General features: G+C 63.7%; 97 protein-coding genes, 1 pseudogene and 2 riboswitches (2 of these 100 running past the window's edge). Of the genes and pseudogenes, 48 read left to right on the plus strand and 50 right to left on the minus strand.

Features of this window, described 5'->3' with window-relative positions:
- Both APH25_RS03040 and APH25_RS03045 read left to right on the plus strand, forming a co-directional pair.
- Positions 1-521, plus strand: partial view of an aldo/keto reductase gene (locus APH25_RS03040; protein ID WP_060481022.1) — the 3' portion only. It extends 475 nt beyond the left edge of the window; the window shows 521 of its 996 coding nt (coding positions 476-996); its start codon lies beyond the left edge, outside the window; its stop codon occupies positions 519-521.
- A gap of 104 nt (positions 522-625) precedes the next feature.
- Positions 626-1,579 (plus strand): endonuclease, encoded by a 954-nt coding sequence (locus APH25_RS03045; RefSeq protein ID WP_060481023.1) that lies wholly within the window; start codon positions 626-628, stop codon positions 1,577-1,579.
- Positions 1,580-1,612: 33 nt separating this feature from the next.
- Here APH25_RS03045 and APH25_RS03050 read toward each other — a convergent pair whose 3' ends face one another.
- From APH25_RS03050 to APH25_RS03085, 8 genes are all read right to left on the minus strand, one after another.
- Positions 1,613-2,575 (minus strand): D-glycerate dehydrogenase, encoded by a 963-nt coding sequence (locus tag APH25_RS03050; protein ID WP_060481024.1) that lies wholly within the window; start codon positions 2,573-2,575, stop codon positions 1,613-1,615.
- A 9-nt stretch (positions 2,576-2,584) separates the two neighbouring features.
- Positions 2,585-3,877: an MFS transporter gene (locus APH25_RS03055; RefSeq protein WP_060481025.1), complete on the minus strand. Its 1,293-nt coding sequence runs from the start codon at positions 3,875-3,877 to the stop codon at positions 2,585-2,587.
- A 58-nt stretch (positions 3,878-3,935) separates the two neighbouring features.
- Positions 3,936-4,886 (minus strand): sugar kinase, encoded by a 951-nt coding sequence (locus APH25_RS03060; protein ID WP_060481026.1) that lies wholly within the window; start codon positions 4,884-4,886, stop codon positions 3,936-3,938.
- Positions 4,879-5,667 (minus strand): sugar phosphate isomerase/epimerase, encoded by a 789-nt coding sequence (locus tag APH25_RS03065; protein WP_060481027.1) that lies wholly within the window; start codon positions 5,665-5,667, stop codon positions 4,879-4,881. Before APH25_RS03065 ends, APH25_RS03060 begins: the two co-directional genes overlap by 8 nt.
- A gap of 70 nt (positions 5,668-5,737) precedes the next feature.
- Positions 5,738-6,757: a LacI family DNA-binding transcriptional regulator gene (locus APH25_RS03070; RefSeq protein WP_060481028.1), complete on the minus strand. Its 1,020-nt coding sequence runs from the start codon at positions 6,755-6,757 to the stop codon at positions 5,738-5,740.
- 105 nt (positions 6,758-6,862) lie between these two features.
- Positions 6,863-8,164, minus strand: a complete 1,302-nt coding sequence (locus APH25_RS03075) for a cytochrome c (protein ID WP_060481029.1) — start codon at positions 8,162-8,164, stop codon at positions 6,863-6,865.
- Positions 8,165-8,176: 12 nt separating this feature from the next.
- Positions 8,177-9,961 (minus strand): GMC family oxidoreductase, encoded by a 1,785-nt coding sequence (locus APH25_RS03080; RefSeq protein ID WP_060481030.1) that lies wholly within the window; start codon positions 9,959-9,961, stop codon positions 8,177-8,179.
- 3 nt (positions 9,962-9,964) lie between these two features.
- Positions 9,965-10,705 (minus strand): gluconate 2-dehydrogenase subunit 3 family protein, encoded by a 741-nt coding sequence (locus APH25_RS03085; protein WP_060481031.1) that lies wholly within the window; start codon positions 10,703-10,705, stop codon positions 9,965-9,967.
- A 160-nt stretch (positions 10,706-10,865) separates the two neighbouring features.
- Between APH25_RS03085 and alkB the strand changes: the two genes are divergently transcribed.
- Together alkB and APH25_RS03095 are read left to right on the plus strand one after the other, a co-directional pair.
- Positions 10,866-11,516, plus strand: a complete 651-nt coding sequence (alkB, locus tag APH25_RS03090; RefSeq protein WP_060481032.1) for a DNA oxidative demethylase AlkB — start codon at positions 10,866-10,868, stop codon at positions 11,514-11,516.
- Positions 11,517-11,621: 105 nt separating this feature from the next.
- Complete coding sequence (locus tag APH25_RS03095) at positions 11,622-11,909, plus strand: hypothetical protein (protein ID WP_028633936.1); 288 nt, start codon at positions 11,622-11,624, stop codon at positions 11,907-11,909.
- A gap of 32 nt (positions 11,910-11,941) precedes the next feature.
- Here APH25_RS03095 and APH25_RS03100 read toward each other — a convergent pair whose 3' ends face one another.
- The 4 genes from APH25_RS03100 to APH25_RS03115 form a co-directional block, all read right to left on the minus strand.
- Positions 11,942-12,202: a DUF1652 domain-containing protein gene (locus APH25_RS03100; protein ID WP_060481033.1), complete on the minus strand. Its 261-nt coding sequence runs from the start codon at positions 12,200-12,202 to the stop codon at positions 11,942-11,944.
- A 202-nt stretch (positions 12,203-12,404) separates the two neighbouring features.
- Positions 12,405-13,292 carry a pirin family protein gene (locus tag APH25_RS03105; RefSeq protein ID WP_060481146.1) on the minus strand — a complete coding sequence of 296 codons (888 nt, stop codon included), beginning with the start codon at positions 13,290-13,292 and terminating at the stop codon, positions 12,405-12,407.
- Positions 13,293-13,375: 83 nt separating this feature from the next.
- The gene (locus APH25_RS03110) at positions 13,376-14,257 is read right to left on the minus strand and encodes an alpha/beta fold hydrolase (RefSeq protein WP_060481034.1); all 882 of its coding nucleotides are present in this window, start codon (positions 14,255-14,257) and stop codon (positions 13,376-13,378) included.
- Between the two features lie 21 nt (positions 14,258-14,278).
- Positions 14,279-14,899: a LysE family translocator gene (locus APH25_RS03115; RefSeq protein ID WP_028633932.1), complete on the minus strand. Its 621-nt coding sequence runs from the start codon at positions 14,897-14,899 to the stop codon at positions 14,279-14,281.
- A gap of 132 nt (positions 14,900-15,031) precedes the next feature.
- On the opposite strand from APH25_RS03115, the gene APH25_RS03120 reads away from it, so the two are divergent.
- From APH25_RS03120 to APH25_RS03155, 8 genes are all read left to right on the plus strand, one after another.
- Positions 15,032-15,523: a GNAT family N-acetyltransferase gene (locus APH25_RS03120; RefSeq protein ID WP_028633931.1), complete on the plus strand. Its 492-nt coding sequence runs from the start codon at positions 15,032-15,034 to the stop codon at positions 15,521-15,523.
- 33 nt (positions 15,524-15,556) lie between these two features.
- A riboswitch (cobalamin riboswitch) is annotated at positions 15,557-15,780 on the plus strand.
- An 89-nt stretch (positions 15,781-15,869) separates the two neighbouring features.
- Positions 15,870-16,058: a CbtB-domain containing protein gene (locus APH25_RS03125; protein WP_028633930.1), complete on the plus strand. Its 189-nt coding sequence runs from the start codon at positions 15,870-15,872 to the stop codon at positions 16,056-16,058.
- 10 nt (positions 16,059-16,068) lie between these two features.
- Positions 16,069-16,755, plus strand: coding sequence for a CbtA family protein (locus APH25_RS03130; RefSeq protein WP_028633929.1), 687 nt, complete (start codon positions 16,069-16,071; stop codon positions 16,753-16,755).
- The gene (locus APH25_RS03135; RefSeq protein ID WP_060481035.1) at positions 16,755-17,141 is read left to right on the plus strand and encodes a cobalamin biosynthesis protein; all 387 of its coding nucleotides are present in this window, start codon (positions 16,755-16,757) and stop codon (positions 17,139-17,141) included. Before APH25_RS03130 ends, APH25_RS03135 begins: the two co-directional genes overlap by 1 nt.
- 31 nt (positions 17,142-17,172) lie before the next feature.
- Positions 17,173-17,925 carry a precorrin-4 C(11)-methyltransferase gene (cobM, locus tag APH25_RS03140; RefSeq protein ID WP_060481036.1) on the plus strand — a complete coding sequence of 251 codons (753 nt, stop codon included), beginning with the start codon at positions 17,173-17,175 and terminating at the stop codon, positions 17,923-17,925.
- Between the two features lie 66 nt (positions 17,926-17,991).
- Positions 17,992-18,234, plus strand: coding sequence for a DUF1272 domain-containing protein (locus tag APH25_RS03145; protein ID WP_060481037.1), 243 nt, complete (start codon positions 17,992-17,994; stop codon positions 18,232-18,234).
- Between the two features lie 217 nt (positions 18,235-18,451).
- A complete protein-coding gene (locus APH25_RS03150) occupies positions 18,452-19,066 on the plus strand; it encodes a response regulator transcription factor (RefSeq protein ID WP_028633925.1) in 615 nt (204 codons plus the stop codon).
- Between the two features lie 13 nt (positions 19,067-19,079).
- Entirely contained in the window at positions 19,080-22,358 is a 3,279-nt protein-coding gene (locus tag APH25_RS03155; RefSeq protein WP_060481038.1) for a transporter substrate-binding domain-containing protein, read from the plus strand.
- Here the strand turns inward: APH25_RS03155 and APH25_RS03160 are convergent.
- Positions 22,333-22,653, minus strand: a pseudogene (locus APH25_RS03160) (methyl-accepting chemotaxis protein); the annotation flags it as partial. The gene APH25_RS03155 and the pseudogene APH25_RS03160 sit on opposite strands and share 26 nt — an antisense overlap.
- Positions 22,653-23,672 carry a LacI family DNA-binding transcriptional regulator gene (locus APH25_RS03165; protein ID WP_060481040.1) on the minus strand — a complete coding sequence of 340 codons (1,020 nt, stop codon included), beginning with the start codon at positions 23,670-23,672 and terminating at the stop codon, positions 22,653-22,655. The pseudogene APH25_RS03160 and the gene APH25_RS03165, both read right to left, overlap by 1 nt.
- A 206-nt stretch (positions 23,673-23,878) precedes the next feature.
- Here APH25_RS03165 and APH25_RS03170 point away from each other — a divergent pair, with 206 nt between their 5' ends.
- The 8 genes from APH25_RS03170 to APH25_RS03205 all read left to right on the plus strand — a co-directional run bounded on the left by APH25_RS03170 (position 23,879) and on the right by APH25_RS03205 (position 35,265).
- Positions 23,879-24,418 (plus strand): gluconokinase, encoded by a 540-nt coding sequence (locus APH25_RS03170; RefSeq protein WP_060481041.1) that lies wholly within the window; start codon positions 23,879-23,881, stop codon positions 24,416-24,418.
- 106 nt (positions 24,419-24,524) lie between these two features.
- Positions 24,525-25,877, plus strand: a complete 1,353-nt coding sequence (locus APH25_RS03175) for a GntP family permease (RefSeq protein ID WP_060481042.1) — start codon at positions 24,525-24,527, stop codon at positions 25,875-25,877.
- Between the two features lie 85 nt (positions 25,878-25,962).
- On the plus strand, positions 25,963-26,256 hold the full coding sequence (locus tag APH25_RS03180; RefSeq protein ID WP_060481043.1) for a hypothetical protein: 294 nt from the start codon (positions 25,963-25,965) through the stop codon (positions 26,254-26,256).
- Between the two features lie 133 nt (positions 26,257-26,389).
- Positions 26,390-27,631 (plus strand): multidrug efflux RND transporter periplasmic adaptor subunit MexE, encoded by a 1,242-nt coding sequence (gene mexE / locus APH25_RS03185; RefSeq protein ID WP_060481044.1) that lies wholly within the window; start codon positions 26,390-26,392, stop codon positions 27,629-27,631.
- Between the two features lie 12 nt (positions 27,632-27,643).
- Complete coding sequence (locus APH25_RS03190) at positions 27,644-30,823, plus strand: efflux RND transporter permease subunit (protein WP_060481045.1); 3,180 nt, start codon at positions 27,644-27,646, stop codon at positions 30,821-30,823.
- Complete coding sequence (locus tag APH25_RS03195) at positions 30,820-32,235, plus strand: efflux transporter outer membrane subunit (RefSeq protein WP_060481046.1); 1,416 nt, start codon at positions 30,820-30,822, stop codon at positions 32,233-32,235. The genes APH25_RS03190 and APH25_RS03195 overlap by 4 nt, the downstream gene beginning before the upstream one ends.
- A 279-nt stretch (positions 32,236-32,514) precedes the next feature.
- Positions 32,515-33,570, plus strand: coding sequence for a HEAT repeat domain-containing protein (locus APH25_RS03200; RefSeq protein WP_060481047.1), 1,056 nt, complete (start codon positions 32,515-32,517; stop codon positions 33,568-33,570).
- A gap of 78 nt (positions 33,571-33,648) precedes the next feature.
- Positions 33,649-35,265, plus strand: a complete 1,617-nt coding sequence (locus APH25_RS03205) for a response regulator (RefSeq protein ID WP_060481048.1) — start codon at positions 33,649-33,651, stop codon at positions 35,263-35,265.
- A 6-nt stretch (positions 35,266-35,271) separates the two neighbouring features.
- On the opposite strand, the gene APH25_RS03210 is transcribed toward APH25_RS03205, so the two are convergent.
- Positions 35,272-37,341 (minus strand): PAS domain-containing sensor histidine kinase, encoded by a 2,070-nt coding sequence (locus APH25_RS03210; protein ID WP_060481049.1) that lies wholly within the window; start codon positions 37,339-37,341, stop codon positions 35,272-35,274.
- A 302-nt stretch (positions 37,342-37,643) separates the two neighbouring features.
- Here APH25_RS03210 and APH25_RS03215 point away from each other — a divergent pair, with 302 nt between their 5' ends.
- Positions 37,644-38,450, plus strand: a complete 807-nt coding sequence (locus tag APH25_RS03215; RefSeq protein ID WP_060481147.1) for a CSS-motif domain-containing protein — start codon at positions 37,644-37,646, stop codon at positions 38,448-38,450.
- A 20-nt stretch (positions 38,451-38,470) separates the two neighbouring features.
- Here APH25_RS03215 and hppD read toward each other — a convergent pair whose 3' ends face one another.
- Positions 38,471-39,547 (minus strand): 4-hydroxyphenylpyruvate dioxygenase, encoded by a 1,077-nt coding sequence (gene hppD, locus APH25_RS03220; RefSeq protein ID WP_060481050.1) that lies wholly within the window; start codon positions 39,545-39,547, stop codon positions 38,471-38,473.
- A 296-nt stretch (positions 39,548-39,843) separates the two neighbouring features.
- Here hppD and APH25_RS03225 point away from each other — a divergent pair, with 296 nt between their 5' ends.
- The gene (locus APH25_RS03225; RefSeq protein ID WP_060481051.1) at positions 39,844-41,430 is read left to right on the plus strand and encodes a cyclic diguanylate phosphodiesterase; all 1,587 of its coding nucleotides are present in this window, start codon (positions 39,844-39,846) and stop codon (positions 41,428-41,430) included.
- Between the two features lie 33 nt (positions 41,431-41,463).
- The gene (gene rarD, locus APH25_RS03230; protein ID WP_028633909.1) at positions 41,464-42,351 is read left to right on the plus strand and encodes an EamA family transporter RarD; all 888 of its coding nucleotides are present in this window, start codon (positions 41,464-41,466) and stop codon (positions 42,349-42,351) included.
- Here the strand turns inward: rarD and APH25_RS03235 are convergent.
- Positions 42,314-43,885 (minus strand): TerC family protein, encoded by a 1,572-nt coding sequence (locus APH25_RS03235; RefSeq protein WP_060481052.1) that lies wholly within the window; start codon positions 43,883-43,885, stop codon positions 42,314-42,316. The genes rarD and APH25_RS03235 overlap by 38 nt on opposite strands.
- Before the next feature lie 291 nt (positions 43,886-44,176).
- Here APH25_RS03235 and APH25_RS03240 point away from each other — a divergent pair, with 291 nt between their 5' ends.
- The gene (locus tag APH25_RS03240; RefSeq protein WP_060481053.1) at positions 44,177-44,758 is read left to right on the plus strand and encodes a LysE family translocator; all 582 of its coding nucleotides are present in this window, start codon (positions 44,177-44,179) and stop codon (positions 44,756-44,758) included.
- On the opposite strand, the gene APH25_RS03245 is transcribed toward APH25_RS03240, so the two are convergent.
- From APH25_RS03245 to APH25_RS03255, 3 genes are all read right to left on the minus strand, one after another.
- Positions 44,751-45,539, minus strand: coding sequence for an AraC family transcriptional regulator (locus APH25_RS03245; RefSeq protein ID WP_060481148.1), 789 nt, complete (start codon positions 45,537-45,539; stop codon positions 44,751-44,753). The genes APH25_RS03240 and APH25_RS03245 overlap by 8 nt on opposite strands.
- Positions 45,540-45,574: 35 nt before the next feature.
- On the minus strand, positions 45,575-46,702 hold the full coding sequence (locus APH25_RS03250; RefSeq protein WP_060481054.1) for a glycosyltransferase family 61 protein: 1,128 nt from the start codon (positions 46,700-46,702) through the stop codon (positions 45,575-45,577).
- Positions 46,703-46,777: 75 nt separating this feature from the next.
- Positions 46,778-47,926, minus strand: a complete 1,149-nt coding sequence (locus APH25_RS03255; protein WP_060481055.1) for a hypothetical protein — start codon at positions 47,924-47,926, stop codon at positions 46,778-46,780.
- A gap of 312 nt (positions 47,927-48,238) precedes the next feature.
- Between APH25_RS03255 and APH25_RS03260 the strand changes: the two genes are divergently transcribed.
- The 3 genes from APH25_RS03260 to APH25_RS03270 all read left to right on the plus strand — a co-directional run bounded on the left by APH25_RS03260 (position 48,239) and on the right by APH25_RS03270 (position 55,064).
- Positions 48,239-52,057, plus strand: a complete 3,819-nt coding sequence (locus tag APH25_RS03260) for a dermonecrotic toxin domain-containing protein (RefSeq protein ID WP_060481056.1) — start codon at positions 48,239-48,241, stop codon at positions 52,055-52,057.
- Positions 52,058-52,204: 147 nt separating this feature from the next.
- Positions 52,205-53,824, plus strand: coding sequence for an NADP-dependent glyceraldehyde-3-phosphate dehydrogenase (locus APH25_RS03265; protein WP_060481057.1), 1,620 nt, complete (start codon positions 52,205-52,207; stop codon positions 53,822-53,824).
- 58 nt (positions 53,825-53,882) lie between these two features.
- Positions 53,883-55,064 (plus strand): hypothetical protein, encoded by a 1,182-nt coding sequence (locus APH25_RS03270; RefSeq protein WP_060481058.1) that lies wholly within the window; start codon positions 53,883-53,885, stop codon positions 55,062-55,064.
- Positions 55,065-55,097: 33 nt separating this feature from the next.
- Here the strand turns inward: APH25_RS03270 and ilvA are convergent, their stop codons facing one another.
- The 4 genes from ilvA to APH25_RS03290 form a co-directional block, all read right to left on the minus strand.
- Complete coding sequence (ilvA, locus tag APH25_RS03275) at positions 55,098-56,660, minus strand: threonine ammonia-lyase, biosynthetic (protein ID WP_060481059.1); 1,563 nt, start codon at positions 56,658-56,660, stop codon at positions 55,098-55,100.
- Between the two features lie 181 nt (positions 56,661-56,841).
- Positions 56,842-57,273: a PACE efflux transporter gene (locus APH25_RS03280; protein WP_060481060.1), complete on the minus strand. Its 432-nt coding sequence runs from the start codon at positions 57,271-57,273 to the stop codon at positions 56,842-56,844.
- Positions 57,274-57,347: 74 nt separating this feature from the next.
- Positions 57,348-58,643, minus strand: coding sequence for an ATP-binding protein (locus tag APH25_RS03285; RefSeq protein ID WP_060481061.1), 1,296 nt, complete (start codon positions 58,641-58,643; stop codon positions 57,348-57,350).
- Positions 58,644-58,649: 6 nt separating this feature from the next.
- Positions 58,650-59,351 carry a response regulator transcription factor gene (locus tag APH25_RS03290; protein WP_060481062.1) on the minus strand — a complete coding sequence of 234 codons (702 nt, stop codon included), beginning with the start codon at positions 59,349-59,351 and terminating at the stop codon, positions 58,650-58,652.
- 260 nt (positions 59,352-59,611) lie between these two features.
- Here APH25_RS03290 and APH25_RS03295 point away from each other — a divergent pair, with 260 nt between their 5' ends.
- The 3 genes from APH25_RS03295 to mobA all read left to right on the plus strand — a co-directional run bounded on the left by APH25_RS03295 (position 59,612) and on the right by mobA (position 64,552).
- On the plus strand, positions 59,612-60,787 hold the full coding sequence (locus APH25_RS03295; protein WP_060481063.1) for an efflux RND transporter periplasmic adaptor subunit: 1,176 nt from the start codon (positions 59,612-59,614) through the stop codon (positions 60,785-60,787).
- A gap of 11 nt (positions 60,788-60,798) precedes the next feature.
- Positions 60,799-63,918, plus strand: coding sequence for an efflux RND transporter permease subunit (locus APH25_RS03300; protein WP_060481064.1), 3,120 nt, complete (start codon positions 60,799-60,801; stop codon positions 63,916-63,918).
- Positions 63,919-63,979: 61 nt separating this feature from the next.
- Positions 63,980-64,552, plus strand: coding sequence for a molybdenum cofactor guanylyltransferase MobA (gene mobA / locus APH25_RS03305; RefSeq protein ID WP_060481065.1), 573 nt, complete (start codon positions 63,980-63,982; stop codon positions 64,550-64,552).
- A 70-nt stretch (positions 64,553-64,622) separates the two neighbouring features.
- On the opposite strand, the gene peaD is transcribed toward mobA, so the two are convergent.
- The 4 genes from peaD to peaA are packed head-to-tail and all read right to left on the minus strand — an operon-like array spanning position 64,623 to position 69,146.
- Positions 64,623-65,744, minus strand: coding sequence for a quinohemoprotein amine dehydrogenase subunit beta (peaD, locus tag APH25_RS03310; protein ID WP_028633893.1), 1,122 nt, complete (start codon positions 65,742-65,744; stop codon positions 64,623-64,625).
- A 32-nt stretch (positions 65,745-65,776) separates the two neighbouring features.
- The gene (gene qhpC, locus APH25_RS03315) at positions 65,777-66,100 is read right to left on the minus strand and encodes a quinohemoprotein amine dehydrogenase subunit gamma (RefSeq protein WP_014590799.1); all 324 of its coding nucleotides are present in this window, start codon (positions 66,098-66,100) and stop codon (positions 65,777-65,779) included.
- A 1-nt stretch (position 66,101) separates the two neighbouring features.
- Positions 66,102-67,532 (minus strand): quinohemoprotein amine dehydrogenase maturation protein, encoded by a 1,431-nt coding sequence (gene peaB / locus APH25_RS03320; protein ID WP_060481066.1) that lies wholly within the window; start codon positions 67,530-67,532, stop codon positions 66,102-66,104.
- Between the two features lie 48 nt (positions 67,533-67,580).
- Complete coding sequence (peaA, locus tag APH25_RS03325) at positions 67,581-69,146, minus strand: quinohemoprotein amine dehydrogenase subunit alpha (protein ID WP_060481067.1); 1,566 nt, start codon at positions 69,144-69,146, stop codon at positions 67,581-67,583.
- A 409-nt stretch (positions 69,147-69,555) separates the two neighbouring features.
- Between peaA and APH25_RS03330 the strand changes: the two genes are divergently transcribed.
- A complete protein-coding gene (locus APH25_RS03330; protein ID WP_060481068.1) occupies positions 69,556-71,049 on the plus strand; it encodes an aldehyde dehydrogenase in 1,494 nt (497 codons plus the stop codon).
- Between the two features lie 81 nt (positions 71,050-71,130).
- The gene (locus APH25_RS03335) at positions 71,131-72,444 is read left to right on the plus strand and encodes a hypothetical protein (RefSeq protein WP_060481069.1); all 1,314 of its coding nucleotides are present in this window, start codon (positions 71,131-71,133) and stop codon (positions 72,442-72,444) included.
- A gap of 43 nt (positions 72,445-72,487) precedes the next feature.
- Here APH25_RS03335 and APH25_RS03340 read toward each other — a convergent pair whose 3' ends face one another.
- The 5 genes from APH25_RS03340 to APH25_RS03360 form a co-directional block, all read right to left on the minus strand.
- Positions 72,488-73,780 (minus strand): NAD(P)/FAD-dependent oxidoreductase, encoded by a 1,293-nt coding sequence (locus APH25_RS03340; RefSeq protein WP_060481070.1) that lies wholly within the window; start codon positions 73,778-73,780, stop codon positions 72,488-72,490.
- Positions 73,773-74,450 (minus strand): S8 family serine peptidase, encoded by a 678-nt coding sequence (locus APH25_RS03345; protein WP_028633887.1) that lies wholly within the window; start codon positions 74,448-74,450, stop codon positions 73,773-73,775. Before APH25_RS03345 ends, APH25_RS03340 begins: the two co-directional genes overlap by 8 nt.
- Positions 74,440-76,173 (minus strand): ABC transporter ATP-binding protein, encoded by a 1,734-nt coding sequence (locus tag APH25_RS03350; RefSeq protein WP_060481071.1) that lies wholly within the window; start codon positions 76,171-76,173, stop codon positions 74,440-74,442. The genes APH25_RS03345 and APH25_RS03350 overlap by 11 nt, the downstream gene beginning before the upstream one ends.
- A gap of 3 nt (positions 76,174-76,176) precedes the next feature.
- Positions 76,177-78,087 carry a sigma-54-dependent Fis family transcriptional regulator gene (locus APH25_RS03355; protein WP_060481072.1) on the minus strand — a complete coding sequence of 637 codons (1,911 nt, stop codon included), beginning with the start codon at positions 78,085-78,087 and terminating at the stop codon, positions 76,177-76,179.
- Between the two features lie 87 nt (positions 78,088-78,174).
- A complete protein-coding gene (locus APH25_RS03360) occupies positions 78,175-79,566 on the minus strand; it encodes a hypothetical protein (protein ID WP_156333135.1) in 1,392 nt (463 codons plus the stop codon).
- Positions 79,567-79,793: 227 nt separating this feature from the next.
- Here APH25_RS03360 and APH25_RS03365 point away from each other — a divergent pair, with 227 nt between their 5' ends.
- Both APH25_RS03365 and APH25_RS03370 read left to right on the plus strand, forming a co-directional pair.
- Positions 79,794-80,864 carry an enoyl-CoA hydratase/isomerase family protein gene (locus tag APH25_RS03365; protein ID WP_060481074.1) on the plus strand — a complete coding sequence of 357 codons (1,071 nt, stop codon included), beginning with the start codon at positions 79,794-79,796 and terminating at the stop codon, positions 80,862-80,864.
- 16 nt (positions 80,865-80,880) lie between these two features.
- Positions 80,881-82,032 carry an acyl-CoA dehydrogenase family protein gene (locus APH25_RS03370; RefSeq protein ID WP_060481075.1) on the plus strand — a complete coding sequence of 384 codons (1,152 nt, stop codon included), beginning with the start codon at positions 80,881-80,883 and terminating at the stop codon, positions 82,030-82,032.
- An 18-nt stretch (positions 82,033-82,050) separates the two neighbouring features.
- Here the strand turns inward: APH25_RS03370 and APH25_RS03375 are convergent, their stop codons facing one another.
- Both APH25_RS03375 and APH25_RS03380 read right to left on the minus strand, forming a co-directional pair.
- Complete coding sequence (locus tag APH25_RS03375) at positions 82,051-82,983, minus strand: LysR family transcriptional regulator (protein ID WP_028633882.1); 933 nt, start codon at positions 82,981-82,983, stop codon at positions 82,051-82,053.
- A 25-nt stretch (positions 82,984-83,008) separates the two neighbouring features.
- Positions 83,009-83,701: a tRNA (adenine(22)-N(1))-methyltransferase TrmK gene (locus APH25_RS03380; protein WP_028633881.1), complete on the minus strand. Its 693-nt coding sequence runs from the start codon at positions 83,699-83,701 to the stop codon at positions 83,009-83,011.
- Between the two features lie 132 nt (positions 83,702-83,833).
- On the opposite strand from APH25_RS03380, the gene APH25_RS03385 reads away from it, so the two are divergent.
- Positions 83,834-84,214 carry a RidA family protein gene (locus APH25_RS03385; protein ID WP_028633880.1) on the plus strand — a complete coding sequence of 127 codons (381 nt, stop codon included), beginning with the start codon at positions 83,834-83,836 and terminating at the stop codon, positions 84,212-84,214.
- Positions 84,215-84,316: 102 nt separating this feature from the next.
- Positions 84,317-86,317 carry a U32 family peptidase gene (locus APH25_RS03390; RefSeq protein ID WP_060481076.1) on the plus strand — a complete coding sequence of 667 codons (2,001 nt, stop codon included), beginning with the start codon at positions 84,317-84,319 and terminating at the stop codon, positions 86,315-86,317.
- A gap of 16 nt (positions 86,318-86,333) precedes the next feature.
- Here APH25_RS03390 and APH25_RS03395 read toward each other — a convergent pair whose 3' ends face one another.
- The gene (locus APH25_RS03395; RefSeq protein WP_060481077.1) at positions 86,334-87,656 is read right to left on the minus strand and encodes a sigma-54 dependent transcriptional regulator; all 1,323 of its coding nucleotides are present in this window, start codon (positions 87,654-87,656) and stop codon (positions 86,334-86,336) included.
- A 341-nt stretch (positions 87,657-87,997) separates the two neighbouring features.
- Between APH25_RS03395 and APH25_RS03400 the strand changes: the two genes are divergently transcribed.
- Entirely contained in the window at positions 87,998-88,264 is a 267-nt protein-coding gene (locus APH25_RS03400) for a hypothetical protein (protein ID WP_060481078.1), read from the plus strand.
- A gap of 95 nt (positions 88,265-88,359) precedes the next feature.
- Here APH25_RS03400 and APH25_RS03405 read toward each other — a convergent pair whose 3' ends face one another.
- From APH25_RS03405 to cobW, 4 genes are all read right to left on the minus strand, one after another.
- The gene (locus APH25_RS03405; protein ID WP_060481149.1) at positions 88,360-88,917 is read right to left on the minus strand and encodes a VWA domain-containing protein; all 558 of its coding nucleotides are present in this window, start codon (positions 88,915-88,917) and stop codon (positions 88,360-88,362) included.
- A 110-nt stretch (positions 88,918-89,027) separates the two neighbouring features.
- A complete protein-coding gene (locus APH25_RS03410; RefSeq protein WP_060481079.1) occupies positions 89,028-90,038 on the minus strand; it encodes an ATP-binding protein in 1,011 nt (336 codons plus the stop codon).
- Position 90,039: 1 nt separating this feature from the next.
- Positions 90,040-93,801 (minus strand): cobaltochelatase subunit CobN, encoded by a 3,762-nt coding sequence (cobN, locus tag APH25_RS03415; protein ID WP_060481080.1) that lies wholly within the window; start codon positions 93,799-93,801, stop codon positions 90,040-90,042.
- A 3-nt stretch (positions 93,802-93,804) separates the two neighbouring features.
- On the minus strand, positions 93,805-94,872 hold the full coding sequence (gene cobW, locus APH25_RS03420; protein ID WP_060481081.1) for a cobalamin biosynthesis protein CobW: 1,068 nt from the start codon (positions 94,870-94,872) through the stop codon (positions 93,805-93,807).
- Between the two features lie 99 nt (positions 94,873-94,971).
- Positions 94,972-95,183: riboswitch (cobalamin riboswitch) on the minus strand.
- 203 nt (positions 95,184-95,386) lie between these two features.
- On the opposite strand from cobW, the gene APH25_RS03425 reads away from it, so the two are divergent.
- The 3 genes from APH25_RS03425 (at position 95,387) to APH25_RS03435 (ending at position 98,947) form a co-directional block, all read left to right on the plus strand.
- A complete protein-coding gene (locus tag APH25_RS03425; RefSeq protein ID WP_060481082.1) occupies positions 95,387-96,964 on the plus strand; it encodes an ATP-binding cassette domain-containing protein in 1,578 nt (525 codons plus the stop codon).
- Between the two features lie 126 nt (positions 96,965-97,090).
- Complete coding sequence (locus tag APH25_RS03430) at positions 97,091-98,110, plus strand: branched-chain amino acid aminotransferase (protein WP_028633871.1); 1,020 nt, start codon at positions 97,091-97,093, stop codon at positions 98,108-98,110.
- 117 nt (positions 98,111-98,227) lie between these two features.
- Positions 98,228-98,947 (plus strand): TorF family putative porin, encoded by a 720-nt coding sequence (locus tag APH25_RS03435; RefSeq protein WP_028633870.1) that lies wholly within the window; start codon positions 98,228-98,230, stop codon positions 98,945-98,947.
- Here the strand turns inward: APH25_RS03435 and APH25_RS03440 are convergent.
- The 4 genes from APH25_RS03440 to APH25_RS03455 form a co-directional block, all read right to left on the minus strand.
- Positions 98,944-99,816, minus strand: coding sequence for a DMT family transporter (locus APH25_RS03440; RefSeq protein WP_060481083.1), 873 nt, complete (start codon positions 99,814-99,816; stop codon positions 98,944-98,946). The two genes, APH25_RS03435 and APH25_RS03440, sit on opposite strands and share 4 nt — an antisense overlap.
- An 88-nt stretch (positions 99,817-99,904) precedes the next feature.
- Positions 99,905-100,336: a RidA family protein gene (locus APH25_RS03445; RefSeq protein ID WP_060481084.1), complete on the minus strand. Its 432-nt coding sequence runs from the start codon at positions 100,334-100,336 to the stop codon at positions 99,905-99,907.
- Between the two features lie 170 nt (positions 100,337-100,506).
- Positions 100,507-100,719 (minus strand): PLD nuclease N-terminal domain-containing protein, encoded by a 213-nt coding sequence (locus APH25_RS03450; protein ID WP_028633867.1) that lies wholly within the window; start codon positions 100,717-100,719, stop codon positions 100,507-100,509.
- Positions 100,720-100,777: 58 nt separating this feature from the next.
- Positions 100,778-101,251: a hypothetical protein gene (locus tag APH25_RS03455; protein WP_028633866.1), complete on the minus strand. Its 474-nt coding sequence runs from the start codon at positions 101,249-101,251 to the stop codon at positions 100,778-100,780.
- A gap of 160 nt (positions 101,252-101,411) precedes the next feature.
- Here APH25_RS03455 and APH25_RS03460 point away from each other — a divergent pair, with 160 nt between their 5' ends.
- Positions 101,412-102,419, plus strand: coding sequence for a GlxA family transcriptional regulator (locus APH25_RS03460; RefSeq protein ID WP_028633865.1), 1,008 nt, complete (start codon positions 101,412-101,414; stop codon positions 102,417-102,419).
- 26 nt (positions 102,420-102,445) lie between these two features.
- Here the strand turns inward: APH25_RS03460 and APH25_RS03465 are convergent, their stop codons facing one another.
- A complete protein-coding gene (locus APH25_RS03465; RefSeq protein WP_060481085.1) occupies positions 102,446-103,117 on the minus strand; it encodes a TetR/AcrR family transcriptional regulator in 672 nt (223 codons plus the stop codon).
- Positions 103,118-103,213: 96 nt separating this feature from the next.
- Positions 103,214-104,095, minus strand: coding sequence for a hypothetical protein (locus APH25_RS03470; RefSeq protein ID WP_060481086.1), 882 nt, complete (start codon positions 104,093-104,095; stop codon positions 103,214-103,216).
- Positions 104,096-104,292: 197 nt separating this feature from the next.
- On the opposite strand from APH25_RS03470, the gene APH25_RS03475 reads away from it, so the two are divergent.
- From APH25_RS03475 to APH25_RS03485, 3 genes are all read left to right on the plus strand, one after another.
- On the plus strand, positions 104,293-105,273 hold the full coding sequence (locus tag APH25_RS03475; RefSeq protein WP_060481087.1) for an aliphatic sulfonate ABC transporter substrate-binding protein: 981 nt from the start codon (positions 104,293-104,295) through the stop codon (positions 105,271-105,273).
- 17 nt (positions 105,274-105,290) lie between these two features.
- A complete protein-coding gene (locus tag APH25_RS03480; protein WP_060481088.1) occupies positions 105,291-106,682 on the plus strand; it encodes an LLM class flavin-dependent oxidoreductase in 1,392 nt (463 codons plus the stop codon).
- A 106-nt stretch (positions 106,683-106,788) separates the two neighbouring features.
- Positions 106,789-107,625: a bifunctional allantoicase/(S)-ureidoglycine aminohydrolase gene (locus tag APH25_RS03485; protein WP_060481089.1), complete on the plus strand. Its 837-nt coding sequence runs from the start codon at positions 106,789-106,791 to the stop codon at positions 107,623-107,625.
- A 57-nt stretch (positions 107,626-107,682) separates the two neighbouring features.
- Here APH25_RS03485 and sodC read toward each other — a convergent pair whose 3' ends face one another.
- From sodC to ggt, 3 genes are all read right to left on the minus strand, one after another.
- On the minus strand, positions 107,683-108,198 hold the full coding sequence (gene sodC, locus APH25_RS03490; RefSeq protein ID WP_060481090.1) for a superoxide dismutase family protein: 516 nt from the start codon (positions 108,196-108,198) through the stop codon (positions 107,683-107,685).
- Between the two features lie 102 nt (positions 108,199-108,300).
- Positions 108,301-109,182: a LysR substrate-binding domain-containing protein gene (locus APH25_RS03495; protein WP_060481091.1), complete on the minus strand. Its 882-nt coding sequence runs from the start codon at positions 109,180-109,182 to the stop codon at positions 108,301-108,303.
- Positions 109,183-109,248: 66 nt separating this feature from the next.
- A complete protein-coding gene (gene ggt / locus APH25_RS03500; protein WP_060481092.1) occupies positions 109,249-111,039 on the minus strand; it encodes a gamma-glutamyltransferase in 1,791 nt (596 codons plus the stop codon).
- 192 nt (positions 111,040-111,231) lie between these two features.
- Between ggt and APH25_RS03505 the strand changes: the two genes are divergently transcribed.
- Positions 111,232-111,630 (plus strand): MerR family DNA-binding transcriptional regulator, encoded by a 399-nt coding sequence (locus APH25_RS03505; RefSeq protein WP_060481093.1) that lies wholly within the window; start codon positions 111,232-111,234, stop codon positions 111,628-111,630.
- Positions 111,631-111,647: 17 nt separating this feature from the next.
- Positions 111,648-112,547: a hydroxymethylglutaryl-CoA lyase gene (locus tag APH25_RS03510; RefSeq protein WP_060481094.1), complete on the plus strand. Its 900-nt coding sequence runs from the start codon at positions 111,648-111,650 to the stop codon at positions 112,545-112,547.
- Positions 112,548-113,081: 534 nt separating this feature from the next.
- On the opposite strand, the gene APH25_RS03515 is transcribed toward APH25_RS03510, so the two are convergent.
- A complete protein-coding gene (locus APH25_RS03515) occupies positions 113,082-113,600 on the minus strand; it encodes an MgtC/SapB family protein (protein ID WP_028633854.1) in 519 nt (172 codons plus the stop codon).
- Positions 113,601-113,769: 169 nt separating this feature from the next.
- Between APH25_RS03515 and APH25_RS03520 the strand changes: the two genes are divergently transcribed.
- Together APH25_RS03520 and ccoG are read left to right on the plus strand one after the other, a co-directional pair.
- On the plus strand, positions 113,770-114,009 hold the full coding sequence (locus APH25_RS03520; protein WP_060481095.1) for a DUF3203 family protein: 240 nt from the start codon (positions 113,770-113,772) through the stop codon (positions 114,007-114,009).
- Positions 114,010-114,129: 120 nt separating this feature from the next.
- Positions 114,130-114,314, plus strand: the 5' portion of a protein-coding gene (gene ccoG / locus APH25_RS03525) for a cytochrome c oxidase accessory protein CcoG (protein ID WP_060481096.1). The gene runs 1,219 nt beyond the window's last position; only the first 185 of its 1,404 coding nucleotides appear in the window; the start codon lies at positions 114,130-114,132; its stop codon lies beyond the right edge, outside the window.

Genomic DNA, 114,314 nt, shown 5'->3' on the forward strand with positions numbered 1-114,314 from the left:
GCTACATCGGCGCCTCATCGATGTATGCCTGGCAGTTCGCCAAGGCGCAACAGGTGGCGGCCAGCCACGGCTGGAGCCGGTTCGTGTCGATACAGAACTACCTCAACCTGCTGTACCGCGAAGAAGAGCGCGAGATGATCCCCCTGTGCCTCGACCAAGGTGTTGGCCTGATGCCCTGGAGCCCCATGGCGCGCGGCCGCCTGACCCGGCCCAACGGCCAGCAGACCGAACGCACGCGCACTGATATTTCCGGCCAGTCGTTCTATGAAAAAACCGAGCTGGAGGACGGCCGGGTCATCGACGTGGTCGAGCAGATAGCCGGGGAACGCGGAGTGCCCATGGCACAGGTGGCGTTGGCTTGGGTGCTCGGCAAGGCCGGTGTGTCGGCGCCGATCGTCGGCGCCTCCAAGCCCGCGCACCTGGACGACGCCCTGGCCGCGCTGGCGCTGCACCTTGGCGAGGATGAAATCGCGCGTCTGCAGGCCCCTTACGTGCCCCACGGGGTAACCGGGTTCAAATAAGCCTGGTGCACAGGGCCCGCTGGCGCCTCGCGGCCAGCGGGCTGTTCAGCCAGACATAAAGCATTACAATGCGCGCCCCTGTTAGAGCCGCGTGTTGTTTAGCCATGAAATCATTGCGTTACGCCCTGAACCTCCTGCTGCTTCTAAGCTTCGCAGCTTGGGCAAACCCGCCCTCCACCTTCACCGAAGCCAAGGTTGTAGCCAAGCAGCGGGTCTATATGGACCAGGCCAGCAGCCCCATGGGCGAGTTGTATTGTGGCTGCCAGTGGACCTGGGTGGGCAAGTCTGGCGGGCGCATCGACGCAGCCTCCTGCGGCTATCAGACACGCAAGCAGCAGAACCGCGCCGAGCGTACGGAGTGGGAGCACATCGTGCCTGCCCATACGTTCGGCAACCAGCGCCAGTGCTGGAGAAACGGCGGCCGTGAGCATTGCGTAGACACCGACCCGGTATTCCGCGCCATGGAAGCAGACCTGTTCAACCTGTACCCGGCCGTGGGTGAAGTGAACGGCGACCGCAGCAATTTCAACTATGGCATGGTCGCCGGTAACGCCGGCGAGTACGGGCGGTGCACCACCAAGGTCGACTTCGTGCAGCGCGCCGCCGAGCCCCGTGATGAAGTGAAAGGCCTGGTAGCACGCACCACGTTCTACATGTTCGACCGCTACCGGCTGAACATGTCGCGCCAGCAACAGCAACTGCTGATGGCCTGGGACAAGCAACACCCGGTTTCGGCCTGGGAAAAGGAACGTGACCGGCGCATTGCCGCAATCATGGGGCACGCGAACCCGTTCGTGACCGGCGAACGCCAGTGGACCGCCAATTACCAGCCCGTGGGCGATGGCGTGGTACAGGCTGTGCCAGCAGCGCGCCAGCCAGCAGGCCAGGCCCGTGCCGGCGCAGTCGGCGCGGTGCTCGGCAACCGCAACAGCCATGTGTATCACCTGGCCTCTGGCTGCCCGGGCTATCACCAGGTCGCGTCGAAGAACCAGGTGAACTTCGCCAGCGAAGGCGAGGCGCAGGCCGCCGGTTATCGCAAGGCCGGCAACTGCCGCTGATCCGCCAAGCCCGTCACAGCCAGGGCCCGGGGCTCAGCCATTCACCAGGTTGGCTGGCCGTTCCCCCCGCAGCGCGCTGAGCAGGTTGTCTACCGCGCAGCGGGCCATGGCCTGGCGGGTTTCTTCGGTGGCCGAACCGATATGCGGTGTGGCCACGACCTTGTCCAGTTTCAGCAACGGCGAGTCGGCCGCCAATGGCTCGTGCACGAACACATCCAGGCCGGCGCCGCGCAAACGTCCGGCCTGCAACGCCTCGGCCAATGCTGCTTCGTCCACCACGCGCCCCCGGGAGATGTTCACCAGAATGGCCTCAGGCTTCATCAGGGCCAGCTCCCGCGCACCGATCAGCCCTTCGGTACTGGCACTCAGCGGCACGGTGAGGCACACGAAGTCGGCCTCGGCCAGCAGCGCGTCCAGGTCGCGCCGGTGGGCGTTGTATCGCGCCTGTACCTCAGGCTTGGGCCGCTGGCTGTGATACACCACCCGCATACCGAAACCCGCCGCTGCGCGCCGGGCCAGGGCCTCGCCAATACGCCCCATGCCCACGATACCCAGCGTCTTGCCGTGCACGTCGCAGCCGAAATGCGCGGGCCCCAGGCTGGCCTGCCAGTGGCCCTCGCGCACCCAGTTGGCCAGCTCCACCACGCGCCTGGCTGTCGCCAGGATCAGCGCAAAGCCCGTGTCTGCGGTGGTTTCGGTGAGTACGTCCGGGGTGTTGGTGAGCATTACCCCACGCCGGTCGAGGTCGGCGATATCGTAGTTGTCCACCCCTACCGACACGCTGGCAATCACCTCAAGGTCGGGCGCGAGGTCCAGCAGGCTGGCATCCAGGCGCAGGCTTGCGCCCAGCAGCCCATGCGCGCCCGGCAATGCCTCGCGCAGCCTGGCCAGCCCATCGGGCTGGGCCAAGTCTACGAAGGTCACCTCCACGTGCTGCTCAAGGCGCGCGAGCAAGTCTGGTGAAAGGCGTTTGTACAGCACGATGCGCTTGTTCATGATCGCTTCCTAATGGTTCATCGCCAGCCGCGGGCGCTGACGCTTGGCCCGGCCGGAGGTGGTTGAATTGTTGAGGGCCGCGGTGAGTGCCACGGCGCACAGCAGTGCACCGCACATGAACAGGTACGAAGCGCCCGGGCTGCCTGTGGCGCCGTTCAGGTAACCCACCAGCCAGGAGCCGCCGAACGACCCCAGCGCCCCCATGCTGTTGATCAGGGCCATGGCGCCCCCGGCCACGTTGGCCGGCAGGATTTCCGGCACAATGGCGAAGAACGGGCCGTAAGGTGCGTACATGCAGGCACCCGCCACCACCAGCAACCCATACGACAACCAGAAGTGCTCGCTGCCCAGGGCATACGAGCCATAGAAGGCAATGGCGGCGATCAGCAGCGGTGGCCACACAAAGCACTTGCGTTTCTGCAGGCGGTCCGATGCCCACGACACACCCACCATGGCCACTACTGCTGCCAGGTAAGGCACCGAGGCCAGCCAGCCGGCTTCGACGATATCCACGTTGGCAGCCTGCTTTAGGATGGAGGGCAGCCACAGCACGAAGCCGTACACGCCAATGCTCCAGCAGAAGTACTGCAGCGACAGGATGATCACTTGCCGCGACCGGAACGCCTCACGGTAGTTCTTCACCGGCGGTATGCCCTGCTGCTCGGCAGCCAGTGCGTGCTGCAGGTCGCGCTTCTCGGTATCGCTCAGCCAGGTGACCTGGGCCGGCCGATCGTCCACCAGGTGCCACCAGCAGAACGCCCAGATCACCGCCGGCAGCCCTTCGATGATGAACATCCAGCGCCAGTCGAAATGCTTGATGAGGTACCCCGAAACCACCGACATCCACAGGATGGTCACCGGGTTGCCCAGCATCAGGAACGTGTTGGCCCGTGAGCGCTCGGCACGGGTGAACCAGTGGCACAGGTACACCAGCATCGCCGGCATCACGGCCGCCTCGACCACGCCCAGCAGAAAACGGATGCCGATCAGCATGTAGACGTTGCTGACCATGCCCGTGAGCGTGGCGAGCCCGCCCCAGAGAATCAGGCAGACAAAGATCAGCTTCTTGACGCTACGCTTCTCGGCGTAGATGGCCCCAGGCACCTGGAAAAAGAAGTACCCGAGAAAGAACAGTGCCCCCAGCAGCGACGACAGCACGGGGGTGATGCGCAGGTCTTCGGCCATACCGGAGGCCGCTGCGAAGCCGTAGTTGGCGCGGTCCAGATAGGCAAGGCTATAGGTGAAGAACACGATGGGGATGATGTACCACCAACGGCGTGGGGCCAGGCTTTTGCTGTTCATGGGGTGGTTCTCCTGAGCTTGTTGTTTTTGTCGCGACAGGTGATTGGTTGGAGCAACTTCAGGGCTGGGGCAGCCGTTCGTAGGCCTCCAGTTCGTGGCGTCGGGGCAGGCCCTCCATATCGCCCCGCGACTGCACGGCGCGGCTGCCGCACCAGTTGCCACGGGCAACCGCCTGGCCGATGTCACGCCCTTCGAGCAGCGCGCTGAGCACGCCAACGGCAAATGCATCACCCGCACCCACGGTGTCCACAACCTGGGGCGCGCGCACGGCGGCGACCTGGCCTTCGCTGTTGGCACTGCGGAAATAGGCGCCCGCGTCCCCCAGCTTGATCACCACCAGCTCGACGCCAAGGTCCAGGTAGAAGCCGGCGATGTCGGCCGGGGTCTGCTGGCCGGTGAGCAAGCGGCCCTCCTCAAGGCCCGGCAGCACCCAGTCGGCCTTTTCTGCCAGTGCATTGGTCTGCTGCACCATAGTGCGCAGGTCCGGCCACAGCGAAGGGCGCAGGTTAGGGTCGAAGGAGACGCTGCGCCCGGCACTGCGCATGGCATCCACCAAGGTGTGCGACAGGCTGCGGCAGCCTTCGGACAGGGCCAGCGGAATACCGGTAGCGTGCAGATGCCGGGCCTGCAGCCAGCCCGGCTGCAGCAGGCCCGGGGTCATGTGACTGGCCGCCGAGCCCCGGCGGAAGTACTCCACCGCGGGGTCACTTCCATCGTCGCAGCGGCCCTTGAGCTGAAAGCCGGTGGGGTGAGCCGGGTCTATCTGTACGTCCGAGCAGTCCAGGCCTTCGCCGCGCAGGTTGTCCAGCACAAAACGGCCCAACGAGTCGTCCCCTACCCGGCTCACCCATCGTACGCTGAAGCCCAGGCGTGCCAAGCCAATGGCCACGTTGCTGTCGGCCCCGGCAATACGCTTGTTGAACAGGCTGACACTGGCGAGGTTGCCTAGTTGCTCGGCCACGAACATGGCCATGGTTTCACCAAAGCACAGCACATCGTGTTTAAGCATGGCTCACCTCCTCGGCCGGTGCGCCCAGCCCCAGTACGGCCAGGTGGCGCACCTGATCGCGGGTCACCTGCAGCAGGTCATCGCCCACCAGTGGGTACTCCACGGCACGCACCACACCGGGGCTGAACTGCGCCAGCAGCCGGTCCCAGGCCTGCAGGTCGGCCACTTGCGGTGGTGCCGCTGCCAAACGGCCGTCGGCAAGCTGCCGAACAGCTTTGCAGTGCACGTACTGCACCCAGCGGCCCAGCTGGCTGGCAGCCTGTTCCACGGCTTCGCCCTGCCACTGCCAGTTACCGATGTCGAAGGTCATGCCCACCCCGAGCCCCGCTTCATCCGCCCGTTGGAAGAACGCCAGCAGCGCTGCGATGCGGCCACCTTGAGACGTCTGGTCGTTTTCTACCAGCAACCTTGGCCCCTGGGCTGGCACCAGCTCACGCAAGGCCGTCAGGTCGCAGCCCGTGTGGTAGTGCCCCAGGGAGACCTTGACCGCTGCTGCACCCAGTTCGTGCGCAATGTGCAGTTTCTGGGTCACCCGTATATCGGGCTGGCCGTCTGGCGCCCACAGCTCCAGCGGCGTGGAATACACACAGTCCAGGCCGGCCCCGGCGATGACGGCGCCCAGGGCAAGTGGGTCTGGCACGCAGGAGAACAGCTCCTCGCGCAACTCCACCCGTCGGGCGCCGGCCCGTGCCAGCAGGTCGATGAATTGCTCCTGGCCACGCTGGCGAACATAGTCCGCGCCGTAGCTGGAGAGGCTGATTGAAACGGGGATCGGGTGCATTGTTATTGTCCTTGTGAAACCGGTTTCATTTTTTGCCAGCAGCATTCGCCGAAGTGGCGGCTGCCGGTGGTTAGCGTGGGGAGGTCGAGCCTCGTATCAGCAAAGAGGCTTTGAAGTCGATGCGCCTGGCCCTGCCGCTGTCGCCCCGCAGCCGGCCCAGCAGGCTGTCGAAAGCCGCCATGCCGATGCGTTCGGTGGGCTGGGCCAAGGCTGTGATGCCGCTGCCGACCAGGGGGTACCAGTCGAGGTCGTCCAGAGCGATAAGGCCAACGTCTGCAAACAGGTCACGGCCTGCTGCACGCAAGCTGCGAGTAACCTCCAGGGTGGCGACGCCGTTGCAGGTGAAGATGGCCTGCGGGCCATGGCCGCTCTGCGCAAGGAATGCTGCGAGGCCCGCATCGAGGCCAGGGCCTGTGTGCAGGACCTGCTGGCGCATGCCTGGACGTTGACCGACACAGGTGCCGACGGCCCGAACCCGCTCCGCCCGCGAACTGGTGCCGTCCAGCGGCTCGGTGACGGCCAGGATGTCCCGGTAGCCGCGGGCATGCAGGTGCTCGATGGCCTGCTCCACGGCGTCGAGGTTGTCCAGGCCAACCAGGTCGACCTTCAGCTCGGGCAGTTGTCGGTCCACCAGCACCATGGGCATGTCCCGCATGAGGTTGAGCAACTCGCCAGGCTGATGGCCGAGGGTGTTCACGATCAGCCCCTCGACGTTGTACGACTGCAACGCCCGCAGATGATGGCGCTCCTGTTCGTCGTCACGGTTGGTGTTGCACACCACCAGGCTGTAGCCGTGCTGGCGGCAGGCGGTTTCAACGCCATGCATCACCGCCACTGAATACGGGTTGAGGATGTCGGCAACCAGCATGCCGATCAACCGCGTCTGGCCCCGCTTCAGGCCACGGGCCATCTGGTTGGGCCGGTAGCCCAGCTGTTCGATGACCTGGGCCAGCCGCGCGGCGGTGGCGTCGGCCAGCAACTGCCGGTCGCCGCCGATATAACGCGACACGGTTGCCTTGGATACCCCGGCAACACGGGCGACTTCGCTGATGGTGACCCGTTCGCGGGCATGGGCAGGCGCGTCGGTCATGGCAGTTCCTGATCATTATTGTTAGGGCGATGAAACCGGTTTCAATACACCAAAAACCGGCTCGTTCGTCAATCTGCCATCTGTCGGGTCGCGCCTGGCCCGGGCCTAGTGGTCCGTCACCTGCCCCAGGTCATCGCCTGATGTCTGGCGCATGTCGCTGGTGCGCAGGTCAGCTACATCGCCGGGCTTGACGGTTCCTGCATGGTTGCCCCAACTGGTGCGGATGAAGTTGACCACGGCTGCCACCTGCTGGTCATTCAGCCGCCAGGCGTAGGCTGGCATGGTGAAACTGGAGGGTGCCGTTTGGGTTGCCGGCAGCGTGCCGCCCTTGAGCACCAGGTGAATCAGCGAGGTGGCATCGGCGGTTTGCACCACAGGGTTGCCGGCCAGTGCCGGGAACACGCGGGTGTAGCCCTTGCCGTCGGTGCGGTGGCAAGCCGCGCAGTTGTCGATGTACACCGCAGCACCTGCCTTGCTGTCATCGCCCTGCCATAAGGCATCGGCCACCTTGCGGTCGTATTGATGCGGTTTGTCGTTTGGGTTGCTAGGCGGCAAGGTTTTCAGGTAACGGGCAATGGCGGTCAGGTCGGCATCGGTCATGTACTGCATGCTGTGCTCAACCACGTCACTCATGCCACCGAATACCGCGCTGTTGTCACTGCGGCCGGTCTTGAGAAACTGCACCAACTGGGCCTCGCTCCAGCTGCCCAGGCCATCCTTGTGGTCACCGCGCAGGTTCTTGGCAATCCAGCCCTCCAGCGGCGCGCTGCCGGCCAGAAACGCTTCACCTTCCTGTGGGTTCAGGGCTTTCTCCTGCATGGTCAGTGCCCGTGGGGTGTGGCACGCGCCGCAGTGGCCCAGGCCTTCGACCAGATACGCCCCGCGGTCGATGACCGGGTCACTGGCCTGGGCAGCCTGCCAGGGCTTGGCATCTGGTGCGAACAGGCCACGCCAGATCGCCAGCGGCCAACGCATGCTCAGCGGCCAGGGGATGTCGCTGTCCCTGTTGGGCTCGGCCACCGGCTGCACGCTGTGCTGGAAATAGGCATACAGCGCCTGCATGTCGGCTTCGGTGAGGCGCGCGTAGGACGGGTACGGCATGGCCGGGTAAAGCGTGCTGCCGTCCTTGGCGATGCCGCGGCGCAACGCTTGGTCGAAGTCCTCGAAGCTGTAGCTGCCGATGCCTTCGGGCGACGGCGTGATGTTGGTGGAGTAGATTGTGCCGATGGGGGTTTCCATAGGCAGCCCGCCCGCAAATGGCTTGCCGCCCTTGGCCGTGTGGCAGGCCACGCAGTCGCCCGCGCGGGCCAGGTATTCACCTTGCTGCACCTGTTGCGGGTCGGGCTGCGCCGCTTGCGCGCAGAGCCCGGTGCCCATCAGCAAAGTCGCGATCAACATTCTGTTCATGTTCATCGCTCCTTAAACCGCCACCAGCGGGCCGGGGTTCTTCAGGTACTGCTCCCGAATGGCCCGGGCAGACCAGTACGTCAGCGCGGCCACCAACCCGGTCGGGTTGTAGCCAAGGCCTTGAGGGAACGCAGAGGCGCCCGGCACGAATACGTTGTGTACATCCCAGCATTGCAGGTAGCGGTTCAGTGCACTGGTGGCAGGGTCGGTCCCCATGATCGCACCACCGTTCAGGTGGGTGGTCTGGTAGCTGGCGGTGTTGAAATGTTCTTTCACCTGCTTGCCCAGCACGGCGATGGATTTAGGGTTCATTGCCTGGGCGATCTTGCTCAGCTTGTCGACCATGAACTGGTTCATGCGAATGTCGTTGTCCTGCCAGTCGAAGGTCATGCGCAACAGCGGCAAGCCGTAGGCATCGCGGTAGGTGGGGTCCAGGTCCAGGTAATTACCCCGGTAGGACTGATGTGCGCCATGGGCGTCCATCGACAGTTGATGGGTGTAGTAGTCGGCGGTGGCCTTCTTCCAGGCACTGCCCCAGGCAGGAGTACCCGGGGGGTTGGCGACACCGGCAATCGGCCGCGAGCCTGCCTGGTTCACCCACATGGGTGAGCCGCCGACAAAGCCATGGGGGCCATGGTCGAAGTTGTCGGCATTGAAGTCGTCGATGGCAACGCCGTTGCCACCTGCACCGATGAAGTTGTTGGTGTGCACGTCCTTGTCGAAAAAGGCTTTCACCGTGCCCATGTTCTGGTAAGCAAAGTTGCGCCCGACCACACCTTCGTTCTTCACAGGGTCGTAAGGCTTGCCGATCCCGGACAGCAGCATCAGGCGCACGTTGTTGAACTGGAACGCGGCCAGGATCACCAGGTCGGCCGGCTGCTCCAGTTCACGGCCCTGGGCGTCGATGTAGGTCACGCCGGTTGCGCGTTGCTTGCTGTCGTCAAGGTTCACCCGCAGCACGTGGGCATTGGCCCGCAGCTCGAAGTTAGGCACTTGGCGCAATGCCGGCAGAATGTTCACGTTGGGTGAGGCCTTGGAATACATGTAGCACACGTAACCGCTGCAGAAACCGCAGAAGTTGCACGGTCCCATCTGCGCCCCATAGGGGTTGGTGTAAGGGCCCGAGGTATTGGCCGACGGCAGGTTGTAGGGGTGATAGCCCAGGGCCGAGGTGGCCTGCTCGAACAGCTGGGCGGATACCACGTTCTTCTGCGACACCAGCGGGAATGGGTTGGAGCGGTCCGGGGCGTATGGGTTGCCCCCCTTGCCCCGCCCTACCACTTCGCCCTTCACGGTCCAGGCTTGACCGGAGGTGCCGAAGACCTTCTCGGCAAAATCAAAATACGGCTCCAGTTCTTCATAGGTAACGCCGAAGTCCTGGATAGTCATATCCTGGGGGATGAACGACTTGCCATAGCGCTCTTCGTAATGGCTGCGCATGCGCAACTCGATCGGGTCTACACGAAAGTGCACACCGGACCAATGCAGACCCGCACCGCCTACCCCTTTGCCCGGCAGGAAAGCGCCCAGTTGCCGGTACGGCAAGGCTACATCGTTGACCGTGTGGCGTATGGTGACCGTTTCCTTGGACAGGTCCAGGAACAGTTTCTTGCGCACGCTGTAGGTGAGCTCGTCGATCACCTGGGGGTAACTGCCGTCTGGGTAGGTGTCCTGCATGGGGCCGCGCTCCAGGGCAACCACCTGCAACCCTGCCTCGGTCAGTTCCTTGGCCATGATGGCGCCGGTCCAGCCAAACCCGACGATCACCGCATCCACTTTCTTCAACGTGTTTGCCATGGTTCAGGCCCTCTCCCCACGAATGGACACCGGTGGGAACGGGTAGCGCTCGTTGCGCTCGGCCCAATCCATGAAATCAGCGCGGGCACCGGGGAAGCCGATCTGCTTCCAGCCGACCATGCCTTTGTTACCGCCATGCACGGGGTCGCAGAAAAAACCCTCTCGGGTGTTTTGCAACAGCAGGCTGAAGAAGGCCTTGGCAGGTACGTCCTGCAACACCAATTCGCCCGCCTCCAGTGCGGCGAGCACACGGTCCTGCTGGGCGGCGCTTTGTTCATGGAACGGCTTGTTGCCCTGGGCCTTGCACCAGCCCAGCACACCGGCGATGCCTAACCTGTAGATCTGCTGCGGGTTGAGCTGCAACTGGTAACCCAGCTCGGGTGCGGCGTCTGCATTGAAGGGGCCTTGCATGTACCACAAGGCACCGCTGGCGTAGGGAGTGCCCATCTGCCGGTCGATATACTCGGCGGCACCGGCTTCCAGGGCGCCGGCGCCCAACGCGTCAGCCGGGATCAGGCGGCTCACCGCGGCTTGGAGGAAAGCGTATTCGTCCACGGTGAAAAATGCCGGCTGGTACTGGGCGGCGTCGGTTTTTTCTGGCACGTTGGGGCTGCGTGCTGGCTCGGCTATCACCGCGCTGGCGCCCAGGCCCAGGCCGGTACTGGCGACCGTTACCACAGGTATCAGGGTCAAGGTCTTGCGCAGGAAGTCCCTGCGGGGGTTGTCCGGTACGTGCTCAGACATTTCTAATCCTCATCATCGGTAAGCGGCCTCGGCCGGGGCCAATGATCAAGACCGCTCACTGACGAACGGCGTTCAGAAACATTTTGAGTTTAATGTCGCATTGACACCAATAGGTTTGCATGGACCGCGATATTGACTCCGCGGAGAGACTTGACCACTGATGATTCAGTCCGACCTTGACCTGTTCGGCCCACAGCCGCATCGCCTGGCCAGCCATACAGTGCTGTTGCCAGGCTTCGCCCTCCCCGACCTGGAGGCGATGCTGGACGCCCTGCGCCCGGTGCTGCGGGCTGCGCCGTTCCGGCACATGCGCACCCCCGGCGGCCTGCACATGGCGGTGGCGCTGACCAACTGTGGTGAGCTGGGCTGGGTCAGTGATGCCCACGGCTACCGCTACAGCCCCACCGACCCCGTCAGTGGCCAGCCATGGCCGGCGTTGCCCGATGTGCTCACTGCGTTTGCCTCGCGCAGCGCGGCTGTCGCCGGCTTCGACGGGTTCGTTCCAGACGCATGCCTGGTCAACCACTACCAGCCAGGCACCCGCCTCACCCTCCACCAGGACCGCGACGAGTGCGATTTCGATCAGCCTATCGTGTCGGTTTCCCTGGGGCTTCCGGCCGTGTTTCTATTCGGGGGGCAACAACGGGCTGACAAGACCCAGCGCATCCCGCTCAGCCATGGTGATGTACTGGTTTGGGGCGGCGAAGACCGTCTACGCTTCCACGGTGTGCTGCCGATCAAGCCCGGGGTTCACCCGCGCATGGGCGAGCGCCGGATCAACCTGACCTTCCGCAAGGCGGGTTGTGGATAGTGCATTAGCCGAACATGTGCCACCAGGCACCATCGTCAGCTCACTGGAGACTGTCATGACCCAGCATCACGCCGTCCCGCCAATTTCCACCAGAGGCACACGACCATGAAGATGCCAGGCCGCGCCCCCAATGCATCGGTGCAACTGGATTACGTGCGTGACACGCTGTTCGGCCCCGTAGCACTGAGTGTTGAGTGCCAATGCCAGCTGGCACCGCTGAGCCTCCAAGGGCGGCCTGCGCTGCGCATGCACATCTGCCCGCCGCTGCCAGACAAGGTCGACAGGGCGCACAGCGTTGCATTCATGCTGGACGGGCGCAGCTACCACGGCGTAGTGCGCGACAAAGGCAAATGCGGAGACGGCGGCCTGAACCTGCTGCTGGAACTGCGCTAGCGGCTAAAGCGCATTACATAACCCGGGCGTGATCAGGCAATCGCCTTCGCCCGCGCAGGGCTTTTGCAGCGCAGCGCATGCAACTGCCCAACCAGGTTCACCAGGTCGCGGCAGCTGTTGAGGCTGTGCAGCGGTACACCGCTCAGGCTTACACCGCGCTCGAAGTTCTGGCCTTGCGCAAGGCGGATGGTTAGGTTGTTACCGTCAGCGCAGCTGATTTCACAACGATCAGGCAGGCAGGCATGCTCGATCATCTGCCGCATTTCCAGCATCGAAACGCCTATCAACGACATGGTACGACCCTCTCTGGCGATGGCCTGTTAAATGTAATTACGCCTGTATCAGGCTGAGCGCCAATTGATAATGAGCATCTTTGGCCATACGTCGATGCGCTGCAGTGATGAGCATGCAGGGGTTCATCTAGCACCTTAACTGAAGAACCCCTGGGGTGAGGTTAGGTTCGGGCAGAATCACCACCCTGCGACGAGCGGTGCATCAATGCGAGGCGCCACCGCGATCGCCCTGCATCTGCCCGAATTTGCCGGCCTGGAAAGCCTCGAAAGACTCGATGATTTCGGCCTGGCTGTTCATCACGAACGGGCCGTAACCCACAATCGGCTCGTCGATCGGCTCGCCACTGAGCAGCAGAACGCTTGCAGTTCCTGCTGCTTCAAGCTGCAGATCCTGCCCTGCCGGGTCAAACAGCACCAGGCTCGAAGGCCCCGCCTGTTGCGCCCCGTTGATGGTGACCGTGCCCTGCAGCACCACCAGCGCTGCATTGCGGCCAGCGGCGACGGGTAGCGTGACGCTCGCCCCTGCCTGTAGGCGCATGTCCCATACATCCATCGGCGTGAACGTGCGTGCAGGGCCCAGAGCGCCCTGGTAGCTGCCGGCGATCACGCGCAGGCTCCCGGATTCGCCGCCCAGCGGCACCACCGGAATATCCTGCGCCAGCAGGGTCTGGTAGCCCGCTGCCGCGCGCTTGTCACGGGCCGGCAGGTTTACCCACAGCTGCACCATCTCCAGCGTTCCACCCGTTTGCGCAAACCGCGGCGAATGAAACTCTTCATGGATGATGCCGTCGGCGGCCGTCATCCACTGCACATCACCGGGGCCGATGAAGCCGCCAGCCCCTGTCGAGTCGCGGTGCTCAAGCTCGCCCTGGTACACGATGGTCACCGTCTCGAAGCCACGATGGGGGTGCTCACCCACCCCGCGCCGGGCCTGGGTGGGTGAGAAGGTGTGAGGGCCGGCATAGTCCAGTAGCAAAAACGGGCTTATACGGCTGGCCAGGTTGTCGTAGGTGAACAGGCTGCGCACCGGGAAACCATCACCCACCCAGTGGGGTTGGGGGCTGCGGTGGATACCGAGAATCGTTTTCATGGGGAGGTCCTCATTGGCTGAGAACACCTTAGCAATGGTGCCTATGGCTGAGTAGCCTGCCGCCATGGCATGCATCGTCCCACTTATGGGACAGTGCCGAGCAAAAAACCTGTCGCCAGGTCAGCAGCATGGCCTGGGTCTTCCTGCATGAAGCAATGCCCGCCCGCCACTTGCCGAGCACTCACGTGCCTGTTGAGGCTTGCCAGCCGGTTTGCCGAGACCGGCACGAAGGGGTAGGTATGTTCCCCGTACAGAATGAGGGTGGGGACGGCAATGCGTAACAAGCTTGGCCACAAGCGCCGGGGGAATGAGCTGAAGATCTCTACCTCGCGGCTGGGCCGGCACTTGAGCACCACGCCCTTCTCGCATTCGCCCAAGGCATGGTCGATGTAGGCTTGCAGCGCCGCATCGTGCCAACCCTTGAAAATACCCCGCCCCTGCAGCGAAGCGTGCGCCGAAGGCCGGTCCAGCCAGAAGCTGCGCCGCCGCGCGGCCTGGCGTGCCATGGGGTGTTGACGGTGCAGGCCAACCACCCTTGCTGCACCCAATACAGCCAACATGCGCTTGCTGAACAGCACCGGGTCCAGTAATACGGCGCGCTGGAACAGCTGGGGCTCAGCCGCCAGCATCAGGCTGGTAAGCACGCCGCCAAAACTGTGCCCGAGGGCCACGCGGGGTACTTCGCCATACTCGCCCCGCCCGCCTTCGAAGGCCTCGACGGCCAGCGCAGCGGTACGGTTCCAACCGCGAAACACGCCACCGTGGTCGCTGTCGCCATGCCCTTGCGCGTCACTGAGCCACAAGTCGAAATGGCCGGCCAGGCGCGCCAGCATGGGTTGGTAAGCCAGGCTGCAAAAGCCATTGCCGTGCAGAAAATGCAACAGCGGTCGCCCACTGGCTTCTGTGCGCCAGCCACGCAGGGTGAAGCCCTCGTCGCATTGATGGGACCATGGAATCAGCTGCATCGCGGCGCGCTACCTGTAGTGCTAGTGAAATGCCGATTCTACAAACAGCAATGGGTACAGCGAAATCACCAGCAGCAGGGCCATCAGGACATTGAACAGCATCAGCCAGCGCGGGTTCTGCAACACGCTGCGCAACGCGCTGCCAAACATCACCCAGATGCCGACGCTGGGCAAATTCACCAACGCAAACAGCGCCGCGATCACTACCACGTTGGTGACGTAGCCTTGAGCGGGTGTGTACGTGGTAATCGCCCCCACCGCCATCACCCAGGCTTTGGGGTTGACCCACTGGAAAGCAGCCGCCGGCCAGAAGCCTATTGGCTTCCTCCCATTGTTGGCCGCTGCGCCCACAGGCCCGGCGTTGGCAATCTTCCAGGCCAGGTAAAGCAGGTAGGCCGCCCCCGCGTAGCGCAGCACGGTATACAGGGACGGCCACGCCTTGAACACTTCCCCCAGGCCAAGCCCCACCGCCAGCACCATCGCCATGAAACCGATGCTTACGCCCATGGCATGCGGGATCGTGCGGCGCACGCCGAAGTTCACCCCGGAGGCCAGCAACATGGTGTTGTTGGGCCCCGGGGTGATGGACGAAACGAAGGCGAACAGGATAAAAGCAGCGAGCAGGTCGACAGAGGCAAACATGGCCAGGCATTCCAGTAGGTGCGGTATGCCGTCACACTACCGGAGTCCGCCACCCGAGCGACCGGTACAGTTACCTTTAATTAATGAGATACACCTCACTGTATTGCCAATCTCGAAACAGGGGTATTCACCATGAGCGTGGTTATTCGCCCGGCGGTGCGCACCGATGCGCAGCAAATTTTGACCTTCATCACCGAACTGGCGGCGTACGAGCGTGCCCGGCACGAAGTGCTGGCCACCCTGCAGGACATTGAACGCAGCCTGTTCGATGAGCACAGCACCGTGCAGTGCCTGATCGGCGAACGTGACGGCCGGGCCATTGGCTTTGCCGTGTATTTCCAAAGCTATTCCACCTGGCTGGGGCGCAGCGGCATTTACCTCGAAGACCTTTACATCACCCCGGATCAGCGCGGGGACGGTGCCGGCAAGCAGATGCTCAGGTACATCGCCCGGGAGGCCGTGGCCCATGGCTGGGGCCGCCTGGAATGGAGCGTGCTGGACTGGAACGAGCCAGCCATCAAGTTTTATGAGTCGCTGGGCGCGCAGCCGCAGGATGAGTGGGTGCGCTACCGCCTGGAAGGGGAGCAACTGCAAGCGTTTGCCCGTGACGGCTTGCCGGTTTGACAGGCAATTGACGGCTGGCCCACCTCGTGCTTTTCTAGTGCCCTGCGCCAAGGTGCCCCTATGGGGGTGAAACGGGAAACCGGTGCGTCACAGGCCTGCAACAGGGCCTTGACCAAGCCGGTGCTGCCCCCGCAACGGTAAGCGAGCGAAGCGTCTGTACCACTGTGCCATCACCGTTGGCATGGGAAGGTGACGTTTTCAAGGAGCCAACCTCCTCCTCGCCAGCCCGGAGACCGGCCTTGCGCCTATGAACACCCCGCGGTGGGCGGGCGCTGTCGCATACCCCTGGGCGCCGCCCGGGGCTGCCGCGCTTGCCCGTTGCCCACAAAAAGCAGAGGAACGCGTCATGCCCGTCACCAGCGCCAACACCCCAAGTATCACCACCCCCGTCACACTCAGCCAGCGCATTGCTGTTGCGGTAGGCGCCAGCCTGCTGGGGCTGTGCCTGGTCTACTTTGCCGGCTTTTCGCATATCGAAGCTGTACACAACGCTGCCCACGACACGCGCCACAGCGCCGCCTTCCCCTGCCACTGAGTAACCGCCAATGATCACGCGTATCGCCCGTACCGCGGGTTTCAGCGGGTTGCTTGCGGCCCTGTTGCTCACCCTGCTGCAAAGCTTCTGGGTCAGCCCCCTCATCTTGCAGGCCGAAACCTACGAAACCGCCGCCCCCGCCGAACAGCACGCCCATGGCGAGGGCGCAGCGGCGCACGAACACAGTGCTGAGGCCTGGTCGCCGGAAGATGGCTGGCAGCGAGTATTGTCCACCACCGGTGGCAACCTGGTGGTCGCAGTGGGCTTCGCCCTTATCCTCGCTGCCCTCTACAGCCTGCGGGAGCCCAAGCGTGTTGGCACCGGTGCGCTTTGGGGCCTGGCCGGCTTCGCGGTGTTTTGCCTAGCACCCACGCTAGGCCTGCCGCCAGAACTGCCGGGCACCGCTGCAGCGGACCTGGGCCAGCGCCAAGCCTGGTGGGTTGGCGCCGCCAGCGCAACAGCCCTGGGCCTGGCATTGGTAGTGTTCGCCCACCACTGGCTGCTGAAGGTGCTTGGTGTGGTGCTACTGGCAGTGCCCCACCTGATTGGCGCACCGCAACCCGAAGTGCACGAGAGCCTGGCGCCCGAGGCGCTGGAAGCTCAGTTCAAACTGGCCTCGTGGCTGACCAACGCTGCGTTCTGGCTGGCGTTGGGCCTGCTCACCGCGTGGCTGTACCGCCGCCACAGCCAGGCCTGATGCCGGCAGTGTACGCGGGGTTTGGCTGCCGGCGGGGGTGCCCGGTGGGCGTTTTGCAGGCGCTTCTGCTCGCCGGCCTGGCCGAACGGGGCCTCGCCTTGAGTGACCTGCGCGGCATCGCCAGCATCGCACTCAAGGCTGGCGAACCCGGCCTGCTTCAGCTAGCCGAGCGCCTCGGCCTGCCACTGGCGCTGTACCCTGCGGTGCAGCTGCAGGCCTACGAGCCGCTGCTCAGCCATCGCTCTGCCGCTGCGTATACCCACAGCGGTTGCTGGGGCGTCGCGGAAAGCACGGCCTTGGCGCTGGCCTGCCAGGCGGCAGGGCACGCCGAGCTACTGCTGCCGCGCCGGGTCATGGGCCCGGCAACACTGGCCATCGCAGGCTAGTCTGTTCATCTCTTTACATCCAAGGACTTTCATGACGGTTTACTTCATCGGCGCCGGCCCCGGCGACCCGGAACTGATCACAGTCAAGGGCCAGCGGCTGATCCGCCAATGCCCCGTGATCATCTACGCCGGTTCCCTGGTGCCTGCCGCCGTGCTGGAAGGCCACCAGGCCGAAACCGTGATCAACAGCGCTGCGCTGAACCTGGAGCAGATCATCGCGGCCATGCAGGCAGCCCACGCCCTGGGCCAGGACGTGGCCCGGGTGCACAGCGGTGATCCAAGCCTGTATGGCGCCATCGGCGAGCAGATCCGTCATCTGCAGGCGCTGGGCATCGACTATCAGATCATCCCCGGCGTAACCGCCACCGCGGCCAGCGCCGCGCTGCTGGGGTGTGAACTGACCCTGCCAGAAGTCGCCCAGAGCGTCATCCTGACACGCTTTGGCGAAAACTCCCCGATGCCGGCCGGGGAACGGCTGGAAGACCTGGCCCGCCACGGCACCACGCTGGCCATTCACCTTGGGGTCAAGCACCTGGCGCGTATCGTCGAGCTGCTGCTGCCGCACTATGGGCCACAGTGCCCTATAGCGGTTGTGCACCGTGCTACCTGGCCCGACCAAGACTGGGTACGTGGCACGCTGGCGGACATCGTCGCAGGCGTCGCGGCCAAGGGCTTCCGCCGGACTGCGCTGATTCTGGTCGGCCACGTGCTGGGAGAAACGCCGTTCGCTGAATCCGCCCTGTATCGCGCCGGGCACGCACACCTGTATCGGCCAGCGGGGTGAGTGTTGCAAGGCACTGCAATCCGGTAGCAGACTGACCAACCCCTTTCTGTTACCGGACCCTCCCCCATGCTGGATTTGCGCCCCAACTGTGAATGCTGCGACGTCGACCTGCCCGGTGACAGCACTGACGCGTTTATCTGCTCGTTCGAGTGCACGTTCTGCCGCAGCTGCGCCGAAGGCCGCCTGCAACACCGCTGCCCCAACTGCGGCGGGCAATTGCTCAGCCGCCCTGCCAGGGTGGGCCAGGCATTGGCGAAGAACCCGGCCTCCACACTGCGCGTCAATAAACATCACCCGGCTTCCGCCTGAGACCGGCAGGTAGGCTCCGGCGCCTGCCTGGGCGCGCGCCGCCGCCTCGTTTTGTAGGATTTTTCGACAGCACGGCCAAGGTTTATCAACACTTCTATACTCGGCATTACCAAACTTCCGTAATGGTCGTATCTTGCTGCGCTTCTGATTGACTCACTTGCAGAAGTATTCCTGGGTGCTCCAGGAAATGCACCACACCCTCACAGGAGTTTTCCTAATGACTACCGTGCTGATCGTCGACGATCACCCCATCGTCAGGCTATCCCTGCGCATGCTCCTTGAGCGTGAACGCTTCCACGTCATCGGCGAAGTCGGTAATGGCAGCGAAGTTGCGCAGGTAGCCCGTGAACTGAAGCCTGACGTGGTCATCCTCGACATCGGCTTGCCCGGCCTGGATGGCATGGAGGTGATCAAGCGCCTGCAGGCCATCGAGCCGGTGCCCAAGATCATGGTCCTGACAGGCCAGGCCACCGATCTGTATGTTCGGCGCTGCCTGGATGCCGGCATTGGTGCCTTCGTGACCAAGGAAGAAGACCACGACGCCCTGCTGTTCGCCCTCAAGGCGCTGGTGAAGGGCTATTCAACATTCCCGCAGATGTCGGTCAACAGCAACTCGCTGGAAAGCGAGCCGGTACGCCTGGCCAGCCTGTCGAACCGCGAAATGGAAGTGCTGCGGCGCCTGGCCCGTGGCGAGAGCAACAAGAACATCGGCAGTTGCATGAACCTCAGCGCCAAGACCATAAGCACCTACCGGGGCCGCATCATGGAAAAACTCAAGACCGAGTCGCTGGTTGAAATGGTCGACTTGGCCAAACGCAACAGCGTTTACTGAGCGGCGGGCGGCCATGAAACGACTGCTGGCTGGCGCTCTGCTGCTGCTCGCCCTGTCCGGCCCTGGCTGGCTGCTGGCCGCCAGCGAACCCCGCCAGCTGCTGGCCCGCTCGGTGAGCGTCACGCCACCCATGACGCTTACCCACGAAGAACGCCAGTGGCTGCAGCAGCGCAAGCGTATCGTGCTGGGTAGCTCAAGGCCCGACTACCCGCCGTTCGAGATCAACGTCAGCCCCCACGACTATGAGGGCATCAGCGCAGACTACGCCGGCATCATCGCCGAGCAGTTGGGGACGCCTATCGAGGTGCTGCGCTTCGACAGCCGCCACGAAGCCATCGCTGCGCTGCACGACGGGCGAATCGACCTGCTGGGCAGCTCGAACGGCTTTGAGGCCGCCGATGCGCAGCTCAGCCTGAGCGCACCTTACGCCGACGACTTGCCCGTGGTGGTCACCCGCGAAGGCCGCAACCTCAAGGACACGCCCGACCTGGCTGGCCTGCGCCTGGCCATGGTGGACCATTACCTGCCGGCCAACCGAGTGCGCGCACTGTACCCCAGTGCGCAGCTAAGCCTGTATCGCTCTACCCAGGCCGGGCTGGCTGCCGTGGAGCTGGGTGAGGCGGATGCTTACCTGGGCGACGCCATCAGCACTGACTTTCTCATCGGCAAGACCTTTCAAGGCACTTTGAAGATTGACCACTTTTCCCAGGTGATTCCCGAGGCGTTTTCCTTTGCCATCGCCCGCGACACCCCCCACCTACGGCAGTTGGTAGACAGAGCCCTGGCGCGCATTGGCGAGAGCGAGCGCCTGAACATCCTGCGGCGCTGGAGCAGCGGCAACACCAGCCTGCTGCTGCAGCGCCACCTCAGCGCCCTGTCTGCCGAAGAGGAAGCCTGGATCATCGCCCACCCCGTTGTGGATGTGTTGATCAACCCGGCGCTGGCCCCCCTCACGTTCAACGACGCCGAACAACGCCCCACCGGCATCACCCTGGAGCTGCTCAAGCAGATCGGCCTGCGCACCGGCTTGCAGTTCAACCCCGTCGAGGGCGCATCGGCGCAGGATATGGTCGAACGGCTGGCACGCGGTGAGGCGCAGATGATCGGGGCCTTGGGCTATGGCGCGCAGCGATCCCGGCAATTGCGTTACACCCGGCCCTACCTGGTCAGCCCGCGGGTGTTGATCACCCGCTCTGATGACGCCTCCTCGTCGCGGGTCAAGGACCTTGGCCAACAGCGCATCGCCCTGGTGCGGGGCTCACCCCAGCGGGACATGCTGCAACGCCGCTACCCCCACGCCACGCTGATCGAGCTGGACAGCCCCCTCGACCTCATGGAAGCACTGATCAAAGGTGCTGCGGACGTGGCACTCAGTAGCCACATCAATGCGGCCTATTACATCAGCCACGTGTTCAAGAACCGCCTGAAGATTGCCAGCGTCCTGGACGAAGACCCGGCCATTGCTGCGTTCGCAGTCGCGCCGGATCAGCCGCGGTTGCAGGCTATTCTCGACAAGGCATTGCTGAGTATCCCGCCCGAGGAACTTGAGCGGTTGATCAACCGTTGGCGTACCAGCACGCTGGTCAGTGACAGCCCATGGCGCAACTACCGGGACCTGGCGCTTCAAGTGCTGGTACTGGCTGCCCTGCTGCTGGCCGGGGTGGTGTTCTGGAACAGCTACCTGCGCAAGCTGATCAACCAGCGCACCGAGGCACAGCACGCCTTGCAGGCCCAGTTGGCCCTGAGCCGCGGGCTATTGGAGCAGCTGCGGCACGCCAAGGAAGAAGCCGAACAGGCCAGCCAGACCAAAAGCACGTTCCTGGCGACCATGAGCCACGAAATCCGCACGCCAATGAATGCTGTCATCGGCTTGCTGGAGCTGGCCTTGGAAGACAGCCGAGACGGGCGTTGCGATACCCAGACCCTGCAAACTGCCCACGACTCGGCCCTGGGCCTGCTGGCGCTGATCGGCGATATTCTGGACATCTCGCGCATCGAGTCGGGGCACATCAGCCTGCAGCCGGTGCCGACCGACCTGGTCGAGCTGGTACAGGCCACGCTGAGGGTGTTCGAAGGCAACGCCAGGGCCAAGGGGCTGCACTTGCACGGTGCCCTGCCGGCCCTGCCGGTGTGGGTCTCGGCAGACCCGCTGCGCCTCAAGCAGGTGCTGTCGAACCTGCTCAGCAATGCCATCAAGTTCACCGAGCGCGGCGAGGTTCAGGCCAGCCTGGTGCTGGCGGGCTCAGCCCCAGAAGGCCAGGTGCAGGTCGAATTGTGCGTACGCGATTCAGGGATCGGCATCAGCCCTGCCGACCAGGCCCGCCTGTTCAACGCCTTTGTCCAAGCCGACGGGCCACGTGCCCGGCAGGGTGCAGGCCTGGGGCTGGTGATCAGCCGGGCACTGGCAGAACTGATGGGTGGCACGCTGGCCCTGCACAGCGTCGAGGGCGTTGGTACCAAGGTGCAAGTCAGCCTGGCCTTGCCCGCGTGCGCTGCGCCGACAGCAACGGAGCCGCCGCACACAGCGCCGCAAAACAGCGGCGCTCCCCTGGACATACTGGTAGCCGACGACTACCCCGCCAACCTGCTGTTGCTCGAAAGGCAACTGCGCACGCTGGGCCACCGCGTCTCCCTGGCGCAAAACGGTGAAGCGGCGCTGGAGCGCTGGCAGGCAGCACACTTCGACCTGGTGATCACCGATTGCAGCATGCCGGTGATGGATGGCCATGAACTCACCCGGCGCATCCGCGCCATGGAGCATGAGCGCGGGCTGCCACCCTGCCGTATCGTGGGTGTAACCGCCAACGCACAGGCCGAGGAACGGGCGCGCTGCCTGGCCAGCGGTATGGATGACTGCCTGTTCAAACCCATCGGGCTGCGTACCTTGAAAGCCCACCTTCCCCAGGCCGACGCCGTGGTCATGGCCACCCCTGCGACCACCCCCGGCAACAGTTTCAACCTCGCAGAACTGCACCACCTGACCCGCAATGACGCCCAGCTGACCCGTCATCTGCTCGAGCAACTGTCCCAGAGCGTAGCCGAGGACCTAGCCACGTTGCGCGGTTTGGCGCCCGACGCCGCCGACGACTCGCTGCGGGCCTTGGTTCACCGGATAAAAGGTGGCGCCAAGATGATCCGCGTGCGCACCGTGGTGGCTCGCTGCGAAGCGGTGGAGCAGGCTGTGGCCAACGGGCAGCCCACACGCGAGCAGCAACAACTGCTGCAAGCCAGCCTGCAGACCCTGCTGGATGAACTGGGCAGCGCGCTCAGTGCAACTGCAATGTCGAGGTGATCTCGTCGATGGCATCCACCACGTGACGTGAGCCTTGCTGAATCTCCATGATCACCGTGCCCGCCTCGTTGGCCAGGGCAACGCCATGGCCGGTGCGTTCAAGGCTCGACTGCATGCTGGACACTGCGATACCTGACAGTTCACGGTTCTGCCTCACCACATCGACAATTTCCAGGGTGGCCTGGCTGGTCCTGGCCGCCAGGTTGCGTACCTCGTCGGCCACCACGGCGAAGCCGCGCCCATGCTCACCGGCGCGCGCCGCTTCAATGGCAGCATTCAAGGCCAGCAGGTTGGTCAGGTGCTTTCGCGCACCATCAGCTCGAAGCCCAGGTCCTGCTGGCCCGGCGCTACCGCTTTGCCATCAAGCAGCGCCAGCAAGACCTGGGCAGCGCTCCGACCAACGGCAGCTCTAGGGGTACGGATGGACGTGAGCCTGGGCACCATATGCGCCGACGCCGGCAGGTCATTGAAGCCGACCATGGCCACCCGCTGGGGCACCTGCACGCCCTGGCGCAGCGCCTGCAGCACCGCGCCCTGCGCCAGGTCGTCGTTGCAGAAGAAGATACCGTCGACATCCGGCGCCTGCTCCAGCAACTGGCTGAACAGCTCGCCGCCCAGCGCGATGGAGGACGGCTCAGGCGTCAGCACCTCCCGTTCGGCTACGTGAAGGCCGGCTTCAGCCAGGGCCTGGCGAAAGCCCTCGGCGCGCTGCATCACCCTTGGGTCCAACTGGGCTGCTATGAAGCCAAGCCGGGTGCGGCCACGCTCAATGAGGTGGCGCGCTGCCGCCCGGCCAGCCTGTTGCTGCGAGAAACCGACGAAAAATGCCTCTGACGTTTCGTCGAGTTCCATCATGTGCACGCAAGGTACCCCACTGGCCGCCAGCATCTGGCGGGCAGGCTCGCTGCGCTCGAAGCCTGTAAGCAACATGCCGCACGGCTGGTAGGCCAGGTAGTTGCGGATCAGGTTTTCTTCTTCGGCCAGGTCGTAGTGGTAGTTGCCGATCAGCACCTCGAGCCCACGCGGGCGCATGACCTCGTGGATGGCCTCCAGGGTGTCGATGAACAGTTGGTTGGACAACGACGGGATCAGCACCACAACCGACTGGCTGCGTGCCGACGCCAAAGCACGGGCAGCCGGGTTTGCCACGTAACCCAGGCTGGCGGCGGCGGCGGCCACCTTGGCCGCCAACTCCGGCGCCACGGTACTGACCCCACGCAGGGCACGGGATGCGGTAATCGGGGAAACCCCGGAAAGCCTGGCCACTTCTGCCAGGGTAGGACGGCCGGTGGTGCGGGAGCCAATGCGGGACATGATGTTGTAATTTTACTACTTGCAAGGAGTGGGAACGGCCTCTAAGGTAGCGCTGTCCCAGGAAGCAGGCAACGTGTCTTTGGCCATCGCGCCGCACGCGCTTGCAGATGGGCGTCCATACTGCGTTTGCACAAGACCAATAACACCGGGGAGGTGGCGTTTCGTCCTCGACGAGACAGCGCTATCTCACCCCGCAGGAGGTACTGATGAACTCTTCCCTGCCCGCCATTGTGGTAATGGGAGTGGCCGGCTGCGGCAAAAGCAGCATTGGCGCTGCTATCGCTGCCAGAAGCGGCGGCCGCCTGATCGAGGGCGACGCCTTCCACCCCGCCGACAATATTCGCAAGATGAGCGCCGGCATTGCGCTGGATGACGACGACCGCGCCGGCTGGTTGGTCCGCCTGGGCCAGGAACTGCAAGCCAGCGCCCAAGCAGGCGAGCGGCCTATCCTGACCTGCTCTGCGCTCAAACAGCGCTACCGCGACACCTTGCGCGCAGCCATGCCGGGCCTGGTGTTCGTGTTTCTGGAGCTGTCCCCCGCCCAAGCGGAACAACGGGTACTGGCGCGCCCCGGGCACTTCATGCCCGCCAGCCTGATCGACAGCCAGTTCGCGGCGCTTGAGCCGCCCCACGGTGAGCCACGCACGCTGGCACTGGACGCCACCCAACCCATCGCCGCCCTGGCCGACGCCGTAGACACCTGGCTAAAGCGCTGCGGTGATCAGGTATTGGCGCAAAGCGCCTGACGCGGCGTTTGCCTGATCACCAGAGACAGCGCTACCCCACCCTCGCCATAGGGTCGATTCAACAACAGCATTGCCAAAACAACGATAAGACCGAGGCCTTCACATCATGTTCGGACTGGCTACTGATACCTTCCTGCTGCTCGACGCGCTGGTCACCATCGTCGGGCTGATCCTGCTCATCACCCACTTCAAGGTTCACCCCTTCGTTGCCCTTACCTTGGCCGCAGGCTTTCTGGGCCTGACCTCCGGCATGCCGGTAGCCAAGGTCATGAAGTCGTTCCAGGACGGCTTCGGCGGCGTATTGGGTTTCGTCGGCATTGTGCTGGCGCTGGGCACCATGCTCGGCAAGCTGATGGCCGACTCCGGGGGGGCTGACCAGATCGCCCAGACCCTCATCCGCGCCTTCGGCAAGAAGAACGTGCATTGGGCCATGATGTTCGCCGCCTTCCTGGTGGGCATCCCGCTGTTTTTCGAAATCGGCTTCGTGCTGCTGATACCGCTGGTTTTCATCGTGGCGCGTCGCTCCGGGGTCTCGCTGATCAAGATCGGCATCCCGTTGCTGGCCGGCCTGTCCGTGGTGCACGGCCTGGTCCCGCCCCACCCGGGCCCGCTGCTGGCCATCGGCATCTTCCATGCGGACATCGGCAAGACCATCTTCTACGGCCTGATCGTAGCGCTGCCGACCGCCATCATCGCCGGGCCGCTGTTCGGCAACTTCATCTCCCGCTACATCCCGGGCCAGCCATCCCAGGAGCTGATGGACCAGATTGCCAAGGAATCCGACCAAGGCAACCTGCCCAGCTTCAGCGTGACCCTGATCACCGTGTTGCTGCCGGTGGTACTGATGCTGCTCAAGACCTTCGCCGACGTGGTACTGCCCGCCGAGCATATCGTGCGCCAGTGGATGGACCTGATCGGCCACCCCATCACCGCGCTGCTGGCCGCACTGCTGCTGGCTTTCTACACCTTCGGCTCGGCCCGCGGTTTCAACCGCCAGCAGATCATGAAGATGCTCGACCACAGCCTGGCGCCCACCGCAGCCATTGTGCTGATCGTGGGTGCCGGGGGGGGCTTCAAGCAGATGCTGGTGGATACCGGCGTGGGCAACGTGATCGGGCAGATGGCTGTGCAGGCCGAGATTTCCCCGATTCTACTGGCCTGGCTGGTAGCGGCGGTGATCCGTATCGCCACCGGCTCCGCCACGGTGGCAACCATCACCGGGGCCGGCATCGTCGCGCCGGTGATCGACCTGGTACCCGGGGTGAACCGTGAGCTGCTGGTGTTGGCCACGGGCGCGGGCTCGCTGATCCTGTCACATGTGAACGATGCGGGCTTCTGGCTGGTGAAGCAGTACTTCAACATGACCGTCGCAGAGACCTTCAAGACCTGGAGCATGATGGAGACCATTCTGTCGGTCGTCGGCATCATCTTCATCATGCTGCTGTCGCTGTTGGTGTGACCGTTGATCGGGGTAATGGCACCTTGACGCCGTGGGCAGGGCCAAAGCTTGCGTAACCGCCCTGCCCTAAGCCAAGGAGACTGCCATGACCCGTTCGAGCTTCCTGCTGGTCGCATTGCTGGCCTCGCCGTTGACGTTCGCCGCTGGCACCGGCCCCACGTACCCGGACGACCCGCACAGCCAAGCGCCCAAACCCGGTGTGGACAGCACCTTGAACCCGATTGAAAAGCCCGTGCCTACCGACACCGACCCTCGCCTGCAAGGGCATGACCCGGACAGCCCGCCTGCCATACAGAACGACAACCGCGACTTGCCGGGCATGGACGCTACCGGTTCGGAAGGTGCAGGCAAGAGGGGCCAGGGTGCAGCGAAACCCTGACAACGGGTTGCATCACGGTGAATGAGCCGGACTTATCATTCGCCGTGATAATAAAGTTCAGCCCGTTCGATTCGTGCCCTACGCGTAACACACTCACACTCCGCCCATTACTAATAGGTTGGCGGAGTTCTCCATGGAACCATCACTCAAATCCCTGCGCTTGCCCCTCACTGCCCTGGCAGTCGTGGTGGTCAGCGCATGCGGCCGTACCCCCGACACCGCGCAGGCTCCGGCAGCGCCGAAGGTCACCGTCGCCAAGGTGATCGAACAGCCGATCAACGAGTGGGATGAGTTCACCGGGCGCCTGGAAGCGCCGGAAACCGTCGAAATACGCCCACGGGTTTCGGGGCAGATCGACCAGGTGGCATTCACCGAAGGCGCCCAGGTACGCAAGGGCGACCTGCTGTTCCAGATCGACCCGCGGCCGTTCCAGGCCGAAGTACGGCGCCTGGAGGCCCAGGTTCAACAGGCCAAGGCCACTGCCATTCGCAGTGCCAACGAAGCCCGCCGTGGCGAACGGCTGCGTGACAGCAATGCCATTTCTGCGGAATTGGCCGAGTCGCGCAGCAGCGCGGCCGCCGAGGCACGCGCCGGGGTCGACGCCATCCAGGCGCAGCTCGACCTGGCCCGCCTCAACCTCAGCTTCACCCGCGTGACCGCACCCATCAGTGGCCGGGTCAGCCGCGCTGAATTCACCGCCGGCAACATCGTTACCGCCGATGTCACACCGCTCACCAGTGTGGTTTCGACCGACAAGGTGTACGCCTACTTCGATGCCGACGAGCGCGTCTACCTCAAGTACACCCAGCTGGCCCGCGACGGCCAGCGCGGCCAGGCCACGCCGGTGTACCTGGGGCTGACCAACGAAAACGGCAACCCACACCTGGGCCAGATGAACTTCGTCGACAACCAGGTCAACCCGCGCACCGGCACCATCCGTGGCCGCGCCGTGTTCGACAACAAGGCCGGCGGCTTCACCCCGGGGCTGTACGCCCGGCTCAAGCTGGTGGGCAGTGCCCAGTACGATGCTGTGCTGATCAACGATGAAGCCGTGGGTACCGACCTTGGCAAGAAGTTCGTGCTGGTCATGGACAAGGACAACAAGGCAGCGTACCGCGCCGTCGAACTGGGGCCCAAGCTCGAAGGCCTGCGCATCGTGCGCAGTGGCCTTGGCAAGGACGACCGCATCGTGGTCAAGGGCCTGCAACGCGTACGACCGGGCTCCCAGGTAACGCCAGAGGAGGCGCCGATGGCCAGCGAGCAGACGCTGGCTGCACTCGCTCAGCAGCGCCAGGCCCTGGAAGCCAGCAACCCCACGCCCAAGGTGGCAGGCAATAACGCTAAAGCTGCCAGTGCCCAAGCACCGCGCGGTTAAGGGAACACACCGATGAACTTCTCTAAATTCTTCATCACCCGGCCTATCTTCGCCGCGGTGCTGTCGCTGGTACTGCTGATTGCCGGCTCGATTTCACTGTTCCAGCTGCCGATCAGCGAGTACCCCGAAGTGGTGCCGCCTACGGTGGTGGTGCGCGCCAACTTCCCCGGTGCCAACCCCAAGGTCATCGGCGAAACCGTCGCGGCGCCGCTGGAGCAGGCTATCACCGGGGTGGAGAACATGCTCTACATGTCTTCCCAGTCCACCGCCGATGGCAAGCTGACGCTGACCATCACCTTCGCCCTGGGCACCGACCTGGACAACGCTCAGGTGCAGGTGCAGAACCGCGTGACCCGCACCCAGCCCAAGCTGCCAGAAGAAGTGACCCGCATCGGTATTACCGTCGACAAGGCGTCCCCGGACCTGACGATGGTGGTGCACCTGACCTCACCGGACAACCGCTACGACATGCTGTACCTGTCCAACTACGCCATCCTCAACATCAAGGACGAACTGGCGCGCCTGGGCGGTGTGGGCGACGTGCAGCTGTTCGGCATGGGTGACTACTCGCTGCGCGTCTGGCTGGACCCGAACAAGACCGCCTCGCGCAACCTGACCGCCAGCGACGTGGTGGCCGCGATCCGTGAGCAGAACCGTCAGGTGGCGGCAGGCCAGCTGGGCGCACCGCCCGCACCGGGCTCCACCAGCTTCCAGCTGTCGATCAACACCCAGGGCCGGCTGGTCAACGAAGAAGAGTTCGAGAACATCATCATCCGCGCTGGCGCGGACGGGGAAATCACACGCCTGAAGGACATCGCCCGGGTAGAGCTCGGTTCCAGCCAGTACGCCCTTCGCTCGCTGCTGAACAACCAGCCGGCGGTCGCCATCCCGATCTTCCAGCGCCCGGGCTCCAACGCCATCGACATCTCGGACGAGGTGCGGGCGAAGATGGCCGAACTGAAAAAAGACTTCCCCGAGGGCATGGACTACAGCATCGTCTACGACCCAACCGTCTTCGTCCGCGGCTCCATCGAGGCGGTGGTGCACACCCTGTTCGAAGCGCTGATACTGGTGGTACTGGTGGTGATCCTGTTCCTGCAGACCTGGCGCGCCTCGATCATCCCGCTGCTGGCAGTACCGGTTTCGCTGATTGGTACGTTTGCCGTCATGCACCTGTTCGGGTTTTCGCTCAACGCGTTGTCCCTGTTCGGCCTGGTACTGGCGATCGGTATCGTGGTGGATGACGCCATCGTCGTCGTGGAGAACGTCGAGCGCAACATCGGCCTGGGCCTGAAACCGCTGGAGGCCACCCAGAAAGCCATGAGCGAGGTCACCGGCCCGATCATCGCCACCGCGCTGGTGCTGTGCGCAGTGTTCGTGCCTGCGGCCTTCATTTCCGGCCTCACCGGGCAGTTCTACAAACAGTTCGCGCTGACCATCGCCATTTCCACCGTGATCTCGGCGTTCAACTCCCTGACCCTGTCTCCGGCCCTGGCTGCGGTGCTGCTCAAGGAACATCATGCGCCCAGGGACCGCTTCTCGCGCCTGCTCGACAGGTTGCTGGGTAGCTGGCTGTTCGCGCCGTTCAACCGCTTCTTCGACCGTGCCAGCCACCGCTATGTGGGCGGCGTGCGCCGGGTCATCCGCTCCAGTGGCATTGCACTGTTCGTGTATGCAGGGCTGATGGGCCTGACCTACCTGGGCTTCTCGTCGACCCCGACGGGTTTCGTGCCCGCCCAGGACAAGCAATACCTGGTGGCCTTCGCCCAACTGCCGGACGCCGCCAGCCTGGACCGCACCGAAGCGGTCATCAAGCGCATGAGCGAAATCGCCCTCAAGCAACCCGGCGTGGCCGACTCGGTGGCCTTCCCTGGCCTGTCGATCAACGGTTTCACCAACAGCCCGAACAGCGGCATCGTGTTCACGCCGCTCAAGCCGTTTGACCAGCGCAAGGACCCGAGCCAGTCGGCTGCAGCCATTGCTGCCGCGCTTAACGCCCAGTTCGCCGACATCCAGGACGCCTACATTGCCATCTTCCCGCCACCACCGGTACAAGGCCTGGGCACCATCGGCGGTTTCCGCCTGCAGATCGAAGACCGCGGCAACCTGGGTTATGAAGCACTGTATAAAGAAACCCAGAACATCATCGCCAAGAGCCACGACGTGCCAGAGCTGGCGGGCTTGTTCACCAGCTACCAGGTGAACGTACCCCAGGTGGACGCGGCCATCGACCGGGAAAAGGCCAAGACCCATGGCGTGGCGATCACCGATATCTTCGACACCCTGCAGGTGTACCTGGGCTCGCTGTACACCAACGACTTCAACCGCTTCGGGCGCACGTACCAGGTGAACGTCCAGGCTGAACAGCAGTTCCGCCTGGATGCCGAGCAGATCGGCCAGCTGAAGGTACGCAACAACCTGGGCGAAATGATCCCGCTGGCCACGTTCCTCAAGGTCAGCGACACATCCGGGCCTGACCGGGTAATGCATTACAACGGTTTCATCACCGCCGAGATCAATGGCGCCGCAGCCCCCGGCTACAGCTCTGGCCAAGCCGAGGCGGCCATCGAAAAACTGCTCAAGCAGGAACTGCCCAACGGCATGACCTACGAATGGACCGACCTTACCTACCAACAAATCCTGTCGGGCAATACGGCGTTGTTTGTGTTCCCGCTGTGCGTGCTGCTGGCCTTCCTGGTGCTTGCCGCCCAGTACGAAAGCTGGAGCCTGCCATTGGCGGTGATCCTGATCGTGCCCATGACGCTGCTGTCGGCCATCACCGGGGTGATCGTGTCGGGCGGTGACAACAACATCTTCACCCAGATCGGCCTGATCGTACTGGTGGGCCTTGCCTGCAAGAACGCCATCCTGATCGTCGAGTTCGCCAAGGACGAACAGGCCAAGGGCCTCGACCCGCTGGCAGCCGTGCTCGAAGCATGCCGCCTGCGTCTGCGCCCGATCCTGATGACATCGATCGCCTTCATCATGGGTGTGGTGCCGCTGGTGTTCAGCTCCGGGGCCGGCTCGGAAATGCGCCATGCCATGGGTGTGGCAGTGTTCTCGGGGATGATCGGCGTGACGGTGTTCGGCCTGTTTCTCACCCCGGTGTTCTTCTTCCTGATCCGCCGTTTCGTCGAACGTCGCCAGGCCCGCAAGGCCCAGCACGCGCCTTCGCTGGAGAGCCACGCATGAACCTGCTCAAACCCTTGACCCCAAGCCTGCTGGCATTGGCCCTGGCAGCCTGCGCCGTGGGGCCGGACTACAACGCCCCGGCCACAGCCCCTGCGCAATTGGCGGGGGGCAGCCAGGCCCAGGGCTATGACCGCAGCCGCTTCGAAACCCTGTGGTGGAAGCAGTTCGACGACCCGGTGCTGAACCAGCTGGTTCAGGCTTCGTTGCAGGGCAACCGCGACTTGCGGGTAGCCTTTGCTCGGCTGAAGGCTGCGCGCTCGATTCGTGAGGACGCCGAGAACGACCCGTTCCCGGTTGTCACCAGCCGCGCCAGCAGTGAGATTGGCAAAGGCCAGGTGCCAGGCCAGACCGAGCGCCGGGTCAACACCGAGCGCTACGACCTGGGCCTGGACATGGCGTGGGAACTTGACCTATTCGGCCGCATCCAGCGTCAGATAGAAGCCAGCCAAGCGCAGGAAGACGCGGCGGCGGCAGACCTGCAACAGTTGCAGGTCAGCCTGATTGCCGAGCTGGTGGATGCCTACGGCCAGTTGCGCGGGGCACAACTGCGGGAAAAGATCGCCTTGGCCAACCTCAAGACGCAGCAGCAATCACGCACCATCACCGAAACGCTGCGCGATGCGGGGGTGGGCAACGAGCTGGATGTGGTGCGTGCCGATGCCCGCCTGGCCGGTGTGGAAGCCAGCGTGCCGCAACTGCAAGCGCAACAGGCCCGGGCACGGCACCGTATTGCCACGCTGCTCGGCCAGCGCCCCGAAGCGCTCAGCGTTGATTTGGCGCCCAAGGCGCTGCCTGCCATCGCCAAGGCCCTGCCGGTGGGCGACCCCGGTGAGTTGCTGCGCCGGCGTCCGGATGTCCGCAGTGCCGAGCGCCAGTTGGCCGCTGCCACGGCCAACGTGGGCGTTGCCACCGCCGACCTGTTCCCGCGGGTCAGCCTCAGCGGGTTCCTGGGGTTCACTGCGGCCCGGGGCTCGCAGATCGGCTCGTCGGCGGCCAACGCCTGGGCGCTTGGGCCCAGCATCACCTGGGCCGCGTTCGACCTGGGCAGCGTGCGGGCGCGGCTGCGGGGTGCCAAGGCCGACGCCGAGGGTGCCATGGCCAACTATGAGCAACAGGTCTTGCTGGCCCTTGAAGAGTCGGCCAACGCCTTCAGCGATTACGACAAGACCCAGCAGCGGCTGCTGTCGCTGATGCGTCAGAGCGACGCCAGCCGCAAGGCTGCGGACCTGGCCTCTATCCGTTACCGCGAAGGCACGGTGGACTACCTGGTCTTGCTCGATGCCGAGCGTGAGCGGCTGAGCGCCGAAGATGCCCAGGCGCTGGGTGAAGTGGACCTGTACCGCGGTATTGTCGCCATCTACAAGGCCCTGGGTGGCGGCTGGCAACCTGAAACGCTTGCCCGCGCGCACTGAGGTCCCTTTTCCAAGGCTCCTTTGGTTGGCTCGTCCAGCCAGCGTTTGCCCCGCCGGCTTGTGTCTGCGGGGCTTTTTTTGCTGGGTGTGCCGTGAGTGGTCGTTGCAACGGGGTCTGCGATTCGATTGAGCGCCGCTCGCGCGGCGCATCGCGAGCTGCGCTCGCTCCTACAGTGTTGCGTGCGCACCCAATGCCGAATGGCTCCTGTTCTCGGGACACGGTTGCATTTCCCAATCTGCTGGCCCAAGCTCTGCCCTTCCGCCGCTACGGACCGTCCGATGCCCAGACGCAACCGCTACCTGATCGCCCTGCTGCTGCTGATCGTGGTGGTGGCTTCGTTTGGCTACCTGTGGCGCGATGTGAAGCCTGCGCAACCCTCGCTGCCGGCTCACAGCTATGTAAAAGCGCTGCGCCAGGCCCATGACGGGCAACCGGGGGCGGCACGTGTGCTGTATCAGCAACTGCAACGGGACGACCTGCAGCCCATCCGCCGCGCCGCACTCTATACCGAGCTGCCCAATTATCCGTCGCCGCAGGCGCTGAAACTCGCCCGCACAGACCTGGAGCATGAAGAACCGATGGTGCGGCGGGCAGCCATCGCGGGTATCCGTCGGCTGTTGCCCGCCGCACAGCGTAGCCTGGTGCTTGGCCCGCTGCTGGAGGACGGCGATCAAAGCGTCCGCTTCGCTGCAGTGGATGCGTTGGTAGGCCTCGACCCCGATGCCATTGGCTTGTACTTCGGCCCGTTGCAAAAGGCCGTGGCGCAATACCAGCAGGTACTGGAGCAACAACCGGAAGATGTCGATGCCCAGGTACACCTGGCACGGCTTTACCTGCACGAGGCCGACTACGCCCAGGCGAGCAAAGCCATCGACCGCGCGCTGGCCGCCGCCCCCAATGACCTCGACGCCCTGGCTACCCAGGTCCGCCTGCTGGAGCGCCAAGGGCAGCACGACGCCTCACGCCAGGTGCTGGGTAAGGCATTGGCCCTGAGGCCTGACTCAGCCTTCCTGCAGCACGAGCTTGGCCTTTGGCTGATCCGTCACGACCAACGCGAATACGCCCTGCTGGCCCTGTCCCGCGCCGTGGAGCTGGATGCGGACGATGCCGACTACCGCTATACACTCGCCGTGACCCTGCACGACCTAGAGCAACTTGATGCGGCGCAAAAGCAACTGGAGGCCGTACTCACCCGTGAGCCGGCCAACCGCCGCGCCCGCGTGCTGCTGATCAAGTACTGGAAAGAGTCAGGGCAATTGCAAAATGTGCAGGTGTTACTGGCCGAGCTGGAGCGGCAGAACCCTGACGACCCGTTCTTGCAACAGGGGCTATAGCAATCCAACTGTTTTGTTGAACCCTCCTTCTGGCACAAGGTCGAGAGCATATCGGGCTACCATTTCAGGAGAGCCATCTTGGCCAGTACACCGGCGCTAGACCATCGTGCCTTGATACTGGCACCCCAGCCTGTGGCTGCGGAAACTTCACGCTTGCTCGCCTCGGCCGGCATCGACAGCCTGTGCGCAATGGACCTGGCGAATCTGCACGCCTGCCTGGCTGAAGGGGCTGGCTTGGCGATCATTGCCGAGCAGGCGTTTGTGCAGGGGCCCTGCCTGCCGCTGCAAGCATTCATTGATGAACAACCGTGCTGGTCAGACCTGCCAATCGTCCTGGTGCTAGAGAACCAGGCGTCGTTGGGCGGGCAACCCAACCACCCCACGGGCAACCTGATCCCTCTGATTACGCCCTTCGCAGAAGCCCAACTGCTGCACGTCACGCAGTCTGCGTTGCGTCACCGCAAAAAGCAGTACAGCGCGCGGGACCAATTACGCGCTTTGCAACTGCGGCTCGAAACCCAGGATGCATTGGCAGCCGAAACCTGCTCAAGCAGCGACTTCACGCGCCACCAGGCGCGCAAGATGGAAGCCATCGGCCAACTGGCGGGCGGCGTTGCCCATGATTTCAACAACCTGCTCACCAGCATAGGCGGCAGTTTCGAGTTGATTGACCGCCGTTTGAAGCAAGATCGCCGCGAAGGCCTTGGCAGTGTTCTGCAGATGGGCCGCGACGCGGTAACACGCGCGGCCCGCCTTACCCACCGCCTGCTGGCATTTTCTTCGCGGCAGTCCCTGCACACTCAACGTGTCGACTTGCAAGCCATGCTCCACCACCCGCCCCAGCAGGTGAGCATACCGCCGGCCGTCACGTTGCTGACTGATGTACCGTCCGACCTCTGGCCGGTCGAAGTGGATGGCCAGCAGTTGCAGGAAGCGCTCGACAATGTGCTGCTCAATGCCTGTGAGGCCATGCCCAGTGGGGGCCGGCTGCGCATCGAGGCGAGCAACCAGCATGTCCAGGCAGGTCAGTTTGCTGCCGGCACCCTCAGCGCGGGCGACTATGTTCACCTTCGCATCATCGACGATGGCCAGGGGATGGCCCAAAGCACGTTGGAACATGCCTTCGAGCCGTTTTTCAGTACCAAGGCCATCGGCCAGGGCATAGGGCTGGGTCTGTCAATGGTGTACGGCTTCAGCAAGCAGTCCCATGGCCACGCAACGCTGCGCAGCCGGGTTGGGCACGGTACCGAGGTAGGCCTCTACCTGCCCCGCTATCTGGAGCGTGATCATGGCCATGCAGAATCGGCGCAGGCTCTGCAACCCAGCGGCGGTCACCATGTACTGGTGGTCGAAGATGACCCTGATGTTCGCCAGCTGTTATGCCAGGCGCTCGAGGACGAAGGGTTCTCTTGCTGCACCGCAGGCAACGCCGCTGAGGGGCTAAGCCGCTTGCGCTCGGGGGAACCCGTGGACCTGTTGATCACCGATGTAGGTTTGCCCGGCATGAACGGCCGGCAGTTGGCGGAGATCGCGCGTAGTACGGACCCGCAACTGCCCGTGCTGTTCATCACAGGCTATGCAGAAACGGCAATGGCTCGTGAAGGGTTCCTGGGCCCAGGGATGCACCTGATTGGCAAGCCCTTCGAGTTGCAACAGCTGCAAGCCTACGTGATACAGATTCTCGGAAGGCCCTGAGCGCTCTCAGGTATCAAGCATTCCAAGGGCCTTATCGGCGAGCTCAGCCAGCATGAACGGTTTGTTCATCAGTGCCGTGCCTGGCTGTTCGAGAAACTCCGGCTCGACCTGCTGTTGGGCGTAGCCGGTGATAAACAGGATTTTCTGCTGTGGCAGCTCCATCCGTATCGCCTTGGCCACCTGCCTGCCACTGAAGCCGCCAGGCAAGCCGATATCGGTGATTATCAGGTCAAACACGTCGCCCTGATGAAACCGTTCCAGTGCCGTATTGGCGTCGGGCACGTCCGTGACGTCGAAACCACGATCGGTCAGGTACTCGCGCATCACTGCACGCAGGTTCAGTTCGTCATCGACAAGCAGTACCCGCTCGCCGCGGGCCCTGCTCACCGACCGGCCCAGATGCGGTTGCTCCTGAGCAATGGCATGCAGACTCCGCGGGAACAGCATGCAAACCTTGGTGCCCTCGTTCACCGATGACTCGATCCAGGCATACCCTCCGGATTGACGGACAAAACCGTACACCATGGACAAACCGAGCCCAGACCCACGTCCCATGGGCTTGGTGGTGAAAAACGGCTCGAAAGCCCTGGCCACATCTCGCGCCGGCATGCCGTGCCCGGTGTCCTCGATGTGCAACGCCACGTAATCACCGGGTGGCACCCCGGTTTCGTCGGGGAACCACGCCGTCAGCCGCTCATTGACGGTACGCACCGTAACGCTGCCACGGCCGAGGCAGGCTTCACGGGCATTAGCACAAAGGTTGATCAAGGCGTTTTCGAATTGGGGAACGTCAACGTTCACCGCCCACGGTGCGACATCCAACTGCCATTTCAGCCCTATCTCCGCGCCCAGGGTGCTCGCCAGCAGCGGTTCACTTTGGCGCAATTGGCGGTTGAAATAAATGGGTTTGGGGGCCAGCGGCCGCTCGCGGGAGAAGGCCAGCAGGCGGTGGGTCAACTCCATTGCTCGCTGCACCGAATCACGCGCCACCCTGACGTAGTCGTCGACCCGCTCAAGGCGTCTCTCGTTCAGCCGGCTCTGCAACAGTTCGAGGCTACCGCCGATACCTGCCAGCAGGTTGTTCATTTCATTACCCATGCCACCCGCCAACTGGCCGACCACCTCCATGCGTTCGTTATTGCGTAACAAAGCTTCGGACTGGCGCATCGCGAGTTCGTGGTGCTCGGTAATGTCCTGCCCCACCACGGTCATCAAGCCTGCCTCAAAACGCGCGCGCCAGGTAAACCAGTGATAGTGGCCATCGCAGTGACGCAAGCGGGTCTCCACCTGGTCCGCATGCCTGTGCTGAAGCAGGCCGTCTACTGCCAGCTGCACCTCGGCGCGGTCGGCTGGGTGAACCAGCTCCAGGATCGGCATGCCTTGGACGTGTTCCTGGGCCCAGCCAAGGATCCGGAACCAGGTCGGGTTGGCGCCATGCAATTTGAGATCAGGGGTCAGGGTCATCATGGCATCGTGCGACAGTTGCCATATCTGTTCGCGCTCGGCCGCGTGGCGCTGGACGTCGCGCTCAAAACCCTCTGCAAGCCTGCGCCAGTGATCGCGCGCTTCGATGCTGGCCGTGGTTTCGACCACCGTATGCAAAAAGCCAGCAATCTCCCCGCGCTCATCATGCAAGGGTGTGTACCCGAACGTGCACCAGGTTTGTTCGGCACATTCCCCACAGTTGATGCGCACGGGCGGGTCTTCGACAAAGCTGCTGCGCCCGTTGAGTACGTCGAATACCCAAGGGCCTACGGCGTCCCACACATCTGCCCACACTGCGTCGAACGCCTTGCCCTGGGCGTCAACGGTTGGCCTCAGGGCGCGGTAGCCATCGTTGGGGACAACCGTCATGTCTGGCCCCCACACCACTGCACAGGGAAACGGGGACAAATGCGCCATGTCCACGGCAATGCGCAGCGACGCCGACCAGCGTGGGAGTGGCCCCAGAGAAGTGCGCGACCAATCGAACTGAGTAATCGACACCTGTGCCAGAGCGGCCAGGGCAGCGCGCTGAGCCTGCTGTACCGGGTGCGCCGCAGCCGCCCGCGGCTTGTCTTTTGCAACCACTGTCATCACTCCACTGGGTGGGCCAAAGGCATCCACGGCGCCAAGTGCGCGCAAGAGCTCGTTTGCCTGCAGTACTGACGTTAGCACAGCGTGGCCCCACCCTCCTTCAAAGGCTGTGACCCGGCCACCGGCCAGCGCACATCGCCAGCGAGAATTGACGCACGTACCGGGGATAGATCACAACCGAACACTCACCACTTTCCCCTGAGCTGTAGGCGGCTGCCCTACAGCCTGTGCGCTCATGAACACTTAGGCTCGACGTTTGGCTGCTCATGTCGATCAGCAACAAGCCAGGGGCCCACCTCACCATGCACAGAATCATGAACGCCGGGCGCAGCATGCTGGAACTCGTGCTGTTGATGGCCGTAGGCCTGGTGCCTGTCTTTTCGGGCCTGTTGGTAATGATCTACCAAGTAGAGGTAAAACTTGCGGAGAATGCCGCCATCTCCGTGCAAGAGGCGGTTTTCAGCGTTGACCAGGCACTGGACCGCGTGCATGAGGTGGCGGCAAGGGCCCTGCCACTGGCTGGGCAAACCTGCGAACAGGTCAAAGAGGCGTTGCTGGACCAAGTCGCTAGCCGGTCCATGCTGAGGTCACTGACACTGGTCAGTGATGGCCAGGCCTACTGCAGTACCACGTCCGACCCACTCAGTGTGCTGTCTACCCTCGCCTCACCTGGGCGGCTGGTGACGCTTTCCAGCACGTTGCAGGATCGCAACGATCACCTTTTGGTGAACCTGTACCTGCCGCAGGGTCGCCATGGCGTGGTCGCCACTGTCTATACCACACAACTGCGAACTGAATTGAGCGCGTTTCAGGACGGCCTGACGCTGATGCTGGATTTCAATGAGCATTACCTGTGGAGCAATGGCGACAGCCTGAGCGGCATGCGCCCATCGCTGAGCGAGTTCAACCGTCAGGCTGATTCGGCCCAGTACGAGTATCGGGTTGTCGGGGGCTACGCGGCGGGCTACACCGCGCGCGAGATCCGCGAATCGATGCTCAACATTCTGCCCTCCCTGATGCTGGTTGGGCTCATGACCGGCGCCGTGGTTTACTTCGCGCTTGGCCGGGTTCGGAGCAGAACGCTGGAAGCCCCGGAGGGCCAACACTAAGCGCCCAGCCCCGGCCTTGGTCAATCAGTGCTCAATACACCCCGGCGCACTTGATCACGCTCGATGGACTCGAACAGTGCCTTGAAATTGCCCTCACCGAAGCCGTCGTCACCCTTGCGCTGGATAAACTCGAAAAACACCGGGCCCAGCAGCGTTTCGGAGAAAATCTGCAGCAGCAGGCGCTTGTCGCCGGACTGTGCGGCCCCATCGAGCAGAATACCGCGCGCCTGCAACTGATCCACCGGTTCACCATGCCCCGGCAGGCGCTCTTGCAGCATTTCGTAGTAAGTCTGCGGAGGGGCTGTCATGAAGCGCATGCCGAAGCCTTTCAAGGCATCCCATGTCTTGAGCAGGTCATCGGTGAGGAACGCGACATGCTGGATACCTTCACCGTTGAATTGCATCAGGAACTCTTCAATCTGCCCGGCGCCCTTGGATGATTCCTCGTTGAGCGGAATGCGGATCATGCCATCCGGCGCTGTCATCGCGCGGGATGTCAGGCCGGTGTATTCGCCCTTGATGTCGAAGTAGCGAATTTCGCGGAAGTTGAACAGCTTCTCGTAGAAGCCTGCCCAATAGGCCATGCGACCGCGGTAAACGTTGTGGGTCAGGTGGTCGATGATCTTCAGGCCCGCTCCCGCAGGGTGGCGGTCTACCCCTTCGATGAAGTTGAAATCGATGTCATAGATCGAGCTGCCTTCTTCGAAACGATCGATCAGGTACAACGGCGCCCCGCCAATGCCTTTGATGGCAGGCAGGCGCAGCTCCATGGGGCCGGTTTCGATTTCGACCGGTTGCGCACCCAGTTCCAGCGCGCGGGCATAGGCCTGGTGGGCATTGCGAACTCGAAACGCCATGCCACACACCGAAGGGCCATGCTCAGCGGCAAAATACGATGCAACACTCTTGGGCTCATTATTCAAAATGAGATTGATGTCGCCCTGGCGGTACAGGTGCACATCCTTGGAGCGGTGGGTCGCGACCTTGGTAAAGCCCAGCATCTGGAAAACCGGCTCCAGCAGGCCGGGGGTCGGGGATGCCAGTTCGATGAACTCAAAGCCCATCAGGCCCATCGGGTTTTCGAAGATATCAGCCATGTTCGTGTCCTCATCTGCAGCGAAAATTATGAATTTCCAGTGATTTGGAGGGAAAACGGCGGCGAGCACGGGATGCCCCGTACGCTGCGGGCGAGGAAATCACCGATGATCAATCTGAACCCATGGTCTGACATAGCGACGCATTCCGGGGGGCTTGATCCTTCCCGAATGGAAGGACTTATTGTTCTTTTCGTAAATCAATTCTACACAGCGTAAAATCTTTTGTCGCCATCTGGTTCCTCAGCCTGGCAGACCAAGGCTATGCTCCTGAGACTGCCGCGCGGATAGGCCAGAGCATGCCCCTCACCCGAAAAACCCGGCCAGGCTTCGGCTGGCGTTTATTGTTACCTTGGTTCGTAGGTGCGTTGCCGGCCTTGTGCGGGTTCGCGGTGATGAGCTGGCAGGTCGAGCGCGAGATGCAGGCCAGCAGCCAAGTCACCACTCGCGAGGCCATGGTGCACATCGAGCGTATCCTCGACAGCCTGTCGAGCGCTGCCCATACCCTTCTCCCCCTGGCCAGCACCCCGTGTTCCCAAGCGCAGTTGCGCTTGCGCGCCGAAGTGACCCGCAACGCTTACGTGCGCTCCACCAACCTGTTCCACTACAACCGGCTGTATTGCACGTCATTGCTCGGGGACTACGACGAACGCGTCAACCCTGACGATTACGCCGACGGCCAATTGTGGCTGATGACCGGCAATTCGGTAACGCCCGACCATCCATTGCTGCTATACCGCGCAAGCGAGGGTGACCGAGGCGTCATCAGCACCGTCGATGGTGAGCACCTGCTGACGGTGTTGCGCCTGATTGGCCCGGACCAGGGACTGATCCTGCGCGTGGGCGATGCGTGGATGGGCCAGGACGGCGCAGTCCACCGGGGCGCCCCTGCACCTGCGGCCAAGGCCTACGTGGTGCAGGGCTCGGCTCGCTACCCGTTCAGCGTGGCAGGGGGTTACCCCGCCGATCAACAGGGCCGGCTGTTGCGCAGCCACTACCTGGCCTTGCTCGGGCTGCTGTTGGTGTTTGGCCTAGGTGCCGGCCTTGCCTGCCACTGGCAGATCCGCAGGGCCAACTCACCACGGGCCGAACTGCGCAGGGCGCTGCAGGCCGATGAGTTCGTGCCCTACTTCCAGCCAGTGGTACGCCAAGGGGACTACCGATGGGCCGGTGTTGAAGTGCTCATGCGCTGGAACCACCCGCAGGAGGGGCTGGTAAGCCCTGACCTGTTCATTCCCTATGCCGAACACACTGGCCAGATCGTGGCCATGACCCGGGCGCTGATGATGCACGCGGCGCAAGGCCTGGCCCCTTATGCCGGGCTCATGGAAGACGGCTTCCATATCGGCGTGAACATCACCGCCGATCACTGCCGCGACCTTGGCTTGGTGGAGGACTGCCGCACATTCCTGCAACATTTTCCGCCTGGTCGAGTGACCCTGACGCTGGAGCTGACCGAGCGCAAGCTGATCGAGCCTACCCCCGCCACTCTGGAACTGTTCGAGAAGCTGCACGACATGGGCGTGATGATTGCCCTGGATGACTTCGGCACCGGCCAGTCCAGCCTCAACTACCTGCGCCAATTCAAGGTCGACTACCTGAAGATCGACCGCAGCTTCGTGGCGTTGATCGGCGCTGACGCACTGTCGGTTCACATTCTTGACAGCATCATCGAGCTCTCGGCCAAGCTGGGGCTAGGTATCGTGGCCGAAGGCGTGGAAACCCCCGCGCAGCGGGACTATCTGGCGCGCCATGGCGCGCACTTTCAGCAAGGCTACCTGTTCGCCAGGCCCATGCCCGCCGACCAGTTTCTGGAAGCCCTGGCCGCACAACCTGGCCCCTCCCGGTTGCCGCAAGGCGCGGCCCCTGAGATCATGCGCGGCTGATTCCACCGCTCCTATCCTGTATTCGAGGCACTCGTGTCAAAAGGAATTGTTTCATCGGTCATGGCATCCTGCTTGTTTGCCGTGATGTACTTCTATACGTCCCTGCTCAAGCCGTTGGATGGCGAAGAGATCTTCGGCTGGCGCACCCTGTTGACGCTGCCATGCCTTACCCTGTTCATGCTGATTTCCCGCGACTGGGCCAGGGTGGGCGAGTTGCTCGGCCGCGTGCGGCGCACACCTGTGTTGTTGCTGGGCATGTTGGGCACGTCCTGGCTGATGGGCGTGCAGCTATGGTTGTTTCTCTGGGCGCCGCTGCACGGGCGCAGCCTAGAGGTGTCGATGGGTTACTTCATGCTGCCGCTGGCCATGGTGCTGACGGGGCGCATGGTGTACGGCGAACAACTGTCGCGGCTGCAAAAAATAGCGGTGGGCTGCGCCGCGCTCGGCGTGGTACACGAGTTCTACCAGCACGGCAGTTTTGCCTGGGAAACCCTGGTTGTAGTCATCGGCTACCCCATCTACTTCGTGCTGCGCCGCCGCTGCCGCACCGACCACCTGGGTGGGCTGTGGTGCGACATGTGCCTGCTGCTGCCCTGGGCGCTGTACTTCGTTGCCCAGGGGCCGCTGTCCAGTGCCGACATGCAGGCTCACCCCGGCCTGTACCTGCTCATTCCGGTACTTGGGGCGATCAGCGCCTCGGCCCTGATCGCCTACGTACTGGCCAGCCGGCTACTGCCGTTCAGTCTGTTCGGCCTGCTCAGCTACGTCGAGCCCGTGTTGCTGGTGGGCGTAGCCTTGCTGCTGGGTGAAACCATCGGCCCGGACCAGTGGCTCACCTACCTGCCCATCTGGGCGGCGGTGCTGGTGCTGGTGCTTGAAGGCTTCAAGCACCTGATGCGTCAGCGTCGTCGCTCGGTATGAGCCGTACCTGACGTACCCGCCGTTCTTCCACGGCTTCGACCACCAGCGTCCAGCCGTTCCATGCCAGGCGGTCGCCGACCATGGGCAGGCGGTCCAGCAAGCTCATGACCAGCCCCGCCAAGGTCTGGTAGTCCTCGGTGGCCCGGGCGCTGAAGCCGGTGCGGGCGTGGACCTGGCTGAGGTTCATTGCCCCGCTGATCACAAACCCCTGCCCGTCCTGGACAAAGCCCGGGCCTTCGACCTCGCTGGCATCCGGCAACTCGCCGGCGATGGATTCGAGGATATCGGTCATGGTCAGCAGGCCGGTGAAGTCACCGAACTCGTTGACCACGAACGCGATGTGAGTGGACTTACCACGCATCTGCTCCAGCGCGTTGAGGATGCTGAAGCTCTCCAGCAGGTTCAACGGTGCCCGCACCAGCCCTTCCAGATCCGGCTGGCTACCAGACAGCAACTCTTTGAGGAGCTCCTTCTTGTGCACAAAGCCCAGCGGTTCGTCCACCCGGCCATCGCGGATCAACGGCAGGCGCGAGTAAGGCGAATGGACCAACGCGCGGGTAATGGCGTCAGCCGGCTGGGCAAGGTCGAGCAGGTCGACTTCGGCACGTGCCGTCATCACCGTGCGAATAGGGCGTTCGGCCAGGTTCAGTACCCCGCTGATCATCACCCGCTCGCGGCGGTCGAACAGCACCTGCTCCTCGCCGCCCTCGACCAGGTCGGCGATTTCCTCACCCACTTCGTCCGCTTCCACGCGGCGCCCGCCCAACAGGCGCAGCACAGCGTGCGCGGTACGCTCACGCAGCGGCCGGTGCTGTTGCAGGCTGCGTTTGCGGCGGGCCCGGGCCAACTGGTTGAACAGTTCGATCAGGATCGAGAAGCCAATGGCCGCGTACAGGTAGCCTTTGGGAATGTGGAACCCCAGGCCCTCGGCGGTCAGGCTGAAACCGATCATCATCAGGAAGCCCAGGCACAGCATGATCACCGTGGGGTGCGCGTTGACGAAGCGTGTCAGCGGCTTGCTGGCGACGATCATGATGCCGATCGAGAAGATCACCGCGATCATCATCACCGACAGGTGTTCCACCATACCCACCGCCGTGATCACAGCATCGAGCGAGAACACCGCATCGAGCACCACGATCTGCGCGACGATCGGCCAGAAAGCCGCATGCCGGGCTGCGCCGCTGGCCTGGGTCACATGGCCCTCCAGCCGCTCGTGCAGTTCCATGGTGGCCTTGAACAACAGGAACACACCACCGAACAGCATGATCAGGTCACGGCCCGAGAAGCTCTTGTCGAACACCTCGAACAACGGCGCTGTCAGGGTGACCATCCAGGAAATACTGGCCAGCAGGCCCAGGCGCATGATCAGGGCCAGGCTCAGGCCAATGACCCGCGCGCGGTCGCGCTGGTGAGGGGGCAGCTTGTCTGCCAGGATGGCAATGAACACCAGGTTATCGATACCCAGTACCAGTTCAAGCACGATAAGCGTCAGCAGGCCTAGCCAGGCCGTGGGATCGGCAAGCCATTCCATTAGCGGATACTCACGTGGGAAAGGGCAACAGGAGAGGTAAAGCAGGGCCAGGAAGGCCGGAGACGGTGGGGCGCCACGAAGGTGCTCATTGATGACCTGGATAACAATTAGGGAAAATAATCCTACAAGCACAGCAGGTTTTTCAGTTAGCGCAAAACTATTACAAACCTTTAGCAAATGAGGCCAAGGTAGGCTCCATCCCGCTCTACGAGCGAAGAGCACTTCCATTCAATACTGGCAACGTCCTATCCCTGAACATTCACCCAGCATTCAACCACAGGGATAGCATTCATGAGCGTTGCAGTTTCGATGGCCGCCTTTGCGCTGGCCGCTTCTATTTCACCGGGCCCCGTCAATCTCGTGGCCCTGGGCAGCGGCGCCCGCCATGGGCTCCGAGCCAGCCTCGGGCATGTCACCGGCGCCACCCTTGGGTTTTGCCTATTGCTGGTATTGGTAGGCTGCGGGGTCCACCAGCTACTGACCCGTTTGCCGGCTGCAGCCGGGTTGCTCCATGCAGGCGGTGTGGTGTTTCTGCTGTACCTGGCGTGGAAACTGGCCATGGACGATGGAAAACTGGGGGATGACCACATCGGGCGGCCACCTTCGGCCTGGCACGGGGCAGCGATGCAGTGGCTCAACCCCAAGGCCTGGCTGGCGGCGGTCGCTGGCGTAGGCGCCTACACTGGCGGCGAACAACAATTGCTGTGGCTCTTCACCTGGATTTACGGGCCTATCTGTTTCGTTTCAGTGGCCGCGTGGGCCTGGGCTGGCAGCCTTATTCGCCAGCGGCTTGAAACGCCAGGCCATCTGCGCGTGCTCAACCGCACCTTGGCGGCATTGCTGGTGGTCAGTGCGCTCTACCTGCTCAGGTAGCTACAGCGCCCTTTTGATAATGCCCCGGTGTGGCAGCCAAGTGCTGTTTGAAGGCACGCTGCAGGTGCGCCTGGTCGGCAAAGCCAGCCGCGTGGGCCGCCTCGGCGATTGCCCAACCCTCGCGCAGGTACGACCGCGCCAGTTGCACGCGCTGGTCCAGCAGGTAGCCATGCGGCGTCAGACCAAAGCGCTGGCGGAACGCGCGGATCAGGTGCGCCCGCGACAAGCCGCAAGCTGCGCCAATGTCGGCAAGGCTTAGAAGATCTCCACGGTGCGCCCGGATGAATGCCGCTGCCAGTTCCAAACGGGGGTGCGCCTTGCTGGCTTGGGGAGCGGCTGCGCCGAGAAAGCCGGGTAATGCTGCAAAGAACGTAGCGAGGCGACGCTCACGGTCAGTGATCATTGGGTCGAACAGTTCTGCAAATACTTCCATCAACCTTTGGTACAGAGCAGGCGAATAGCTCAAAGCCTGGGCCGGCAAATGGAACCCGCAGCGCTCAAGCCAGGACATGTCGAGGTACATCATCAGATAGGACCAACCCTGCCCGGCGACAGGGTTGCAGGTATGCACCACGCCGGGGTTTATCAAGACGGTAGTGCCCGCCTGAACATCCCAACGATCATCACCGCTCACATAAGTACTGCGACCTCCAGTGATCACGCCGAGCGAAAAACTCTCGTGGGAATGGGCTGCATGGCAGATCTGGCGCCCGTCACCTACCACACGAGCTTCCACGAACGGCAATCGTGAATCTCGCCAGAACCTCGATACCTCAATCATCTCTGCCCCGACCAGTGCCAAACGCTGCCGCGATACTACACCCTGCGCGCCTGATACAGGTCGAGCGTGCGCTCGACTTCATCGATGTCGATGGTGAACCCGTCTCCATCAGGTGTACCCACTACAAAACTAAAATACTGATGATCACGGTCGGTCAGGTACTTGTAGTAGCTGACAAAACGGTTCGGCGGCTGCAAGGCCAGCACGCAACCGCCGGCCTGCAATACATTCACGCCGTGAACCAACTGGCTGCCTTCCACGCCGATGACCACTTGCGCACCTGCGCACGCGGCGACGATACCCGGCACGTCGCATTGCAGCGGGTTGACGATACGGAAACCGCGAGTGGCGCGCAGGTGCTCGGCGATTTCCAGTTCGTTGCGCAACATCCGCCGTTCGCCATCACCCCCCCTGAGCAGAAAAACCCCAGGGTGTGGCGTGTGCGGCACGTGGGCGAGCAGTTTGTCGCCCATGGCGCGGTAACGGGCGTGGCGGTTGTGGTTGTTGCTCTGGTCGTCGAACAGCACCAGTTCGCGGAAAAACGCGCTGCGCAAGCGGGCAGGCTGCATGCCCAGCCAGTGTTCGTACGCCAACGTCTGGGTGAACAGGGGGTAGCGGGTGGACGGCGCGGTGGTCACCGGTACGCCTTCATCGCAGGCCAGGGCATAGGTGGGGCAATCCTCCATCAACCAGGTGCCGAACCAGGTGTTGCCATTTTGCGTGCAGTAGATGGCTGCCCGGTCCAGTTCATGCTCTACCCTGATAGTGGGAAACGTCGAGGGCTTGAGTGACAGCCAGTGGCTGGCCCGGCCTTTGTACAACGCCCCGTCCACCAGCCAGACATCTTTCAACAAATAGCCACGGGTCGGCCCCTGCTCTGTTTCAATGCCGCCCTGCATGGTCTTGGCCGGGTGCACATAGGGGTAGAAACGCTTGCCTTCCCAGCCGGTCACCCGTTCAAGCTGGCCGGGCAAAAACAGCGCCGGTGGCGACACGGTTGTTTCAGCCGGTGCGATGTCCCAGCGTTTCGCGGCAACCGCCTTGATATCCAGGGGCTGCGCTTGGCTCAACCGTTTGCGCGCCATGTACCGGTAGGCAGCCAGAGTCCAACCAGCATGCCGGGTTACCGGCACTGCATCGTGCTGCGAGAGGTCGCTTGCCATGAAGCATCTCCGAAGCGGAACAGTTCAGGAACCGCCGCAGCACCCAGATTCATTGTGCTGCCTAGTGGCGTGAGTTCAATTACACAGCACCCTTTGCATCTCAGGGCTGCTTTGCAGATTGGCATAACGGTTCTGCAGGGCCTGCTCCAGGCCCTGTACCGCTTCTTCGCGGCCATACAGGTAAATCTTGTGCAGGCCGCCGAACACCATCTCGTGGTAGCGGCTGGCAACCTGCTCGGCGCTGGCGCCCGTGGGCAGGCCCAGGTGCAGGGTCAACTTGTTCCCCTCCACCGCGAACAGGGGCGTTTCCCACAGGAAGTCTGCGGTACCCTTTTTGGGCAGACGTACAAACAGGTAGGCATGGTTGCCCAACGAATCGATATCACCGCCACGACGGCGCTTCCACTTCAACAACCCGTCGTCTGGTCGCGCGAGGCACAGGCCGATGTCGTAATAATCGAAGCCCTGGGCCAACGCCCATTCAAGGGCCATGAAGGTGGTGATCGAGTTCACTTCGCGCAACCGCTTGGCGTCGGAGAAAACCGCTTCGCAATAGCCGAACCGCAGCGTACTCCAATACCGTTTGCCGTCGCGCACCACTTCGCACCCCAGGTGGCAGCCAATGACCTCGTCACCCAAGGTGATCAGGTCGAGCCTGCCGACCGTCTTGGCGATCCGGAACACCTCTTCGGTGGGAAACTGCGCCGCATGAATGCCCTGCCGCGCCGTAGCGTACGGCCGCAACAGCTCGCGGTCCGCCATGGCGATTTCCTCATCCGTTGTAGCCTGGCGCATTGCATACAGCGGGCGATGTTTGCGAATGCTGCGCCGCAGTTCGCTGTCGTAGCGCGCGGTAATATCTTCCAGCGCCCGCCCGAGTGGCACCACTGCGCTGAGGTAATGCGGCACTGACAGGGCACCCGCTGTCGGCATTTCGCTGACCACCACCACCTGCCCGGCATCGCGCTGGGAGTTGCCATCCACGGCTTGCGCCACGTGGCCTTTGCCGCCTATCAACAGCTTGGCCATCTCACGTTGCTGCTTGCGCCCAATGTAGAGAATTTCGTAGGGGCTGGCAGGCTGCAGGCGGAACCGGCTCATCTCCCAGCGCCAGAAACAGGCGCGTGCCACTACCTCGCCAGCTTTACTGGCCCACAGCCGCAAGTCGTAGCGCAGGGAGGGTGATAAATGGCGACGCGCTACAGCCGTCAACGTCTTTTTCATTTCTTCTTCGAGGTCCTGTGGGGTGCCCTGCGGCCTATCGGAAAAAGAGAACAATCCGCTTTAAACATCTAAACCATTGATGAATAAAGCGGTAATGGCTATTTATCATCACCTGTAGAAACAATTTAAGATGCGGATAAACACTTTGGCAAGCAAAGTTGCTGCCGCAGCCCAAGAAGTTTAATGGCGCCAAATTTCCTGCCCAACGACCGCGTTATATCGGCTATTGGCTATAGGCCCGGCAATACCCGATTACCACTTGGTGGCCAATAAATACCGTTTGATGCCTCCTTCTCATGAAGGAGCTAACCCATGTCTTTATCTCACATCCAAGGCGAACGGCAGTTACCGGCCTGGACCCAGCACACTACCCCCGACCAGTGGGCTGCCTTGCACAAAAGCCAACTGGCCCCCTGGCAACACAGCGACTGGTTCAACAATGCCAGCCCGGACCTGCGTGAGGTGGTGAACGCCAGCCATCGGCGGTTGCTGATGGCCCAGGCAGCATTGGCCCGGTCACTTCGGGGCGTCAAGCAGGTGGTGGAATTCGCACAGCCTGCCCTGCAGACCTACCTTGCCCGCCAAGGGCTGCAAGCACCGCTCGAGCACTGTGAGCTGCTACGGGTGGAACGCCGCTGGCACTGGGTGGGCCTGCGTTACCTGTTCAGCCACCGGCGCGACGGCCTGCTGCAGGCAGCACTGCAGAACTTTGCCGATGACGAAACCTTCACACCGCCAAGCGCCCTGGCCCTGAGCGCCGACATCCAGGTCACCCCCATTCGCGTGCGAGGCTCGGCGATCATCGGCATGCAGACGCCTGCCGCCCACTTCATGCTGGACTCCGAGCGCTACCAGGTACAGCCCCTGCCCCTTGCCCCGGAAACCTTCGCCGCCCATTGCCGTGAACAGGACCTGGGGGGTGCCTATCAGGCACACCTGCAGCACTCCTTCGGCCAGCCCCAGGTCAGGGCATTAATGACCGAGATGTTCAGAGCACGCCTGCGCCTGGCGGCCGGCCTGGCCCATATGCGACATCTGCTGACCGGCGATAGTGTCGATACCGTGAACCGGCTGCTGGCGGGTGGGCCGGTACAATGCTGGCAGCTGGCGCTGTTCGGGGTCACGCTGCACGAGGTGATGTTGATCGACTTGGGGCGCGACGGGTTGGGCCTGTTCCTGCCCAACCACACCCCTGCCCTACGCCAGTGCAATGACCTGCAGGCCGTGCACGAAGCACTGGCAACGCTGCTGCTGGAGCCTGATGCGCGCAGCGCTTTCACCGCCTATGTGGTGCGCGATGCCCGCGGGCGTTTTCTTGACGTGCTACAACAGAACCTCGACGCCACTGGCGTAAGCACCCAGAACGCGACGTGGCAGCGTGCTGCCGATGCCGACCTGCGGCCGACTCGCCAGCGCATCCAAACCGAGCCATTCGGCTTCGGCTATGACCAACAGCTGGCGCGTATAAAGCATGAAGCCAGGCTGCTGGCCGTGCCCACTGCAGATGCCGATGCCAGCGCTCGGGCGCGGCGCTTGCAGGAGTGGGAAGCCATTGGCCTGGACCTGCTCAACGTTGCTGGCTTTTTCATACCGGTGGTGGGCACCGCCATGATGGCCGTAACGGCTTGCCAACTGCTGGGCGAGGCGTTCGAGGGGTATGAAGCCTGGGCAGCTGGCGACCGTCACCAGGCACTCCAGCACCTGGAGAACCTCGGCGTGAACCTGGCATTGCTGGGTGGGTTGGGGGCGGCAGGTCACGCCTTGCCAAAGCTGTTCAACGGGCCACTGATGGCCAACCTCCAGGAAATACGCACTGCCGACGGCACTTACAAACTGTGGAACCAGGATCTGGCACCCTATCGCAGCCCCGTCGAGCTGCCCACTGGCTTGCAGGCCAACCCTCAGGGCCAGTACCTGCATGAGGGGCGCTACTTCTTCCGTATGGACGGGCACCTCTACGAACAGCAGCTGGATCCGCAGACCCAGCAATGGCGCATCATCCACCCCGAAACGCCTGAGGCCTGGCAGCCCCCGCTTGAACACAATCGTCAAGGCGCCTGGCGGGGTCAGCACGAACAACCCGGCGACTGGTCCTTGACCACGCTGGTGCACAGGCTCGGCGAGCCGCTCACAGGGTTGACTGCCGAACAGGTTGAGCAAGCCTGCAACCTGTGCGGTGTCGATGCCGAGCACCTGCGCCGGGTACACCTTCTGGGCCAGCCGGCGCCCGCGCTGCTGCTGGATGTGCTGCAGCGCATGCAGATCGAAGGCGAAGTACAGGCCTTGGGCGCCGATGCCCCACCTGGGCTGTTTGACCAACGCTACAACGGCTTGCCGGCAAATGACGTAGCCTGCGAACCGTTGCTGGCAGCTTACCCCAGGCTTTCTCCGGCCTTGGCCAGGCGCCTGCTGAAACCCTTGGAGCCGGCTGAGCGGGCGGCCTGGGAGCAGGACCAGACGCTCCCGGCGGCGATTCGGCAGCAGGTTGCAGACGTGCACAGTGAGCTACCGCTGGTGCGGGGCCTGGAGGGCGTGCTGTTGCCCGCGCGGGCCAGCGCGGACAGCGAACGGCTGTTGTTCAGCGCACTGGATGCCCTGCCCGCGTGGCCGGCTGACCTGCGCCTGGAGCTGCGCGCCGGGGGGCCGCAGGGCCCTGTGCTGGACGCCGTCGGCAGCGGCCACGCCACCACCCTGGCTCGGGTAATCAAATCCACCGAAGGCTATGAGGCCTACCTGGGCGAGCGCCCGGCCCCCATGCCGCAGGGCCTTGACCTCTGCCGAGCGATCGAACAGGCCCTGCCGCGCTCGCTGCACACCCGCTTGGGCATCAAGCAAGGCAACCCCCATGCATTGCGCCAGACGGTACTGGCCTGGGCCCGCGAGCACCGCGCAGACCTGCTGCGACGGCTGGGCGGGGTGCCCCGGCAACCCGCCGTGCCTCAGGGGTGGTTGCGCGGTGGGCGCCCCCTCGACCCGCTGCCGCCGGCCCCCCGACAAACCCACTCACTGGCGGCGGCCTTCCGGCGAATCTACCCCGAGGCCACCGATGCCGAGATCGCCGATTGGTTGAGCGAAGACCAGGAAGAAGACGACCTCGACGATATACGCTCTACCAGCGAGCGCTTGCGTGCGCTGCAGGAGCAGCTGGTGGCCCTGCGTACCGAGCTGGCCGAATGGGCACGCCCCAACCCCCTTCGCCCCCATCAACGGCACCTGGCGATCCAGCCGCTCATCAACGCCTGGCGACGCATGACACGCCTGCCGCTCGAGGGCGGGGGCCGGCTATTGAGCCTCGACCTATCAAAGCTGGACCTCCAGCACGATGACCTGGCAAGCATGCCGCTGGGCGAAGGCTTCGCGCATATCGAGCACCTGTCGTTAAGCGGCAACCGCTCCCTCAAGCACCTGCCCACTGTGTTCTGCCAGCACTTCCCCAACCTCACGCGGCTGCTGCTCACAGACTGCCGGTTCGACCATCTCCCCCTGGTAACGCACCCCGAAGCGTTGCGCTGGCTGGACCTGGACAGCAATCGGGTAACCTGGGACGACTTATGCCAGCAGACCTTCCAGCGCTACACCGGCTTGACCGTGCTCGACCTCACCGACAACCCACTGCTGCGCGCACCCGATCTGCGCCTGCACCCGGAGCTCAAGACACTGTTCCTTTCAGGGTGTGCGCTGACTGACCTGCCTCGCGGCCTAGAACAGATGATCGAACCCTTCGTGCTGGACCTGTCGGACAACCAGTTGGCGCACTTACCTGAAGGTTTCGAACTGCCGACTCATATTGCCGATACCCTGCGCCTGGAGAGCGAGTGGTTGAGCGCCCCCGTGGTGGCGCAGATCGAGGCTTACAATGCGTCTCACCATGTCGACCTGATGGTCTGCGAAAGCGATTATCTGGACTTCTTCGACGGCACCGGCCCCGCCGAGTCGGCGGTGTGGCAACGTCTGCCGCTGCAATACCGCCGCGACCTGCGGGCATTGCTCGACACCGAGCCGTTTCTTTCACACCCGCAGCAATCGCACGCCGAATTCTGGCGCAGACTTACCCTGATCGACACCCACCCTGCGCTGCGCGAGCAGTGGCTGGGCCGCCCCGCAATCGATCTGTTCAACCTGCCGCTGTAACACGCCGGCACTGCGGGGCGCTCGCCCCGCAGGCACAATGCTCGAAGTTGGGCCACACTGGTTTTTTTTCGCCAGCCAGCGCATGCTCGAACTGAATCGTTTCACCTGGCGTATGCAACGCCGTCACGAACATGAGGTGCAGCAACCATGGAACGTCTGCTCGATTCACTCTTCCCCCGCCTGGAGGCCATACCAGACGCTTGGCGGCTGGATGCCCCACTGGAACAACGGGACTACCTGGTCGGCGGTGAGCTGAGGCGCTGGGACGGGCCCTTGAACACCGTCTACAGCCCGGTGTGGCTCAAGGAAGGCAGCCAAGAGCGCCAGGTGGTGCTGGGCAGCGCCCCGCTGCTGGATGCCGATACCGCGCTTACCGCCCTGGACGCCGCCGTTGACGCCTACGACAAGGGTCGCGGCAAATGGCCGAACATGCGCGTGGCCGAGCGTATCCAGCATGTCGAAGCGTTCCTTGCGCGCATGCGCGAACAGCGCCAGGCCGTGGTCAAGTTGCTGATGTGGGAAATCGGCAAGAACCTCAAGGACTCCGAGAAGGAGTTCGACCGCACCTGCGACTACATCGTCGACACCATCAATGCCCTCAAGGACCTCGACCGCCGCTCCAGCCGCTTCGAACTGGAACAGGGCACGCTGGGCCAGATTCGCCGGGCACCGCTGGGCGTTGCGTTGTGCATGGGGCCTTACAACTACCCCTTGAACGAAACCTTCACCACGCTCATCCCGGCGCTGATCATGGGCAACACAGTAGTGTTCAAGCCAGCCAAGTTTGGCGTGCTGCTGATCCGCCCACTGCTGGAGGCGTTCCGCGACAGCTTCCCGCCAGGGGTGATCAACGTGATCTATGGCCGTGGCCGGGAAACGGTGAGTGCACTGATGGCCAGCGGCAAGATCGACGTGTTCGCGTTCATCGGCACCCACAAGGCGGCCAGCGACCTGAAGAAGCTGCACCCACGGCCCCATCGCCTGCGCGCGGCATTGGGGCTGGACGCCAAGAACCCCGGCATCGTGCTGCCTCAGGTCGACCTCGACAATGCGGTGGAAGAAGCCGTTACCGGTGCCCTGTCATTCAACGGCCAGCGCTGCACCGCGCTGAAAATCCTGTTCGTGCATGAGGACGTGGCCGACGCGTTTCTGGATAAATTCAAGCGCAAGCTGGCCAACCTCAAGGCCGGCATGCCGTGGGAACCAGGCGTGGCGCTGACGCCGTTGCCTGAGCCGGGCAAGGTGGCGTATCTCAACGAACTGGTAGCCGATGCCACTGCGCACGGCGCCCAGGTGCTGAACGAGCACGGCGGGCGCAGCCGTGGGTCATTCTTCTACCCGGCCCTGCTGTACCCGGTAAGCGCGGGCATGCGGGTGTATCACGAGGAGCAGTTCGGCCCTGTGGTGCCGGTGGTGCCCTACCGAGACCTGCAAACCGTCATCGACTATGTACTGGACTCCGACTACGGCCAGCAATTGAGCCTGTTTGGCAATGACCCGGCCACCATCGGCAGCCTGGTCGATACCTTCGCCAACCAGGTGGGCCGCATCAATATCAACGCACAGTGCCAGCGCGGCCCGGATACCTACCCGTTCAACGGACGCAAGAACAGCGCCGAAGGTACGCTTTCGGTACACGACGCACTGCGTGTGTTCTCGATTCGAACCCTGGTGGCCACCCGTTTCCAGGACGCCAACAAGGCGCTGATCAGCGAAATCATCCGCAACCGGCAGTCCAGCTTCCTGACCACCGATTACATCTTCTGACGGTTGAAAGCAGCAGCGCTTTGCTTGAAGCTTGAGGTTCTGAGCAAGGAGCTGCTGCATGCGCATCATTGACAAAACCGCCACCCAGGTGCGTAGCCTGACGCCTGCTGAAGAAGCGCTGCTGGAGGGGTTTGCCAACGGTAGCCTTACCGGGCCTCGGCTGCTGCAAGCCAACCAGTTGTTGATGCATGTGCGTAACGCCAACCACTGGCTGGCCTGCGACTGCCGCAGCGATGCGCTGCCGGTGCTCAACGTCACACTCAATGGCCACACCGGCACGCTGTTTCTCAAGAACAACCCCGGCACTGCCGAGCACGCCCCGGGGTGCCCGTTCACCAAGGACGAACAAGAGGCGGCCGAGCGCGACAGCGCCCCTGTGCAGCCGGCAGCCTGGCTGGCACCGGATACCCCACTGCGCCTGATCGGCGACTTTCGCCCAGCGTCTGCAGGCAGCGGCAGCGAGAGCGCGGACCGCCGTGAGCAACAGCGGCTGCTGTCCCTGCTGCTGACCTGGATCGAAACCAGCGGCCTGAACCTGTATGCCACCCACCTCAAGCAGGACCTCACAGGGCAATTCGCCCAGTTGCGCAACGTGGCAAGCCGCTATCCGTTGCTTGAGCGGGTACCGGCCAGCAACTACCTGGAAACCCGCCTGGACATGAAGCACATGATGATGCTCAAGGCGCGGCTGCGAGAGGCCACGGTGTTCGGCAACCACCGGCGGCACGGCCTGCTGCTCGACTGCATCGATCAGATCAAGGGCCGCAAGCTGTTCAGCAACGGCAGCGTAGAAGGCGTCGATTTCCAAGGTCACCACCTGTACTGGGGCGGGCAACGCACCAGTGGCCCACTGTTGGCCCTGGTGCTGTATTCGCCAGCCACCCCCGGCAGCCAGTTCTACGAGCTGATCCACGTGGCAAGCGTGCCTGTGCTGTCGCGCAGGCATCTGTTCCCCGTATACCGCGACGAGGAGCGTGAACCGCTCAAGGCCCTGGTGGCATTGGTGGACTGGATGGCCGGCAAGGGCGTGAAGGTGCAGATGCGCCGGCCGGTTATCGGCGGCCAGGTCATGGATGAACTGGTGATGACCTCGGACCAGGACCGTGTGCTCTCGGTTTCATTGCTGGAAAAGCCCATGGGCCCCGAGCCGGACGCCGACAACTTCAAGCGCTATGCCGACTTCAAGAGCCCCGAAACCTTCCGCAAGTTTGTCGCCGGTTTTTTCATGCGCGAGCGCTGAGCCCGCCACCCCGGCGCTGGCTTCGCCCTTACATCAGCCTAGAAACAGCCTGTAGGCCGGGTTGTCGGTTTCGTCCCAGTACTGGTAGCCCATTTCCGCCAGCGCCGAACGCCAGTCACCGCGCTCCTCTTCCGGGATTTCAAGTGCCGCAAATACGCGGGCGTGGGCGGCACCGTGGTTACGGTAATGGAACAGGCTGATGTTCCAACGCTTGCCCAATCGTTCCAGAAACGCCAGCAGTGCCCCGGGGCGCTCCGGGAACTCGAAGCGCAGCACACGCTCTTGGGCGCCTGGCGCGGCATGGCCGCCCACGGTGTGGCGAACATGCAGCTTGGCCAGTTCGTTGTCGGTCAGGTCCAGCACGTCATAACCCTGCCCGCGCAGGCTGTCCAGCAGGTGCTGCCGGGGGTCGTGCTGCGGGTGGGTCTGCACCCCCACGAACAACCGCGCCGGCTTGCCCGGGTTGCAGCGGTAGTTGAATTCGGTGATCTGGCGCTTGCCCAGGGCCTGGCAGAAGCTACGGAAACTGCCAGGTTGCTCCGGTATGGTGACGGCGATGATCGCTTCACGCTGCTCACCCAGCTCGGCACGCTCGGCCACGTGGCGCAAGCGGTCGAAATTGACGTTGGCCCCGGAGTCAATGGCCACCAACGTCTGGCCCTGGGTACCTTCACGGGCCACATACTGCTTGATACCTGCCACGGCCAGTGCGCCGGAGGGTTCTGTGATGGAGCGGGTATCGTCGTAGATATCCTTGATGGCAGCACACAGCGCATCGTTGCCGACCGTCAGTACTTCATCGACAAAATGCCGGCACAGCTCGAAGCAGTGGGCGCCCACCTGGGCAACGGCCACGCCATCGGCAAACGCCCCCACCTGTGGCAGCACCACCCGCTCCCCGGCCTGCAGCGCCGCCTGCAGGCAGTTCGAGTCCTGCGGTTCTACACCAATCACCTTCACATCCGGCCGCAGGTATTTCACATAGGCTGCGATGCCAGCGATGAGGCCACCGCCGCCCACCGGCACGAAGATGGCGTGCAACGGGCCTTGGCACTGGCGCAGTATCTCCATGCCCACGGTGCCCTGCCCTGCGATCACATCGGGGTCGTCGAACGGCGGCACGAAGGTGGCGCCGCCGCGGTCCGCCAGGATCAATGCATGGGCCAATGCGTGGGGGAAACTCTCACCGTGCAACACCACGTGCCCACCGCGTGAGCGTACCCCCTCCACCTTGAGCGACGGCGTGGTGGTCGGCATGACGATGGTCGCCGTCATGCCAAGGTGTGAGGCAGCCAGTGCCACACCTTGGGCGTGGTTGCCGGCCGAGGCCGTGATCACACCGCGCGCTCGCTGGGCTGCACTTAGCCGCGCCAGGCGCGTGTAGGCGCCGCGGATCTTGAATGAGAAGGTCGGTTGCAGGTCCTCGCGCTTGAGCAGCACCCGGTTACCAAGCCTGGCAGACAAGGCCGGCGCAGTCTGCAACGGTGTCTCGATGGCCAGGTCATACACCGGCGCGGCGAGAATGCGCCTGACCTGCTCCGACAGCAATTGCTGGGGTGTGGGGGTGAGACGAGGGCTGACGCAGAGGCTGGTCATCGGTAACTCCTTGGCGGTTGTTCAGGGTGCCCAGGAGTCAGATGGAAAGAACCCGCCTCCAGGGCGGGTTTCGTGCACGTTCGCGCTAGCCCGCCAAGCTGATAATGGCGGTAATAATGCTGGCGAAGGCGTGCGGGAGGGTGTGCATGGGCAGGACGTTATCCTGCGCCACGGTCGCACGTCAACACTTGGCCTGCTGGGCCGACAGCGGCACGTCGAATACCTTGTCGAACCCCCACTGGAAGACGAACGCGTATACGAAGAAGAACACGAACAACGCCAGGTTGGTCAGCAGCGCTGCCCAGAGGCTCACCTGCAGCCAGTAAGCCACCACCGGCAGCAGAAGGACGACCAGCCCGCCTTCGAAGCCTAACGCATGCAACAGCCGACGCAGCAAGGTGCGCTCGCGCGCTGGCTGACGGGCCTCCCAATGTTCGAATGCCCAGTTGTAGGCCATGTTCCAGCTCATGGCGATGCCAGACATCAACACCGACAGCACGGCCGATTGTGCCATGCCTGCACCGAACGCCAGTTCCAGCGCGGGCGCTACACACACCACGGCGATGGCCTCGTAGAGCACGACCTGGACGATCTTGCGTGCCTTGCCTTGCATGTTCAGCTCCCGGATGGACAGCCTGTAACGCTACAAGAAGTGCACGGTGATAAGAAGCGCTGCAGCAGGGTTTTTCAACTGGCGGGCAGCCGTATGGTAAACCGGGCCCCACCCAGGGCAGATTGCGCGACCGTCAGCGTTCCCCCCTGTCCCTCGATGGCCCGGCGGCTGATCGCCAACCCAAGGCCAAACCCGCCAGTGCTGCGGTCACGGCTGCGGTCCAGGCGGTAGAACGGCTGGAAGATCCGCTCGCGCTCCTCCACCGGAATACCGATGCCGTCGTCCTCCACGGTTAACAGGCACGCCCCCTCTTCCAGGCTCAAGCGCAGCAGCAGGCGCTTGTCGCAGTAGCGCATGGCATTGCGCACCAGGTTTTGCACCGCACGCGCAGTAAGCCGTGGGTCGAGCACAAAACGCGGCATGTCATTGCCGGCGAGCACTTCCCACTGGATGCCCCGGCCATCGAGCTCTTCGGCAAAACTGCCAAGCACGCTGTCCACCAGTTCCAGCAGCGATAGTTCCACCCGTTCGCGCGCCTGGTCGGTATTGTACAAACGGCTGTAGGACAGCAGCTCCAGTACCAGTTCGTCCAGCTCCCGCACATGGCCCACCAGTTCGAGCAGGCGCTTGCGGCTGGCCGCCGGCACCTCATCGAACAGCAACACCAGGCCGAAATCCAGGCGCGTCAAGGGCGTGCGCAGTTCGTGTGAAACGGCGTTGAGCAGTTCCCGTTGCTGATTCACGTGGCGTTCCAGGTCGCCGGCCATGGTGTCGAACACCCCGGCCAACTCACCGATGTTGGAATGTGCAGAAATATGCGTGCGCTCCGACATCTTGCCCTGCCCCAGGCGCCGGGCGGTTTCCTTGAGGCGTTCAAGGTCGCGCCAGTGCGGCCACACCCACAGCAGCAGGCAACCCAGCATGGCAGCGCCGATCAGTACCGTGACACCCCAGGACAGCACGTTGATGTCCAGAGGGTCTGGCGGCGAATGCAAACGCACCAGCCAGTCCTTGTCCAGGGGCGCCAGTACCGTTTGGTAATAACCCCAGTCTGCCAACCGCACGGCGTACAGGCCCTCCTCCAGGCGCGAACGCTCTGCCGGCCGCAACCCGGCATCGCTCATGCGCAGCAGTTGCACCTGCAACGGCGCAAAATCCTCGGCCAGAGCCTGCTCCACCGCCGGCCACTGCGCCTTGGGCACCTGGTGGAACTGGCGCACGATCAGCGACTGCACGCCTTTGGTCTGCCCCAGGTTGTAGGCCATGAAGCGATCCTGGAACAGCCCGACGATGGTGTCGGGTATGAACAGCAAGGCGCCGGCGTACGCCACGATGATGACCAGGTACAGGCGCACCAGAATTTTCAGCATGGGCGCTCAGCACTCCCACTCGACACGGCTGAACAGGTAGCCTTTGCCCCACACGGTCTTGATCTTGCGGGCTTCCCCGGCATTGTCATCGAACTTGCGCCGCAACTTGGAGATGGCCACGTCGACCGAGCGGTCGGTGCCGTTGAACTCGATGCCACGCAACTGCTGCAGAATGCGGTCGCGGTTCAGCACAACACCGGCGTTGCGCGCCAGTACCACCAGCAGGTTGTATTCCCCGCTGGACAGCTCCACCGCCTCACCGCGCCACGTCACCGTACGCTCGGCCAGGTCGATGCACAGGCCGCCGACAACGATCAGGTCCTGGTCCAGACGGGGTTCGTTGATGCTGCTGCGGCGCAGCAGGGTGCGCACGCGCGCCAGCAGCACACGTGGCTCGCACGGCTTGTTCACATAGTCGTCGGCGCCCATCTCCAACCCCAGCACCTGGTCATGGCTGTCGTCACGGGCGGTGAGCATCAGAATCGGCAGGTTACGGGACTGCTGACGCAACAGGCGGCACACCTGCAGCCCGTCGATACCCGGCAGCATCAGGTCGAGGATGACCAAGTCAGGTTTGTGCCGACGGTACTCGTCGAGCACATGGTCGCCGCGGGCAATCACCTGTACCTGGAATTCATTGCGTTGCAGGTAGCTGGCGATCAGCTCGGACAGGGCACTGTCGTCTTCGACCAGGAAAATATTCGGCATAGGCGCTTGGGTTCTGGGTTGGAATGGAACTGTGCCGGCCTCTTCGCGGGTAAACCCGCTCACACAGAGGCCGCAGGCAATGGGTGACTGTGAGGCCGGGTCTACCCGCGACCAAACCGGCACAAGCCTACGCAGAATATAGAACCCACCCCGCCTACAGGATCATTCTTCACACTTTTTCACACCTGCCCTACAGCTGTTCACAGCAATTCGCTGAGCGACTGCCGTAGCATAGTGTGGATCATCAGCGGAAGACCCGTATGCCCAACACATCATCCCCCTGCCTGCGCCGCCTGGCGCTTCTGGCGTTACTGGGCCTTGGCCTGAGCGGCTGTAGCGAAGGTGACAACCAGGACCAACAGCCCCCTGCCCCCCAAGTGCGGGTAGAAACCCTGCAACTGCAGCCACTGGCCGTTACCACTGAGCTCAGCGGCCGCATTCTGGCACCGCGCACAGCGGAGGTTCGCGCCCGGGTGGCTGGCGTGGTGCTCAAGCGCGTCTACCGTGAAGGCAGCGATGTGAAACAGGGGGATGTGCTGTTTCTGATCGATCCGGCCCCGTTCAAGGCAGACTTCGACAGCGCCAAGGCGGCCCTGGCCAAGGCCGAGGCCACGTTGTATCAAGCCCGTCTGCAGGAGCAGCGCTACCGCGAACTGGTCAGCGACAAGGCGGTCAGCCGCCAGGAATACGACAATGCCAAAGCCAGCTTCCTGCAAGCCGACGGCGCGGTGGCCGAGGCCAAGGCCGCCCTGCAACGGGCACGCCTGAACCTCGGCTACGCCACGGTCACGGCGCCGATCGCCGGCCGTATTGGCCGGGCTCAGGTAACCGAAGGCGCGCTGGTTGGGCAGAACGAAGCCACGCCGCTGGCGACCATTCAGCAACTGGACCCCATCCACGCCGATGTTACCCAGTCGACCCGCGAAATCAGCGCACTGCGCAAGGCCCTGCGCGCTGGCCAGGTGCAGCAGGTCGGCGATGGCCAGGCCAGCGTCACCCTGATCCAGGACGACGGCAGTGCCTATCCACTACCCGGCAAGCTGCTGTTCTCCGACATCAGCGTCGACCCCAGTACCAATCAGATCACCCTGCGCAGCGAATTCCCCAACCCCAACCTGGACCTGTTGCCTGGCAGCTATGTGCGCGTGCGCCTGGCGCAGGCGGTGCAACCCCAGGGCATCAGCGTGCCCCAACGCGCCATCCAACGCGACAGCGCCGGCGTGCCGAAGGTCATGGTGGTGGACCCGCAGTCTCGCGTCAGCGACCGCCAGGTAGTGCTGGGCAGCGCCCAGGGCGACCGTTGGGTGGTCTCCGAGGGCCTGGCTGCCGGTGAGCAGGTAGTGGTTGAGGGCCTGCAGCACATCAAGGCTGGGGACCAGGTGCAGGTTGATACTGCCACCCAGGCCAAGCCCGTCGCACAGCACCCCGGCCAGTGAGGGCCTGACCCATGCCGCAATTCTTCATTGACCGCCCGATTTTCGCCTGGGTAGTCGCACTGTTCATCCTGCTGGCAGGCGCCCTCGCCATTCCGCAGCTGCCAGTGGCGCAGTACCCGAATGTGGCGCCGCCGCAGATCGAAATCTATGCCGTTTACCCTGGCGCTTCGGCGGCGACCATGGACGAAAGTGTGGTCAGCCTGATCGAGCAGGAACTCAACGGCGCCGACAACCTGCTGTATTTCGAATCCCAGAGCAGCCTGGGCAGCGCTACCATCACCGCGACCTTCCAGCCCGGCACAAACCCGGACCTGGCTCAGGTTGACGTGCAGAACCGGTTGAAAGTGGTCGAATCGCGCCTGCCACGGCCGGTCACCCAGCAGGGTTTGCAAGTGCAGAAGCTGTCCACCGGTTTTCTGCTGCTGGGCACCCTTACCTCCGAGGATGGCAAGCTCGACGAAACCGCCCTGTCGGACATCCTCGCTCGCAACGTGATGAACGAAATTCGCCGCATCAAAGGGGTGGGCAAGGCACAGCTGTATGGCTCTGAGCGGGCTATGCGCATCTGGATCGACCCTGCGAAACTGGTCGGCCTGAACCTCACCCCCAACGATGTGGCCAACGCGATTGCCGGGCAGAACGCCCAGGTGGCGCCTGGCAGCATCGGTGACCTGCCTGGCCGCGACACGCAGGAGATCACCGCCAACGTCGTGGTGAAGGGCCAGTTGTCCTCCCCCGAGGAGTTCGCCGCCATCGTTCTGCGCGCCAACCCAGACGGCTCCACCGTGACCATTGGCGATGTGGCACGGGTCGAAGTGGGTGCCCAGGAATACCAGTTCGGCACCCGCCTCAATGGCAAGCCAGCCACCGCCTTCAGTGTGCAGCTGTCGCCTGGCGCCAACGCCATGGAAACCGCCACGCTGGTGCGGGCGAAGATGCAGGACCTGGCGCGCTACTTCCCGGAGGGCGTCAAATACGACATCCCGTACGACACCTCGCCGTTCGTCAAGGTGTCCATCCAGCAGGTGATCACCACCCTGTTCGAAGCCATGCTGCTGGTGTTCGCAGTGATGTTCCTGTTCTTGCAGAACCTGCGTTACACGCTGATCCCTACGCTGGTGGTGCCGGTGGCGTTGATGGGCACGTTCGCGGTGATGCTGGCCCTGGGCTTTTCGGTCAACGTTCTGACGTTGTTCGGCATGGTCCTGGCCATCGGCATCCTGGTGGACGACGCCATCGTAGTGGTGGAAAACGTCGAGCGCATCATGGCCGAGGAAGGCCTGCCGCCCAAGGAGGCCACCCGCAAGGCCATGGGGCAGATCAGCGGTGCCATTATCGGGATCACGCTGGTACTGGTGGCGGTGTTCCTGCCCATGGCGTTCATGCAAGGCTCGGTCGGGGTCATCTACCAGCAGTTCTCGGTATCAATGGCGGTGTCGATCCTGTTCTCGGCCTTCCTGGCACTGAGCCTCACCCCAGCGCTGTGCGCGACACTGCTCAAACCCGTTGCCAAGGGCGAGCATCACCAGCGCAAGGGCTTCTTTGGCTGGTTCAACCGCCGCTTCGAAGGCATGAGCAACGGCTATCAGGGCTGGGTTTCCGGCGCTTTGCGCCGCAGTGGCCGGTATTTGTTGGTGTACGCCTTGCTGCTGGGCGTGCTGGGCTACGGGTTCAGCCAACTGCCCACGGCGTTTCTGCCAACCGAAGACCAGGGCTACACCATCACAGACATCCAGCTGCCACCCGGGGCCACGCGCATGCGTACCGAGCAGGTAGCTGCACAGATAGAGGCGCACAACGGCTCGGAGCCGGGCGTGGGCAATACCACGGTCATTCTTGGCTTCAGCTTCTCGGGCAGCGGGCAGAACGCGGCCTTGGCGTTCACCACGCTCAAGGACTGGTCGGAGCGCGGCGCGGATGACAGCGCCCAGTCGATTGCCGACCGCGCCAACATGGCCCTCTCTCAGCTCAAGGATGCCGTGGCGTTTGCCGTGCTGCCGCCGCCGATCGATGGCCTTGGCGAGTCCACCGGTTTCCAGTTCCGCCTACAGGACCGTGGCGGCATGGGCCATGCAGAACTGATGGCGGCCCGTGACGAGCTGCTGGCCAACGCCGGCAAGAGCAAGGTGCTGACCAACGTGCGCGAGGCCTCCCTGGCCGAAAGCCCGCAGGTGCAGCTTGAGATCGACCGCCGGCAGGCCAACGCGCTTGGCGTATCGTTCGCTGACATCGGCTCGGTGCTGGATGTGGCGGTGGGCTCCAGCTACGTCAACGATTTCCCCAACCAGGGCCGCATGCAGCGTGTGGTGGTCCAGGCTGAGGGCGACCAGCGCAGCCAGGTCGAGGACCTGCTGAAGATCCATGTGCGCAACAGCAGCGGCAAGATGGTACCGCTGGCGGCATTCGTGCAAGCCAAGTGGGTCAGCGGCCCCGTACAGCTCACCCGTTACAACGGCTACCCGGCGGTGTCGATTTCGGGCGAACCGGCCGCCGGCTACAGCTCGGGTGAGGCCATGGCCGAAGTGGAGCGGCTGGTGGCGCAACTGCCCACCGGGGTGGGCCTGGAATGGACCGGTCTGTCACTGCAGGAGCGCCTGTCGGGCAGCCAGGCCCCGGTATTGATGGCGCTGTCGCTGCTGGTGGTGTTCCTGTGCCTGGCGGCGTTGTATGAAAGCTGGTCGATCCCCACTGCGGTGTTGCTGGTAGTACCGCTGGGCATACTGGGCGCAGTGCTGGCCGTTTCCCTGCGTGGCATGCCCAACGACGTGTTCTTCAAGGTGGGCCTGATTACCCTGATCGGCCTGTCGGCGAAAAACGCCATCCTGATCATCGAGTTCGCCAAGAGCCTGGTCGACCAGGGCCTGGATGCCACCGAGGCGGCGATACAGGCCGCGCGCTTGCGGTTGCGCCCCATCGTCATGACCTCGCTGGCGTTCATCCTCGGTGTGGTCCCGCTGGCCATCGCCAGCGGCGCCAGCTCGGCCAGCCAGCAGGCGATCGGCACCGGTGTGATCGGTGGCATGCTCAGTGCCACCCTTGCCGTGGTGTTCGTACCGGTATTCTTCGTGGTGGTGATGCGCCTGGCCGGGCGCGGCAAACAACCCGCCAACGAGGTTGCCCACGACAGCTGACTGGACAACAACGGCCTTAAATGGGAGGGTTCCTGGCATCGACTGCCTGGAGCCCTTTTTCATGCCTAATACCCTGCCCCCCTGTTCCGTCCTGATCCTTGCCGGCGGCCGCGGCCAGCGCATGGGTGGGCGGGACAAAGGGCTGCTGGAATGGCGCGGCGAACCGCTGGTGGAACACCTGTACCGCACCGTGCGCCCGCTCAGCGATGACCTGGTGATCTCGTGCAACCGCAATCAGCAGCGCTACCGGGCTTACGCGGACCAGTTGGCGAGCGATGCCGAAGCGGATTTTCCGGGGCCGTTGGCCGGGGTCATTGCCGGGTTGAAAGTGGCCAGGCATGGGTGGGTGGTGGTACTGGCCTGCGACGCGCCCCTGGTAGACCCGGCCTTGATCCACGACCTGCGCAGGTTGGCGCATGCCCGTGATGCCGCGGCCATGGTGCGCCAGGGCGGTTACTGGCAGCCCATGTTCAGCGTGCTCCCACGCCGGCTATTGCCGGCGCTGGAACATGCCTGGGCCGAGGGCGAGCGCAGCTTGCAAAAGGCGCTGTTGCGCGCGCGGGTTGAGGCGCTGGAATGCCAAGATGATGACCCCAGGCTGAGCAACTTCAACAGCCCGGAGTGGCTCACATAAAATTGCACACCCTTTGGTTGGGTAGCCCAAGTGGTCCGCCAGCTTTGAGGGTAGTGCAAGGCCGTTGCTTCTACCGAACAAACACCTGCGGCGTCGAAGTGGACATGTCCCCACCCGGTAACTTGATGTTGCCGACCTTTTCCAGCGTGTCTGGGTTGAATACCGCCAGGTCATTGAACGTGCCACCCAGGTACAGCTTGTCGCCCTTGCTGTCGAAGGTGACGCAATAGTAAGTGTGCTCCAGGTTCGCAGCCTTGATCAGCTTGCGCTGCTTGATGTCGTACTTGGCCAGGCGGTTGAGCACGCCATACATCTGGTTGGGGTTCTTGGGTGAGCGCAGGCCGGTGAAGTACAGCTCCGTCAGGTCGGCGAACTCCTGGGTGTGGGTCTTGCCGGTCTTGAGGTCGACGCTCAGGTAGCCATACAAGTACTCGTCGGTGGCTGGGTCCTGCTTGCCGCCCTTGAACTTGGCAATGGTGTACAGCATGGAGAATTCGTGACGCGGGCTCTGGTGCGGCCAGAAATACAGCACGTCCGGGGCGCTGTAGCCTTTGCGGTTCCAGTTGCGCAGCGGCAGGGCCACCGTGTATTTGCCGGTCTGCACATCCATCTTGTACAGGTCCGGCCCGGCAACGTACAGGCTGCCATCATCGGCAGTACGCATCAGGTACACCTGCCGCGGCATCGGGAAGGTGCGTACCGGCTTGGCCTGCAGGCCATCACGGGTACGGAACACCTCCAGCCTGGGCGGCTTGACCACGTAGTGATCGTTCAGGCGCTGGGTGGGGTTGACCGTTGCGTAGACTTCCTCGCCATTCGGGCTGATCGCGAACGAATACATCGAGCGCCCCACCTCGCCGGCCACACTGGACAGGTTGGCGTGGAAGGTGTTCTTGCAGGTGTCCAGGTCAAACCCGTAGATGTCGCCAAAGTGATTGTTCAAGACGTAGGCGGTGCGTTTGTCCGGCGCCATCATGGCGGTGCCGGGGCCAAACTTGTCGGGCATGACGCAGCTTTTGAACACAGTATCGGTGGCCACATCCACCACGTGCAGGTTGTTTGGGTAGTTGGTGACGATCATGTATTCGTGCCCGGCCTTCAGGGCCGGCCCGGTGTCGTCTGCCTGCGCCAGGCCAGTACAGGCCATGGCGGCGATGGTGAGCGCAACGCGTGCGCAGCGTCCAGCATTCATGCGGTTTCCCCTTGTCGTTCTTGTTGGGCCGGTCACTTGTCTTTAGGGAACACGGTGCCCAGGTTGCGCCAGTCTTCAGCGGAGTTGGTCGCCTGAGCGTTCCAGTCCTGGTAGGTACTCATCATGTCCGGCACCTGAGCCGGCCACCAGCAGGGGTCGGAGCAGCCATACAGGTCAGCCTCCATGGGCTGGCACAGCGAGCTCACACCACCAAACGCGTCAACTTCCCAGCCAGGGTCGGTGGTGGCGGTGCACCCGGCCACCGCGCTCATGGCCATGACTTCCTCGACGCGGTCCTCGGCGGCGGCCTGCTCCAGGATGCGTGCCTTGTTGTTGAGGGGTTTCAAATGCTTCATGTCAGTGCGCCTTCCGCGGGGTGATGTAGCGGTCGATGAAGGCCGGGTTGGTGGCCATGATGCGGCTGTAGACCTCGATCCCGAAGTCCACCCACTCGCGCATCAGCTCGCAATAGTGGTAGGTCGGGTGCTGCGGGTCGCCGTAACGTGCATAGCTCTCGTGGTAGCACCCGCCCGAACACAGGTTGCGGATGCGGCAGCTCTCGCAGCCGGTATTGCTGCGGTCGAGGCGTTGCGACAGAAAGTCATTCAGCTGCGCCTGCTTGACGCCCTGGTGTACGTTACCGAACGTGGGCAGGCTGGAGCCTGTGAAGCGGTGGCACAGGTTGAGTTCGCCCTCATGGTCCACTGCCAGCATCTTCAGCCCTGCGCCACACGGCAGTGCCTTCTTGTGGCCTTCGTGGATGTCGGTAATCAGCTGGTGCAGGTTGGAGAAGCCGATGTTGCGGTGCTCCAGCGCCGCGTCCAGGTAGCGGCGCCCCAGGGCCTTCATGTTGGCGAACACCTGCACCAGCTCTTCGCCGGTGAGGTTGAAGGCGGCCAGGTCACCGGAGGTGACGGGGGCAAAGCCTACCTCGGCGAAACCCAGCTCATTGAACAGGTGGTTCCAGATGGTTTCGACGTCGGTGATGCCGCGGGTGAGGGTCACGCGCGCACCCACAGGCCGGCTGCGGTAACGCGACAGCAGCATATCAGCCTTGCGCCGCACCACATCATAGGTGCCCTGGCCGCCCACGGTGATGCGGTTGCGGTCATGCACGGTCTTGGGCCCGTCGATGCTGATCGACAGCCCGAAGCGGTGGGCATCAAGCCAGTCGACTACCTCTTCGGTCAGCAAGGTGGCGTTGGTGGTCATGATGAATTCCACCTGCTTGCCGGCCTCGGCGAAGCGGCGTTCGCAATAGCCCACCATGTGCTCGATCAGCGGCCGGTTGGAAAGCGGTTCGCCGCCAAAGAACACCACGCTGTAACGCTGCTCGTCGGGGGACTCCTTGAGCAGCATCTCCACCGAGGCTTCGGCGGTGGCCGTGTTCATTTTCTTGCCGGCAGACGGCTTGTCCAGGTCTTCCTTGTAGCAGTAGGTACAACTGAGGTTGCAGCCGGTGTTGACGTTGAGCACCACGGTGTTCAGGGCGGTGCGTTCGACCTGCCTGAGGGCGATCTCCGGGGTCAGCGGCGAGCCGTCGCTGACCAGTTCCAGGGCGATCAGCTCGCGCAGGGTGTCCTGGATGTCCTGCCCGGCAAATTGCTGGCCAAGCCGTTGTATCAACTCTTCGGCCGAACAACCCTGCTGGCGCAGGCTGTCGATGATCCCGCCGGTCACGGCGTCGGTGGCAAACAGCGAGCTGCTGGGGATGTGGAACAGCATGCGGTCGGCATCTACCTGCACTTCATGCAGGTTACGCTCGACCAGGTTCAGTAGTGCGCCCATGGCGACCTCCCGATAATCGATCCGTTGGAAAACCGTTGCACCCCGCCGTTACGGCAATGGCGGGTTGTTCCAGCGCTGTACGGTCACGATCATGTGCCCCTCCCCGGTCTGGCCGCCGTCGGCCAGTGTGGCGATGACCTTCAGGTTGCCGGCGTTGTTGGTCATCATCTTGCGCTCAGGGTTGGGGCCCGCGCCGCCGGGCACGAACACGCCGTCGGGCTGCATCTGCCCGGCAAATTTCACGTCTTCGTCCTCAACGGCACGCTCGTTGAACGGTTCGACCTTCCACGTGGCCGGGAGGTAACCAATGCGCAGCGGCTGGCCGCTGGCGTCCTTGCCCCAGGCTTCCGCCTCGAAGCGCCCCTGTACCTTGGGCACCGATGCACCGTTTTCACCAATGCGGGCGATGGAGAACGCCGGGACCACCTTCACCTCCTCGACCTTGTCGTAAACGGCCAGGGTGGCCCCCTTCAGCGCGCCCACGGCAACTTCACGCTGGCCGGGCTGGGCGTCGCGAGCCGCGCGCGCTTTGACGCGCAGCAAGGTTGGGGTCTGCTCCAGCACTTGGGTCACCTCGACGCCGGCGCCCAGGTCGGGCTTGCCGTCCAGGCCACTGCCCACCACGCTGATCTCGGCCTCTTCACCGGCCTTGATGAAGCCTGGCTGTACCGCCAGCAGGCGGGCCTTGCCGTCCTTCACAGCAGTGAAGTCCAGGCCACGCTCATCGTGTTCGGCTTCGAACATGCGGCCTTTCATTTCGCCATCCAGCGCTGCGAACACCTGGCGCAGGTAGGTATCACCCACTTTCACATTGGCGCGCCACTCATAGCCGTTGTACAGAATCGCCGTGCCGTTGCCGTTGAATGGAGTACCGTCGGCGTAAGCGCCCTTGACCTCGACCTTGAAGGTGTCGCCTGGCTCGGCCGCGATACTCATCACCCCACGCACATCGCCTTTGGCCAGCATGTGGCCGCTGAAGGCCCACTGCCCCGCCAGTGTGCTGGCATCAGGCTTGGCCTTCTGCCAGTCGGCCCAGGCCGAGCTCTCCAGCGGGTAGCGCTTGGCAAGTTCAGGCACCACTTGCTGAAGGGCGATCGGCAACCAGTCCCGGTCACGCGCCTGGGCCTGATACTCAAGGGACGGCCATTGGCCGAGGTGGAAGTTGACCAGGTATTCCCATTCCTTCGCCGGGCGCCGTTGCAGCGCCACCCGCGCGCCGGAGTGGCAACGGCCGCAGGTTTCGGCCAGTTGGGTATCGAAATGCTCCACCGTGTTGAGGCGGCGTTCCATCGCGTAACGCACGCCGTCTGTTTCACTGGGGGCCAGGCCTTGTTTGTCGGCCAGGTACTTGACCAAGGTACGGCGGTCATCGTCGCTGATTTGCAAGCCGTGCATCACCTGCATGCGGGCGATGCTCATCAACCAGCCCTCGGGGGTTTTACGCTGGTGGCTGATGCGGCTGTAACTGTCGGTACCTTCGGGGATATGGCACCCCATGCACTTGTTCTGCAACAGGTTCGCGCCCTGTTCGGCCGCCATGGCCTGGGTGCCCAGCAGCGCGGCGGCAAGTAACGCCAGCTTGCCCGCATGTCGCCGGAGTCGAGTCGTCTTCAAGGTCAGACCTCCACGGTTGTTGTTCTTATGGTGTCGCACGCTCAGGTGAAGCACGGGTGCAATGATTGGCTCAGATACAGAAACCGTGCCAGCTCCGCCAACTTCTTTACTTTTCAGTGACTTGACAGGTTTTTGGGTGTGCCTTCCCAGTGTGTGCCAGCGCGAGCGGCGTGCCATTTCGCGACAGGGTGTTTCAAGCTGAGACACTGCCTGCCGTTGGATGCAGCGGTCAGCTGACCCTTGTTGCATCTTCGTCTCACACTGTCTCATTGTGCTACAGCGCAGCACCGCCGTTCAGGGCTATACCACTGCGCCAGGCCCTACGATTCAAGGCCCTACAGCCCCGGTGCAACCTTGGCACGGCCATTGCCCAAAGCCTGTCACATCCAATGACAAGAGGCTAAGCCCCATGCCCAGCGAACACACTATCCTGCCTGCCACCCAGGCCTTCATCGAACGCAAACTGAAGATGCGCATCGGTGCCGAATGGCAGGACGCCGCCAGTGGCCGCACCCTGTCTTTTCGCAACCCGGCCACCGGCGAAGTACTGGGTGAAGTGCCCGCCGCGGATGCCGAGGACATAGACCGGGCAGTACGTGCTGCACGCCAGGCGTTCGATGATTCACCCTGGAGCCGCCTGCGCCCGCGCGAACGCCAGAACCTGCTGTGGCGCCTGGCCGACCTGATGGAGCGTGACGCCCGCCTGCTGGCAGAGCTGGAGTGCCTGAACAACGGCAAGAGCGCTGCGGTGGCACAGGTGATGGACGTGCAACTGGCCATCGATTTTCTGCGTTATATGGCCGGCTGGGCGACCAAGATCGAAGGCAGCACCGTGGATGCATCCCTGCCGCTGATGCCAAACGACCAGTTTCATGGGTTCGTGCGTCGGGAGGCGGTGGGCGTGGTCGGCGCCATCGTTGCCTGGAACTTCCCATTGCTGCTGGCGTGCTGGAAGCTCGGCCCTGCATTGGCCACCGGCTGCACGGTAGTGCTCAAACCGGCGGACGAAACACCGCTGAGCGTGCTCAAGCTGGCAGAGCTGGTGGACGAAGCCGGCTACCCGCCGGGGGTGTTCAACGTGGTCACCGGCACCGGCCTGAATGCCGGCGGCGCCCTCAGCCGACACCCCGGCGTCGACAAACTGACGTTCACCGGTTCCACCGAGGTGGGCAAGTTGATCGGCAAAGCGGCCATGGACAACATGACCCGGGTCACCCTCGAACTGGGCGGTAAATCGCCTACCATCGTCATGCCCGATGCCAACCTGCAGGAGGCCGCAGCCGGGGCCGCCAGCGCCATCTTCTTCAACCAGGGCCAAGTATGCTGCGCCGGCTCACGCCTGTACGTCCACCGCAAGCATTTCGACAATGTGGTGGGTGATATCGCCAGCATTGCCAACGGCATGAAACTTGGCAGCGGCCTGGACCCGGCGGTGCAAATGGGCCCGCTGATTTCCGCCAAACAGCAGGACCGCGTCACCGGCTACATCGAACTGGGCCGCGAACTCGGGGCAACCATTGCTTGTGGGGGGGAAAGCTTCGGCCCAGGGTACTTCGTCAAGCCCACCGTCATCGTCGATGTGGACCAGCGCCATCGCCTGGTGCAGGAAGAAATATTCGGCCCGGTGCTGGTGGCGATGCCCTTCGACGACGTTGATGACGTAATCGCCATGGCCAACGACAACCCGTACGGTCTGGGCGCGAGCATCTGGTCCAACGACCTGGCTGCGGTACACCGCATGATCCCGCGTATCAAGTCAGGCTCCGTGTGGGTCAACTGCCACAGCGCCCTGGACCCGGCATTGCCGTTCGGGGGCTACAAGATGTCGGGGGTGGGCCGTGAAATGGGCGCGGCCGCCATTGACCACTACACAGAGCTCAAGTCAGTACTGATCAAGCTCTGAGCGTTTCATCCTCTGGCCCTGCCCCATCGCGGCAGGGCCGCTGCAGCATTTCTCAAAACAACAATGACCATGGAGTACACCATGACGCACAAACTCGCCTGCACATTGGCCCTGCTGTTCACTGCCCCTCTCACCCACGCCTATGAGCTGTATAACCAGAACGGCACCACGGTGAACGCCAACCTCGAGGCGCTGTTCGGCGCCTTCCACAGCGACGAAAGCTTCAACCAGGCCGGCAACCGCCAAGCTGGCAGCAGTGCGTGGCAGGAAGGTTATGCGAAGTACGGCCTCAGCGGCACCCAGGCATTGGCCGCAAGCGGCACCCTCTACGGCGCGCTCAGCCTGGTCAGTTCCGCAACCTGGGGCGATGGCGATGCCGCCGGGCTGACCCTGGGCGACGAACGCCGCACCGCCATCGAGGACATGAACCTGGGCTGGCGGTCGGGGAACCTGTTCCCCGCCCTGGGCGAGGATGGCATCGACCTCTCCGGCGGGCGGCAGGTGGTGACGCTGGGCGACGGTTTCCTGATTCAAGGCGACCCGGTGAACCTGGGCAAAGCGGACCTTGGCGCAAACTTCAACCGTGGCGGCGCCTACTACTTGGCAGCACGCAAAGCCTTCGACCGCACAGCCGTGTTGCGCCTGGGTGGGAAGCAAGGCTGGCGTGGCGACCTGATGTGGCTCAAGTCCGATAACCATTACCAGGCCGACACCGCGCTGGCAGTGGCCAACCTGGAGCATGTCGCTGACACCGGTACCGTGGGCCTCAGCTGGATCCGCGGCCTGGATGTGGACGACCGATACGCACAACTGATGGGCCTGCAACACCGCGATGGCATGGATACCGTAAGCCTGCGCGGGCGAGGTAGCCTGGGCGTTGAAGGCCTTGAGGTCGCCGCCGAGTACGTCACGCAGGACCAGACTGGCGGGCACGAGAATGCGTGGTACCTGGAGGGCAACTGGACGTTTACTGCCTTGCCCTGGTCACCCACGGCCACCTACCGCTACAGCCGGTTCTCCGAAGGCTTCGACCCGTTGTTCTATGGTCTGAGCCGGGGCTACGGCACTTGGTTCCAGGGTGAGGTAGCAGCCAACTATGCAGGGCCGTTCAACAAGAACAGCCAGGTGCATCATGTAGCGGTCAAAGGCAAGCCGCGTGACAACCTGACCGTGGGTGCGCTGTACTTCGACTTTGATACGCTCGATACCGCCCGGGGCAACCTAGGCGGGCGTGAACTGGACCTGTACGCAGAATGGATGGTCAACGACCATCTGCTCATCAGCCCGGTGGTAGGCTTCTACAAACCCGAGCGGAGCGCCGCCAACGGCGGCACGCAATTGGGCGGGCGGGATACGGGCACCTATCTGCAGTTGATCGTCGGAACCTTCTTCTAAGCCGACCCGGGGGGCTGGGCTCGTCAAAGCGGGCCCAGGCAGCTCAGGCGATGCGCTGTTCGCGCAGCCATCGCATCACCTGCAGCCGCTGGTGGTGCTCCAGCCCCGCCAGAACGGCATCCAGCTCTTCGCCCGCCTGCACCGCCCGCACGATCGGGGCCAAGTGCACCCCCTGCAGGTGCCAGACACCCAGGGGTTGGTCCGCTGTTACCACCACCTCCGCCTCATCCACCAGCCCGTCACACAGCACTGGCCGGCGCACCACCTGCACCGCCTGGTTGTCCGCTGCCAGGTGCAGTGGCTGGGTGTCGGGCCAGCCCTGGCGCCGGCCCCAGAATGGCTGCCCGCTGCGGCCCTGTTCCTGCGCGTAGAAGTCACGGCCGGTACGCGCGAAACGCATGAACAACTGTGCCACACGCTGTTGGTGAAACTGGCAGGCCAGCCCTGCCCGCCCTGGCCTGCGCAAGAGGGTGTTGATCACCATCGGCGCCTGCAATGCCGAAGACAGGGACTGGAAGATCCCATTGCCAGACAGCGGGTCCACGGCCATTGCGGCATCACCCACCCGGATCCAGTCCCTGCCTACGCTATCCCCTGCCAATATAGGCGTGCTGCTGCGAGCATGGACGGGCGCCGCCAGCCATGCCTGGGTACCAAACAGCTCCGCCGCCAGCGCGCTGCGCTCACGCAACACCGCGCAGTAGCCGGCCAAGGCTGCCTTGGCTGGCAGGTTTTCGGCGTCCTGGGTGACCTGCCAGTAACTGCGCCCATCCGCCAGCCGCGCCATCCATGCCCAGCCGCCGTCCAGGCTTTCTATCGCCGAAGCAGGCTCGCCAGGGGCACCCTGCCAGCTCGCCAGCAGGCTGACCGTTTCAGGGCCACGCAGGCGGTCCGCCGCCAGGGGGGCTTGTCGGCCACGGGCTTCTACCAGGAAATCGGCCTCCAGCACCCGGCCGTCATCCAGGTGAACCTGGTAGCTGACGTCGTGCTCGATCTGCCGCGCCCGGCCTTCGATAACCCTGATGCCGGCCTGCAGAAGGTCATCGCGCAGGGCATGGTCGAAACGTTGCCGGTCCAGCAGGTACTCCTGGTTCATCTGCAAGTGCTGGCCGTTCCAGTGCACCTGTCGGGTAGCCGGCGTGGCAGCCTGGCTCAACGCACCGCCCAAACCTGCATGGCGCAGACCTTCCAGCACCCGCTGCGACACACCCTCCACTGCCGAGAAACGGCGCCACTCGGACACGACCGTTACCGGGTAGCCCAGGCGACCAAGGCCAATGGCGGTGGCAGCCCCCGCAGGGCCTGCACCCAGCACGAGAATGCGGGGCTCATGCATGCCTGGCGCCTCGCCGCTCCGGCCCCTTGAAGGCCGCCTGGCTGCGCAACCAGTCCCGCACCTGCTGAGGGTGCATGCCAGGCTCATCACGCAGCAGCGCCGCAACCCTGCCGCTCAACGCAGCGCAACCCAAGCTGGCACCTGCGGCAGCACCACTGCCCACATGGCCGCCAAAATCCGCCTGACGGCTACCCAACCATGACCACTGGCCAGGGGCGCAGCGGGCATCCCCGGTCACGCGGATCACCCCGGGGTAACTGGCCGGGTAAACCGGCGCCCCGCGGGCTGGGCTCGATGCACACAACAACACGCCTGCCGCCTGGGCCTCGGCGCAGGCTTCGCGCAGCACGGGCCGGTCCTGTTGCAGGCCAAGGCTCAGGTTGATCACCGTTGCGCCCTGCTCTACCAGCCACAGCAAGGCAGCTGCCACTTGCAGGGCACTGGTGCTGGGCTGGGTGTCGAACACCTGGGCCATCAGCAGCGACACCCCCGGGGCCTCGCGCTGTACGGCCGCGAGCACAGCCGTGCCGTGCCCCAGTTGGTCAACGGCCATTTCAGCGTCACGCAAGTCGGCCCGCTCCAGCCAGAAACGGCGTGTGGCCAGCAGGCCCTGTGCCTGAGCGGGCGAGCAGCCGCTGTCGATCACACCCATACGTACCTCAGTTGTCATGCTTTGCTGCCTCCTGCAAAAGAACCTCCAATTGGCCATCACGCAACTGCACGTGCAGGTCGGCATCGGCCAATGTCGATGCCCGATGGCTGATCATGATGCGCGTGCGGCCCGCAAACAGCTGGTCGATCGCGGTGATCACTTCGCGCTCGGTGGCTTCGTCCACCGCCGAGGTGGCCTCGTCCAGCACCAGAATAGCGGGCGCCTGCAACACTGCGCGGGCGATGGCAATGCGTTGCTTCTGGCCGCCAGACAACTGCTGGCCACGCTCGCCCAGCAGGCTGTCCAGGCCCTGCGGCAGGCTGTCAACCAGGCTACCCAGGCGTGCCAGGTGTACCACCCGCTCCAGTTCGGCGCGGGACGCCTCAGGCACGCCATAGGCCAGGTTCTGTGCCAGGGTTCCGCGAAACAGCACGATGTCCTGGCTGACCACGGCCACCCGCCTGCGCAGGGCAGCAAGGTCCAGATCGCGCAGGTCCGCGCCATCCAGCAGAATACGGCCCGCGTCCGGGTCGTAGAAACGCTGCAGCAGGTCGATCAGGGTCGATTTGCCCACCCCCGATGGGCCACTGATGGCCACTTTCATACCGGCCGGTATGCACACGTGCGCACCGTCCAGCACGGCGCCGTGACGCCCTTGGTGGGCAAAGCTCACACCCTCAAGCCGCAGTTCGCCAGGGCCATCAGGCATGGGCTGGGGGTGGCGCGCAGGAAGCACAGCCACAGCCTCCTGCTTCAGCTCCATCACCCGGCCCAGGCTCACAGCCATGCGCTGCACCGCCACGTACAACCCCAGCAGGCTCTGCACGGGGCCCACCGCCATACCCATGTAGGTGGAAAAGGCGATCAGCGCACCCAGCTGCCACGTGCCCTGAATCACCCACCAGCCCCCCACCAGAAACGCGCAGGCGCGGCACCATGACGTCAGCGTGCCGGGGATCGCCTGGGTGAAGAATTCGGTGACCTGCACCTTCAGCAGCTGGCTCATGTACCCTTTGCCCAACTGGTCGAGCCGCCCGGCCTCACGGCTTTGCTGGCCGGCCGCCTGGATGAACTTCATCGCCGGCAGGGTTTCGACCAGGAACGATGACACATCGGCAGAGCGTTCACGCAGGTTGCGTACTTCACGCTCAACCTTGCGCCGCATCCACCGCAGCCACAGCACTTCTATCGGCACCAGCAGGGCCAGCAGCAGTGACAGCTGCCATGACAGCATCAGCATCAGGGCCACCGCACCTACCAGGCCGATCACAGCCGACAGCGCCGAGAACAACGAGTCCACGGCAAAACGCTGGATCTCCGCCACATCGCCATCCAGGCGCGACAGGATATCGCCCATGCGCCGGCGCCCGTAGAAGGTGGGCGACAACTGCTGCAAATGGCGGTAAAGGTCGTCACGCAGCGCGAACAGAATGCGCCCAGACAACCGCGTGTGCAGGTAGCGGTTGACCCCGGCCAGCACCGTACCCAACAGGCCCGTAACGATCATGATTGCGGCAATGTGCCAAAGCGTCGGGTAATCCCGCGCCAGCAGGCCCTCGTCGATCAGCGTCTTGACCAGCCAGGGTTGCATCAGGGCCAGCAGCGAGGCGCTCAGCGAGAGGCCCAGCAGCACGCCGATGGCGCGGCCATGTGGGCGCACGAAGCTGTACAACCAAGCCAGGGCCTGGCGCATCAGTACGGGGTCGCTGGACTCCACCAGCCTTGCGAACAGGTTGCCCACGGCTCAGCAACGCAGGGCTTTGAGCTTGCGGTACAAGGTCGCCCGGCTGATGCCCAGCGCCTCGGCAGCGGCCGAAACGTTGCCCTGGTGGCGGGCCAGTGCGCTGCGAATCAGCTCCAGTTCGTTATCTTTCAGGCTGCCTGACGGCGGGTTGGCACTGGCCAGTTCTTCCAGCAGGCAATCGGTCAGGTGGTCGAGGGTCAACACCTGTTCACCCGGTTCGCGCATGGCCAGCGCCGTGCGCAACACCATCTCCAGCTGGCGAATGTTGCCCGGCCAGTCGTAGCCATGCAGCACTGCGTCGAGCGCGGGGTCGAGGGTGACGGGGGCAGCGTCGCACTTGTCCAGCACCTGCTGGATGATCGCGGTAAGGTCTTCGCGTTCGCGCAGGGCCGGCAGGCGCAGCGACACGCCATTGACCCGGTAGTACAGGTCTTCGCGAAAGCGCTGGTCGTGGACCAGGCGCTTGAGATCGCGGTGGGTCGCGCAGATCAACGCAACGTCGATGTCCTGCTCGTCACCGGCACCCAGCGGTGCCACCCGCCGCTCTTGCAGCACCCGCAACAGGCGGGCCTGCAAGGCCAGGGGCATGTCGCCGATCTCGTCCAGAAACAAAGTACCCCCATGCGCCTGCATCAGCCGCCCGACCATGCCACCGCGCCGCGAGCCGGTGAAGGCCCCCTCGCGGTAGCCGAACAGTTCCGACTCGATCAGCCCTTCAGGGATGGCCGCGCAGTTGACTGCCACGAATGCCTTGTCGGCACGTGAACTGGCGTGATGCAGGGCGCGTGCGGCGACCTCCTTGCCGGTGCCAGTCTCACCCAGCAGCAGCACCGGCAAACCATTGCCGAGGCCTTGCCGGGCCATGCGCAGGTTGCGGGCCAGGCGCGAATCAGCGCCGGCCAAGGCCTCAAGCCCGGGGGCCTGGGTGGGCTGGGCCGGTTTGCCTGGCAGCGAGTGACCCGTTACCCGCCCATGACGGGGCAGTTGCAAGGCACGCACGAAAAACTCGCCTTTGGCCGTTTGCACACTGCTCACGCCGCCTTGCCAAAGGCGTGCAATAAAGGCTGGGGAGCGCTCCCCCAGCAGGTCGCTGCTGCGCCTGCCGATCACTTCCTGGCGCGACATGCGCATCAACTGGCAGGCGTTGTCGTTTACCCCGACCACCTCGCCCTCCAGGTTCAGCGCCAGCAAGCCGTGCCAGGCGCTGTTGAGGTACTGCGCACGGGCGTGAAACCCAAGTACCAGATGGCCCGGGTGACACAGGCCGAACAGCCGGCTCTCGATGGTGCCAGCAGCCAGCATCAGTGCGGTCAGGTTGTCCTGCGGTTGCGCCATGACCCCTTCACGGGTGATGTCCAGCACACCGATCACCTCGCCACCGGGGTCACGCAGGGGCACAGAGGTGCAGGAGAAAGGGCTGAGGCGGTCCAGGTAGTGTTCGCCGCAGTTGATCAGCGTCGGGCGGCCCTCCACCACGGCAGTACCAATGGCATTGGTACCGCGCAAGGACTCGCTCCAGCAACTGCCCGGGTGCAGGTCGCGCAGGCCTTCACGGCTCAGCACATGGGTCTGCCCTTCGATGGCCAGCACGTTGGCCTGGGCATCGCCGAGGATGACGAGGCCACCTTTACCCTGGCGGGCAACCAGGTAGTCCAGTTCAGGGGTGACGGCGTCCAGCAGCAGGCGGTTGCGTTCGAGCAAGGCGCGCAGGTCCTGCCCCTGCTGCAGGCCCAGGCCCACCTGCTCGCCTTGCAGGCAACTGAGCCCATGGCCAAGGCTTCGACGCCACGAGGCGTCGATCTCTTCGCGCAGCATGCCCAGCGGCAGCTCGCCTTCGCTGGCCAGTTTCAAACGGGCCTGGCGGGTTTCGTGAAGTGCGTCTTGGGCGTTTGTTATGGATTGTCGCGCCATGTGCTACTCCGGCTGTGCCCCGCCGAGCGGCGGGGAACGGGCTTGGGAATTTTTCATGCAGTGTGCGCGATAAATGGCAAACCGTCATCAGGCGGATGGGGCCAGCGGGTGATCCGGCAGTTTCTCGACTTTCAGGTTGTCCAGCACCAGCAGCGAATCGTCCTCTGTAGAGTCCACAGTCAGCGTGAACACCTCTGGGCCTTCAATGATCAGCTCCTGCCGACCGTAACGCATGGGGCCCGCGTCATCCTCTGAAAGCTCAATCTGTTCGCCTGAGATGCTCAGGCCCAACCCCGTATAGCTGTTGCTGCCCCAGGAGAAACTGACCAGGCGACGGCCCGCCCCAGGCAACGAAAAGGTGATGGTGCCGTCCGCCTGCAGGTGTTTACCCGCAATCAGGCCGCCGCTGTCATGGGCCGCATCACTGACGCCCTGCCTGCGAGGGCCCATATCGAATACCACCTCGTCTACCGTGACCTTGGCGACATCACCTACGGCAAGGTGCTCGAAATCAATGTCGGGAAGCGGCGTTGGGCGCCCGACCGCCTGCCCATCAGCGTCATAGCCGAAGGTCATCACGCCACCCTTGGCCGAGGGGAACGCCAGGCTGACGACCGGTACCAACTGCTGGTACGCCTGGTAGTAACGGATCTGGTCGAACTGCGCCTTGACCAGTGCCTGGGATTCGCCGCTGACAAAAAAGAACGCCTGTATCGGAAGCTCACCCCCACTGCCTGCGCTCCATACAGGGAGCAAGACCTCGTTGTTGACATGCCACAACGCATCCGCCAGCCCGGCGCGTGCTTGTATGGCAGTTTGGAAAGCCTTGGCGGGTGGCTGCGAAGGCTCGCGCATGTCCCACCCGCACACTCGGTAGTTATCGGCGTTGGGGTAACGTTCAAGCCATTGCTGTGCCGTGGACACGCCCAGTGTCTGGCAACTGGCCGTGGTGGTTTCGTAACCGGTAATAGGGCCACACCCTTGCAAGCTGGGGCGCTGATTGGTGTTGGCGTTGATCGGAAAGCTGCACAGCACCTCCAGCTTGTTGTTCTTGCCGGGCGGCACAGCCTGCACGGGTGGCAGAATCAGGCCGTTCTGGTTGCCAAAGGGTTTGCCGAAGTTGTTGTCCTGGCGTAGCCAAGAGAACGCCACGCTGCCCTTCGTCAACTGGCTTTGAGTGGGTTCCCACGGCAAAAACTGAGTACTGGTGGTCGTGGTCCGCACATGGATGCCGCTGCACAGGTAGGCAGGCTTGCTGGGCCCACCACAGTCATCGGCAACCGCGTTGTACCACGTCTTGAGTTGATCGACTGACTCACGCCCACGCTGGTTCAGGAAGCCAATCAGGGGCGACGCCGGCGCCCCCGTGCCCTCGGCTTGCGCCCCGGCCTGTGGTGCGGCAGTAGCCCCTGTGGCAGAAACCAGCGCCGTAAGGCTCATACCGAGCAGTGTCTTGGCAAGCATTGGATTTTTGCGCATCGCATCAGGCCCCTGTATTAAATTGGGATAGAAACCGCGGTGCGATGATGTTTGCCCCAGATGTCAAAACCTGGCTACTGGCAGAACTGCCAGGCGAGCCGCAAAAATGCACGTTAGCCCTGCACAATTGTCGATTGTGCAAGGCAAATTCGCATGACAGGATTCTGTGATCCTCCAGCGAACTCCAGTTTTTACATGGAAATCAATAACAAAGCAGGGAGAACGCAATGCTTCCAGACACTCACGCTTCGGCTTCCGAGCCTGTGCTGGCCGAAGTACGCAACCGGGTCGGCCATCTCACACTGAATCGCCCCTCTGGCCTCAACGCCCTGACCCTGGACATGGTGCGCAGCCTGCGCCGGCAACTGGACCTGTGGGCAGACGACCCCGAAGTGGTCGCGGTGGTGCTCAATGGCGAAGGCCCGAAAGGCTTTTGTGCGGGCGGGGACATCCGTTCGCTGTACGACAGCTTCAAGGCAGGTGACACCCTGCACGAAGCGTTTTTCGTCGAAGAATATGCGTTGGACCTGGTCATTCACCGTTACCGCAAACCGACCCTGGTCCTGATGGACGGTTTCACCCTGGGCGGTGGTATGGGCCTGGCCCAAGGCTGCGACCTGCGTGTGGTCACGGAGCGCAGCCGCCTGGGTATGCCGGAAGTGGGTATTGGCTACTTCCCCGATGTGGGCGGCAGCTACTTCCTTTCGCGCATCCCTGGCGAACTGGGCACCTACCTGGGCGTAAGCGGCAACCAGATCCAGGCCGCAGACGCCCTCTATTGCGGCCTGGCAAACTGGTACGTCCACAGCGACGCGCTAACCGCACTGCAAAAAGGTCTGGACACGCTGCGCTTTGGCGACCACCCGCTCAAAGACCTGCAGAGCCTGCTGGCGAGCCTTGGCACTCAGGCAGTGGACGGTGCGCCCTTGGCGCAGCTGCGGCCAGTGATCGACCACTTCTTTGCCCTGCCGGACCTGCAGGCCATCGTCGAGCAGCTGCGCACGGTCAGCATCGGCGACAGCCATGCGTGGGCGCTGGCCACGGCGGATGTGCTGGATAGCCGCTCCCCACTGGCCATGGCGGTAACCCTGGAGATGCTGCGCCGGGCCCGCCACTGCTCGCTGGAAGACTGCTTCGCCATGGAACTGCACCTGGACCGCCAGTGGTTCCAGCATGGCGACATCATCGAAGGGGTCCGCGCCCTGATCATCGACAAGGACAAGCAGCCCCGCTGGAACCCGCCGACCCTGCAGGAGCTGCAGCGCCAGCGTGTCGAGCAATTCTTCGAAGGCCTGTGAGCCTGGGAGCACGCACATGCAAGATGTGGAACTGAGCGAAGAACAAGTCATGATCCGCGACATGGCCCGGGATTTCGCCCGGGGCGAGCTCGCCCCCCATGCCCAGGCGTGGGAAAAGGCCGGCTGGATCGATGACGGTGTGGTGCGCAACATGGGTGAGCTGGGCCTGTTGGGCATGGTGGTACCTGAAACCTTTGGCGGCAGTTACACCGATTACGTGGCCTACGCGCTGGCGGTGGAGGAAATATCCGCAGGGTGCGGCGCCACGGGCGCGATGATGAGCATCCACAACTCGGTGGGTTGCGGGCCGCTGCTGGCCTACGGCACCGATGAGCAGCAACAGCACTGGTTGCCGCGCCTGGCCAGTGGCGAAGTCATCGGCTGCTTCTGCCTGACCGAACCACAGGCTGGGTCTGAAGCGCATAACCTGCGCACCCGGGCAGAGCTGGTAGACGGCCAGTGGGTGATCAACGGTGCCAAGCAGTTTGTCAGCAATGCGCGGCGCGCGGGCCTGGCCATCGTGTTCGCGGTCACTGACCCGGAGCTTGGCAAGAAGGGCCTGTCGGCATTTCTGGTACCAACGGACAACCCAGGGTTCAAGGTAGACCGCAGTGAGCACAAGATGGGCATCCGTGCGTCCGATACCTGCGCGGTCACCTTCGAACAATGCCGCATTCCTGCAGCCAACCTGTTGGGCGAGCGAGGCAAGGGGTTGGCGATCGCGTTGTCAAACCTGGAGGGCGGGCGCATCGGCATCGCCGCCCAGGCACTGGGTATCGCTCGCGCGGCGTTCGAGGCGGCCCTGGCCTACTCCCGTGAGCGCGTGCAGTTTGGCAAGCCGATCAACGAACACCAGAGCATTGCCAACCTGCTGGCCGACATGCAGGTGCAGATCAACGCCGCCCGCTTGCTCATCCTGCATGCCGCCCGCCTGCGCAGCGCAGGCAAGCCCTGCTTGTCGGAAGCCTCGCAGGCCAAGCTGTTCGCCTCGGAAATGGCCGAGCGGGTGTGTTCGAAGGCTATCCAGGTGCACGGTGGCTATGGGTACCTTGAGGATTACCCGGTGGAGCGCCATTACCGCGATGCGCGCATTACGCAAATTTATGAAGGGTCAAGCGAGATTCAGCGCATGCTGATTGCGCGGGAATTGAAGCATTACCCCCTCTGAAGCGCGCTTGCCGCCAGGTTATTGCCAGTACCTTGCATCGTCTACTACGCGGGCGTGCCCCTCGAACAACGCGGGCAGTTGCTCTTTCAGGTAATCGATCCAGGTGCGTACCTTGGCATCCAGGTAATGGCGCGATGGGTAGATGGCGTACAACGCATTTTCGCGCAACCTGTAGGGCGCCAGTACCCGGCGCAGGCGCCCCTGCTCGATGGCCTGGCTGGCGGTGTAGAACGGCAGCAGGCCAATACCCATGCCTAGCTCGGCAGCGACCAGCATGGCGTCCGCGACGTTCGTCTGGAAGCTGTCTTGCGGGGCGATGACGCACTGCTCCTCGCCTTGGGTAAACACCCAGTCGCCTTCGTACAACGGGTACGCCATGCGCAGGCAGCGATGCCCATGCAGGTCCTCAGGCCGGTTAGGCACGCCGTGGGCCTGCAGGTAACCCGGCGCCGCGCAGGCGATGCTGAAGATGGTGCCCAGCGGTACGGCGATCAACTGCGAGTCGGGCAAGGCCTGGTCCACGGTGATGACCACGTCGTGGCCTTCGGCGAGCGGGTCCGGGTTGCGCTGGGACAAGGTCAGTTCAACCACCACCTCCGGGCACAGCGCGTTGTAGCCGGCCACCAGGGGCATCAGCAGCAAGCCCAGCCCATGGGGGCAATGCAGGCGCAAACGCCCGCGGGGCATCAGGTGCGCCCCGCGCGCTTCGCCCATGGCTTCCTCGGTCAGTTGTAGGATCTGCCGGGCGCGCTCCAGAAACCGCTCACCTGCCTCACTCATGCGCAAGCGCCGGGTGGTCCGGTGCAACAGCCGTGTCTGCAATTGGTTCTCAAGCTCGGCGACGATCCGCGAAACCTGGGCAGCGGAGATGTCCAGCGCGGTGGCCGCCGCCGCGAAACTGCCGCACTCCACCACCCGGGTGAAGGTACGCATGGCCTGCAGCATGTCCATGGGGGCGCTCCTCAGAAGGGGGGATTCAGGCCAGCACCTGAGTGATCCAGGTGGCCTGCTGGTTGAACGCTTCGACCTTGGCCAAAGGCACAGTGTCACGGGCCCGCTGGAAATTAGCCAAGGTCTGCTGTTTCTGTTTCAGCATGCGCTGCCATTTCACCCGAAATGCCGGGCCCTTCTCCTGCATCAGCAGCGGGCCGAAATACAGCTGTTCAGGGCTGTAAGTTGCCGCACCCGGCTCGGCGACGATGATTTCGTAATCAAAGCGGTTCTCGCGCAGCACCTCTTCGGCCACGATGCGGTAACCATTGCCCATCAGCCACTGGCGCAGTTCAGGCTCTGCACCGTTGGGCTGCAGCACCAGGCGTGTCACACCCGCAAGCCGCGCCTTACCGGCCTGCAGAATCTCGCACATGGTCTCACCGCCCATGCCGCACAGGCTGATCACCGACACCCTGTCATCCGCTTCGATGGCTGCCAGGCCGTCGGCCAGCCGCACGGCGATGTGCGCCTGCAAGCCGTGCTTGCGCACATTACGCTGGGCAGACGCATACGGCGTGGGCGCGACTTCACCGGCCACCGCACAGGCGATGAGCCCGCGGCGCATCAGCGCCACGGGCAGGTAGCCGTGGTCCGACCCGATGTCGGCCAGGCGCGCGCCTTGCGGCACGTAGGCGGCAACCCGTTCCAGGCGCATGGACAATGTGTGTTCGTTCACGGTCAACCCCTTTGCAGTGGGGCGCGATTCTGCCGGTGAACGCCCCGTAATTCAAACACGGGGGCCACCTCGACCCGAACGGCCGGGTGGCGTACGCTTGCTGTTTTCCACCGTCGCAAGGCAAACCTGACCATGGCAAACGCAGATATCACCTACACCCCGGACCCGGATGCAGACGCCATCTCGTCCGACGTAGCCGAGTACAACGGCGTGCTGGTGACCACCCAAATCCCTACCCACCCGGACGGCAGCCTGGCACTGGGCAGCATCGTCGAGCAAAGCGAATGCACGCTGCAGGCCTTGAAAGTGGCACTGGAGAACGCCGGCAGCGGCATGGACCGCGTGCTGCACCTGACCATCTACCTGACCGACATGGCCGACCGCGCCGCCTTCAACGAGGTGTACCAGCGTTTCTTCAGCAAACCCTGGCCTGTGCGCGCCGCCGTGGGCGTAGCCGCCCTGGCCTTCGACGGCATGCGGGTGGAAGTGACGGCAATGGCCGCCAAGCGCTGATCTGCGCACGGCCAATGCACCTCCGGGCAGGCCAAGGGTGCCGCCCGGCGGTTTCGCCGCTACAATGCGCGCCTAACCGTGACAGCCCGAAACCATAACGACATGTCCCTTCCCAAGAATCACCTGGAACTGCTCAGCCCTGCCCGCGACGTGGCCATTGCCCGTGAAGCGATCCTGCATGGCGCGGATGCCATCTATATCGGCGGCCCAAGCTTCGGCGCACGCCACAATGCCTGTAACGAGGTCGCCGATATCGCCCAACTGGTCGAGTTCGCGCACCGTTATCACGCACGCGTGTTCACCACCATCAACACCATCCTTCACGACAACGAACTGGAACCTGCACGTGCGCTGATCCACCAGCTGTACGACGCCGGCGTCGACGCCCTGATCGTGCAGGACCTGGGGGTGATGGAGCTGGACATCCCACCGATCGAGCTGCACGCCAGCACCCAGACCGACATCCGCACCCTGGAGCGCGCGCGCTTCCTCGACCAGGCCGGCTTCTCGCAACTGGTGCTGGCCCGCGAGCTGAACCTGCAGCAAATTCGCGCCATCGCCGCCGAGACCGATGCCGCCATCGAGTTCTTCATCCACGGCGCCCTGTGTGTGGCGTTCTCTGGCCAGTGCAATATTTCCCATGCCCAGACCGGTCGCAGCGCCAACCGTGGCGACTGCTCCCAGGCCTGCCGCCTGCCCTACACGCTCAAGGATGATCAGGGCCGGGTAGTAGCCTTCGAGAAGCACCTGTTGTCGATGAAGGACAACAACCAGACCGCCAACCTGCGCGACCTGGTGGATGCGGGCGTACGCTCGTTCAAGATCGAAGGCCGCTACAAGGACATGGGCTACGTGAAGAACATCACCGCCCACTACCGCAAGGAACTCGACGCCATTCTGGAAGATCGCCCAGGCCTGGCCCGCGCCTCCAGCGGCCGCACCGAGCACTTCTTCATCCCTGACCCGGACAAGACCTTCCACCGCGGCAGCACCGACTACTTCGTCACCGACCGCAAGGTCGATATCGGTGCCTTCGATTCGCCCACCTTCACCGGCCTGCCAGTTGGCGTGGTGGAAAAGGTCGGCAAGCGCGACCTGCAGGTGGTCACCGACGTACCGCTGACCAATGGCGACGGCCTCAATGTGCTGATCAAGCGCGAGGTGGTCGGGTTCCGGGCCAATATCGCCGAGCCCCGTGGCCAGTTCGAGGAAGACGGCCATACCCGCTACCGTTACCGTGTTGAACCCAACGAGATGCCCGAAGGCCTGCACAAGCTCAGGCCTAATCACCCGCTGTCGCGCAACCTGGACCACAACTGGCAGCAGGCCCTGCAGCGCACCTCTGCCGAACGCCGCATTGGCGTGCGCTGGCAGGCGGTGTTGCGCGAACAGTGCCTGACGCTGGTGGTGACCAGCGAAGAAAGCGTCAGTGCGCACGTGACGCTGGACGGCCCGTTCGGCCCGGCCAACAAGCCCCAGCAGGCACTGGATCAGTTGCACGACCTGCTGGGTCAGTTGGGGACCACCCTGTACCACGCCGACAGCATCGAGCTGGACGCCCCGCAGGCGTACTTCATCCCCAATTCGCAGCTCAAGGCGCTGCGCCGCGAGGCCATCGAGGCATTGACCACGCTGCGCATCGAGGCTCACCCCCACGGCTACCGCAAGCCCGAGACCACGCCGCCACCGGTCTACCCCGAGTCGCACCTGTCGTTCCTGGCCAACGTGTACAACCAGAAGGCCCGGGACTTCTATCACCGTCACGGCGTACAACTGATCGATGCCGCGTACGAGGCCCACGAGGAGCACGGCGAGGTACCGGTGATGATCACCAAGCACTGCCTGCGCTTCTCGTTCAACCTGTGCCCCAAGCAGGCCAAGGGTGTCACCGGTGTGCGCACCAAGGTGGCGCCCATGCAACTGATTCAGGGCGACGAAGTACTGACGCTCAAGTTCGACTGCAAACCCTGCGAGATGCATGTCATCGGCAAGATGAAAAACCACATCATCGACCTGCCAACCCCTGGCAGCGCCGTGTCGCAAGTGGTCGGGCACATCAGCCCTGAGGACCTGCTCAAAACCATCGTGCGCGCCCCCCACTAAGGGCCCAGGCGGCACCTCAGCGTATCTGGTGCTTGTGCAACAGGCGGTAGAAGGTAGGCCGTGAAACACCCAGTACCTTCGCCGCCACGCTCAGGTTGTCACTGTGGCGGTCGAGCACATCGCACAGGGCCTGCCGCTCGGCCCTGTGCTTGTATTCCTCCAGCGTGCCCAGCGGTTGCTGCTGCCCTTGGGCCTGCAACCCCAGGTCCTGTGCTTCGATCTGCCGCCCTTCAGCCAACACCAGGCCGCGACGCACCCGGTTGGCGAGTTCGCGCACGTTGCCTGGCCAGTCATGCTGCCCCATGGCAGCCAGTGCGTGTTCGCTGAACGAGCGTGGCCGGCGGCCTGTTTCCAGGCTGTAGAAATGGGCAAAGTGGTTGGCCAGCATCGGCAGGTCGCCATGCCGGTCACGCAGGGGGGCCGTCACCACCTGCAGCACGTTCAGCCGGTAGTACAGGTCTTCACGAAAGCGACCCAGCTCAATGGCCTTTTCCAGGTCCACGTGGGTGGCCGCCAGCACCCGCACATCCACTGGGATCGGTTGGCTGCCGCCAACGCGCTCGATATGTTTTTCCTGCAAAAATCGCAGCAGGTTGGCCTGAAGCTCCAGCGGCAGGTCGCCGATCTCGTCCAGAAACAGCGTGCCACCGTGGGCCGCCTCGATACGCCCCGCCTTGCGCTGGTGGGCGCCGGTGAACGCGCCCTTCTCGTGGCCAAACAGCTCGGACTGGATCAGGTGTTCGGGGATAGCCCCGCAGTTGATCGCAATGAACGGTTGTTCGCTGCGTTGCGACTGACGGTGCAGTGTACGCGCCACCAGTTCCTTGCCCGTGCCGCTTTCGCCGCGGATCAACACGGGGGATTCGGTGGGCGCCAGCTTGCCCAGCAGCTTGCGCAGCTCGCGGATGGGCCGGCTCTCCCCCAGGAGTTCGTCGTTGGGGTCGTCAACCTTGTTGGTGCCCTTGCCCCGCAACCGCGCCATGCCGAATGCCCGCCCCAGCATGACCTGCACCCGCGAGACGTCAAAGGGCAAGGTGTGGAAGTCGAAAAACCATTCGCAGACAAAATCCCCGAACGCCGGCATGCGCAGTTGCTCGGCACTCAGCACCGCAATCCATTCGGTATTGCTGCGCTTTATCATGTCCTTTACGGCATCTGGCTGCTTGAGGTGCGAGGCCTCCAGGCGCAGCAAGCCCACATCGCACGGATAATCCTGGGCGTGGGCGAGTACACAGCTGTCGACATCCCAACCCGCTTCGCGCAGCCCAGGCAGCAGCTGATGGCATGCCTCGCAAGGGTCGACGATGAGCAAGCGGCGTTGCGCGGTGGGTTGCTGCATGACCGATCCTTGGCGCCAGGTTTTGGTTTTTTGAGATAAAACAGCAAGTTGTGGCGCCCGATTAACACTAGCAACTCAATTGACGGTTTCCATGACCGTCCGTCTACTGGCCGCGCTTTTTAGATCGCATGGCGGGAATTTTCTGTTTAAAGCGCCCTCCCATGAGCGCAGGTGATCAATTGATTAAACACCTGTGAACTTTTTTATTGTAAACGTGTGACTTGAACCCCCGACCAGAGCATCAGTACTGATAACCCCGCGCTGCATATCGCGATCCTTGAGGCGACCTGGAAGCAACGCGGACTTCACCTGGATGTTTGCGACCACAGAGAGACCGACTCATGAATGCCCCGCTCCGTGTCAACGAAGCACTGCTGATTGCCGACCACGCCTTCGAACCCTTCCAGTGCGTGGCCTGGGATGCCCCCAATGGTACAGGCGAACTCAGCCTGGCCGTGGTTGACCGCACCAATGCCCGTATCGGCAGCAAGCAAGTATCCTCGCGCATCTATTCCGATAAAGCCCAGTGGGCCAGCCTGATCGAGGAAGTGCGCGCCGAACTCAGCGAAAAAGGCTATCGCCTGCAACCGTGGTCAATGCCTCGGTAATACCGGCCGCCTGAACAGGTGCGTGGAACCACCACGCACTTGCCGCTCTGAAAGTTGCACGTTTTTTATTGCGACTTGATGCCGCACCCTCGCACTTACTTAATGACGTTCATGGCCTGTATATGCTGATACTCGGCATTCAACTGCAAGGCCAATTGCTGCGCGCGCCCCAACCGTACGGCTGTTATTTCCATATCCACCAACACGGTGCTGCAGGGCAACGGCTGCACGGCTTGCCACTGCTGCAGGCGCCCGTCGGTGAACACCAGGCAGCGCACCTGTTCGCTGGGGTGGGCCTTCCGCCGGGCGATGAGCCATCGTCTGGCCTGCTCCAGCGCGGGTAGCAACGGTGTGCCGCCACCAGCTCCCAGCGCCTGTAGCCAGGGTTGCAATGCTGCTGAGGCCTTCAGCCCGTGACGTTGCCATTGAGGTGCGTGGCCGCTGGCAGTCAGCAGCGCAAGGCGTGCACGCTGGCGGTAGGCCTGGTCGAAAAGCGTTGCCAGTGCCCCTTTCGCCTGGCCCAGCGCCTGGTTTCGTCGGGTTGAGGCAGAGGCGTCCACAATAACCAGCCACAGCTGAGCCGGCTTGCCCCGATGTACCTGCCAGCACACATCCTGACGTTTGCGCGGGCGGCCTTTGAGCAACGTCGGCACCCAGGCAACGCGGCCGCTGCCCCGCTCAACGGCGCGGCCGCGGCTGGCGCCAGCCTGCTGCCCTTTACCAGCGCCGGCATCCGCCACCCGGGCAGGTGATTGACGGATGCTCAGGGCTTTTTTGCCCAGTTCGGCACCTCGCGCCTTGGCCCAGCCGCCACAGGCTGGGGCGGCAAGGCGCCCCAATCCCCGTGGCCGCCCTTTTCCCCAGGCTGGCTGGCGCCTGCCACCTCAGGCTGCGGTGGCGTTACGGGGGGGTTGGCCTGGGGAGCGTGGCGGCGGCGATGGCGCAAGGCAAATTCCGCGACCGCCTCGATGTCCACCTGCTCTATGGCCTGGCCACCCCGCCAGGCACTGTGCGCTCGGGCAGCCCGCAGCCACACCAGGTCGGCACGCAAGCCGTCGACCCCGGCGGCATAGCAGCGCTCAGTAATCAGCGCCAGGGCGTGGTCGTCAAGCGGGATAGCAGCCAGGGCCTGTCGCGCCGCCTGGCAGCGCTCGCGCAACTGCGTCTGAGCCTGCGCCCAGTGGCTGCAAAAAGCCTGCGGATCACTGTCGAATGCCAGGCGCCTACGGATAATCTGCTGGCGTGCCTGGGGCTCCGGCAACCCTTCAAGGGCCACGTTCAGGCCAAAGCGGTCGAGCAACTGCGGCCGCAGCTCGCCTTCTTCCGGGTTCATGGTGCCGATCAACACGAAACGGGCACTGTGGCGGTGAGAGATACCGTCCCGTTCGACCCGGTTGGTGCCACTGGCAGCCACATCGAGCAGCAGGTCCACCAGGGTGTCGGGCAGCAGGTTCACTTCATCCACGTACAGCACGCCACCGTCGGCCTGTGCCAGCACGCCCGGCGAGAACTGCGCCTTGCCCTGCCCCAGTGCCGCATCGAGGTCCAGCGTGCCAACCAGGCGCTCTTCACTGGCACCCAACGGCAACGTCACGAATGGCCCTTCACCGAGCAGGTCGGCCAGGCCACGGGCCAGGGTGCTCTTGGCCATGCCACGCGGGCCTTCGATCAGTACGCCGCCGATCTTCGGGTCGATGGCGGTCAGGCACAGGGCCAGCTTCAGGTCGTCGGCCCCCACCACGGCCGCCAGGGGAAATTGCACGGGTTCACTCATTTCAAGCCTGTTCCTCGCCATCGAGCAGTTGTTCTTCCAAAGCCTCGCGGTAATCGCCCGGCGCCTGCCACAGCCCACGCTGCTGAGCCTCGAGCAAACGTTCGGTGAGGTCGCGCAGGGCTTCGGGGTTGTGCTCGCGCATGAAATCGCGGGTTGCCGGGTCCAGCACGTAGGCGTCAGCCAGCGATTGATAATGATGGTCGTCGATCAGGTGCGTGGTGGCGTCGAACGCGAACAGGTTGTCCACGGTAGCTGCCATTTCAAATGCACCCTTGTAGCCGTGGCGCTTTACGCCGTCGATCCACTTCGGGTTCAACGCGCGCGCGCGGATGACCCGGTTGAGTTCTTCCTTGAGCGTACGAATACGCGGCCGGTCCACCTGGCTGTGGTCACCGTGGTAGCTGGCCACCGGTGCCCCAACCAGGGTTTCGGAGGCTGCCAGCATGCCACCCTGGAACTGGTAGTAATCGTTGGAATCGAGCAAGTCGTGCTCGTGGTTGTCCTGGTTCTGCAACACCGCCTGCACACGTGCCAGCCGTTGGGCAAACTGCGCCCGGGCTGGCGTGCCTTCGTCGCTGGCGCCATAGGCATACCCGCCGTGGTTCAGGTACACCTCGGCCAGGTCTTCGCGGGTGTGCCACAGCTGCCCGTCAATGGCGTTCTGCACCCCGGCGCCGTAGGCACCGGGCTTGGCCCCGAATATACGCCAGCCCGCCTGGCGGGCCGCCTGCTCGGCGCCCACGCCCTGCGCCTGCAAGGTTGCCCGTTCGCGGCGCACGCGGGCTGCCAGCGGGTTGAGGTCGTCGGGTTCGTCCAGCCCGGCCACCGCCTGCACTGCGGCGTCGAACAGGCGGATAAGGTTGCCGAACGCATCGCGGAAAAACCCTGACACGCGCAGGGTGACGTCAACCCGCGGCCTGTCCAGCAGGCTCAGGGGCAGGATTTCAAAATCGTCCACGCGCTGGCTGCCCGTGGCCCACACGGGCCGCACGCCCATCAGTGCCATGGCCTGGGCGATGTCGTCACCGCCCGTGCGCATGGTCGCCGTGCCCCACACCGACAGGCCCAACTGGCGCAGGTGGTCGCCATGCTCCTGCAGGTGCCGCTCAAGGATCAGGTTGGCGGACGCGAAGCCCAGGCGCCAGGCCGTCGTGGTGGGCAGGTTGCGTACGTCCACGGTATAGAAGTTACGGCCCGTTGGCAGCACGTCGAGCCTGCCACGGCTGGGCGCGCCACTGGGCCCGGCCGGCACGAAGCGGCCCGCCAGTGCCGCCAGCAGGCCGTGCACTTCTGCTGCGCCACAGGCGTCCAGGCACGGCGCGACTGATTCGCGCAGGGCCTGGATCACCTCATGCACGGGCTGCCACAGGTCCCCATCCGGGTAGGGGACTACGCCTTCCAGCGCTTGCTCGATCATCTGCAACGCCAGTAATTCCAGGCGCTCGCGGGTGTCGCCGCAGGTGCGCCACGGCGCCTCGCAAATGCCCTGCAACTGGGCTGGGCGCGCGCCCTGCCAGGGCTCACCCAAGTCGCAGTCGAGCGGGTCGAACCCCGGTACCAGCACCTTGGCCAGGGCCCGTAACAGGCTGGCGTTGCCACCCCGACCATCTGCGCGCTCCACCCGCAGCAGCGCCAGCAGTGTGTCCAGGCGCAGCCGGCCCTGAGGCGATTGGCCGAAGACATGCAGGCCGTCGCGGATCTGCGACTCCTTGAGGTCACACAGGTAGGTGTCCAGACGCGGCAACCACACGGTCGCATCGTCCAGTTGCCCCTCCAGTTGCAGTTCCCGGTCGATGTGGTTGGCCTTGACCAGTTCGAGGATGTCGCGCTGAAGCTCCCGCGCCCGGCGAGGGTCCAGCAACTGCGCTTCGTAGAACTCGTCCGCCAGTTGTTCCAGGTGGCGCAGCGGGCCGTAGGTTTCGGCCCGGGTCAGCGGCGGCATCAGGTGGTCGATGATCACCGCGTGGGTGCGGCGCTTGGCCTGGGCGCCCTCACCCGGGTCATTGACAATGAACGGGTAGACATTCGGCAGCGGGCCGAGCAAGGCATCTGGCCAACAGGTTGCCGACAGCCCGACCCCTTTGCCAGGCAACCACTCGAGGTTGCCGTGCTTGCCAACGTGGATCACCGCATCAGCGGCGTAGACGTGACGCAGCCAGAAGTAGAAAGCCAGGTAACCATGAGGGGGCACCAGGTCTGGGTCGTGGTACACCGCACTGGGGTCCACCTGGTAGCCCCGCGCCGGCTGGATGCCGACGAAGGTCAGGCCAAAGCGCAGCCCGGCCACCATCAACCGGCCGCTGCGGTACATCGGGTCCTGCTCGGGTGGGCCCCAACGCTCCAGCACAGCCTGCCGGTTGGCCTCGGGCAGGCGCTCGAACGCGGCCAGGTAGTCGGCCATGCCGAGGCTCTGCGCGCAGGGCCGCATGTCGAGCTGGTCCAGGTCGTTGGTGACGCCGCCGAGCAGCGCATGAATGAGTTGCGTGCCGCTGCCGGGCAGATCCGCCAGGGGGTAACCCTCGGCGCGCAGCGCCTGGAGGATAGTGAGCGCGGCAGCGGGCGTGTCCAGGCCTACGCCGTTGCCGATGCGGCCATCGCGGGTCGGGTAGTTGGCCAGTATCAGCGCCACACGCTTCTGGCCGTTGGGCAAGCGCGCCAGCGCCACCCAGCGCCTGGCCAGTTCGGCGACAAAGTCCATGCGCTCAGGGTGGGCGCGGTAGCACACCACATCTGACTGGCTGCGCTCGCTGTGCCAAGCCATGTCCTTGAAACTGACCGGGCGGGTAATGATGCGCCCGTCCAGTTCAGGCAAGGCGATATGCATGGCCAGGTCGCGGGCCCCCAGCCCCTGCTCGCTGGCTTCCCAGCCTGGCTGGTTATCCTGCGCGCAAATCGCCTGCAGCACCGGTACGTCGCGCCGCAGTGGCCGAAGGTTTGGCCGCTCCGGGCTGGACAACGCAAACCCGGTGGTATTGAGCACCACCTCAGCGCCCACTTCATCCAGCCATGCCTCCACCTGCTCGAGGCAGGCGGGCTCTTTCAGGCTGGCAACGGCGATGGGTAGCGGGTTAAGGCCGGCGGCTTGCAGGCGTTGGCAGAACACGTCAATGAACGCGGTATTCGCCGCCTGCAAGTGAGAGCGGTAGAACAGCACCGGCGCGACCGGGTGCTCAGGGTGCCAGTGCGGGTACCAGTCCTCCAGCACGGCGCTGCCCTTGGCCGGGTGATACACCGTGGTGCGTGCCAGGGGCTGTGGCTCATCCCAGGCATACTCGCGGCCCAGCCATTGGCTGGCCAGGCAGTGGAACAGGTTGAGGGCATTGGCCTTGCCGCCCTGGCGCAGGTAGTGCCAGAGGCGCTCGGCCTGCTCGCCCTGCACCGTGCCAAGGCCGGTCAGCTCGGGGTCGGGGCGATCGTCGCCGGGTACCAGGATCAACTGCACGCCGCGGGCGGCCAGGCCAACCAGTTGCTCCACACCATAACGCCAGTAGCCGACGCCGCCGTGCAGCGATACCAGGATCACCTTGGCGTGCTGCAGCACCTGGTCGACATACAGGTCAACCGACGCATGGTTCTGCACCTGCATGGGGTTGGCCAGGCGCAGCGTGGGGAAATCGTCAGGCAGTTGCTCGGCACTGTCGGCGAGCAACGCCAGGTGCGAATCGCCGCTGCAGAGAATTACCAGCTCGGCAGGTGTCTGGCCAAGGTCGGCAATGCTGTCGTCCGGCACGAAGCCGCCGGGCTGGGTCCGCAGCAAGTGCATGGGTCAGGCGCCCAGGGCCTGGCGCAGGCGGGCTTCCAGCTGGGCTGCATCCAGTTCCTGGCCAATCAGCACCATGCGCGTCACCCGCGGCTCATCAGCGCGCCACGCACGGTCGAAGTGCTTGTCGAAACGGGTACCCACCCCTTGCACCAGCAGACGCATCGGCTTGCCGGGTACGGCGGCGAAGCCTTTGACACGCAGGATGCCGAACTCCACCACCAGTTGGGCCAGGGCCCCCAGCAGCAAGGCTTCATCGGCTTCGGGCAAGTCGATGGAAATGGAGTCGAAGGCATCGTGGTCATGGTCGTCATGGTCATCGCCGTCGTGGTGGCTGTCATGGTGCATGCGGCGGCCGTCGATGTGCACTTCGGACTCCGCGCCCATGCCCAGCAGTACCTCCAGCGGCAGCTTGCCGCTATTGGCCTCGACGACTTTCACTGCCGCTGGCAGCTCTTCGGCGACTTCGGCGCGGACCTTGGCCAGGCCCTCGGCATCGATCAGGTCGGCCTTGTTCAGAACCACCAGGTCGGCACTGGCCAACTGGTCGGCGAACAGCTCGTGCAGTGGCGATTCGTGGTCCAGGTTAGGGTCGAGCTTGCGCTGGGCGTCAACCTGCTCCGGGTAGGCGGCGAAGGTGCCGGCAGCCACTGCCGGGCTGTCGACCACGGTAATGACGGCATCGACGGTGCAGGCATTGCGGATTTCTGGCCACTGGAAGGCCTGGACCAACGGTTTGGGCAAGGCCAGGCCGCTGGTTTCGATCAGGATGTGGTCCAGGTCGCCGCGCCGCGCCACCAGTTCGCGCATCACCGGGAAGAACTCTTCCTGAACGGTACAGCACAGGCAACCGTTGGCCAGTTCATAAACCCGGCCGGTGGCCTCTTCTTCGGTGCAACCGATGCTGCACTGCTTGAGAATGTCGCCGTCGATGCCCAGCTCGCCGAACTCATTGACGATGACCGCAATGCGGCGGCCCTGGGCGTTGTCGAGCATGTGCCGCAGCAACGTGGTCTTGCCCGAGCCGAGGAAGCCGGTGACGATGGTGACAGGTAGCTTGGCCAGTGTTTTCATGTCGCGTTGCCCTTGGCAGAGTGGCGCGGGCATGCAGGACGACAGCCCGCGGCCATGCTGGCCGGGCGTGTTCGCCACCGGATCACCCCGCCCGGTTTAAAGTCGAAAACGTGTCGAGGCAGGTCTCCTGGCTTGCACCGTTCCAGCGCTCTGCAATGGGAACAGGCTGGGGGGATGACGCCTTCCCGCGCAGTGGCGCAGTGGCTGTGTCGATCCGTAAGGTGCTTACAGTTGCGGGGGCAGCCGCGGCTTGAACCGCGTTCCCGTCTTAGCTTCGGTCTGGCCGAAGAACCTCGAACCGGCAAGGCTACGCAGTGGCTGGCAGGTGGTCAACCACTGCCGGCCGTTGCTGGCGAGTCGATGCACTTTACCCTCTGCCGATTCTCCGCTAGGGTGGCCTTTCCCCTGTCATGAGGTGTTCGTCCAATGCGCCATTGATGCCGCCGTCTGTCCGACGGCCAGCCTTCAGCCTCCGGTTCACTCCGGAGATGTCGCGGCATTCGTGGAGTTGCTCATGACCGACCCATCTATCCTGACGCTCGACAGCGTCACCCTGGCCTTGCCCGATGGCAGGCTGTTGTTCCACAACCTCAACGCCACTTTCGACCGCAGCCGCACCGGCCTGGTCGGACGCAATGGCGTGGGCAAGAGCCTGCTTGCCCAGGTAATGGCCGGCCAGCGCGCGCCCAGCAGCGGTACCTGCCAGCGCCAGGGCCACGTGCATCTGCTGGGCCAGCAGGTAATCGAGCACAGTGCCACTGTTGCCGACCTGGCCCAGGTGGGCCCGGTGATCGCAGCCCTTCAACGCATCGAACAAGGCAGCGTAGATGCCGCAGACTTCGACACCGTGGGCGAGCGCTGGGGCATCCGCGAGCAGTTGCAGGCACTGCTGCAACGCCATGGCCTGGGCCAGCTCGACTGGCGCACGCCTGCGCGCTGCCTGAGTGGTGGCCAGGCCATGCGCGTGGCGCTGATCGGGGCCTGGCTGAGTGACGCGGACTACCTGATACTCGACGAGCCCAGCAACCACCTCGACGGCCCTGCGCGCGCCGAGCTGCTGGGCATGATCAAGGCCTGGGACCGCGGCATGCTGGTCATCAGCCACGACCGCACACTGCTGGGGCACATGGCGCGTATCCTTGAGCTGTCCAGCCTGGGCCTGCGGGCGTACGGCGGGGATTACAACCACTACCTGGCGCAGAAAAGTGCCGAGGCAACCCACGCCGAGCAGCACCTGGCGCACCTTAAACGGCAACAACTTCGCCAGGCCCGTGACCGCCAGCAGCAGCGCGAAAACCTTGAGAAGGCCCAGGCCCGGGCGGGGCGCACCGCCAAGGTTGCCAACCAGGCCAAGATCATTGTCGACCGCCGCCAGCAGGTGGGCCAGGCCACGCTTGGCAAACAGCGCCGCCAGCACCGGAGTGCCGAGCAGGCGATGCAGGCTGAAATCCGCACAGCAGCGGGTGATACCGAACAGTGCAGCACTATCCACGTACACGCCCCTACCCCGCAGCGCCATGCCGGCCGACAGGTGCTGGCCCTGCAAGACCTGCGCTTGCCCCACGGTACCCAGCAGCCCGTCACAGTGCGCATGCAGGTTGGCCAGCGGTTGGGCCTGGTGGGGGCCAACGGCAGCGGCAAGTCCACACTGCTGCGCATGATCGACGGGCAACTGCCCTCACCAGGTGACAGCCTGGTGCTCAGTGGCGAAGCCGCCCTGCTCGACCAGCATTGCACCCTGCTGAACGGCACCGACAGCGCGCTGCAACACCTGCAACGGGCCAACCCGGCACTCCACCAGGGCGAGCTGCGCAGCCGGCTGGCGCAACTGGGCCTGGACGCCGCCCGCGTGGGCCTGCCCAGCAGCCTGCTCAGCGGAGGTGAACGCATGAAGGCCGCACTGGCGGCGATCCTTTATCGCCAGCAGCCCCTGGACCTGTTGTTGCTGGACGAGCCCGGCAACCACCTCGACCTGCCCTCGCTCCAGGCCGTGCAGGCGATGCTCGGGCAGTATCGCGGGGCCCTGATCATCGCTTCGCACGACGCCATCTTGCTTGAGCAACTGGCCCTGGATGAGTACTTGAAACTGTAGAGGCAGCCGACAACGCGGCATTTTCCGACTGGCCGTTCCCGATCCGCTGCGGATGTATTATGGTGGCGAGGTGCGCATATAACAGCAGCCCGAGCGATCGGGCACTAGCAAGACAACGAGGGTGTCATGAGCAACGAAAGCATTAACTGGGACAAGCTCGGCTTCGACTACATCAAGACCGACAAACGCTACCTGTCTGTCTGGCGCAATGGCGAGTGGGACAAAGGCACCCTGACCGACGACAACGTGCTGCACATCAGTGAAGGCTCCACCGCCCTGCACTACGGCCAGCAGTGCTTCGAAGGCCTCAAGGCCTACCGCTGCAAGGACGGTTCCATCAACCTGTTCCGCCCGGACCAGAATGCCGCCCGCATGCAGCGCAGCTGTGCGCGCCTGCTGATGCCCCATGTCCCCACCGAGGTGTTCATCGAGGCCTGCAAGCAGGTGGTCAAGGCCAATGAAAAGTTCGTGCCGCCCCACGGCAAAGGTGCGCTTTACCTGCGCCCGTTCGTGATTGGCACCGGTGACAACATTGGTGTGCGCACTGCACCGGAATTCATCTTCTCGGTGTTCGCCATCCCGGTGGGCTCGTACTTCAAAGGTGGCATGAAGCCGCACAACTTCCAGATTTCCAGCTTCGACCGCGCGGCCCCTCAAGGCACAGGCGCAGCCAAGGTCGGCGGCAACTACGCGGCCAGCCTGCAACCTGGCGCTGAAGCCAAAAAGGCAAACTTCGCCGATGCCATCTACCTCGACCCGCTGACCCACAGCAAAATCGAGGAAGTGGGCTCTGCCAACTTCTTCGGCATTACCGGCAACAACGAATTCGTCACCCCGAAGTCGGCCTCGGTACTGCCGGGCATTACCCGCCTGTCGCTGATGGAGCTGGCGCAATCGCGCCTGGGCCTGACGGTGGTCGAAGGCGATGTGGAGATCAGCAACCTGGACCGTTTCGTCGAAGCCGGCGCCTGCGGTACCGCTGCGGTGATCACGCCCATCGGCGGCATCGAGTACAACGGCAAGCTGCATGTGTTCCACGACCTGGAGAAGGTCGGCCCGGTTACCCAGAAGCTCTACAACGAGCTGACCGGCATCCAGAGCGGTGACGTGGAAGCCCCAGCAGGCTGGATCGTCAAAGTCGCCTGATCCGCGGCTGCGCAGCCTGCCAGGGCTGCGCAGCAGCACCGCTTCACAACGGTTTTCATGCACGCCCCGTGCAGGTATCCTTGGCCGCTCAAACGCAAGCCTCCCAGGACGAAGACCATGACCAGGCCCCTTCTGTTGCTAGGCGCTGCATTGCTGTTCAGCCCGGCGCTAATGGCCCAGCAGATGAAACGTGAACTGGGCGACTTCAACTTCACGCTCGGTACCACCCCCTCGCGCAGCATGGCCCAAGGGCTGATCTCACCCAGCGCCACCGGCGCCTTTCATGGCGGGCTGGACCTCAGCCATGCCAATGGCTGGTACCTGGGCCAGTACGCACCCAGCATGGGCGTAGCGCCCGGCTCCACCCTGCGCCTGGACAGCTACATCGGCTACAAACACCACTTCGACAGCACCTTGGGCTACGAAGTAGGCCTGATCCATTACAGCCAACCCAATATCGCGGGCGCCGACAGCCACGCCTTGTATGGCGGTATTTCAGTTCTGGGAAGCCGTTTCGGCGGTGCGCTGCGCGACAACCCCAGCAACCGTACCGGCACCCTGTTCGCTGATTTCGGCCAGATCCCCCTGCTGAACGCCGACTTGACCGTTAAGCTGGCCCACCATCAGTTGGGAACACCCTTCACCATTGGTGACGGCAGCCAGGTCAGCGCGTTTTCTGACTGGTCCCTGGAGCTCTCCCGCCCCTGGCTCGGGATCGACCTCAACCTGATCTACAGCAATTCCAACCTCAACGGCGGCGGTTGTGATGCCTATGCCGGCATCAATACCTACTGCGAAAGCGTGGTCACGCTCAAGGCGCAGCGCAGTTTCTTCTAGCGGCGCGGGCTCAGGGCCAGGGCGATGCCGCCGAGCACAGCCGCGCAAGCCAGCGCCAAGCGCAGGGACAACGGCTCGCCGACCACCAATACCCCGCCCAAGGCCGCGATCACCGGCACGCTGAGTTGCAGGGTGGCGGCCTGCTGCGCACTGATCCGGCGTACCACGCTGTACCACACCGCGTAGCCCGCCCCTGACGCAATGGCGCCAGAAGCGAGCCCGTAGCCAAAACCCGAAAGCGACAATTGCAGGCCACTGCCCATCCACAGCATCGGGGCCAGCAGCACCAGGCATGCCAAGCTGCGCACGAAGTTGCCTGCGGTGTCAGCCAATGGCCGTGGTGAGCCTTTGCCCAGCAAGGTGTAGATGCCCCAGGCCACCCCTGCAAGCGCCATCAACAAGGCACTGGACAACCCCGGCGCCGCCGCACCAGGCAACAACAACACCAGCAGCCCTACGAATGCCAATGCCATACCGGTCAGCACCCGCAGCGTTATCCGCTCACCCCTGTACCAGGCAAAGCCGAACATGGTGATTTGCACGGCGCCAAACAGCAGCAGCGCGCCAGCGCCGGCACTGAGCTGCACATAGGCAGCAGAGAACAGAAAGGCGTACAGGAACAGCGCGAGCGCCCCACGCCAGCTGCCACCCAGGCTCGAGGCGGGCTTGCGCAGGCGGGTTAGCAGCAACAGAAACAGGGCACCGCCGACCAGGCGGATGACGGTGAAGCTCACAGGGTCGGCTGCCCCGCCCTTCAGCGCGAGGCGGCAAAGCACGGAATTGGCGGCAAACGCCACCAGGCTGAACAGTGCTGGCCCGAGCCAGGCTACGATCTGGTCGCCCGGGCGCGTGGTAGTGCCTGAACCCATGGTGTGGCCACCTCTGAGAACGGTTTGCGGTCATGCCAGCGGCAGCTGGCTTCTGCAGAGGGGTATACCGCAGAGTATGACGGTGCCGCTACCTACCTTGGGAGGAGGCTGGCGCTACCGCCACTGCATCGATCTCAATCAGCATGCCATCCAGGGCAAGCCGCGGCACGGGGATCAACGTGCAGGTTGGCTTCATGGCCGTACCCCAGGCCCGGTCCGCTTCTGCCACCCACTCGGCCAGGCGCTCCTGGCAATGGTCGACGATCAGCAGGGTCAGCTTGCACACCTGCCCCAGGCTGGCGCCACCGGATGCGAGTGCCAGCTCCAGGTTGGCCAGCGCCTGCCGCGCTTGGTCCTGGAAATTGGCTGACAATACCCCCTCGGCGCTTTCGCCCCCTTGGCCTGCAATGAACAGCAAGCGGCTGCCCGCAGGCACTTGCGCAACATGGGAGTAGCCATTGCCAGTGGGGTCGTAGAGGCCTTGCGGATTGCTCAGAACAACGGTAGCTGGGTCAGTCACGGTGCGCCCTCGGTCGTTTGATGTGAGCCGGGAGTATCGGACCTCAAGCCTGCTTAAGGTCAAGCGTGATCGTGCCTAAACGAAAGCGCCCGTGCCAGGGCACTTTGCCTTGGCACGGGCTGCAATCACAGCGTTCAGTGTTTGAACAGGGGCGCGCTACTAGATGCGGCCTACTTCTCTTCCAGCACTGAGCGCCCCTTGACGGCGCGTGGCCCGCGTACCGCCCAGGCCAGAAGGCCCAGCACAGGCAACCAGACTACAACGATCACCCAGAGCATCTTGCGCTCTGCGCGTCGGTCGCTGCCGATGATGTGCCAGATGGCCCACGTCTCCAGCAGAACCACGAAGATTGCGACGAAGAACCACATTGTTCCGATTTCCATGAGCATCCTCCCAATGGCACTTACTGTATTGGTGCACGCCGAGGGCTCAGGGTTCCGTTCATTGTGTGGCCTGGGCCTGCTCAAGTGCCGAGCGCAGTGCCTGCGCGTCGGCGAAGCTGCGTTGGCTGACCCATGTGCCGCGGTCCAGTTGCAACCACTGCACCTGCCCTGCCTCACCCTGGTATCGGCTGGCTACCTGCCCCTCTCGATCAAGCAGTACACGGTAAGTGTAATCGCGCATTGCGGGGACGGCGAACAGCTTGCTGATCAGGGCTGGCATGCGCTGGATATCAGCCACGAAGACTGCGTGCCGGGCCTCCAGATACCCCTTGGGCAGCTCGGCCATGGCGGCCTTGACCAGCTTGGCGCCGTCCATGTCACGCGCCACCAGCAGAATGCGGGTGTCTGCATCCAGGGTGTACGGGCGGTCGTATTGGTCCAGCAAGGTCCAGGGGGCCAGCTTGCTGCCCGGCTCGGCAGCCTGCGCCCACAGCGGTAACAGACAAAACAGAAGGGCAACGGCGTATTTCATGAGGGCGTCCTCAGTAGCGGGGACGCCAGCATAACCACAATGCGTGCCGCCAGACAGCGTGCCTGTACGCGACCTGCACATAGACACGCCCACCCAGGCGATTGTCTTTCGCCGGGGCACCGGCCACACTCAGCGGGCCAGCCAGCAAGTGGAGTCCAGAGTGGCCACAGCACGTCAGTTCAGCAAGAAGACCAGTACCAGCAACATGCTGAGGCTGAAGTCTGCCAGCGCCAACGCGCTGACACCCTATCGGGTTGATTTCGTCCTGCTCGAACACTTCTCCATGGCCAGCTTCACCGTGGCCATGGACGTGCTGGTCACGGCCAACCTGCTGCGCGCTGACAGCTTCCAGTTCACCCCGCTGTCCCTCGACGGTGACCGGGTACTCAGTGACCTGGGGCTGGAACTGGTGGCCACCGAACTGTCGCCCCAGGCACTCAAACACCTGGACCTGCTGGTGATCTGCGGCGGCCTGCGCACACCCCTGAAATACCCGGAGCTGGACCGCCTGCTGGACGACTGCGCCAGCCAGGGCATGGCCCTTGGCGGCCTGTGGAACGGCGCCTGGTTTCTCGGCCGCGCCGGGGTGCTGGACGATTATGGTTGCAGTATCCACCCCGAACAACGCGCCAGCCTGTCGGAACGCAGCCCGCAGACACGCATCACCCCGGCCAGCTTCACGCTCGACCGCGACCGCCTCAGCGCCGCCAGCCCCAATGGGGCCATGGAACTGATGCTGGGCCTGGTGCGCAGGCTGTACGGTGACGGCCTCGCCGAGGGTGTAGAGGAGATTCTGTCGTTCTCGGGCGCACGCTACAGGCAGGTTGGCCCAGGCGCGAAAAAATCGATGAGCCTGCACCTGCGCACCATTGTCGAGCTGATGGAAAACAACCTGGAGGAAACCCTCAGCCTCGACCAGCTGGCGGCCTACAGCGGCCGCTCGCGGCGGCAGATCGACCGGCTGTTCCAGGCGCAGCTGGGGACGTCACCCCGGCGGTACTACATGGAGCTGCGCATCACCAAGAGCCGCCGGCTGCTGCAGTATTCCGACCTCTCGGTGATGGAGGTGGCCGTGGCCTGTGGCTTTGTGTCGGTGTCCCACTTCAGCAAATGCTACGCAGCGTATTTTGGCTACCCGCCTTCACGTGAACAGCGGCTGGGGGACTGAGCCCCCCAATGCACGGGTGAGCCGGCTCAGGCGCGGATGTACCCCAGCACTGCGTCGCAGATCATCGCCTTGTGGCGCTGCTTGATGTCGTCGTCCAGCAGGTCGATCTGGAAGATCTCACCGAAGGTATGCCGGTTGGACACCCGGTAGAAGCAGAACGCGCTCATCAGCATGTGCAGGTCGATCACCTGAATACCTGCGCGGAACACGCCTTCCTGCACGCCCCGCTGCAAGGTGTTGCCCAGCGCCTGCAGCACCAGGCTACTCATTTCGCGAATGACCGGTGACTGCTTGACGTATTCACCGTAGTGGATGTTTTCGGTGCAGATGATCCGCACGAAGTCGACATTGCGGTCATGGTGATCGAAGGTGAACTCCACCAGCCGCCGGATGGCCTGCTCGGCCGGCAATGATTCCAGGTCCAGGCTTTGCTCGGTCTTGCGAATGTCGCCATACAGCTTGACCAGGCACTCGCAATACAGCTGTTCCTTGCTGCCGAAGTAGTAGTAGATCATGCGTTTGGAGGTTGCGGTGCGTTCGGCAATGGCATCCACCCGTGCCCCAGCCAGGCCCTGCTGGACAAACTCGATGATGGCGGCCTGCAGGATGTCCTCACGGGTTTTTTCGGGGTTGTTCTTGCGCGTGCGGCGCCCCCGTTCTTGTTCGTGCGGGCCGGGGCTGACTACGGAATCACTCATACCACTCACAGGCTCTTTATTGGAATGTGCGCGGATTATCCGTGAGCCGGGCGATGCAGGGAAGCGTGGCGTTGGTCGCAGGGCTGCCGCCTGCCATCACTGGTTGGCGGCCTGGGTGGGCTCGGCGGGCGGTGCCAAATGCAGTACGCGGTTGCGCCCACCTTCGGCAAGCAGGTAACCCCCTTTGCCGTCGGCCACGATCGACTGCGGCGCCTTGAGGAACGACAGCACGGTCTGCTGCGTGCCATCGGGGCGGATGCGCAGCAGCCGGGCCCGATGGGTGTTGTCTTCGCTGATCCACAGGCCGCGCTGGTCGCAGTACAGGAAGGTGGGGTTGCTAAGGCCCTCGACCACGACCGGGTCTTTGCCGTCCTTGGACAATGCCCTCACCCGGCCATCGGCCTTTTGGGTGTACAGCAGGCGACCGTCGCACCGAGTAAGGCCCTCGGCTTCGGTCAAACCCGAGCGCAGCACATCGACGTGCCCGTTACGCCAGTCATAGCGCATCAGGCGGCCATCGCCCTTGCGGTCTTCAACGGCGTACAGGTGGTCACCCTCATTCCACAGGCCCTGTACGGCGATGCCGTCGAACAACGGCGTTACCTGGCCGTTACGGGCCAGGCTGACCGGCGCGAGCCCTCCTTCCTGGCTGAACACCCAGCCACCTCTTGCGGCGACCATGCCGTCCGGTTTGGACAATTGATCGATGAGCACTTTGCGCTCGCCGTCGGCGGTGATCCGCAGGATGCTGCCGCGGCCGTCATCCAGTTCACGGCTGACCAGCAGGCTGCCGTCGGCCTGCGGCAACAGCGATGCCGCCTTGGCGACATCCGTGTGCAGCACGTCTACATCCCAGCCAGATGCGGCTTGTACGGGGTAGAAACTTTGCCAGGCAAAAAAGCCGAGGGTGGCGATCACCAGGCCAGAGGTGGCGGCAAAAGCCAGGCGGGTGCTGCGCTTGCGCAGGGTCAGCGGCATACAGGGGCTCCATTATTCTGCGCGAGATCCTACCAACCAGATGTGAAAAAAATGTCGAGCGCAGGACGATCATTACAAAACAAAAGGATATATAAATAACAAAATGATATATCCATTAGAAATATAAAAATTGAAAGTTTGTGATTGGCTGCTTAGGTTTGACGGCACTCAATACACCTCGCCACAGGAAACCTGACATGCCCAATCGCGTTTTTTCACCTCTGCGCCGCCTGTTGGTGGGCGGTCTGCTGGCAGGCCTTGCCAGCACCCTGCTCCCTACCTCGTCAGCCGTGGCCGATGAGGCCAAAACCCTGCGTATCGGTTATCAGAAGTTCAACAGCATCAACATCCTCAAAGGCAGTGGCGCACTGGAAAAAGCCCTGGCACCCCAAGGCGTGACAGTGAGCTGGCATGAGTTCGCTGCCGGGCCGCAGTTGCTCGAAGCCCTTAGCACAGGCGCCATCGACCTCGGCCATGCAGCGGATGCCCCCTCGGTATTCGCCCAGGCTGCCGGCAAGCCGGTGGTCTACCTGGCTGCCGAGCAGCCTTACCCACGTGGCATCGGCCTGGTGGTGCGCGAACAGGACCAGCTGACCGCCGTGCAGGACCTCAAGGGCAAGCGCGTTGCCACCGGCCGCGGCTGGAACGCCCAATACCTGCTGGCTGTCGCCTTGGAGCAGGCCGGCCTGAGCTACCAGGACATCACACCCGCCTATGTCAACAACGCCGCCGATGCTGTGGCGGCGCTGCAATCAGGTAGCGTACAGGCGGTGACGCTGTGGGACCCGTTCCTGGCTGCCGCCGAAAGCCAGCCCGGCCTGAAAAACCTGCGTGATGGCACCGGCCTGTCCAACAACCGCACCTTCTACCTCTCCACCGCCCCATTTGCCGACCAGAACCGCGCCTTGCTCAAAACGTTCTTCACCGAGCTGGCCAAGGTCAGCCAGTGGGCCAATACCAAGCCGGCCGACGTCGCGGCCTTGCTGGCGCCACAGCTGGGTATCAGCGCAAGCGTGCTGGAGGTGGCCAGCGAACGGCGCAACTACAATGCCGTGCCCATCACCCCACAGATCGTTGCCGAACAGCAGAAGCTGGCGGATACCTTCCAGGGGCTTGGCCTGATCCCGCGCAAGTTGCGGGTGGCCGATGCGGTTTATCCCACTTCCGTACTGCCTTGAACCGGAGCCTGCCTGCCATGCCCCGCCCTATCCGCTTCAATGCGTTCAGCATGAATGCCGCCAGCCATCAATCCCCCGGCCTGTGGCGCCACCCGCGCAATACCAGCGTGGCTTTCAACCAACTGAGCTACTGGACCGACCTGGCCCGGCTGCTGGAAAAGGGCTTGTTCGATGCGCTGTTCATCGCCGACGTGCTGGGTATCTACGATGTCTACCAAGGCAGCGCGGATGCGGCGTTGCGCGGTGGCGTGCAAGTGCCGGTGAATGACCCGTTACTGCTGGTGCCTGCCATGGCCGGCGTTACCGAGCACCTGGGCTTTGGCGTGACCTTTTCCCTCACTTATGAACACCCCTACCCGTTCGCACGGCGCATGTCCACGCTCGATCACCTGAGCAATGGGCGCGTGGGGTGGAACATCGTGACCGGTTACCTGGACAGCGCCGCCCGCAACCTGGGGCTGCCCAGGCAACTGGGGCACGATGAACGCTATGACCTGGCTGAAGAGTACCTTGAGGTGCTGTACAAGCTTTGGGAAAAAAGCTGGGAGGATGATGCCGTGGTACTGGACCGTGAAAGCGGCCGTTACACCGACCCCTCGCGCGTGCACCCCATTGAACATGCTGGGGAGCACTTCCAGGTGCCGGGCATGCACCTGTGCCAGCCGTCGCCACAACGCACACCGGTTCTGTTCCAGGCCGGTGCGTCGGCGCGCGGTCAGCAATTTGCGGCGCGGCATGCCGAATGCGTGTTCATCAGCGGGCCGACGCCGACGGTGCTGCGCCGCTACGCCGAGGGCGTGCGCCAGGCCGCTGCAGCGGTGGGTCGTGGCCGTGATCAGGTGCTGATCTACGCCCAGGCGCTGCTGATCGTTGCGCCTACCCATGACGAGGCCCAGGCCCGCTTCGATGAATACCGCCGGTACGTGGACCTGGATGCTGCGTTGGCGCTGCTGTCCGGGTGGACGGGCATCGATTTCGCAGGCCTGGACCCTGACGCGCCCATCGAATACGTGGAAAACGACGCAGGCCGCGCGGCGCTGGCGGCCTTCACCGCGGCCGACCCAGAGCGGCGCTGGACGGTTGCCGAAGCGGCACGGTTCATTGGCCTGGGTGGGCGCGGCCCGGTACTGCTCGGCACGCCGGCAGAGGTGGCTGACCAGCTGGAGCACTGGATGGACCAGACCGGTATCGATGGTTTCAACCTGACCTATGCCGTGCAGCCGGACGACCTGACCCACGTTGTGGAACTCCTGGTGCCGGAGTTGCAGCGGCGCGGCCGCTACCCGCTGCAATATGCCGACGGTACGTTGCGCAACAAGCTGTTTGGCAACGGTGACAGGCTGCCCGGCCAGCACGCGGGGCAGCACGTCAGTATTCAGCCAGCAAATACCGGGTATTCCAACATTTAATTTGTGGATGCGCCCGGCTCGCCCCTATTCTGTCGCCACGTCCCCTGCGCCGCACCGGCCGGTGCGGTTCACGGCATGGGGATAGAACAACAAGTCGAGATCATCCATGTCGAAACACACCTACTTCGCCCCCCACGGTGGGCACCCGGCTCAAACCGAGCTGCTGACTGACCGTGCCATGTTCACCGAAGCCTATGCTGTGATCCCCAAAGGCGTGATGCGTGACATCGTCACCAGCCACCTGCCGTTCTGGGACAAGATGCGCATGTGGGTCATCGCCAGGCCTTTGACCGGTTTTGCCGAAACCTTCTCTCAGTACATCGTCGAAGTCGCACCGGAAGGCGGCAGCGAGCGGCCTGAACTGGACCCCAACGCAGAAGCGGTGGTGTTCATCGTCGAAGGTGAACTGGATATCACCGTGGAAGGCAAGCACCACACCCTGGTGCCGGGTGGGTATGCATTCCTGGCCCCGGGTGCTGAATGGAGCCTGCGCAACAACAGCAAGGCCAACGTCACATTCCACTGGCTGCGCAAGCACTACCAGAAGGTGGAAGGCCTCGACGTGCCTGAATCGTTCGTGACCCACCGCGACAACGCCACTGTCATCGAAATGCCCGGCACCGAAGGCCGCTGGATTACCACGCGGTTTGTGGACATGGCCGACATGCGCCATGACATGCACGTGAACATCGTAACCTTCCAGCCAGGCGGCGTGATCCCGTTCGCCGAAACCCATGTGATGGAACATGGCCTGTACGTGCTGGAGGGCAAGGCGGTTTACCGCCTGAACCAGGACTGGGTCGAGGTGGAAGCTGGCGACTTCATGTGGCTGCGCGCCTTCTGCCCGCAAGCCTGCTATGCCGGTGGCCCAGGTAACTTCAGCTACCTGCTGTACAAGGACGTGAACCGCCACGTACACCTGACGCTGAACCCCAAGCGCTGATGCATCGGGGCCGCTTGCCGGCCCCGACTGCGCGAGAAGCGCCCGTTTGCGGCGGGGTTACTGAACGACCCCGCACGCCATCCGCGCACCACCGCCACCCAGCTTCTCAGGGTGGTCGCTGTGGTTGTCACCGCCGGCATGCACCATCAGGGCATGGCCTTTGAAGTCCTCAGCCTTCAGGCGCGGCGCCAGTACCGGGTAGGTCGCCTTGCCATCTGCACCTACATAGAGGGCAGGCAAGTCACCGCGGTGGCCGCTGTCATCGTACGGGCCTTTGTGTGCGTTGGTCTTGTCTGGGTCCCAGTGCCCACCGGCAGCCCCCGCCGGTACGGTCTTGCCGGCGTCTTCGGATGGCGCGCAAGATGCGTTTTGATGCAAGTGGAAGCCGTGCACGCCAGGCGGCAGGTCTTTCAGATCAGGCGTGAGCAAGGTGCCGTATTTGTTCTGCTCGATGCTGATGGTGCCGATCGACTTGCCTGGGCCGTCGGGGCCTGCGAGCTTCAGCTCCACCGTCTGCGCGGCCTGGGCAAGGCCGGTGGTGGCCAGCAATGCGGCGAATACAGCTGCTTTCATAGGGGTTCTCCATGGCTGAAAAGGGCGGGCGTCGTACCCACGTAAAGCATGGGACTACGCCCCATGCCAGTCATTCCATCCTGCCACAGCCTGAAACACTTGTTAGAGGCTGCCGCCTGCCAGCAAATGCTGCAGCACACCGGCCAACGCCTTGACCATGGCGTCCGCTGCCGGCCGGTGGACGATGACGATTTCATAGCTGTCTATCGCTGGCAGCCCTTGCCCGGCGCCGAGAATCTGGTGGTCAGCCGTGGCGGCCCGGGGTGGCAGCAGGCTGATGCCCATGCCATCGGCCACCGCTGCCTGGATACCACTGAGGCTTGAGCTGGTGAAGCTGATGCGCCAGCGCCTGCCAGAGCTCTCGATGGCATTGATCATGTCCTCGCGGTACAGGCCACGTGGCGGGAACGTCACCAGTGGCACCGGGTCCAGCTCGAAAGCAGGTTGCCGTGCGCTGTCTATCCACTGCAGGCGTTCTGGCCAGGAGGCGATGCCTTCACGGGTGCCCTGCCGCTGCTTGAGCAGCATCAGGTCCAGCTCGCCGTTGTCGTAGGCCTGGCTCAGGTCGCGGCACAAGCCGCTGGTCACCTCCAGCTTCACCTGCGGGTGCTGCCGGCTGAAGGCCGACAAGGCGTTGGTGGTGCGCCCGCCGACAAAGTCCTCGGGCACGCCCAAGCGCACCGTGGTGCCCACCATGGCGCCGGCCAGGGCCTCGAGCATCTGGTCATTCAAGGCCAACATGTGCCGGGCATAGCCCAGCAGCGTCTGCCCGGCGTCAGTGGGCAGCACGTCGCGGTTGCCACGCACCAGCAAGCGGTGCCCGACCATATCCTCCAGGCGCCGCACCTTCTGGCTGATGGTCGACTGGGTGGAGTGCAGCCGTGTGGCCGCCGTGGTGAAACTGCCGCAGTCGGCCACCACCACGATGGCCCGCAGCAGGTCGAGGTCGAACAAGGCTGTATTCGATTTGGCGCCGGCGGTCATGGTGATATTCATTTCCCAAATGCAGAGGCTGCGTTCTAGCACGCTCGCCCAACGCCTGCAAAGCACTCAGTCACCGACCGCCACCCCCTCGCGCCGCGGGTCCGCACCGCCCACCCAGCCTGCTGCGCTGCGCTGGATGATCTGCAACCCGCTGGTCATCGCCATGGGCGTCACGTCGTGCCCCCAGGCCGCCAGTTGCCGTATCAGCGCCGGGCTGGTCAGGCCGGCCTCCACTTCAGTGCCCGCATTACGGCTGCCGAAGTTGGGCAGGCCGGCAGCCTGTTGCGGGTTCAGCTTCCAGTCCAGCAAGCCGATCAGGGCCTTGCTCACATAGCCGATGATCTGCGAACCGCCAGGTGAGCCAAGGCTTGCCACCCATTCGCCGCTGCCGCGCGCGAACACCAGTGTCGGCGCCATGGCTGACAATGGCCGCTTGCCGGGTTGCACACGGTTGGCCACGGGCCTGCCCTGCTCATGGGCGATGAATGAAAAGTCGGTAAGGTGATTGTTCAGCAAGAACCCTTTGACCATCAGGTGTGAACCGAACGCCGCCTCAACCGACGTCGTCATGGCCAGGGCCTGACCACGGTCATCGACAGCGCTGACGTGTGAGGTGGAGATGCGCAGCGGTGAACGGTCAGGCGCCAGTGCCAGGCTGGCGCCCTGAGGCTGCCCCGGGCGGGCCCGCTTCATGCTGTACTCACCCACCAGCGCCGCACGGCGGCTCAGGTAGGCAGGGTCGGTCATGGCCTTCACCGGTACCGGAACGTAATCGCTATCGGCCAGGTATTGCGCGCGGTCGGCATAGGCCAGGCGCTCAGCTTCGGCGATCAGGTGCACCGCACGGGGCGTTGCCTCCAACCGGGCAGCGGACGGCACAGGCTGCGGTGGCAGGCGGGCCAGGTCATTGGCTGACGATGTTGTTTGCAGCGCGTCGAGGATGCCCAAGGTCTGCAGCACCGCTACCCCACCTGAAGACGGCGGCGGCATGCCGCAGATGCGCCACGCCTTGTAGGGGCCACACACCGGCTCGCGCTGCTTGGCCTGGTAGTGCTGCAGGTCCTGCAATGTCAGGTAGCCCGCATTGGTGTGGGCCTGCACGGTTGTGACGATGGCTTGTGCAATGTCGCCCTGGTAGAACGCCCCGGCCCCTTGCTCGGCGATCTGCTCCAGGGTGTGCGCCAGCTCAGGGTTGCGCAGCAGGGTCCCGACCGCCAGCGGCCGGCCATGCTCATCGAGGAAGTAGCGGGCCATGGCCGGTGAGCGGGCAACATAGGGGTCGCCGGCCAACAGCGTGTGCAGCCGTTCAGATACCGGGAAACCGTCGCGGGCCAAGGTAATCGCTGGCGCGAACAGCGCGCGCCAAGGCAGCTTGCCATGCTGGGCATGGGCCAGTTCCAAGGCCCGCAGCACACCCGGCACGCCGACCGCACGGCCACCGATCTGCGCCTCGCGGAACGGCATGGGCGTGCCATCAGGGCCGAGCAACAGCGTCTCGCTCACCGCTGCCGGCGCTGTTTCGCGCCCGTCGAATGCCTGCACCTGTTGGCCATCCCAGTACAGGATGAACGCGCCACCGCCGATGCCACTGGATTGAGGCTCGACCAGGGTCAGCACCATTTGCATGGCAATTGCAGCATCGATGGCGCTGCCACCTGCACGCAGTATCGCCCGCCCTGCCTCACTGGCAAGCGGGTTGGCAGCCGCCGCCATGTGCTTGCTCGCGGTGACCGGTTGCAGGCCGCCGCGGTAGCCGGAGCTGAGCTCCGGTGGTGCAGGCAGCACCTGATCGGCGCACGTTGGTGCAGACGCCAGGAGCAGGCACAGCGTGCCGATCAACGGGGTTCCAGGTTTCATGTAGTCGCCTCCTGCGCGGGGCCTCAAGCCAGCCTAGCCCCCTTTGGCAAAAGCGCAGAGGATACAGTCCTCACGCAGTTCCAACAAAACCGCCGCTATCTCAACCCTGCCAACCACAGACCCTTCGCTTGCACTTGACGTAAACGTCAACCTGCCTTCAGGATTACCCCGTACCCCACCCAGAGTCACCGCATGAGTACCCAGACCTACAGCATCTCCGACCTGTCCCGCGAGCTGGATATCACCACCCGCGCCATCCGCTTTTATGAGGAACAGGGCCTGCTGCGCCCGGAGCGACGGGGCCTTGAACGCATCTATTCGGCACGTGACAAGGTCAGCCTCAAGCTCATCCTACGCGGCAAGCGCATCGGGTTTTCCCTCGCCGAATGCCGTGAACTGATCGAGCTGTACGACCCCTCGGGCGGTAACCTCAAGCAGCTCACCAGCATGCTGGCCAAAATCGCCGAACGCCGCGCGCAGCTGGAGCAGCAGATGCTCGATATCCATCAGATGCAGCTTGAGCTGGACACCGCCCAGGAGCGCTGCGAGCAAGCGCTGGCCACCACGCTCGATAACAACGCCAGCCATTAACCCACAGGAACCCCGACATGCCATTGCCCCAATATGCCCGACTGGTTGAAGTAGGCCCCCGTGACGGGCTGCAGAACGAAGCGCAGCCCATTAGCGTTGCAGACAAGGTCAGGCTGGTGGACGACCTCACCGCTGCGGGCCTGAGCTACATCGAAGTGGGCAGCTTCGTGTCGCCAAAATGGGTACCCCAGATGGCAGGCTCGGCCGAGGTGTTTGCCGCCATCGGCCAACGCGCGGGTGTCACCTATGCGGCCCTGGCACCTAACCTGCGCGGGTTCGAAGATGCGGTTGCTGCGGGTGTCAGGGAGGTGGCGGTGTTCGCTGCCGCGTCCGAAGCATTTTCGCAGCGCAACATCAACTGCTCCATCAGTGACAGCCTGAAACGCTTCGAGCCGATCATGGAGGCTGCCCGGGCCCAGGGCATCAGGGTCCGTGGTTATGTTTCATGCGTGCTTGGCTGCCCCTATCAAGGGACGGTCCTGGCCGAGCAGGTAGCCCCCGTCGCCAAGGCGTTGTACGACATGGGCTGTTACGAGGTTTCGCTGGGCGATACCATTGGCACTGGTACAGCAGGCGATACCCGGCGATTGTTCGAGGTGGTGTCGGCGCAAGTGCCCCGCGAGCAGCTGGCCGGGCATTTCCACGACACCTATGGCCAGGCCCTGGCCAATGTCTATGCCAGCCTGCTGGAAGGTATCAGCGTATTCGACAGCTCGGTAGCGGGCTTGGGTGGCTGCCCCTATGCCAAGGGCGCGACCGGCAATGTGGCCACAGAAGATGTGGTCTACCTGCTGCAGGGTTTGGGTATCGACACCGGCATCGATCTGGGCCGCCTGGTTGCAGCGGGTGAGCGCATCAGTGGCATCCTTGGCCGGCAGAATGGCTCGCGGGTGGCACGCGCCCGCCGTGCGCAGTGATTCATCAAGGTGTCACGCAGGTGTGCGTCGAGTGTTACCGGCCTGTGCAGGTGACGTGAAAAAGCGGGTATCAGGGAAACATCTGGACAGCATTTAGTGCTGCCAGAGCAGACCTAAATTTTTCAACTAACTGATTTATAAGGCTTTTTAAAAGTTGGCACGCACCCTGCTATATCTTTCGTACAACAAGAACAACAAAGCAGCGATCAATAAGAACAACAGGTAACGGCTCTGACATAACAAGAACAACACGGCAGAGGCGTAGCAAGCAGATCTTTTTGGAGTCGATAGGCTTTTCGGGGCACGCCCCGCGGCCTGGCACAGAACAATAAAACTACCTTCAGGTAGCCGCAGCCAGGTTCGTATCAGCAGTGATGAAAGCAGGTCAGCGCTCAAAAAAATACGTTTGCTCTTGGCCCCGGATGGGGGCCACCCGCTCCACCAGGGCAGGCTGACAAAAACAACAACAGGCCGGTCCCAATAATAAGAAACAAAGAGCAGGCAACAACGCTTTGAGGGGAGCTTCGGCTCCCCTCAGTGCTTCCTGCCCTCCTCCTCCTCGCGCTTTTCCTCATCCTGCCCCTCGGCTTTTTCTACCAGCACCGGCATCGACCCCAGTACCAGTAATGCCAGCACCGTGCTGATCAGCGCTGTGGCCTCCCGCCCCATGCCGGCAGCCGTGCCAATGGCCGCTGTCATCCACAGCCCCGCAGCCGTGGTCAGGCCCTTGACGTGGCTGGTGTCACGGCCGTTGCCCTTCAGGATGGTACCCGCGCCCAGAAAACCAATGCCCGCGACTATCCCCTGGATGACCCGGCTCATGGCCTGCTCGTCAGCGCCCGCCATGCTCGGTGCCAGGACGAACAACGCAGCGCCCAGAGAAACCAGCATGTGCGTACGCACCCCCGCCGACTTGCCCCTGTGCTCACGCTCGAACCCCAGCACGGCGCCCAACAGCGCGGCCATCAACAGGCGCACCAAGATGCGTGTTACCTCACGCGCATCGGTGACATCGGCAAATTCGATCATGATTGCCTGCCAGATAATCTCCACGTCGCGTGTTCCCTCACTGATAGTGTGTTGTTGAACGGCGGCCGCCTCTGCGCGAGCCAGCCAGTGCAGTGTGGACCGTGAAGCGGGGCACAAAGTGCCGGCCGGCGGGTGGATGCAGTAACCCGCCGGTGCTGGAGGTCCACCGATCACCTACCAAGGAGGACATCCCATGCCTGTCGAAACCAACCCCGAAACCCAGCGCTGCCTGCTCGTCTCGGACGGCGTGCGGCTGGAGGCCCAAGGCCCTGACATTGAAATCATCACCGACGAGCGCCTGCGCATGTCCGTTGCGGCGCTGGCAGATCACCGGGTGCCGATCACCGAAGCGGAGGCCGACGCCCTCACCGTTGCAGGTGCGGTCGATAGCCGCAGGCATCTGAAGACCACCGCTCCAGGCTCGATAATCTGAGGCCTGCAGCTCATGGCCGGGTATCTGATATGGTTTTTATCTAAAAATCTGAGCCTGTGCCGATAACAGCCTCAGGGCCATAGTGCTCATGCCTGATCGAGGCCTGATGAGCACGGAGCCATGAACGATAGAATCCCTTATGCAGAGATCGCGGCAGTTCCAGCCAAGTTACCAGCAAGGCCCGTTGAGGCCGGTATCCACACCCGCAGCTTCAGCGGCGTTTTCCGAAACCTGCGCATCGGCTTTGCCGGGGCGCTGTTTCTGCTGTTCTTCGGTACAGCCTGGCTCCAGTGGAACGGGCGCCA

The sequence above is a fragment of the Pseudomonas sp. NBRC 111119 genome, assembly GCF_001320125.1.
GTDB lineage: Bacteria > Pseudomonadota > Gammaproteobacteria > Pseudomonadales > Pseudomonadaceae > Aquipseudomonas > Aquipseudomonas parafulva.

What these genes read in the sequence shown, in the direction of transcription:
- APH25_RS03150 (WP_028633925.1), top strand. Translation starts at nt 18,452, where the DNA reads ATGACTACCGTGCTGATCGTCGACGATCACCCCATCGTCAGGCTATCC.
- peaB (WP_060481066.1), bottom strand. Translation starts at nt 67,532, where the DNA reads ATGGGCGCACTACTGAACCTGGTCGAGCGTAACCTGCATGAAGTGCAG.
- APH25_RS03280 (WP_060481060.1), bottom strand. Translation starts at nt 57,273, where the DNA reads ATGCAAGGCAAGGCACGCAAGATCGTCCAGGTCGTGCTCTACGAGGCC.
- APH25_RS03520 (WP_060481095.1), top strand. Translation starts at nt 113,770, where the DNA reads ATGCCTGTCGAAACCAACCCCGAAACCCAGCGCTGCCTGCTCGTCTCG.
- ilvA (WP_060481059.1), bottom strand. Translation starts at nt 56,660, where the DNA reads ATGACCAGCCTCTGCGTCAGCCCTCGTCTCACCCCCACACCCCAGCAA.
- mexE (WP_060481044.1), top strand. Translation starts at nt 26,390, where the DNA reads ATGGAACCATCACTCAAATCCCTGCGCTTGCCCCTCACTGCCCTGGCA.
- ggt (WP_060481092.1), bottom strand. Translation starts at nt 111,039, where the DNA reads ATGAAACCTGGAACCCCGTTGATCGGCACGCTGTGCCTGCTCCTGGCG.
- APH25_RS03465 (WP_060481085.1), bottom strand. Translation starts at nt 103,117, where the DNA reads ATGAGTGATTCCGTAGTCAGCCCCGGCCCGCACGAACAAGAACGGGGG.
- alkB (WP_060481032.1), top strand. Translation starts at nt 10,866, where the DNA reads ATGATTCAGTCCGACCTTGACCTGTTCGGCCCACAGCCGCATCGCCTG.
- APH25_RS03210 (WP_060481049.1), bottom strand. Translation starts at nt 37,341, where the DNA reads ATGACAGTGGTTGCAAAAGACAAGCCGCGGGCGGCTGCGGCGCACCCG.
- APH25_RS03110 (WP_060481034.1), bottom strand. Translation starts at nt 14,257, where the DNA reads ATGCAGCTGATTCCATGGTCCCATCAATGCGACGAGGGCTTCACCCTG.
- APH25_RS03100 (WP_060481033.1), bottom strand. Translation starts at nt 12,202, where the DNA reads ATGTCGTTGATAGGCGTTTCGATGCTGGAAATGCGGCAGATGATCGAG.
- APH25_RS03370 (WP_060481075.1), top strand. Translation starts at nt 80,881, where the DNA reads ATGCAAGATGTGGAACTGAGCGAAGAACAAGTCATGATCCGCGACATG.
- APH25_RS03475 (WP_060481087.1), top strand. Translation starts at nt 104,293, where the DNA reads ATGCCCAATCGCGTTTTTTCACCTCTGCGCCGCCTGTTGGTGGGCGGT.
- qhpC (WP_014590799.1), bottom strand. Translation starts at nt 66,100, where the DNA reads ATGAAGCATTTGAAACCCCTCAACAACAAGGCACGCATCCTGGAGCAG.
- APH25_RS03115 (WP_028633932.1), bottom strand. Translation starts at nt 14,899, where the DNA reads ATGTTTGCCTCTGTCGACCTGCTCGCTGCTTTTATCCTGTTCGCCTTC.
- APH25_RS03225 (WP_060481051.1), top strand. Translation starts at nt 39,844, where the DNA reads ATGCCCCTCACCCGAAAAACCCGGCCAGGCTTCGGCTGGCGTTTATTG.
- APH25_RS03250 (WP_060481054.1), bottom strand. Translation starts at nt 46,702, where the DNA reads ATGGCAAGCGACCTCTCGCAGCACGATGCAGTGCCGGTAACCCGGCAT.
- APH25_RS03480 (WP_060481088.1), top strand. Translation starts at nt 105,291, where the DNA reads ATGCCCCGCCCTATCCGCTTCAATGCGTTCAGCATGAATGCCGCCAGC.
- APH25_RS03180 (WP_060481043.1), top strand. Translation starts at nt 25,963, where the DNA reads ATGACCCGTTCGAGCTTCCTGCTGGTCGCATTGCTGGCCTCGCCGTTG.
- APH25_RS03200 (WP_060481047.1), top strand. Translation starts at nt 32,515, where the DNA reads ATGCCCAGACGCAACCGCTACCTGATCGCCCTGCTGCTGCTGATCGTG.
- APH25_RS03195 (WP_060481046.1), top strand. Translation starts at nt 30,820, where the DNA reads ATGAACCTGCTCAAACCCTTGACCCCAAGCCTGCTGGCATTGGCCCTG.
- APH25_RS03255 (WP_060481055.1), bottom strand. Translation starts at nt 47,926, where the DNA reads ATGAAAAAGACGTTGACGGCTGTAGCGCGTCGCCATTTATCACCCTCC.
- APH25_RS03165 (WP_060481040.1), bottom strand. Translation starts at nt 23,672, where the DNA reads ATGTCCCGCATTGGCTCCCGCACCACCGGCCGTCCTACCCTGGCAGAA.
- APH25_RS03085 (WP_060481031.1), bottom strand. Translation starts at nt 10,705, where the DNA reads ATGTCTGAGCACGTACCGGACAACCCCCGCAGGGACTTCCTGCGCAAG.
- APH25_RS03345 (WP_028633887.1), bottom strand. Translation starts at nt 74,450, where the DNA reads ATGACAACTGAGGTACGTATGGGTGTGATCGACAGCGGCTGCTCGCCC.
- hppD (WP_060481050.1), bottom strand. Translation starts at nt 39,547, where the DNA reads ATGGCTGATATCTTCGAAAACCCGATGGGCCTGATGGGCTTTGAGTTC.
- APH25_RS03505 (WP_060481093.1), top strand. Translation starts at nt 111,232, where the DNA reads ATGAGTACCCAGACCTACAGCATCTCCGACCTGTCCCGCGAGCTGGAT.
- sodC (WP_060481090.1), bottom strand. Translation starts at nt 108,198, where the DNA reads ATGAAAGCAGCTGTATTCGCCGCATTGCTGGCCACCACCGGCCTTGCC.
- APH25_RS03390 (WP_060481076.1), top strand. Translation starts at nt 84,317, where the DNA reads ATGTCCCTTCCCAAGAATCACCTGGAACTGCTCAGCCCTGCCCGCGAC.
- APH25_RS03470 (WP_060481086.1), bottom strand. Translation starts at nt 104,095, where the DNA reads ATGCCGCTGACCCTGCGCAAGCGCAGCACCCGCCTGGCTTTTGCCGCC.
- mobA (WP_060481065.1), top strand. Translation starts at nt 63,980, where the DNA reads ATGCCTAATACCCTGCCCCCCTGTTCCGTCCTGATCCTTGCCGGCGGC.
- APH25_RS03375 (WP_028633882.1), bottom strand. Translation starts at nt 82,983, where the DNA reads ATGGACATGCTGCAGGCCATGCGTACCTTCACCCGGGTGGTGGAGTGC.
- APH25_RS03130 (WP_028633929.1), top strand. Translation starts at nt 16,069, where the DNA reads ATGATCACGCGTATCGCCCGTACCGCGGGTTTCAGCGGGTTGCTTGCG.
- APH25_RS03455 (WP_028633866.1), bottom strand. Translation starts at nt 101,251, where the DNA reads ATGAAATACGCCGTTGCCCTTCTGTTTTGTCTGTTACCGCTGTGGGCG.
- APH25_RS03120 (WP_028633931.1), top strand. Translation starts at nt 15,032, where the DNA reads ATGAGCGTGGTTATTCGCCCGGCGGTGCGCACCGATGCGCAGCAAATT.
- APH25_RS03095 (WP_028633936.1), top strand. Translation starts at nt 11,622, where the DNA reads ATGAAGATGCCAGGCCGCGCCCCCAATGCATCGGTGCAACTGGATTAC.
- APH25_RS03240 (WP_060481053.1), top strand. Translation starts at nt 44,177, where the DNA reads ATGAGCGTTGCAGTTTCGATGGCCGCCTTTGCGCTGGCCGCTTCTATT.
- cobM (WP_060481036.1), top strand. Translation starts at nt 17,173, where the DNA reads ATGACGGTTTACTTCATCGGCGCCGGCCCCGGCGACCCGGAACTGATC.
- APH25_RS03145 (WP_060481037.1), top strand. Translation starts at nt 17,992, where the DNA reads ATGCTGGATTTGCGCCCCAACTGTGAATGCTGCGACGTCGACCTGCCC.
- APH25_RS03105 (WP_060481146.1), bottom strand. Translation starts at nt 13,292, where the DNA reads ATGAAAACGATTCTCGGTATCCACCGCAGCCCCCAACCCCACTGGGTG.
- cobN (WP_060481080.1), bottom strand. Translation starts at nt 93,801, where the DNA reads ATGCACTTGCTGCGGACCCAGCCCGGCGGCTTCGTGCCGGACGACAGC.
- APH25_RS03395 (WP_060481077.1), bottom strand. Translation starts at nt 87,656, where the DNA reads ATGCAGCAACCCACCGCGCAACGCCGCTTGCTCATCGTCGACCCTTGC.
- APH25_RS03430 (WP_028633871.1), top strand. Translation starts at nt 97,091, where the DNA reads ATGAGCAACGAAAGCATTAACTGGGACAAGCTCGGCTTCGACTACATC.
- APH25_RS03170 (WP_060481041.1), top strand. Translation starts at nt 23,879, where the DNA reads ATGAACTCTTCCCTGCCCGCCATTGTGGTAATGGGAGTGGCCGGCTGC.
- APH25_RS03060 (WP_060481026.1), bottom strand. Translation starts at nt 4,886, where the DNA reads ATGCTTAAACACGATGTGCTGTGCTTTGGTGAAACCATGGCCATGTTC.
- APH25_RS03270 (WP_060481058.1), top strand. Translation starts at nt 53,883, where the DNA reads ATGCGCATCATTGACAAAACCGCCACCCAGGTGCGTAGCCTGACGCCT.
- APH25_RS03075 (WP_060481029.1), bottom strand. Translation starts at nt 8,164, where the DNA reads ATGAACAGAATGTTGATCGCGACTTTGCTGATGGGCACCGGGCTCTGC.
- APH25_RS03410 (WP_060481079.1), bottom strand. Translation starts at nt 90,038, where the DNA reads ATGAGTGAACCCGTGCAATTTCCCCTGGCGGCCGTGGTGGGGGCCGAC.
- APH25_RS03260 (WP_060481056.1), top strand. Translation starts at nt 48,239, where the DNA reads ATGTCTTTATCTCACATCCAAGGCGAACGGCAGTTACCGGCCTGGACC.
- APH25_RS03215 (WP_060481147.1), top strand. Translation starts at nt 37,644, where the DNA reads ATGCACAGAATCATGAACGCCGGGCGCAGCATGCTGGAACTCGTGCTG.
- APH25_RS03065 (WP_060481027.1), bottom strand. Translation starts at nt 5,667, where the DNA reads ATGCACCCGATCCCCGTTTCAATCAGCCTCTCCAGCTACGGCGCGGAC.
- APH25_RS03295 (WP_060481063.1), top strand. Translation starts at nt 59,612, where the DNA reads ATGCCCAACACATCATCCCCCTGCCTGCGCCGCCTGGCGCTTCTGGCG.
- APH25_RS03290 (WP_060481062.1), bottom strand. Translation starts at nt 59,351, where the DNA reads ATGCCGAATATTTTCCTGGTCGAAGACGACAGTGCCCTGTCCGAGCTG.
- APH25_RS03450 (WP_028633867.1), bottom strand. Translation starts at nt 100,719, where the DNA reads ATGGAAATCGGAACAATGTGGTTCTTCGTCGCAATCTTCGTGGTTCTG.
- APH25_RS03155 (WP_060481038.1), top strand. Translation starts at nt 19,080, where the DNA reads ATGAAACGACTGCTGGCTGGCGCTCTGCTGCTGCTCGCCCTGTCCGGC.
- APH25_RS03070 (WP_060481028.1), bottom strand. Translation starts at nt 6,757, where the DNA reads ATGACCGACGCGCCTGCCCATGCCCGCGAACGGGTCACCATCAGCGAA.
- APH25_RS03425 (WP_060481082.1), top strand. Translation starts at nt 95,387, where the DNA reads ATGACCGACCCATCTATCCTGACGCTCGACAGCGTCACCCTGGCCTTG.
- APH25_RS03135 (WP_060481035.1), top strand. Translation starts at nt 16,755, where the DNA reads ATGCCGGCAGTGTACGCGGGGTTTGGCTGCCGGCGGGGGTGCCCGGTG.
- APH25_RS03045 (WP_060481023.1), top strand. Translation starts at nt 626, where the DNA reads ATGAAATCATTGCGTTACGCCCTGAACCTCCTGCTGCTTCTAAGCTTC.
- APH25_RS03055 (WP_060481025.1), bottom strand. Translation starts at nt 3,877, where the DNA reads ATGAACAGCAAAAGCCTGGCCCCACGCCGTTGGTGGTACATCATCCCC.
- APH25_RS03355 (WP_060481072.1), bottom strand. Translation starts at nt 78,087, where the DNA reads ATGGCGCGACAATCCATAACAAACGCCCAAGACGCACTTCACGAAACC.
- APH25_RS03335 (WP_060481069.1), top strand. Translation starts at nt 71,131, where the DNA reads ATGACGCACAAACTCGCCTGCACATTGGCCCTGCTGTTCACTGCCCCT.
- APH25_RS03400 (WP_060481078.1), top strand. Translation starts at nt 87,998, where the DNA reads ATGAATGCCCCGCTCCGTGTCAACGAAGCACTGCTGATTGCCGACCAC.
- APH25_RS03365 (WP_060481074.1), top strand. Translation starts at nt 79,794, where the DNA reads ATGCTTCCAGACACTCACGCTTCGGCTTCCGAGCCTGTGCTGGCCGAA.
- APH25_RS03360 (WP_156333135.1), bottom strand. Translation starts at nt 79,566, where the DNA reads ATGCGCAAAAATCCAATGCTTGCCAAGACACTGCTCGGTATGAGCCTT.
- APH25_RS03435 (WP_028633870.1), top strand. Translation starts at nt 98,228, where the DNA reads ATGACCAGGCCCCTTCTGTTGCTAGGCGCTGCATTGCTGTTCAGCCCG.
- APH25_RS03340 (WP_060481070.1), bottom strand. Translation starts at nt 73,780, where the DNA reads ATGCATGAGCCCCGCATTCTCGTGCTGGGTGCAGGCCCTGCGGGGGCT.
- APH25_RS03485 (WP_060481089.1), top strand. Translation starts at nt 106,789, where the DNA reads ATGTCGAAACACACCTACTTCGCCCCCCACGGTGGGCACCCGGCTCAA.
- APH25_RS03510 (WP_060481094.1), top strand. Translation starts at nt 111,648, where the DNA reads ATGCCATTGCCCCAATATGCCCGACTGGTTGAAGTAGGCCCCCGTGAC.
- APH25_RS03125 (WP_028633930.1), top strand. Translation starts at nt 15,870, where the DNA reads ATGCCCGTCACCAGCGCCAACACCCCAAGTATCACCACCCCCGTCACA.
- APH25_RS03300 (WP_060481064.1), top strand. Translation starts at nt 60,799, where the DNA reads ATGCCGCAATTCTTCATTGACCGCCCGATTTTCGCCTGGGTAGTCGCA.
- APH25_RS03245 (WP_060481148.1), bottom strand. Translation starts at nt 45,539, where the DNA reads ATGATTGAGGTATCGAGGTTCTGGCGAGATTCACGATTGCCGTTCGTG.
- APH25_RS03050 (WP_060481024.1), bottom strand. Translation starts at nt 2,575, where the DNA reads ATGAACAAGCGCATCGTGCTGTACAAACGCCTTTCACCAGACTTGCTC.
- APH25_RS03495 (WP_060481091.1), bottom strand. Translation starts at nt 109,182, where the DNA reads ATGACCGCCGGCGCCAAATCGAATACAGCCTTGTTCGACCTCGACCTG.
- APH25_RS03285 (WP_060481061.1), bottom strand. Translation starts at nt 58,643, where the DNA reads ATGCTGAAAATTCTGGTGCGCCTGTACCTGGTCATCATCGTGGCGTAC.
- APH25_RS03080 (WP_060481030.1), bottom strand. Translation starts at nt 9,961, where the DNA reads ATGGCAAACACGTTGAAGAAAGTGGATGCGGTGATCGTCGGGTTTGGC.
- APH25_RS03175 (WP_060481042.1), top strand. Translation starts at nt 24,525, where the DNA reads ATGTTCGGACTGGCTACTGATACCTTCCTGCTGCTCGACGCGCTGGTC.
- APH25_RS03330 (WP_060481068.1), top strand. Translation starts at nt 69,556, where the DNA reads ATGCCCAGCGAACACACTATCCTGCCTGCCACCCAGGCCTTCATCGAA.
- cobW (WP_060481081.1), bottom strand. Translation starts at nt 94,872, where the DNA reads ATGAAAACACTGGCCAAGCTACCTGTCACCATCGTCACCGGCTTCCTC.
- APH25_RS03385 (WP_028633880.1), top strand. Translation starts at nt 83,834, where the DNA reads ATGGCAAACGCAGATATCACCTACACCCCGGACCCGGATGCAGACGCC.
- APH25_RS03235 (WP_060481052.1), bottom strand. Translation starts at nt 43,885, where the DNA reads ATGGAATGGCTTGCCGATCCCACGGCCTGGCTAGGCCTGCTGACGCTT.
- peaD (WP_028633893.1), bottom strand. Translation starts at nt 65,744, where the DNA reads ATGAATGCTGGACGCTGCGCACGCGTTGCGCTCACCATCGCCGCCATG.
- APH25_RS03440 (WP_060481083.1), bottom strand. Translation starts at nt 99,816, where the DNA reads ATGGGTTCAGGCACTACCACGCGCCCGGGCGACCAGATCGTAGCCTGG.
- APH25_RS03190 (WP_060481045.1), top strand. Translation starts at nt 27,644, where the DNA reads ATGAACTTCTCTAAATTCTTCATCACCCGGCCTATCTTCGCCGCGGTG.
- APH25_RS03265 (WP_060481057.1), top strand. Translation starts at nt 52,205, where the DNA reads ATGGAACGTCTGCTCGATTCACTCTTCCCCCGCCTGGAGGCCATACCA.